The organism is Candidatus Methylomirabilota bacterium, from assembly GCA_028870115.1.
Taxonomy (GTDB): Bacteria; Methylomirabilota; Methylomirabilia; order Methylomirabilales; family Methylomirabilaceae; genus Methylomirabilis.
This window is the reverse complement of the sequence record JAGWQH010000102.1, coordinates 1-99,787: the sequence shown is the minus strand read 5'-3', so window position 1 is coordinate 99,787 and position 99,787 is coordinate 1. Positions and strand designations below refer to the sequence as shown.

Here is a 99,787-nt window from a genome sequence, read left to right as displayed (position 1 = left end):
CACGCCCCGGAGTTGTTGCAGGAGGTGTATCACGGCGCCACCTTTGTCAATGGTGTCCGGGTGATGGAGCACGAGTGGAGGGTTGCCGCCTAACTTTTGTTTGCACACCTCTTGACAAGACCTCACAGAATCTTCCCCTCCATGGATTTGGCGCACCACACGCACTTTGCTTTCTACAGCGCGGTCTATCACCTGAGTAGAGTTAAAGAGCTGTTAGATAGTCCCGGGATGCAGACCCTTTGGGAGGAAGATAAGACCCTAGCAGGCTGTTGAAAATCCCAAAATCCGGAAATTACTATCTTGATAAATCAATTAGTTACCACAGGCAATCAGCCGAAAAAATAGGGTTTTTCAACAACCTGCTAGACGATCACACTAAGACAGAGAGACAAGGTGAGGTGAATCTGTTCCACCAGCACTTGCGGGCGTTCTTATGGGAGCTAGTGGCGACGTTTGACACGATGTTACAGTGGGTAAACCAAAGATATGATTTGGGCATTCCGGAGAAGGATGTTGAATGGTTGAAGATACAAGACAAGGCCAAAAAAGCTAAAAAAGATCGGGCCGAGTTGGACAAGAAGTATCTCATATTAGAAAGTGCGTGGAATAGCAATTGGTATTTTGAAGTCCGTGGATATCGAAATTTTGCTCATAGGACTTTCTTAAATGTACAAGCTGCTATAGTTAAAGAGCCTGAAGGAGACAGGTTACAAATTGCTCACCTCTTTCCTGTTAGAGAAGGGCAACGAGGGTTTGTACCTATTCAAGAACAACTATCGATCTATTTGGAGAACATGCAACAGCTTGGAGCAGCAGTTTTTAGCAACGAACTTTTTTGACTTTCAGAGGTTGTAGATCCAAAGTGATGTAGCTATTGTAGAATGGTGACGGCAGCGCTTAAGCGCTGCCGTTGACGGCGCTACGCACCGCCGCTGCGCTTGGGCGGTGATTCCTGGTAGGACCCTATGAGCCACACCTCCTGCCCGGCCTGTTACACCCTGCTGATCGAGAGGCACGGCTATACCACCCCCAAGAACGCCCTCGAAGACGATACCTAGCATTCACTCGCACAGGCCACAATCCCGCCCTGTTAATCCCAGTTTGACCTAAGGCCATAGCGGCCTGCAATGACTTTACAAGGTTCGTGGGCTAACGTACAATCGTCTCATTGACTGGTCCAAATTCCTCACATTTATACACGGAGACGTGAGATTTTCGCCAAATTTGCGAGGCTTCGACCGTACCTGTACCGATACCGGCGGTTCCTGTTCATCGGCCTCGCTGCGCTGGTCGGGACTGACCTGTGCGGGCTCGCTATCCCATGGCTGACCAAGGATGCCCTGGATACCTTCCTGGCCGGTCCGGGGCGGGCCGTCGCCCTCTGGAAGTATCCTGCCCTGATTGCGCTGGCCGCCGGCGTGCAGGTGGTCTTTCGCTACTTCTGGCGGACCCACGTGTTCGGGTTCTCGCGGCATATCGAGTGGGATTTCAGGAACGCCATCTTTGCCCACCTGCAGCGCCTGCCGCTCAGTTACTTCACCCACACCAAAACCGGCGATCTGATGTCGCGGCTGACGAACGATATGGTCTCCCTCCGCGAGATGCTGGGAATGGGGGCCATGGCCATGCTCGACGCCGTATTGATGATGTCCGCCAGCCTGCTGTTGATGGTGGTGATCGATCCGTGGCTGACGCTGTGGAGCCTTCTGCCCTTACCCGGCATCACCGCTATCATGCTCGTCGCCGGCAATCGCATCTTTAACCGGTATCGGGATATCCAGCGGCACCTGAGCACGCTCAGCACATTTGTCCAGGAGAATCTGGCCGGCATTCGGGTTGTCCAAGCCTACGTGCAGGAGGAGAACCAACAGGGGTATTTTGGTGGGCTGAGTCAGGAGTATCGGGTCAAGAACCTCGAACTGGTCAAGCGCTGGGGGTATTTCTGGCCGGTCACGAGCTTTCTGTCCGGCTTGGCCGCTACAGTCGTCTTATGGCTCGGCGGCCGTAAGGTGGCTATGCAAACCATGTCTCTCGGGGAACTGGCCGCCTTCTACGGATATCTAGCCATGCTCACCTGGCCCATGATGGCGGTTGGGTACGTGATCACACTGTATCAGCGCAGTTCGGCTGCGCTGGCTCGCCTTGTTGAGATTCTGGATGCGCCGGTTGCGGCGGGATATCAGACGCCGGGAACTGAGCAGATCTCGGCATTACACGGCAAGATCGAGTTCCGCAACCTGTCGTTTCGCTATGCCCCCGATGCGCCGCTTGCCCTGCAAGGGATCACCCTCACGATCCCGGCCGGTACCTGGTGCGGGGTGGTGGGCGAGACCGGTGCCGGCAAAAGCACGCTGGTCAGCCTCTTGCCGCGCCTGCACGAGGCGCCGCCTGGAACCATTTTCATCGACGACATCGAGTTGCGTGAATTGCCTCTGCAGACCCTGAAGCACGCGATCGGTCTGGTCTCCCAAGACATCTTTCTGTTCTCCGACACCATCCGGGAAAACATCCTATTCGGCAACGGGGGCGCCACATCGGAGGAGCTCGAGATGGCGGCCGATCTCGCCCAATTAACACCCAGCATCCAGGGGTTCACCCATCAATTCGAGACGATGCTGGGGGAGCGGGGGGTGAGGTTGTCCGGCGGCCAGAAACAACGGACAGCGTTGGCTCGGGCCATCATCAAGAACCCGCCTATCCTGATCCTGGACGACGCCTTCTCCAGCGTGGACACCGAGACCGAGGAGCGGATCCTCGAACAGTTGAAAGGGTTCATGCGCGGGCGGACCGCGATCATGATCTCGCACCGGATCTCGACGGTCATGGCGGCTGACCAGATTATCTACCTGAAGGATGGTCGGATCGTGGAACGGGGTAGCCACGAAGCGCTACTCACCTTGCGCGGTCACTACTACCGTCTGTATCGTCGGCAGTTGTTGACTCGGGAGCTAGATGCCCTGAGCGACAATGGAGGGGCGCGGCTGTGAAGGCAGAGCAGGGTCATCAGGAGGATGAACTGCTGGGCAAAGCTTACGATGCCCAACTGATACGTCGGCTGCTCATGTACCTCGCGCCGTATCGGTGGTGGATCGTCGTCTCCATGCTGCTTCTGTTCCTGACCACAGGGATGCAACTGCTTGGGCCGTATATTACCAAGATCGCGATCGATACCTACATTGCCACCCGCGACCTGCACGGCCTAAATGTCGCTGTCCTGGCCTATCTGATCACCGTGCTCATCGGGTTCCTCTCGCAATACGCCCAGAGCTACACCATGCAGTCTACCGGCCAGCGGGCCATGCATGATCTCAGGGTGCAGCTTTTCACCCACCTGCAACGACAGGATCTGGCCTTCTTCGACAGGAATCCGGTCGGCCGGCTCATGACCAGAGTCATCAACGACGTGGAGACCCTGAACGAGCTGTTCGGATCGGGGGTCGTCGCGCTACTGGGCGATCTGCTGACGTTGATCGGGGTCGCGGTGGCCATGGTGGCGTTGGACTGGCGCCTGGCATTGATCTCATTCGCTACCTTTCCATTCATCCTGCCCGCGACGGCCGCCTATCGCAAGCGGGCGCGCGAGAACTACCGCGACAGCCGACGGATCCTGGCCCGGATGAATGCGTACCTCCAGGAGAATATCTCCGGTATGGCCACCATCCAGGCATTCGGGCAGGAGGCGCGTCACTTCCGCAGGTTCAAAGAGATCAACACCCAGCATAGGGATGTGCTGATCAAGAGCATCCAGTACAATGCGGTTTTCTTCCCCTCAATCGAGCTCTTCAGCGCCATCACCATCGGCCTCGTGCTCTGGGCGGGTGGCGCCATGATCCTCGATGAACGGGTCCTCCCCGGCGTCATCATCGCCTTTGTCCAGTATGTAAACCGCCTCTTCACGCCGATCCGCGATCTGGCAGAGAAATACAACATCCTGCAGGCGGCAATGGCATCGAGTGAACGGGTATTCAAGCTGCTCGAGGTGCAGGAATCGCTGGCGGAACCTGCCACGCCCACCCACCCCGTTCGCCTGCGCGGCGAGATCGAGTTCAGGGATGTCTGGCTCTCGTACACGGCTGGAGAGCCGGTCCTCAAGGGGATCTCCTTCAAGGTGGCTCCGGGCGAAAAGGTGGCTTTAGTCGGTGCTACGGGCGCCGGGAAGACCTCGATCATCTCAGCTCTGTGCCGGTTCTATGACGTCCAGCGCGGCAGTGTTCGCATCGACGGTATCGACGTGCGGGAATGGGACAAGCGGACCTTACGAAGGCATCTGGGGTTGGTGCTGCAGGATGTCTTTCTTTTCTCCGGAGATATTGCCCGCAATATCAGTCTCGGCGATCCGGCTATCTCAGAAGCGCAGATGGTTGAAGCGGCGCGGCGCGTTCATGCCCAGGGTGTTATCGAGCGGCTGCCCGGCGCATTCCGTGCCGTTGTGGAGGAGCGCGGCTCGACGCTCTCCCAGGGCGAACGTCAGCTTCTCTCGTTCGCCAGGGCGTTGGCCTTCGACAGGCCGATCCTGATCCTGGACGAAGCGACCAGTTCGGTAGACACGGCCACGGAGTTGCTGATTCAGGATGCGCTAAGAGAGCTGCTGCTCGGGCGGACCGCCCTGATTATTGCCCACCGTCTCTCTACCATCCAGTTCGTCGATCGGATTATCGTCCTGCACAAGGGGCGCATCCGGGAGGAGGGGACGCATCAGGAACTCCTGGCCTATGGCGGGCTCTACAGCCGGCTCTATGAGATGCAGTACCAATCTCTGGCCTAGCGCAGCCCCCTTACCAGGACCCTGTCCGTCCCTACGGTTTCTTCTCCGATACCAGGATGACCTCGTGTATCTCGAAGCCGTTGGGACCGGGACACATCTCCTTGGGCGCCAAGTTGGCGTGGACCTGCTTGAACTCTTCGCTCTGGGTCCAGGCTTCGAACGTCTCCCGGCTTTCCCAATGAGTCATGAGGATATAGTAATCGCCTACGATAGGCCGAAGGATCTCGTTTCGGATAAATCCCGGCATGCGCTCCACAACGCTCAAGCGCTTGTCGAATCGCTTCTCAAACTCGCTTTCATACCCTTTTGTGACAGGCACTCTATTTGCCACGACAATCATTGTTCCCTCCAGTACAGGACGGTTTACGTTTTGCTGGATCAGAAATGCACCATCATAACTGTCTGAATCCGGATTGTCAACGCATCGCCCTTTTCAAATTTATTTCTTGACCTGCCAAACACTTTCTGGTTGACTGAAATGCAATCCGTAATAAACGCGTAGGCCACAGATGGATGTGGCGCATAGCCCCGCGCATACAACAGCAGTGTGGGAGGTGTCAGATGTCGACGGAAGACAACAAGCGTCTGGTGCGTCGCCTCTACGCCGAAGGGTTCAAATTCTCGGCGATGGATGAGTTTTTCTCTCCCAATCTTGTCTACCACGATCCGCCGCCGATTCCCGGTCTCAAGCCCGGACTTGAAGCGATCAAGCAGACGTTCAGGACTTTTGCATCCGCGGCCCCAGAGGGCAACCCCGTTATTCACGATCTGATTGCCGAGGGAGACCGGGTGGTGGTCAGAATGACTGCGGCTGGAATGCATACGGGCGAACTTTTTGGTGTCTCGCCGACCGGGAAGCGGCTGGAGATGACCGGTATTGTCATCTACCGGTTCGAGGACGGGAAGATCGTGGAGCGATGGGCACAGCATGATTTCCTGGGGCTCATGTACCAGCTTGGCCTGATTGGTACGAAGGGACATGATTCCGCATCCCATCCTGATCAGCCTAAGCCAAGCGCGGCTGCGCAGAGGAGTGCATGACAACACAATCGAAGAGTCCGGGACTGCAGGGGTGGACCCTGATCCTGGGGGCCTCCAGCGGCTTCGGTGGAGCCGCCTCTCTTGCCCTGGCCAAAGCAGGGATGCATATCTTTGGCATACACCTGGACCGCAAGGCAACCATGCCGAATGTGGACCGAATTATCACCGAGATCAAACAGGCGGGGCGGGAAGCGGTGTTCTTCAACGTGAACGCCTCCGATCCGGAAAAACGGCGTGACGTCCTGGATCAAATGGAGAAGATCCTGGCCGGTCGAGGGGAACCTTCGTCGGTGAAGGTGATACTACACTCCCTCGCCTTCGGCACCTTGAAGCCGTTCCTCGCCCCTTCGCCCAAGGACGCCATCAGCCAAGCCCAGATGGATATGACCCTGGATGTGATGGCGCACAGTCTCGTCTATTGGGTTCAGGACCTGGTGATGCGAAAGTTGATGGTTCGCGGTGGACGGGTGTATGCGATGACCAGTTCCGGCGGGACGCGGGTGTGGTCCGGCTATGGCGCCGTATCGGCGGCTAAGGCGGCCCTCGAGTCGCACATCCGACAGCTCGCGATGGAGCTGGCCTCCTTGGGGATTACGGCGAACGCTATCCGCGCAGGGGTCACCGATACTCCGGCCCTCCGGAAGATCCCCGGAAGCCAGGAGATCGTTCAGACCGCGCTGGCGATGAATCCCTCCGGCCGCCTCACTACGCCGGAGGACGTTGCCGCAACGCTCGTTGTCTTGAGCCGTCCGGAGACCTACTGGATGACAGGTAACGTGATCGGGGTAGATGGGGGCGAGGATGTCGTGGGGTTCTCTATCCCCACTTCCACGGCAGGTTCTGAAAGATTGGCTCCGGCTTGATGAGAGATGCGTATGCCTCGATCTCTGCCAGAGTTACAGCTTTGGGGGCTCCAGCAGGTTGCAGAGTGCCGTACGGAGGAGATCGGCTGAGGTTCCGACGATCCGGATAGTTTTCACGCGAGCGTGGGTTCCGACGACGATTCGAAGTCGGGATACCGGCAAATCGAGGACCTTGGCGAGCAGACGGAGGCAGGCCTCGTTGGCCCGTCCTTCCACCGGCGGTGCGGTTACCCGGAGCCGTAGGACACCATCGACTTCGCCGACGATCGCGTCGCGGGATGCCTTCGGCTGCAGGTGAACACGAAAGGAGGCGGTCTCGCCCTCCTGCCGAACGGCAACCATCAGCGGAGGTTCCAGGCCAGCTCTTGGAGGGAAGGCACAAGCCACCGCTGGATAAACTGGCACGCCAGGATCGCGATGACGGGAGAGATATCGATCCCCAATCGCCATGTCGGGATCAATTGCTGAATCGGTCGCAGCACCGGGTCGGTGGCGCGAGCGAGGAGCTGGACGATCGGGTTCCACGGATCGGGATTGACCCAGGAGAGCAGCGCCCGGATGATAAAGAGCCAGGTGTAGATCCACAATACGGTATTCAGGACGGACGCAAATGCATCGATGAAGTGGGCGACAAACGGCATGGTGAATTATCTCCTGCCTAACTCTCGAGATCGAATCGTGGCCGCCTCTACCGCCTCTATGAGGGTCCCACGCAATCCGCCGCGCTCCAGGGCATACAGCCCGGCAATGGTCGTACCGCCGGGAGAGGCGACCATATCCTTCAGCTCTGCCGGATGGCGCCCGCTTTCAAGCACCATCTTTGCGGCGCCCAGGACGGTTTGAGCGGCCAGCAGTCCGGCGATATCCCGCGCAAGCCCTACCTTGACACCGGCGTCGGCCAGCGCTTCAACAAACAGGAATACGTAGGCGGGACCGCTACCGCTCAGCCCCGTTACGGCGTCCAGGTGTTTCTCCTCAACAACAACTACCCTCCCAACTGCGGAAAAGATCGCTTCCGCAATCTGTAGATCTTCAGCCGTCGCATGCTCACCCTTCGCAATGCCGGCGGCGCCGGCCAGAACCAGGGCCGGGGCGTTAGGCATGACGCGAACGATCCGCGCCTTGGCGGGCAGGCGCTCGGCGATAAAGGCGATCGTGATACCGGCGGCAATCGAGATGATCGTCTTGGTCTGATCCACAGAAGCGGCGATCCCTTGTAATGCCGCCTCCATATCCTGGGGTTTGACAGCCAGAGCCAGGATCGACGCCTTCAGCCCGACATCGCGGCCCTCGGTTACAGTCTGGATGCCGTAGCGCAATTGGATCTGCTGTCGCTTCGCCTCGACGATGTCCGAGGCGATGATCTGATCGGCGGTCACCAGCTTGGCTTCGAGCAGACCGCGAATCATCGCCTCGGCCATATTGCCGGCCCCGACAAACCCGATGGTCCGACCTTGTAGCATTCTTCGCTCCTTGCGTCTGAAGGGCCTTTCGTCTTATAGCGTCAAACGCTGCGAGAGTCAAGGAGATTTGCCCGCCAACTACTCCTTGCGGGGATTGACAAATTACGGTATATGGTGGGGACCGCCTATGCCGGAAGCGGAAGTCATAAGAGGAGAGCGATCGATGAGACTGGTAAGAGTGAGGGTGCCGGCCTCAACGGCCAACCTTGGACCGGGGTTCGACACACTCGGAATGGCGCTGAGCCTGTACAACGAGGTGGAGCTTATCGACGAGGCTGTGGGGTTCCAGCTCCAGGTCGAGGGTGAGGGGAAGGTCGAGCTGGAGCAGGCGGGTGAGCGCAACCTCACGGTTCGGGCGGCGCAGGCAACGTTCCGGGACGTGGGCTTCCAGCCTGCCGGACTGCGAATACGCCAGATTAACCGGATCCCGTTGGGGCGTGGTCTTGGCAGCAGCGCCGCGGCATGTCTCGCCGGGATCGCCGCCGCCGCCCGTCTGGCCGGCGTTCAGTTCTCGACGGATGAGCTTCTCGCCAGAGCCCTCCCGTTCGAAGGTCACCCCGACAATGTGACGCCGGCCTTGATGGGAGGCCTCACGGCTTCCGCCATCGTCGCGGGCCGCGTCGTGACCGCCAAGGTCCCCGTTCCCGTTTACCTGAAGGCAGTAGTCGTGATCCCGGAGGTCAAGCTTGCGACAAAGTGCGCGCGGGAGGTGCTCCCCAAGCAGGTCCCGTTTGCTGATGCCGTTTTCAACCTGACCCGCCTGGCCCTCCTGCTGACGGGTCTTGCCACCGACCGTCCAGAACTGCTGGCGCCGGGGACTGAAGACCGCCTCCACCAACCCTACCGGGCCGCATTGCTCCCGGGGATGGAGGTGGTGTTGGAAGAGGGTCGTCAAGCGGGCGCGCTGGCAACCTGCCTGAGCGGTGCGGGCTCCTCGCTGCTTGCGCTGGTCAGCGGAAACGGCGAGGGGATCGGCCACAGGATGAGCGAACGCTGGCGGCGAGAGTTCGGAATTGAAAACCGCGCGCATCTTCTCGATATCGACCGCCAGGGCCTCGTCTACCTGGAGTGAGCGCCGCAGCCGTCGGTCTTGGCGCCTACCAGCCCTTCTACTTGCTTTGCGCAGCCTCGACGCCGACGATCTTGATGTCGAAGGTCAACGCCTTCCCTGCCAACGGATGATTGGTGTCCAGGACGACCGTTTTCTCCTTGACCTCTTTTACGAAGGCGTGCAAGGGCTGCCCGTCCTTACCTTGGGCCACGAGATGGGCCCCGACTGTCTGCGATTTCTCCGGAATGCGTTCTTTAGGGATCTCAACGAACGCCTCGGGCCTGATCGGTCCATAGGCCTCATCGGGCGAGACCACGACGTGCTTCGCATCGCCTACGTGCAGGCCGCCCAGCGCCTTCTCCAACCCCGGGATGATCTGTCCCTGCCCATGGGTGTAGATTAAGGGCTCCTTCCCTTCATTGGTATCCAAGACTGCCCCCTTTTCGTCCGACAGTCTGTACTCAAGCTTCACGGTGGAGCCTTTCTGAATTCCGGGACTGTCAGCTTTACCTTTGGCCGGCGCCTTTTCTGGCGCCTCGGCCAGTGCGAGCCCAGTCGCCATGGCCAGGATCACCGCCACAGCCGTTGCAAGCATCGTTACGTATCGAGCTCTCTTCATTCTTCATCCTCCATCGGTGTGACACAGCCAACTGAACCGCTCACGCACCTGCCTGCGCCACGCGGCGCGCGGCAGGAAGGTACCAAAGAATAGTACGCCTCCGAGCTGCGTGGCGCAACGGGAAAGTCTCGCCTCGCTCAATGCAGGAATTATTTGACGACGCCGTCCTTTTGCGATACACTTTGGCCAATTCGTGAGGTGATGGACTCGTGCCGTTTCAACGTGATCTCCGCATCTGTTGAAACGGCCCCAGCAGGTCCGCAGCCGGTTTCCCCTCGGGCTCTGACCTTTCTCGCGCCTCCCCATACTGGGTTTCGAATGTACGATACATTTTCCGCGTTCGTGCCACCTACTGCCGGGCACGCCTGCCTGTGCGATGCACGCAGACAGGTCGCACGATCCATCATCGCATCAAAGAAGGCATTATGACACAGCAGCGCACCGATCTCAGGAATCTGGCCATCATCGCACACGTAGACCATGGCAAGACGACGCTCGTGGATGCTATGCTGAAGCAGAGCCGTATCTTCAGAGACAACCAGGTGATGGTCGAACGGGTTATGGATTCCAACCCGCTGGAGCGGGAGCGCGGCATCACCATCCTGGCCAAGAATACCGCTGTGACCTACGGAGACGTGAAAATCAACATTGTGGATACGCCGGGACACGCCGACTTCGGGGGCGAGGTCGAGCGAGTTCTGAACATGGTGGACGGCGTGTTGCTGCTGGTAGATGCCGTGGATGGACCGATGCCCCAGACCCGGTTCGTCCTGCGCAAGGCCCTGGAACGCCAGCACAAGGTGGTCGTGGTGATCAATAAGATCGATCGCGCCAATGCCAGAACCGACTATGTGGCCAATGCTACCTTCGATCTGTTCATCGATCTAGGGGCAACCGAAGAGCAGGCGGACTTCCCGATTGTCTACACAGATGCCCTCCGTGGACAGGCTGGCTACACACCGACCACGCTGACGCCTGACCTGCAGCCCCTGTTTGACACGATCCTCAGATCTCTGCCTCCCCCCGCGGTGGAGCCGGATGGTCCCACGCAGATGCTGGTCAATCTCCTGGCCTATGATGATTATAAGGGCCGGATCGCCATCGGCCGCCTGTACGCCGGCCGTCTGCGCCGAGCCCAGGAGGTCATTCGAATCGCCAAGGATGGAACCTGGCACCCCGACAAGGTGGCGCAGGTCTTTGTGCATCAGGGGTTAGGCCGAGTCGAGGTCGAGGAGGCGCTGGCGGGCGAGATCGTGGCGGTGGCCGGCCTTGAGGAGATTGGAATCGGGGAGACGATTGCCGACAAGGATAACCCTCTGGCCCTTCCCCCGATCCGGGTCGACGAGCCGACCGTACAGATGACCTTCAGCGTCAACACCAGCCCCTTTGCGGGGCGAGAGGGACGATGGAGTTCGAGCCGAAGCCTCCGCGAGCGCCTGTTTAAGGAGCTCGAACACAATGTCAGCCTGAGAGTCCACGACACAGATAGCCCCGACAGCTTCCTGGTGGCCGGACGAGGCGAGTTACACCTGGTCGTTCTGATCGAGACGATGCGGCGCGAGGGGTATGAACTGCAGGTCTCGAGGCCCGAGGTCATCTTTCAGACCGATCCGCATAGTGGGGAGCGGCTGGAGCCATTCGAACGAGTCAGCATCGAGGTCCAGGAGGAACAGGCTGGGTTGGTCATGGAGATGTTGGGTGTGCGGCGAGGACGTTTGGTGGATATGCGGACTGGCGACCAGGGGCTCGTGCACTACGAGTTCACGGTCCCTACGCGAGGGTTGCTGGGATTTCGCCAGGCGTTCCTGACCGCGACGCGCGGGACCGGGCTGCTCAACAGCCTATTTCACGCCTATGAACCGATGGTCGGCGAGATCCGCGCGCGTGACCGTGGATCGCTGGTCGCGTGGGAGGCTGGAGTGGCCACGGCGTACGGTCTGGCGAGTGCGGAGGGGAGCGGGATCCTCTTCATCGGACCAGGGACCGAGGCGTATGAAGGGATGGTCGTGGGCGAGGCGGCCAAGGAGCGAGACCTGGAGGTGAATGTCGCGAAGCGGAAGCATCTGACGAATATGCGGTCCTCGACCTCCGATATTGCGGTGCGCCTCACGCCGCCGAGGCAGATGAGTCTGGATAATTGTGTCGAGTATCTGGCAGAAGACGAACTGCTGGAGGTCACGCCGAAGAGTCTGCGGTTGCGCAAGAAAGTGCTGGACCGGCACGGGCGGAAGCGGGCACGGATCGCCAGACCATAACCCGCTGGACCCGCTCAGCATTATGAGGCGGGGTCGGGTGGCGGCTCTTCGGCGGGAGGCGAACCCTTGTCCGATTCGATCTCCTCAGTCGGCAGTGCGCCCTCTTTCCTCTCCAGCTTCTTGCGGAGCTTCTCCTCCTGCTTGGTCTTGCGTGCGGCTTCCTTTCGCCGCTTCTCCCCTCGGTACGGTTGGAACTTCCCCGCCATCCACCATCTCCTTTCTGCGATATTCTATGATCGCTTGGTTCTTTTTCGCGGCCGTACAGAGGCCGCGAGAACTACGCAACAGCCTACGCCCTCGAGATAACGCTGTCAAGGGTCTTGAGCGGCCGCAAGCGCCGGCTCACGAGCACCTCGGCGACGTGACAGCGGGATCAACTCTCGATGGCCAGCACGCGGAGCATCTCGTCATGGAGCAGACCGTTGCTGGCGACGATCTGGGGATTAGAGAGGCGATGTGCCCCGCCGCGAAGATTGGTCACCCGCCCGCCCGCCTCCGTAACCATCAGTACGCCGGCCGCCATGTCCCACGGGTATAGCTTCAGCTCCCAGAAGCCGTCAAACCGTCCCGCGGCCACATAACACAGATCCAGGGCCGCGGAGCCCGGGCGGCGAACGCCCTGGGCGCGTTTCATAAACCTTACAAAATAATCCAGGTTGTTGTCCTTGGTACCCGCGACATCGTTTGGAAAGCCGGTGGCCAGCAGCGCGCACGATAAGTCGGCGATGGCCGAGACCTGTAATCGCTTGCCGTTTACAAAGGCCCCTCCACCTCGCTCGGCGGTGAACAGCTCCTCCTGGCTCGGATCGTAGACGCACCCGAAGATCAGCTCCCCGTCCTTTTCCACACCGATCGACACGGAGTAGCAGGGGTAGCCGTGGGCGTAATTGGTGGTTCCATCCAGGGGATCCACGTACCAGCGGTATCCGGAGTCGCCATCCAGTCTGGTCCCTTCCTCGCAGACCACACTGTGGTGCGGCAGCGTGTGTCGAACAAGGTCGGCAATCGCCTCCTCGGAGCGGCGATCCATATCGGTCACGAGGTTCTTGACTCCCTTGAACTCGATGGTTCGCTGCTGCTCCAGTCCCTGGCGGAGGATCGCCCCGGCCTCCTTCGCGGCCCGCAGTGCCACCTCACGTATCGCGTCGATTTCCATTGCGCCTCCTGGTGAAATCGAGTGTAGTCTACCATATCCATCCGATGCTGTCGAAGCCTTCGCTGTCCGATCAACGCATTGTCCCGGACCGATCGTGGTGATAATATGGGGCGAGGGCCCCGGCACAACGTATTACGCGTACCAGACCTGTTCGCGGAGGTGAGGGCGATGGCTATCGTCTGGAAGTGCCTCATCTGCGGCTACCATCAACAGGGCGATCGGCCGCCGGCGCACTGTCCGAACTGTGGCGCGCCGAGAGAAGAGTTCGTCCTTGTGGAGGAGGACTGAGAAGTGTTGAAGCGTTTTCAGAATCGGCCGAGGAGGAATGGCGTCTCATGAGCCTGCCGCCAAGGCTCGTACTACCTGATATGAGGCAGCAAATGCTCGAAAAAGAGGAGCTGCAGAAACTCCTGGACTTCGCCGTCGAAGCGGCCCGGCAGGCCGGCGAGATTACGATGGAATACTTTCAGACCCCTCTTGCGCCAGAGCGGAAACCGGACCGCACTTTTGTGACGGTGGCCGACCGCAAAGCCGAGGAGAAGCTCCGAGCGCTGATCCGACAGGCCTACCCGGACCATGGCATTCTTGGAGAGGAGTTCGGCGAGCAGCAGAGCGACTCCGGCCGGACCTGGATCATTGACCCGCTCGACGGGACCGCCTCTTTCCTCCACGGCGTTCCGCTCTTCGGCGTCCTGCTTGGACTGGAGGTCGATAGAGAGGTCGTCCTGGGGGTGGCGAATTTCCCCGCGCTGGGCGAGATGGTTTGGGCCGGCAGTGGGATGGGCTGCTTGTGGAATGGGCGGCGTGCAGCGGTCTCCGGCGTGGATGGCCTGAAAGAGGCGCTACTTCTGTACACCGACGGCGCCGGCTTCGAGCCGTGTGGACGGGAGCCCGCCTTCCGTCATCTGATCGCCGCCACGCGGATGCACCGGAGTTGGGGCGATTGTTACGGCCACATCCTGGTCGCAACGGGACGGGCGGAGGTGATGCTCGATCCGGTGATGAGCATCTGGGACTGCGCAGCCCTGTTGCCGATCCTGCGGGAGTCTGGAGGAACCTTCACAGACTGGGAGGGGCGGCCAACTATCCGTGGTGGGAATGCCATCTCCACGAATGGGCGGCTGCTCGATCAGGTGATGCAAGTTGTCAGGAAGAGGAACTAATGACGCGCCTGTCGGGTTCCTGTATCTCGACCTATAAAACTAAAACGGGCGCCCCCTCCCGATCCGAGAACGCCCGTCGAGATGCCGTAATAGGCGATCATCTCTCTGATAGCTTGCCTCGTTCTCTCTCCATCGCCTCCTTGCCGGCCTGGTAGGCGGCGGTGAGAATTGTCTTTTTTTCTTCAAAGATTTCTTTGCCTGCCCCGAGCGCATCCTCGACCCGGTCTTTGACATCCTCAACGAGATCGGTACTTCGATCCTTGACGTCTGTCGCGAGACCTCTGAGGCGAGTGCGGGTTTGCCGGCCTCCATCCGGAGCGAATAGCAGCGCCACACTTGCTCCAAGCGCGCCGCCAATGATAAACGCGAGGGCAACAGATGCAGGGGCACATCCTCGTTCTTCACTCATGTCCGTCACCTCCTTCCCATGAGCCTTACGATGAGCGTCTTCAGGCCGACCCGAAGGCCGGTCGTAAAGGCAGCGCCAGTGATCAGCTTCGGAAAGACGAAGTGCTGTACCAATTGATTCGCGTCGCGTACGGTCTGCCCCGCTTCGGCAATCGCGTCAACCGTCCCGCCCATTTTCTCCATCCCACCAGCAACCTGGTCAGAGATACGATTGAGGTTCCGAATGACCTCCTTCAGTTCCACCAGCGTCGGCCGCAATTCAAGCTCAACCACCTTGAGATATTCCTCTGCCTGCCTGGCAATCCGCTGAAGCTGCATGAGCGCAAGGATCATGCCGCACACCAGGAGGAAAAATAGACCCACAATAGACCACAACGCATACTGTGCTGAGGGCATCGCTTATCCTCACGGAAGATCTACCGAACAATAACCTCACTGTAACAAAGGCCTCGGATGAGGTCAAGAGTTAGATTATGTCCCGGCCCAAAGACAGGAAGGTCTAGTCACACGCGGTGTCGCCCCCCGGATATCTCTCTCGACGTTCCCGCTCGTTCAAGCTGATCCCCGAAGGCACCGCATTTCGTCATCACTTCGAAAATTCCCAGTCCCCATCCTTATAGTCCCTCGCACCTCCCTTTGCAGAGAGAGACTCGAAGGACCACGGTTGACCCACCCGCGCGCTTGACACTCGTCTGCCTCTCAGTTAAGGTCAAATGAGAGGAGATGCAATGAATCTGGAGTCCCATCACATGAGTAAAGAGGCGCCAGCGCGGCACACCAATCGGCTGATCTGCGAGACCAGCCCCTACCTCCTGCAGCATGCCCATAACCCGGTGGACTGGTACCCCTGGGGAGAGGATGCGCTCCGCCGGGCCAGGGAGGAGAATCGCCCGATCCTGCTCAGCATCGGCTACTCTTCGTGTCATTGGTGCCACGTGATGGCGCATGAGTCGTTCGAGGACGAGGCGATTGCCGAGCTGATGAACCAGCACTTCGTCTGCATCAAGGTCGATCGGGAGGAGCGACCCGACCTCGATGCGATCTACATGGCGGCTACGATGGCCCTGAATCAGGGGCAGGGCGGGTGGCCGATGACCGTCTTCCTGACCCCAGACCTGCAGCCGTTCTTTGCGGGGACCTACTTCCCGCCCAGGAACGGGTTAGGTCGCACGGGATTCCCGACGATCCTCAAACGGATTGCGCAGGTCTGGCGCGAGCAACCCGACGCCCTGCGGACCCAATCGGCCGAGATCACCGAGCACTTGCGTGGGACTCAACGCCAGCCCGGTCCGCTGCCGGTGGGATGGGCCGAGATCGCTGCCGCCGTCGCCCACTTCGCTTCAACCTTCGATCCCACGTTCGGCGGATTCGGCGCCGCCCCCAAGTTCCCGGCCGCGGCCGCCTTGTCGCTCCTGCTGCGCCATCACCGGCGCACCGGCGATGCCCACGCCCTGCAGATGGTCCGAACGACGCTGGATGCCATGGCTCTGGGCGGGATCTACGACCATATTGGCGGCGGCTTTGCCCGGTACTCGACCGACGAGCGCTGGCTGGTCCCTCACTTTGAGAAGATGCTCTATGACAATGCACTGCTCACCAGGACTTATCTCGAGGCCTTTCAGGTGACCGGCGACCCGTTTTATCAGCGGATCGCGAGCGAGGTCCTTGATTACATCCTGCGTGAGATGACCGCGCCGGAGGGAGGATTTTACTCCGCCACGGACGCCGACTCGGAGGGGGTAGAGGGGAAGTTCTACGTCTGGACGCCGGCCGAGATCGACACGATCCTGGGCGAGGAGGAGGCACGTCGGTTCTGCGCCTATTACGACATCTCGGAGAGCGGCAACTGGGAGAGCAAGTCCATTCCCAACATCCGGCGTACGGCCGTGCAGGTGGCGGCAAAGCTCGGGGTCACCGTTGAGGAACTGCAGGTCTCCGTCGATCGGGCACGACCCAAGGTCTATGAGGCCCGGCGGCGAAGGGTACCGCCCGGCCTGGATGACAAGATCCTTACCGCCTGGAACGGGATGATGATCAGCGCGATGGCCGAGGGGTACCGCGTCCTGGGCGAAAAGCGCTACCTTGACGCTGCTGTCTGTGCGGCGGATTTCTTGCTCCGCACCCTGGTCCAGCCAGACGGCCGGCTGCTGCGGACCTACCGGAACGGCTCGGCGCATCTGAACGCCTACTTAGAGGATTACGCCTATCTCTGCGAGGGGCTGATCGACCTGTACGAGACGGGCGGCGAGGCCCGCTATCTCCGTGAAGCCGTTCGGCTGGCCGAGCGCCTGCTGGCCGATTTCGTCGATGAGGAGAGCGGCGCCTTCTGTACCACGTCGCGTGACCACGAATGGCTGATCCTGCGCCATCGGGAGGGGACGGATGGCGCCACCCCCAGCGGCAACGCTGTGGCGGCCGCGGCGCTGGCACGGCTCTCGTTTCACCTGGACCGGGAGGAGTTGCGAAGGGCGGCGGAGCAAGCGATCAGCGCACATGGGAAGCGGATTGCCCTCTATCCGCACGCCTTCGCCAAGAGCCTCGCCGTCACGGATTTCCTCCTGGAGGGGCCGGTAGAGCTGGCCCTGATCGGTAGCCCGGGAGAGGCGGGATATGAGGCGCTACGCCGGGAGGTTGGCCGCCACTACCTGCCCAATCGGATCATGGCGCACCACGATCCGACCGAAAGCGAGCCACTCGATTTTCCTCTGGTGAAGGGGAAAGGGTTGGCGGATGGCCAAGCGGCGCTCTATATCTGCCGGAACTTCACCTGCCAGGCCCTGATCACTGACCCCGCGCGGGCGGCCGAGGCCCTCAGCATGTCCGAGCGACCTTCGGCCGGCGACACCCACTCAGTCGTCGGATCCTTCCTGGCTGGTCATGCGACTGAAGCCGGTACGGCTGCGTACGCCGCCCGCTTTGCCTCATCGGGCTATACGGCGCTCGGATTGACCGGTCTCATCACCAGCAAACTGGGCTTCGGCGGGTACCGGATCGACGACGACACTCGCGAGCACTACGAGGCCCTGAAGAAAGCGCTGCTTGAAGGGTGCAATCTGATCGACACTTCGACCAACTACATGGATGGCGGCAGCGAGCGGTGTGTCGGAGCCGTGCTCGGCGAGCTGGCGCGGGCCGGAAAGCTGCGCCGTGAGGAGGTCGTCGTGGTCTCCAAGATCGGCTACGTGCAGGGGGAGAATCTGGAGCTGGCGCAGCAGCGGGAAGCGGCGGGAGCGCCGTTTCCGGAGATGGTGAAATATATGGACGGCTGTTGGCACTGCATCCATCCCGAGTTCCTGCGCGACCAGCTTGAGCGGTCCCTCACGCGGCTGCAACTCGATACCCTCGATGTCTGCCTGCTGCACAATCCCGAGTACTTTCTCACCGACACCAAACATCGTGGACACGGCGACTTAGAGTCAGCTCGCGACGAATTCTACCGACGGCTGCGCGAGGCGTTTGCGTTCCTTGAGACCCAGGCGGCAGCCGGTACGATCCGATGGTACGGCGTCTCTTCCAATACCGCCGTGTCACCTGCCGTTGATCCGGAGGCGACCTCGCTGACCCGGATGCTGGCTGCGGCGCGTGAGGCTGGCGGACCGGATCACCGCTTCCGGATCCTCCAGCTTCCGATCAACCTGTTCGAGGCGGGCGCGCTGCTCACGCGAAACAACGGGCCGGACAATAAGCAGACGGTGCTGGAGACCGCGTCGGCGGCCGGGACCGGCGTCTTAGTCAACCGGCCGCTCAATGCCATCGTCGGCAACCGGATGGTCCGCCTGGCGGCGACCCCAAGCCGGCGTGTCGCTGACGCGATCTCGGCGGCCATCGATCCGCTCCTCCCAGAAGCGGGCCGAGGTGAGAGCCTGTCCAGGAAGGCGCTGTGGATTTTGACGAGTACCCCTGGCGTCAGTTGCGTCCTGAACGGCATGCGCACTCCAGCCTACGTCGATGACTCGCTCGGCGTCTTGTCCTGGCCCCCGCTCGCCGATGTCGTTCCGATCTATCAGGCCGTGGCGCGCCTCAAGTCGCTTGACGTGGACCGGCTTAGCAGATAGCCTGAATCGTACAGTGAAAACGGAGACTCTACGATGTTGTCTGAGATGCTAATAAGACGCGAACATGCGCTGCCGGGGTATATCCCGCCCCACAGACGGGACAGGCGACGCGCCGACAGCTACCTGAAGACGCAGGAGACTCGCCAGAAGGAGAAGGCAGCGCTCGAAGCGCAAATGGAGGCGAATCGGCTGAAGCGGGTGGAGTTCTGGAAGCAGAACGGCTACGTGTGGCTACTTCGACTTGACCGTTACGCAACCTGGAAGGAGAAACACTCGACCTATCAGGCGCTTGCGGAAGAACGGGTACAACTCGTTGAGAAGCTTCGGCAGAAGGCCATAGATCTTTCCCGTAGCCCTGAGGACAAGGACGGTGACGGCCTGGTCGATACCGATCAATACCCGGATAAGATCGGCCAGAAGAGGGCCAAGCCGGCCTGGATTGCGCTGGTGGACCCGGCCAACTGCTCCGGGTGCAGTGGCCACGATGTCAAGCCGGGGGAGTGGGTGACGCCATGTCAGTCGGTCTGTCCCGTGGATTGCATCTCACACCTGACGCCTGAACAGATCCAGATGCATGGGTACGACCGGAGTGTCCACGCCTATGTGCCACCGGTTCAGATCCGGTTCGATGAGTGCATCGGCTGCGACAAATGCGCCCAGGCCTGTAACCGCGACGCCTGGAACGCCGTCACTATGGTCAGGACCGAAAAGCTCGAGGAGTTTTTCGGGATCGCCATCAGCACCAAGTACCCGGGCCGCGCCTCCAACGATATCGACTTCGCCAGGCTCGACCAACTGACGGATGAGGAGTTCTGCAGCCTCTATACGACGGTATGACCCCGCCCTTCAATACCTGATCCCGAAGCCCGACTCACCCTTGGGCTCCCCCCAGACGACCTCAACACCGTTCACTCGCGCGGCCGGTGGGCCGTGCCGACACCAGGCGATCAGTGCCTCAACAGCTGGCTTGTCGCCCTCGAACACCGCCTCAACCCGGCCATCCGACGTATTCCGCACCCAACCGGCGATACCGGCGGCCGCCGCCTCATCGACCGTATAGGCGCGGAAACAGACACCTTGGACCCGCCCCGAGATCAAAACATGGGCCCTGACGTACTTGTGCTCTGCCATTATCCCGTTCCTATTCGGAAACCAATACGCTTCGCCACAGGCGCCGGTAGTATCGATCCAGGGCCGCGTTGGAGCCGATCAACGTCAACGAGCGCGCCACGATGCCATAGACGGCGCCACGCGGGACCTTGATCACCATACCTGGATCCAGCAGATTGGGCGATCGTTCGAGTAGCGCCAGCGTCTTGAGGCCGATGAATAGGGGCCAGACACAGGCCAGGCGCATTCGGACTTCGTGCCGTGGGATTGCCAGGGTATAGGCCCAGCCTTCCTGGTAATGCTCGAGGGTCAGCGCCAGGAGGGAGTGTAGCAACGGTTTGACCTTCTTCGCGGTGGTTGGGTCGAGCAGATCAGCGGGCTGCAGGTCAAGCGGTTCCAGCTCCTGCCTGGGGAGATAACAGCGGCCAATGCGGAGGTCCTTCGGAAGGTCACGCAGAACGTTGGTCATCTGAAGCCCCTTCCCGAACCGGACGCCACGTTGCCTCATCAACTCCCGATCCCAACGGGCAAGGGAGGGGCGATGTGCCAGGTGGATGTCGGTCCAAAACTCCCCCGCACACCCAGCCACGTAGTAGGTATAGCGGTCCAAGTCGGCTCGGGTCTCCAGCGCGACGAGGTGACCTTCATCCTCTCCGGGGAAGGTAGTCAGATCCATGACCATTCCTTCCGTCAGGGTGAGGACCACGCCGCGGACCATCGCTTGGTCGGACGGACCGAGGGAAGAAAGGATAATAAACCCTTCCTCGAGACGGGTGAGCAGTTCCCGTTCGGCCGCCACCTGCTGGCGTTCTCCCAGCGCTTCTGTGATCGCTGGGAGCCGTTCGGCCCTTCCTTCCCTGATTGCGTCCCGGAACAGCTCGAGGTACTTCAGGCGGTCGGCGCGGCTGATGAGGGTGGTATCGGCGATAGTATCTGCCGCTCGGGCGAACAGATAGGCCAAGCCGATCGGCCGCCGCAGATCGCCTGGAACCGCGCTCAGGGTCAGATAGAATGAGCGACTGACCCGCTTGAGGAGCGGGCCGAGCAGGTCTTGATGCTTCATCGCGGCGGGCGGTTCGGCTAGGCTGACCACAGGCGGGGCTAATCCAGGTCGATGTCCCGGGTGGGCCGGGCGACCGGTTCGTCTTTGGCCTTCTTGAGCAGCTCCTTGAACTTCCGTTCCAAAAGCTTACCCTTTTCCTTTTCCGCTTCCATCGACTCCTTGAAGCGCGCCTCCCGCCGGCCCGCCTCACCCTTCAGCTCCTCGACGGCAGTCTTCAGATCCGTAACGATCTCTGCCTTCGGCGGCGGCTCGTGATGTAACACTGCGCCAAGCTCAGGGTCAACGGTGAGCTTCGCTTGGCAGCACGGACAGATCACCTCGATGGTGAGCTTCGATCCTTCGCTCATACTGCACCCTCAATGCGTGCTTGACCACACGAAACACTAGCACACTGCACATACCAATGCAAAAACGGGTCGGCAGGTATGGCAGGCGGGTGGCGCCAGGCCTAAAGAGGACTACTCGGCCTTCCTGCTTCGGTACAGGCGAACGTGTACCTTCTCAATCGTGGCCAGGCCCTCCGTGATGTCGTCATCGATCAGATCGAGAAATGCATCGAGCTTCTCGCGGCTGTCGACAATCTCCACGACAACCGGCAGATCGAGCGACAGCCGTTCGATCTTGAACGTATGAAGTCGGCTGTGCGCGCCGTATCCCATCAGCCCTCGAAGCACTGTCGCGCCGGCCAGCCCCTGTTCGCGCGCCTTGAGTACGACCCACTCGTACAACGGCTTCCCGGAGTGACGGTCGCTTTCGCCAATGAAGATCCGGAGCAGGTAGCCTTCCTGAGGGAGCATCATCACCTCACCTCCAGACGGTGTGCGCCGTCGTCCGACCGACCCAGACCGCCCCGATCGCCAACACCGCATGGGTCAGCAGATTTATGGCGGCGAACGCCCACTCGCCGTCACGCAGCAGGTTGACCGTCTCGTTGCCGAAGGTCGAGAAGGTCGTGAACCCGCCCAGTACACCGATCACCACCAACGCGCGCGCCTCCGGTGACAGGAAGCCGCGCGCTTCTGCCAGCTCGGAAAGGCCTCCGATTACGAAGCAGCCGATTACGTTGACTGCCAGGGTGCCAAAGGGGAATATTTCGCCCGTCCGATCCTGAATGTACCCACTGACCAGGTAGCGGGCGACCGAACCGAGAAACCCCCCAATGCCTACGAGCAGAACCTTCCCCACGATGCCTCGTTTGAAGTAGTTCAGCTAATGGATGCGCCGGTCAGCCTGACTTGCCCTGGCTTCTGCGGTGTCACACGACACACTAGCACACTGCACATGCCTTTGCAAAAACGGGTCGGCTAAGTTCATCCGAGCCCCGAGCCTCTCGCCGCACCTCTCTGCCGGCGCTCTTTCTGCAGCTGACGGAGCTTCATCCACCTGAAAACCCGGTCTCGGTATATGTAGAGTGCCGCGAGCCCTGCCACCGCCAAGAAGAGTAGGGCTAAAAAGGTGCCATAGTGGGCGGTACGAATTTCCCTTCCCTGCATGGAGAGGAGCCAGGTGCCAGGGATGCGGCCCACAGTGCTCAGCAAAAAGAAGGTGCGAAACGGCAGCGGACTAGCGCCGAGGATGTAGCACAGGAAGTCCTTCGGGAAGCCGGGGAAGAGAAAGAGCAGGAAGGTGACCAGCTTCCCCTGAGACCGTGTAATAAAGTAAAACTTATAGTACGTCTCCGGTGTGATGATGCGGCGGATAAAATGATGTCCCAGCCATCGGCCCAAGCCGAAGGCGAGACAAGAGCCGATGGTCAGGCCAATAGTGGAGTAGAGGAAGCCTCCGAAGGTCCCGAAGAGATATCCGCCAATGATGCCTGTCGCCTCACCAGGGATCGGCGCCGCCACTACCTGGAGGATCTGGAGCCCGATGAAGATGAGAGGTCCATACGGGCCGAAGGTTTTGATGTACCGGGCTACAGCCCCTTCGTCCGTGTAATAGGTGAGCAGTTCTCGCCATCCATCCAGCGAAACCCAGCCCACAGCAAAAACAAGGGCGATAGTTCCGCTCACAATGACCGCGAGCAGGCTGGTTTTCTTCATCGATGACGGCTTCTCATATGGTGTGAACCGAGTAGGCGCACCTCAAAAGCAATAGCTCCTACCGAAAGGAGCCCTTCGGCAGGAGTTATGAATCCCGGATGGGTCAGCGGGATAATTGATTCGGCGAACTCCGTCGCCGCGATTGACTGGTCTGCGAACCGGATACCGAACAGGTCAAAAGCTGTCACGTCAAGGCTAAACTAGCCCTTCGATGTTTCCTGATGTGGTCCACTCATGGTCTTCTCATCAAACAGGGTAATCTTCCAGGCTCCATCGACCAGATCGACGAAGAGGGAGGCTGTTTTGTAAATAGGCTCACCCTCTTTTTTCTTGATAGTGATTTCATACAGTGCGTACGAATGCTTTCCCTCTCTACTCTGTTCCTTCAGGTTGTACGAGACCTCCTGTTCTCCGGCAGCCTCTGCGGGAGCATGGATCTTCTCAGCCGTGTCAGGTGTCGCCAACGCCTTCGCCTCCTGAAGGTTCCCTTTTTTATAGTACAGATCCATGAACTGCCCTGCCACGTCTAGGGGATTCCCTTTCCCTTCCCCGCCCCCTCCTCCTCCGCAGCCGGCAAGGAAAGCTAGGGTCAAGACGAGCACTCCTGTCACCACATTTCTCAGCTTCACTGTTACCTCCATAGAAAGTTAAAGAGTTCAGATAGGCTCCTGTTGTTCTACATACCCTTTCCTGTTCGGACCTCTCTCTACCGGAATCACCGTTCACCCCTCGTGCTCGTCTGAAAAACAAAAACTCCTACCGAAAAAATCCATCGGTAGGAGTTATCAATCCCGGATGCAGCACCGGGACACTTATACGGCGAACTCCATCGCCTATCTTTTAATGTTTTATATCAGACGCCTTTCCGGCTGTCAAGTCCCCAAAACAGAGATAAGTATGTGACGATCCGCGTACATACCGGAGACGGTCCCTTCGCCCGCCCCGAGTTTACGAATACTCCCATCTTCCCGCACGACGTTAGGTGAGCGAACAAGCATCAAATTGAGACTCTCTTGGTACTCGTAAATGAAACCAACGATCTCTGCAATCAAAAGCGGCGTCTTCCGCCATGCGAAGACTGGCCCGCCGCCCAGTCCACCTAAAGAGCCCCAGACCTTGCCATACTTGAACTGAGTGATGCAATCGTCGACCTGAACAATCGTGACGATTACATCATCGCGAACCGGAAGGACCTCCCCCCGCGCCTGCGCTGTACGAATAGAAACGAAGATGGTGTAGGTCCTTTTGGTCTCGCCAAGTACCCGGAAACCCAGCGAGGCACAGCACGTCGTCTTTCGAGACATCACGAGGTGGCCAGGCTGTGGGGTGAACGAAATTCGCTTCCGTGAGGTCAGCAGCCCTGTCAACAAAAGGAGTGAGATCAATGATGGCGAGGTCACGATCCTGATCTTCGCTTATGACATGTCGATCAGGATCTATTCGTATGGGACCGAACTGGAAAAAGGTCTCGCGCTCTAACTTGAGCTTTCAAAAGCCATTCAAGACGTGATGGCAAGTGACACCGAGGAGCCTGTCTTGAGCCTCAGAAGCGTTGCCGACCCGTTTCTGATGAATGCCGCGTGTGAAGAATTTGGCGAATCACCAAAGATCACGGGCACAGCGAATCTGATGGGGTACTTGCTGATCTCATCAAAAAACGCATTTGTGAAAGAGACTTGGTTCAACGGCCAACTCCCACCATCGATTAAGTTCTAGCATCTACAATTTTTTAAGGTGCACAACGTCATCAATGAAGGGCCACGTCAGCGGCGCGTAGCGATGCTTCTTCAACGCCCCGTGGCCTCCCGACGGCGCTAGCACTGCGCATCGCGCACCTCCCCCATCGTTGGGTTCTGGTGTCCACTTTAATTGGGGGATGTACTCGGTCCGATCAAGCGGCCCTTACGTGACCGAGCCCTGAGGAGGCTGTCTCACATTGCGGAGTTCCTTGTGTTAGGCTCAGCCATCCACAAACCCCCTCTTTCAAAACATCCCCCAATGCTTTAAGAGTAGCACAAAACCAATGATGATCAGTGGCACTACTACTGGCAACAACTCTGGCCACCCCATATGTTCCATCGCTCAACCCCTTTCGTGATGTCGTCCGACTATTAAATGGATTGATCAATCCCTCTCCATCAACTGGTTTCGTAGTCAGGACAGATTCCGTAGTCTTATTCGGTACCCAGCAAGCAATTTGCGCCTGTTGCTGTTTGCGCTGCGCTCCATTGGTATCGTCAGCCGTCGCTGATCATCGCCTAAAACACAAAAACTCCTACCGACAAGATTCTTTCGGTAGGAGTTATCAATCCCGGATGCGGCTCAGGGATACTTATACGGCGAACTCCATCGCCTATCTTTTAAGATCTTATATCAGGCGCCCTTCCGGCTGTCAAGCTGAAACGCAGCCGGAGCGTCATTGTAGATGGCGGCCCAACCGGCAGGATCCTGGAAGAGGCGAATGCACTTGATCCGTCGATCCTCGGCCAGGGTGAACCAATGGCGGGTACCCGCAGGCACGGTAATCAGATCACCAGGACCGACAGTCAGCTCGACGCAGCGGCCACTCCGCCCACGGATCGTGAAGATACCGTGGCCGTCAACCACGAATCGGACCTCGTCCTCGCTGTGGTGGTGCTCACGGCTGAACTTGCCGAGCAACGTCTCCAGGTCGGGGGTCTTGTCGGAGAGGACCACGACATCGGCCGCAACATATCCCCCTTCGACCTTGAGCGATTCCACCTCCTTTTTGAATACCGCCAGAATCTCCGTCTTTTCAGCCTCGGTCAGGGCGTAGTTGTCCCTCAATCCACTTCGCAGTTTCGACACATCCCAGTTGCGGTAGAGGAGGCCCTCCCCTTCGAGAAGCCTCACCATCTCGACCGGATCTTCGATGCACCGGTTATCAGGGTATAGCTTGATCGCCGCCATGTTTAGCCTCCCGCAATACTCTCTTGCCCTGTCTCGGTCGGCTCGTTAGGGCCACCCTTTCGATCGCTCTTCTGGGCTGGCACAAGGCCTGCCCCCACAGTCCACCACCGGAACAGGTACTCCCACACGAACTCAAAGGCTTCGACGTGCCGCTTGGCCTCGAACGGGTTCGCGCCCCAGGCATACAGTCCATGGCGCCGGATCAATACCCCAGGGACCCGCGGATCGGTGATCCGCGAGACCATGGCGTCTGCCAGGGCAGGCAGGTGAAAGAGATTCTCCACAATAGGAACCCGGATCTCAGTCGCCTCCTCCCAGATGTCGAGCGCCTTGAGCATCTCAAGATCCCGGAGCGCAACCTCACCCCGGGAGAAGAACAGCTCCGCGATCAGGTTGTTCCACACGGTATGCACGTGCAAGACGCAGCCACACCCCGTAGCCTCGTAGATGCGGGCATGCACCACAGCCTCGGACGAAGGGTGTAAAACCCCGGGTTCCACAGGCTGCAATGCATCATCCACGAGGAGGAAGTCGGCTGCCGCCATCGACGCCTTATCCCGACCACTGGCGGAGACGGTCAGTAGGAGCGGCTCGCCCGTAGCGCTGACCCTGGCCGACAGGTTACCGCTTGTCCCGGGGAACCATCCCCGCCGGGAAAAGTCGGCTGTGATCTCGGCCAGGGCCGTCCGGGCTTGCTCTGTTGCGTGGTGCGCCATCGTCATCGGTGTACTTCGATCCCTATCCGATCGAGCACCGCCATGACATCATAGAACGTCTCAAACGGCTTATAGGGGATCCCGGCCTCCCGGCACTTGACGGCCAGCAGATCGCGAGCCACCACCAGGTCGGCCAGCTTGGCCGCCTGCAGGTCCGTGACGCCGTCCCCTACCACCACCCTGTGGTATCGCTCGGGCGGAAAGCGCCGCATGATGCTGGGTTTACACATCCCGCAATCGGCCTGACACTGCTCGTCGCACACGTGAGGCCAGAGGATACGTACCGTAGGGCCGCTGCAGTCGCTGCCGTTACAGTAGATCTGGTCCCGTGATAGGATCCCCTCCAGAATGGGGTAGATGAAGAAGTCAACCCCGCCGCTGGTCAGCAGAAATCGATGGCCATGGACCCGACAGTACTCCAGAAACTCTCGAAACCCGCGCCGCATGGTGGTGATCCGTCGAGCATACTCAACCATCTCCGGGACCCGACATGACGGAATCTGGGCAAAGATGTAGCCGACCCCCTCCCGCACGCTCATCGTTCCGGCAATGATCGCGTCGCGCACCGCCTCCCATCCTGACGGCCCGAAGGCCTGGAAAAGAGAGACTATGACCTCCTGCTCAGCAGCGGTCCCGTCAAAGTCGCAGAAGATAACCACCTGCCTACTCAACTGGAAACCCTTTGGGGATTCGGGGCTTGCCGCCACCCCACTGGTCAAGGGCCGCCCGCAGATCGCTGCTTCCTGTGGCTGCCTGTTCCAGAGGAACGCTGGCCACGGTGGCGGCTATCGCCGCACGGAAGGCCCGCCCGCCGGCAGCCGCTCCGCCCGGATGGCCGTGGATGCCGCCGCCGGCATTGATCACAACATCGAGGCCGAAGTCATCCATCATGTGCGGTACCAGGCCCGGATGGATCCCCGCGGACGGGACCGGAAAGCTCGGGCGGTGGGGCAGCAGGCAGCCGTGATCCGTCAGTCGCGCAGCCAGATCCATGGCCGCGGACCGCTCCAAGGCCATCCCGCCGTAGGGGGACGGGAATAGGACCAGATCGGCCCCGGCCAGTCGCATCAGGGTTCCCAGCAAAAGCGGCGCAGCGATGCCGTAGTCGTCAGACGGGTAGAGCGCTCCGGCCAGCGCTGGATGGGCCACGAGCGGGACGGTGATCTCGGGATCCTCGGCCAACCGCTGCAGGAGATCAAATCCGTAGGGCAGGACATTAATGAGCAGCGCAGTCGCTCCAAGCCGGATCGCCCGTCTGGCCTTCTCAGGCAGCCGATGCACCGGGCCGGTCAGGTTGATCGCATACAGCACCCTCTGGCCCGTCTCTCGCCGCGCCCGCTCCGCCGCCTGCAGGCATACCTCCAAGCGCTGCTCGAAAGGGGCGTCTGCATCGTTGAAGAAGATCTCGTCGTCCTTGATCAGGTCCACGCCGCCCAGCGCCTGCTGAAAAAAACCCTCGGCCAGTTCGGCAAGCGTGAGGCCCACACAGGACTTGAAGATACTCATGAGCAATGGCCGGCCGTGCACTCCGAGCCGGTCGCGAACCCCTTCCACCCCCAGCTTCGGCCCGGCAAAGGCGGCCGCGAAAGTCGGCGGCAGGGTGAGATCCAACAGACGGATCTTCCCGTCCATGGACAGCTTGCCGAAGGTGGCCGTCAGCAGCGCGGGCAGATCGGGCGTAAGATTGACGAGAGGGTAGGCGATACAAATCAGGCCCCCCTCTACCGTCACCACGCGGCCGGCGTGCCGCTGAAGTGCCGCCTGTCTCTCGGCGGGCAGGCCGGGCCAACTGCCGACCGTCATGCCCAATGCGATCGTCTCGGCCTTCTTCGTCCAATCGCCTCCGCCGGCGAGACGATAAGTCGCAATGACGTAATCGTTCCAGGTGTCGTTCACGTCCCCGCGTCCTCCCAGTGTACCGTCCCTAACGCTTCTTTACATACTCCGTTCGCCCTGAGCCTGTCGAAGGGTCAATAACACCAATAAGTTCCGCCTATAGATTCGAAAAGCCTGCCCTGAGTCCGGTCGAAGGGCCTGTCCTGAACAAGCACCCCAGCCGTTTCCTTCGACACGCTCAGGACGAACGGCTGGGGTGCTGAAGGGCTTACCATGAACGGATTGCACACGAACTTGCTGGGCACCACACTGGGAGCCTCCATTCCAAATACGTACAGTCCTGTTTGCACGCGAAGGAGAATAGCACACGAACCTTCCGGGTTCAATTTACCAATGTTGTCAGTAGTGTCCCAACGTTGAATCCGGAACGTGTGTTAACCTACTGATAACGCTGAGGTCGTATCCCACAATGACATTTTTCGATTTGAAATTCTTTGCTCCGAACGGCCATACTTCCGCAACCGTGTGGAAGGAGGTGGCCGATGAATGTCGGAAGGACGGTCTTTGCCCAACTGATGGACTTTGTCCCTACGTACGAGTTTCGCCAATGCGTCGAACGCTACCACGGCAATTACAAGATCAAGAGCTTTTCCTGCTGGGATCAGTTCCTCTGTATGGCCTTTGCCCAACTGGCTTACCGAGAGAGTCTCCGGGACATCGAAGCGTGTCTGCGGGGGGCCAGGGCCAAGCTGTATCACATGGGGATCCGGGGCACCGTTGCCCGCAACACGCTGGCCCACGCCAACGAGACCCGCGACTGGCGCATCTACGCCGACTTCGCTCAGGTGCTGATTCGCACGGCCAGAGCCCTGTATGCCGACGAGACGTTCGGCGTGGAGTTCGACCAAACCGTGTACGCCCTCGACGCCACGATCATCGACCTGTGTCTGTCGGTGTTTCCCTGGGCCAAGTTCCGCAAGCGCAAGGCAGCGGTCAAGCTCCACACCCTGTTGGATCTGCGGGGCAACATCCCCGTGCTCATCCACATTACGCCCGGCAACCGGCACGAGGTCAAGCTCCTCGATACACTCGCCATCGAGGCTGGGGCCATCTACCTCATGGACCGGGCCTATCTGGATTTTGCGCGGCTGTACCGGGTGCATCAGTCGCACGCCTACTTCGTGATGCAGGCCAAGCGCAATCTCGTCTTCAGGCGTCTGTATTCCCAACCGGTGGACAAATCGACCGGGGTCCAGGCCGACCAAATCATCACCGTCGCCGGCTTTTACTCGCACAGAGACTACCCCGAGAAGCTCCGCCGTATCCGGTACTACGATGCCGAGACCAAGCGGCGGCTCGTCTTCCTGACCAACCAGTTCTCCCTTCCCGCCCTCGTGATTGCGCAGCTGTACCAATGCCGCTGGCAGGTCGAACTCTTCTTCAAATGGATCAAGCAGCACCTGCGAATCAAAGCCTTTTATGGCACGACCGAGAACGCCGTCAAGACTCAAATTTGGATCGCGATCTCCGTGTATGTGCTCGTCGCCATCGTCAAGAAACGCCTGCAACTGGATCGGAGTCTCTACACAATTCTACAGATTTTGAGCGTGACCCTTTTCGAGAAAACGCCCATTGAACAAGCGCTTGCGCTGGTCGATTACGAAACGCCAGAGAGCGATGACGCTAACCAATTGATTTTACGCCTCTGACGTTGGGACAGTAGTGAGTCACCCACACAATTTTCGGAAGACGTAAAATTCTTGACACGTTCAGCCACCTGTTCAATACTTCGGCCTATGCTTTTTTGAGCAGCCCGGTAGTTTCAGGAGGTAGATACTTATTTACGCCCGTAGCAATCAGCGCGGAAGATCATTCGGCTTTATTGAGGGTTTTCGCACCCTCAAAACCCCGCGCAATGAGCGTCTTCACCCGCAGGCTTACGCCGTAGTCCTCGGCGTCGCGCTTGATAAGCGACTTAGAGTCTCGTATGGCTGCACACGAAGTGGACATCACTTTGCCAACTCGCGAACTCGGTCGTGCTGACGCAATTTTCGACGTTAGAGCGGATGGCACCACACTATTGAATCTTGCATAAGTAATGCAACAGCGGATGTCTTCATTCCGTTCGTGGTGAGCCAGTCGAACCCTGAACGGATCAGCCTTCGACAGGCTCAGGCCGAACGGGTAAGTGTGTAATTCGTGTACCATTACTTATGCTAGACTCAATAAGAGCTTTACACATCTCGCGTGGTGCCGTAGTCTGGTTTCCGTCGGGGATCAAGTATGGCTACAAGCTTAGCTGGTCGAAATTCAATGACCTGATGTAAGAACACGGTTACAGAAGCGAAGCGAGGTAGGGTCTACATGCCACGAGAAGCAAGACTTTTCCAGGAGTCGGACGGAAGCGTTGCCGAAGCATACCTTTTGCTTCTGGCCCAAGGCACCAACATTCCCGCATCGTGGATCGACCGATCGAAGGAATCACGCAAGAATCGGGAAGAGCTACTCGCCGAGCTTCTTCACGACAACAGCCTTGACGCAGTCGAGCCTCTCCGCGATTGGGAGTTGGCCTATCGCAAAGAATGCTTCTATCGTGGTCTCCGCGCATTGCTCGAATTAAAGCGGGATGGTAAGACCACGCTCTGAGGCATATCGCTTGCGCGATGGCAAGGAAATACAGCTGCCGAACCCATTCATGTCCTGATGTTCATTGTGAGACGAAAAAAGGGTGCGAGGGTCGTTGCAGTTCAGGAAGAATCATTCATGCGCCGTGCAAGTCGCTCTTCAATAAGACACCTTGAACTTGCGCGGCAGCGCGTAGTTTCAGCATTCGCGACCCACTGGCGAAAGATCCTGCGGAGCCGCAAGGACATCGCCAAGGAGCGTGCGGACTTCTTCTTCGCGGGCTCGGCCTCGGCACGAGAGCGCCTTGCTCGCGACTTCTATGGTCGCGAGCACGCCCAGCAGATGGCGAGTCTGAGCACCACGGAGATCCGCGAGACGCTCAGCCCGTGGTTGGAGCACGCCCTGCAGTATTGGCTCGACGAGTATGACCACATCGGGGATCCAGAGGGGGACGACTTCCTTGCCGAACTGCCAACCGCCGAGTACGTAAGCATCGTCTGCCCCCACCATACCGGAAGTATGCTGATCGACCGATATCCCGGTGAACGGGTGTTTTACGACGACTTGTATGAGCGTATGCTTTCCGGCTGTTCGAGCGGAGGCGTACTTCGAATCTATAAGGCAACCGGTGAGCGATTCACTCCGTCCGAATCGCGATCAGCGCGTGCTGGTATCACGCGTGATCTTCGCGATGGTATTGCCAGCGCAGGGGATGATGATCCCTGGGTCTTCAACATGCAGTCCCAAGTTTATTGGAAAAGTGCGGGCTTCGAAAGCGAGGATCTCGAGCGCGTTGTGATTGTGGAAGTCAACATGAAAACGTCCAAACGTTTCGTAACAACCTCAAAACCCATCCATGAAGACCTTGTTAACCAATTGCTCTGCATGACGACCCGTGAACTCCGCGCGCTTGCGACGACTCTCTACCGTTCAGCCATATTTCCCATTCGTGATGAAAACGATAAAATCTTCCTCGCCGCGTCACTGGCGGCAGAGTACCCAAGCAAAGCAGTATCCTACCTTAGAACACATGCTTCATCACAACATAAAAATAATGCACCCTTTTTTAGATCTCCAGATAAAAAGGAACAGAAAAGAGAAAGACATCAAAAGGGAGGTAAAAAGGAGAAAAAGGCGTGTCCATGAAGAAGAGACGTTTACGAATCTCTGACAGGCCGTAGCCTTCCGACATTCCTTCGATAACTCATTCGGGTGCCGTGTTCCCTCCCGGCACCGATAAGGTCGTTCCAACTCCTGCCATACCCACACGATTTCCGGAAGTGCCCGTGGGGGATTATACCAAGGAATTGGCGCGGACGGGCCGGCTCGTGTGGGCACCTTTAAGAAAATGGGCTGCGCCACACCCTAGTCGGGTGCTATGCGTAGTATCTTCTCGAACAGAGGGACCAAGGGCGGCAACTCTTCCTGAACCGCCTTCCAGACAATTTCCCAATCGATCTGCTCGTAACCATGAACGATGCGGTTTCGCATGCCACGTATCTGTGGCCATGGGATCTCGGGATAAGCTGCCTCGACGGTTGGCGGGATGTGTCTGGCGGCTTCGCCGATAATCGTCAGATTCCACATAACGGCCTTCAGCGTCTTCGCGTCTTCGCAAAACTGATCGTAGCTCATGCCACTGATATAGCTCCGCGTCTCTGCGATAGCATCCAGGATATGCCGAATCCGAATCTTCCAACCTTGGGACTTAGAAGGCATTAATGGCTTCCGCGAGGATGCCGTCCTTGAATTCCGGCAGGACGGCCCGCGTCAGGACGAGATCAACCTTATTCACGCTAAGCAGCTTTTCGAGATACTGCTCCGTCCCGATGACGTGAAGGAGACCCACTGGCCGGTCAAACTCCACCAACAAATCGACGTCGCTGGTTTCAGTAGCTTCATCACGCACGACCGAGCCAAACAGCGCCAGCGACTTCACGCCAAACCGCTGCCGTAGCTCTTCCCGATGCTCGGCCAGGGTTTTCAGCGCCTCATCACGCTTCATCGCATGCTCCAGTCCTTTCCGCATCCATTCTATTCTATACCCACGACTTTCTCAAAGAGCCCAATAAGGCCGCCGCGTCATCAGCCCTGAGGGCGTGCTTCAAAGATCGCTGTGCCGACTCGAACCAGCGTGGCCCCCTCTTCGATGGCGATCTCGTAATCGTGGCTCATCCCCATGGAGAGGTGGCGGAGCGGGTATTCCGGACAGGCTCTAGCCGCCTGATCTCGTAGCAGCCGAAGTTTGCGAAAGAACGGCCGGACGTCCTGAGGATTCCTGCGAAATGGCGGGATGGCCATCAGGCCTTCGATAGCCAGATGTGTATACTGCTGGCAAGCCTGGAGCAGCGGCAAAAGGTCCTGTTCGAGAATACCGGTCTTGCTCGGTTCGCCTTCAAGGTTGACCTCTATGAGCACCCGGACCTGCTTCGCTAAGGCAGCCCCGTGGCGGTCCAGGGCAGCAGCCAACTTCACAGAGTCAAGCGAATGGATCAGTTCGAACAGCTCCGCGGCAGGCCGACTCTTATTCGTCTGTAAATGACCGATCAAGTGCCATCTGACCGGGAGCGAACTCAGAAGAGTAATCTTATCTGCAGCCTCCTGGACCCGATTCTCGCCCAGTGTCGTTACGCCGGCATCGACCGCCTCCCGGATACGGGGAACCGGCACGGTCTTGGTAACCGCAACCAGCTCCACCTCACCAGGATCCCGACCAGCGCAACGGGCCGCGTCGGCCATCCGTCGCATTACCTGCTCAATCCGATCTTTTACCCGTTCCGCCAAGCTTGCCCTTCTTGACCTCCTGCCCCTGCATGCGCTGCCGCAAGACGTGATCCGTCCGGACGGCTATTCGCCCGGAGCTCTGCGATCCCCTCAAACCGCAACAGCCGACGGCAGTTCGGACAGACGTTCTCCGATCCGCCGATCGGCAACAAGCAGTGCGGACAGGTAGCCATCGATCTGCCTGAAGATAGAAATATCTGAAACAGTTTGCTGAGTCGCCTCATTGACCTATCCTCCCTTCCATGGGACGCTTCGAGGAGGAGCTTTTCCGGAATCGCTAGTCGGCCTGGCGCCGCAAAAAGGTCGGGATATCCAACTCGTCCCCGTCAAGGTCCGGGGGTCTGAGTTCCAGGTCGCGGGGATTGAACTGCTCGTCGGACGTCTCGCGCCCGTTCGTTCCACGCTTTCTGAAAAAGCCGCTGCGCTCCGCGGCCTTGGCTGCGTACGCCTTCATTTCGACCATGTTTTTTGAAGACCCTTCCTCTCTCACCGAGGTAGCGGCCTCAAACCCGGTGGCAATCACCGTCACGCAAACACTATCTTTCAGCGATTCGTCGATCACCGCTCCGAAAATGATATTGGCATCCTGATGGGCTGACTTACAGATCGTGGAGCTGGCTTCATTCACCTCGTACAGCGAGAGCGCCGGACCACCGGTGATATTAATGAGAACGCCTCTGGCGCCGTCGATACAGACGTTTTCCAGAAGCGGGCTGTTGATCGCCGTTGCGGCGGCTTCCGAGGCCGCGTTCTCTCCCGACGCAACGCCGATCCCCATCATAGCGATCCCACGCTCTGACATAATGGTCTTGACATCGGCAAAGTCCAGGTTGATCAGACCCGGCACCACGATGAGGTTCGCAATCCCCTGCACCGCCTGGCGCAACACGTCGTCGGCAACCCTGAAGGCATCGCTCAGCGAGGTCTGTCGCTCTACGACCTGTAGCAACCGTTGATTCGGGATGGTGATCAAGGTATCGACGCTCTCACACAGCGCAGTAAGCCCCCGGGAGGCGTGAGTCTCTCGAACCTTGCCCTCAAACGCAAATGGCTTGGTCACCACCCCGACTGTCAGAATACCTAGCTCCTTGGCGAGATTCGCGATGATAGGCGCGGCGCCGGTTCCTGTCCCTCCCCCCAGCCCGGCGGTGATAAACACCATATCCGCGCCTTCCAGGAGGCTCAGGATCTTGTCGGTATCTTCAAGCGCCGCTTGTCGCCCGATCTCCGGATTCGCCCCCGCCCCCAGACCCCTCGTGACGTTGGCACCGATCTGAAGCTTGGTGTCCACCGGAGACATCTTGAGCGCCTGGGTGTCGGTATTCACCACAAAAAACTCAACGCCGGTGAACTCCGATGCCGACATCCGACTCACCGCATTGGACCCCCCGCCCCCAACTCCGATCACCTTAATCTTAGCCGCGTGCTCAGCGTCGATCTCCAGCGCAAATGGCATCTCCACCTCCCCTCGAAAGCCGTTGTTGGATATTGGGTCTCACAGGAAATCGCTAAACCACTGCCTCATCCGATTGATGATCTTATCTACCAGGCTTCGCTCCGATGATCTGTTGAACCGATGCTGATTCAGATGCGCCGCGCCGTACAGCACCAGGCCCACACCGGTCGCATGCATCGGCGAGCTGACTACTTCCTTCAGGCCGCCCACGCCGGATGGTATCCCCAGCCGTACCGGCAGGTCGAAGAGCTGCTCAGCCAGCTCAGGCACACCCGCCATTGCCGACGATCCGCCGGTCACCACAATTCCCGCGGCAACCTGCTGCATCAACCCGGCCCGCCGCACTTCCAGACCCGCATGCATGAAGATCTCCTCCACCCTTGGCTGAACGATCTCGCACAACATCTGCCGCGAGAGCAGGCGGGGCTTACGGCCGCCGACGCTCGGAACCTCCACCACCTCCTCGCTCCCCGCGAGGGAGGTCAGCGCGCAACCATACCGGCGTTTGATCTCCTCGGCGCACTGCGGAGGCGTCCTGAGTCCGATGGCAATGTCATGGGTCAGATGGTCGCCACCCAGCGGCAGCACCGCCGTGTGGCGGATACTGCCATCTACGAAGACGGCGATATCCGAGGTTCCCCCGCCGATATCGATCAGAATCACCCCCAGATCTTTCTCGTCCGCGGTCAGCGTCGCTTCACTGGAAGCCAGCGGCTGCAGCACGATGTCCCGCACCTCCAGCCCGGCCCTGTTCGCACACTTGATGATGTTTTCTGCCGAGGCGATGGCGCCCGTCACGATATGGATCTCGGCCTCAAGCCGGCAGCCGCTCATCCCGACCGGTTCTCTTACCCCTCCTTGGTCGTCGATGATAAACTCCTGAGGAATGATGTGAATCACTCGGCGATCGGCGGGCAGCGTGATAGCCTTAGCCGCCTCGATGACCCGATCGACGTCAGCCTGCGTCACCTCCTGGTTCTTGCCGGAGATGGCGACGACCCCCCGGCTGTTGATCCCCTTGATGTGGCTTCCGGCAATCCCCACAAATGCGGAATCCAGGGCGACTCCCGCCATCGCCTCCGCTGCCTCGACCGCTTGTCGGATCGACTCAACGGTCACATCGATGTTGACGACGACACCCTTCTTCAGGCCCTGCGATGGACTGATCCCGCATCCGACGATTTCGACTCCGTTTTCCGTTACTTCAGCGACGATAACGCAGATCTTGGTCGTACCGATGTCGAGCCCTGCCACGAGTTCGCCCTTTCCGGTCATACGCTCCCCTTTGAAAGCGGCTTCACGATCACCTTATCGGCAAACCGGAAATCGGCATATTCCAACTCGCGCAGGGTGGCCCTACGTGTCTCAAGTACCCGCGCCAATCGATCTAACTGCCGCTGCACGCCATCTTCCTCTCCAAAATACAGGTACGGCAACCCCGGGCCCAGCAGGACGGTGTAGCTCCCGTCGCCTTTCAATTGGATCTCCCTCGCCTGCACATCCGGTCCCAAGGCGCCCTCATGAAACCGCTGCCACAGACGTATCCCCTGTTCGACGCGAACGGGATCAATCCGCTCTCCCATCCCGAGCGGGTGGTCGGCGTAAAGCCTTAGAAGCGGAAGGTCCGACATCTCCGCCGATGACGCCTCCTGCAGGATCAGCCCATCCTCACTGACAAGGTAGGCGCGATCGGCTACCACAACGGCGTGTGGCACGCGCTCCGATACGTGAACCTGCAAGGTTGCCGGAAGGCGCCTGCTCACCCTGGCCGTTTTGATCCAGGGATTACGCAAGACGGCCGCCGCGAGCGCCCGCAAATCGATCTCCAGAATGCTCGCATCAGACGCCAGGCCCAAGCTCTCAATGATCGCCGCCGCAGGTACCCGGCGGTTGCCTTCAACGATGAGACCATTGATTCGAAAATAGCGCATGGGTATGGAGTGTGGAACCTGCTGCCAGACCAGCCATCCCAGCACGACCAGCAATACAGAGAAGATGGTCGTCCATACGCCTCGTCTCAGGCGCGAACCGGACCGCGAGCCTATGCGAGCCACGCGTCGCCTCCGCCATCCTGATCTCGGCGATACCAGTCTCAGGAAGCGGCGATTCGGACGAAACCCGACACTGTCCTCAGCCCGCGGTGGGTGATCCGACGATCTGAATCTCCAGTCCAAGCGCCACTCCTGTCTTGACCATCACCTCGGCTCTCGCTCGCTCGATCAGCCAAAGCACCTCTGCGGCCATAGCCCCGCCAAGGTTTACGATGAAGTTACCGTGTTTCTCAGAGATCTGTGCTCCTCCTCGCCGCAGCCCCTTGAGTCCCACATGCTCCACCAAACGCCCAGCGAAGTCTCCCGGAGGGTTCTTAAAGATGCACCCTGCGGACCTGACCTCAACGGGCTGCGTCAGATTTCTCCTCACCAGCAACGTCGAGATCGTCCCCCTGATCTCTGCCGCCCTTGCGCGCCGGAGCGTGAAGCAGGCTTCAACAATCACTGAACCAGCCGGAAGGGTGCAGTGTCTGTAACCCGCGCCGAGTTCCTCCCGCGTGAGTAACCGCTCCTCACCCGCACTGTCCACAAGGCGAATCCAGTCAAGGTGATCAACAATGGCGCCCAAGGGCGTCCCGGCATTTCCCTTGATCGCCCCTCCAACGGTTCCCGGCACACCCGTCAGCCCTTCGAGACCTGTCAGGCTTCTCATTGTGGAGAGAGCCAGCAGACGGCTTGTCCGCACGCCGGCCCCGCATCTGATCTGTTCGCCGGAGACTTCAATCTCCAGGAAGGTTCGCGAGAGATTTATGACCAGGCCGTTGACCCCTCCGTCTAACACCAGCATGTTGCTGCCGCCACCGAGGATCAGAAGAGGAATCGCCTCCCCCCGTGCTACCTTAAGCAAAGCCTTGACATCTTCAAGGCCGGAAGGGTACGCCATCGCCTCGGCAGGGCCGCCGATCCGGAAGTAGGTGTGCGACGCGAGCGGCTCCCTGCTCAGGACCTGCCCCTTGATGAGTCCCTGGAGCCTTTCCTGTAACTCAAGCTGTCCCGCCTGCATCCCCCTCCCCCTTTATCTTCTCCGAACCCTGGACCTACCACCCTGTACTATTACTATACCCTATCCTTCAATCGGCCGATAATCTGCTCACCGACCTTCCAGATGTCGCCCGCACCCATGGTGATGACCAAGTCTCCAGGACGGGCCAACTCGACGGCTCGGTCCGGGATCTCCTCCTTGCGTTCCACATACAGAACCTCTGGTCCTTTCCGACCCACAACCCCGTCCGCGATCTGCCGGCCGGAGACCCCGGCAATCGGCGTCTCTCCTGCCGGATAGATCCCGGTGATAATTACCTGATCGGCGAAATCGAAGGCTGAGGCGAACTCGGGGAGTAACCGCTGCGTCCTGCTGTACCGATGCGGCTGAAAAATAACGATCAGCCGCCGCCCAAATCCATCCCTGGCCGCTTTGAGCGTGGCCTGGATCTCGGCCGGGTGATGGGCGTAGTCGTCCACCACCATGATATCCTGGGGCCTCCCTTTCACCTGGAAACGTCGAGCGACACCGGAGAACTCCCAGAGCGCTGACCGGATTACGGCAAATTCGATCTCCAGATCGAGGCCCACTGCCATGGCTGCCAATGCATTTGATACATTGTGCACTCCAGGAACCCTGAGTTGTACCTCCCCCAGCGGCAACCCCCTGAACCTCACTTTGAAGGTAGAGTTGAGCCCATTCAGTGAAATGCCCTCTGCCGTCAAATCGGCCTGCGCGTTACAGCCATACGAGATAATACGTTTCTCTACCCTGGGCAACAGGTCCTGGATCTGTTCTTGATCGAGGCACAAAATAGCGGAGCCGTAAAAAGGAACTTTGTTGATGAACTCGAGGAACGTCTCCTTGATCTGCTGCAGGTCGCGGTAGTAATCGAGGTGCTCGGCATCGATGGTGGTCACGACGGCGATGGTGGGCGCCAACTTGAGGAACGAGCCGTCGCTCTCGTCGGCCTCCGCAACCATGAACTCGCCCTGTCCGAGCTTCGCATTGCTGCCAAGCGCATCCAGCCTGCCTCCGATGACCACGGTGGGGTCAAGGCCCGCCTTCGCCAGAACCGTAGCCACCATAGAGGTCGTAGTCGTCTTCCCGTGAGTACCGGCAACGGCCACGCCGTACTTCATCCGCATCAGCTCAGCCAGCATCTCCGCTCGCTGAACAACCGGAATAGCCTGACGCTTGGCCTCGACAATCTCCGGATTCTCTGGAGAGACCGCCGAGGACCGGACCACGACATCGGCATCCTGTACGTGGGCGGGATGATGGCCGATCTGTACGATAACCCCCAACTCCTGGAGACGATATGTATGCTCCGACATCTTCAGGTCGGAGCCGCTGACCAGATAGCCGAGATTATGGAGGACCTCGGCAATGCCGCTCATCCCGACCCCTCCGATCCCAACGAAGTGGATGTGTCGGATCTTCTTAAACATGTTCGCAGTCCCTGGTTCCACGTCGTAACTCCGGGCGGAACACTTGGAGCTTGGCGCCCGACGCCCGACGCGCCGTCTGTGTGACAAGATCGGCCAGGCGGCTCGCCGCATCCGGTTTCGCCAGGGCCGTCGCGCTGCGCGCCATAACCTCACGCCCCTCTCTATCGCGGAGACACGTCCGTATGATCTCGGCTACCTTGGCACCACTCAGATCGCAGTCCAGGACCATCCGCGCTCCGCCGGCGGCGACCAGCGCTTCAGCGTTGTAACGCTGGTGATCGTTGGCGGCAAAGGGGAACGGAACGAGCACCGACGGTTTCCCCAGGGCGCAGAGCTCTGCTACTGTACCGGCGCCGGCTCGACAGAAGCAGAGATCAGCAACAGCGTATGCGGTGGCCATCACCTGAAAGAACGGCTCCACCACCGCTCGACACCCTTGAGCGTCATATCCTTGTCGGACAAAAGAAAGATCGCGCGGACCCGTGGCATGGATGAACTGGATCCGCTCTCGCTCGTCTGTGAGCATGGGAAGCGCCTCCATGACCGCCTGGTTCAACCGGTGAGCCCCCTGGCTGCCGCCGAAGATCAGAAGGGTGAGACGATCCGGATCGAGATCCAGGCGGGTCACGGCCTCAGCCCTGCTCACGCCGAAGAGTTCCGCTCGAACCGGATTGCCGGTCACCCGCACCTTACTCTTGGGAAAAAAATCAGATGCCTCGTCGAAGGCAACCGCAACGCGATCAACGATCTTCCCCAGCCATCGATTGGCAAGCCCCGGCATGGCGTTCTGCTCATGGATTACGGTCGGGATCCTCGCAAGCACTCCCGACAGCACGATGGCTGCTGAGGCGTAGCCGCCGAATCCGACCACGACATCGGGACGGAACCGTCGAAGGATTGAGAGAGACCGGATGAGTCCTGAGGGAATCAGCGTGAGGCTTCGAAGCCGCGACAGGAAGCGTTTACCCTGCAAGCCGGAAGCCCTGATCCCTTCGAAGTCCCAACCTCTCGTCGCAAGCAACGATGCCTCAACCCCTCCCTCGACGCCAACAAACAGGAGCGGCAGGTCAGTCATTCTTGATCTGAGTTCCTCGGCTAACGCAATGGCGGGAAAGAGGTGCCCGCCCGTCCCGCCTCCTGCAATGATGGCCCTCATGTGAGTCGTCCTCTCGCCGTCTGGTAACGCGAGATGCTGAGCAGGATCCCGATGCATAAAAAGGTAATGACCAGTGATGTACCGCCGAAGCTGACCAACGGTAAAGGCAAACCCGTAATAGGCAGCAGTCCGACAACTACCCCAAGGTTGATGGCGGCCTGGGCAACGATGATGAAGGTAATGCCCATCGCCGTGTAGGCCCCGAACAGATCCGGCGCCCGGAGTGCGATCCGGGTCCCCCGCCACAAGAGAATGCCGAAAAGGGAAACTACCAGCAGCGACCCTACGAATCCTGTCTCCTCCCCGACAACGGCAAAGATGAACTCGGTATGGGACTCCGGCAGATAGCCCAGCTTCCCAAAACTGTCGCCGAGTCCCCGCCCCAGAAGTCCCCCAGGCCCCAACGCATAGATTGACTGGTTGGTCTGATGTGCTGCGTTAGAGGGAGCGTGATGACGGTCCAGCAGCGTCATCACTCGCGTTCTGGCATACGGGTGGGCCAGGACGAACAGGAAGGCGATCGTCGCCACGACGAGAACAACAACACTCAGGTGGCGCAGACGGACGCCAGCCATGAAACATAGCGCCAAGATCGCGCACAGCAGGATCCCCACCATCCCAAAGTGGGGCTGCAACATGATCAGGCCGCACAGAGCTCCTGAGAGGATAAGCGGTAAGAGAAAGCGTTTGATGAAGTGCTCCTCCTGATCGGCGTTTTTGGCCAGGAGCCTGGCCATGAGGAGAACAATGGAGAGCTTGGCCAGCTCAGACGGTTGAAAGGAGATCCCGAACAGCCGGAGCCATCGCCTGGCATTGTTGACCTTCACCCCGATTGATGGGACCAGCACCAGAACAAGGAGGAACAGCGAGAGAAGGAATAGCGGAAGCATATACTTCTGGAATGTGTGGTAGTCGCGGTTCATGGCCCAGACCATGACCGCGAACCCGATCAGGGCCCAGAGGAGCTGCTTCTTCAGAAAAAAGAACGGGTCGTCGTATTTCTCCTGAGCCTTGATGGCGCCTGCGCTGTAGACCATGACGATACCAAGCCCGACCAGCACCAGCGAGACGCTGCACAGCAGCTTATCATAGGAGAAGCGCTTTGCGATCATGCCTGTCCCCGTATGCTGCAAGCGAGAGGCGCGAGCTCCCGTACTGCCGCCTTGAAAACGCGCCCACGATCCTCAAAATCAGTAAACATATCAAAGCTGGCGCAGGCCGGCGACAGCAAGACGACCTCGCCGGGCGATGCGGCGGCCGCGGCGCGCCGTACTGCCTCCTCAAGACTGGATGCGTCCTCTATCGGACAGGCCCCGGCAAGCTCACGTCGCAACTTTGGAGCGGCCTGGCCGATCAGGACCAGTCTCTTTACCCGCTCGCGGACAAGGGGCGCGAGCGGGCTGAAGTCGCTCTGTTTATCCTTACCCCCGGCAATGAGCACAACGGGGACCGTAAAACTTTGAAGCGATCGGATCACCGCCCCGACGTTTGTTCCCTTGGAGTCATCGATATAACGAACACCGCCGATCTCGGCAACACACTCCACGCGGTGCGGGAGACCTTCGAAGCTGGTGAGCGCGTTCCGGATCGCCATCGTAGGTACGCCGGCGACTGCCGCCGCCAGGCTGGCGGCCAAAGCGTTCTCCAGATTATGTACCCCCTGGATCCGAAGCTCGGGTACCCGACAAATGACCTCTCGCCTCCCGTTCATGGCCAGAATAAGCTGATCTTCCCCGACGTACGCCCCCGTATCGAGCGGTTCAGTCCGGCTGAATGCGATCTTCCGTCCTCGAACCTGTGCTGCCGCTTGGAGAACCAGCGGATCGTCCGCATTCACGATGGCGAAGTCTGACACCCTTTGGTTCTCAAAGATGCGAGCCTTAGCCTGGTAATAGTCCTCGATCTGATCGTATCGGTCGAGATGATCGGGTGCGAGATTCAGGAGCAACGCCACGCGCGGCCTGAACTGCTCGATCGTTTCCAATTGAAAGCTTGATAGCTCCGCCACCACACACTCACCCGCCGCAAGGGAAGGCGCCACTCGACAGAGGGGGGTACCGATGTTGCCAGCTACATGCGAAGGCAGGCCGGCTTGCTTCAGCATTGCGCCAATCAGAGTCGTAGTGGTGCTTTTGCCGTTGGTCCCGGTAATCCCGATGAATGTAGCTTCACTGCACCGGTAGGCCAGTTCGACCTCGCCGATCAGCGGGATGCCCACCTTACGAACCCGCCGAAACAGCGGCTCACGCAGATCGATCCCCGGGCTGACTACGACGAGATCAGCAGAGAGCAGGGAGTGCAGATAACGCTTGCCCAGTTCAAGACTGACCCCGTCCTGTTCCAGGCTGCAGAGGCCGGCATCGGCCTCATGCTCACCCCGGCGGTCGGTACCGATGACCGTAGCGCCCTGTTTGAGTAATAGACGGCAGGCCGCCTCTCCGGATCGCGCCAACCCCACAACCACTACTCGCTTGCCGGCCAGATCAATCATCGCAGGTAGCATTTCACCTCAATTTCAACGTGGTGAGCGAGAGCAGGGCCAGAATAAAGGAGATGATCCAGAACCGGACTATGATCTTCGGCTCCGCCATCCCGTTCAACTCGTAGTGATGATGGATCGGCGCCATCCGGAAAACCCGTCGGCCGGTCGTCCGGTAAGAGAAGACCTGCAGGATCACCGAGATGGCCTCCGCCACGAACACCCCCCCGACGATGAGCAGGAGCAACTCGCTCTTGACCAGGACAGCGAGCGTTGCCACGGCGGCCCCAAGCGCCAACGAGCCGGTATCGCCCATAAAGAGCTGCGCGGGATACGCGTTATACCAGAGGAATCCCAGGGCAGCTCCGACGATGGCGCCGCCAAAGACAGTAAGTTCCGAGCTGCCTCTCACAAAGACGACCTGCAGATAGTGAGCGATGCTGGCATTCCCCGCAACGTACGCCAGAACCGTATACGCCGCAGCGGTCATCAGAATCGGGCCGATAGCCAACCCATCCAGGCCATCGGTCAAATTCACCGCATTTGACGCGCCGACAATGACCAGCATCACAAACAGGACGTAGCCCCAGCCCAGATCTGGTATCCAGTGTTTGAAGAAGGGGATAGCCAGCTTTGTGGTGTATGCATCGACGGGGTTAACGTACAGGAAGAGCCCGACGAGCATGCTGGGAATCGCCTGCCATAACAGTTTTGCTCTGGCCGAGAGCCCCTTGCTGTTCCTGGCCACGACCTTCCGATAATCGTCGATGAACCCCACCGCCCCCATCCAGACCGTGCTGAACACAGCGAGCCACACGAACCGGTTGGTCAGGTTCGCCCAGAGCAACGTAGCGGTGAACACAGAGGCCAGGATCAGGAGACCACCCATCGTGGGCGTCCCGGCCTTCCGCAGATGACCTGCCGGCCCGTCGTCTCTGATACTTTGACCGATCTGTAACTTCTGAAGCCAGCGGATCAACGCAGGCCCCAGCAGCAGACTGATCAGCAGGGCGGTAAGGATGGCCCCTGCCGTCCGAAAGGTCACGTACCGGAAGACGTTTAAGGCTGCGTAGCTTTCGTGCCATGGGTAAAGCAGGTGATACAGCATAATTTCTTTTACTTGCCGGGCGTCACCAGATGCCGCCGATCAACCAATGCCTTGCCCTCTGTCGATTTGAACTGGGTCGAGCGCTTGTCTCGATGGGTCTCGAGCGCTAATTCTACCAAGCGAACGATAAGCTCCGCCGGCTTTACCCCGCTTCGCTCCCAGAGGGTCAGGGAGAGCGATCCCGGCATCGTGTTGATCTCATTGACGTACGGCTTCATAGCGGCCGAGTCGACGAGGAAATCAATCCGGGAGATCCCGCGCGAATCGATCGCCTTGAAGGCGGCTACCGCCATAGACCGTATCTCATCAGAAAGCGCCTGGGGAATTCTGGCTGGGATGATGCTTGGCGCCAAGTCTGCGCTCCCCGGCTTCTTGTCCTCGGGGTACTTCTCACGATAGCCCACAACCTCACCTGAACTGATCAACTCTTCACATTCCGAAACGGTCAACGCGTAGTTGCCGAGGACGCCGCATTGCACCTCGATCCGCTGCTGAACAGCCCGCTCGACCAGTACGCGACGGCTGAAGCGCATCGCACGCTTCGCCAGACTCAGCGCTTCGACCGCATCATGCGCCACACCGATACCAACGCTGGAACCTGCGACGGCAGGTTTGACCACCACCGGATAGTTCAGCCTGCACTCAACCGCCTTCACGACGGCCGCTTCATCCTCCAGCAGCTCGCGCCTGGTAATACCGATCCCCTCAACAACGGGAAGGCCTGCGCCCTGGAAGAGGAGCTTCGAGACGATCTTATCCATTCCTACGGCCGAGGCGGCGACCCCGGCCCCGACATACGGCAGATCGGCCAATTCACACAGACCCTGAATCGTTCCATCCTCGCCATGCGTCCCATGAATGACCGGAAAGGCCAGATCGATGGTGGGATGAAGCGCCTTGCGAAGCCAGCCTTTCCGCTCCTGCTGCGGCATCAATCCGCCGACCGCCGGGTCAGGCGCCAGAAAGAGCGGCTCAACCCCCGTTGCGCTCAGGCCACGGTCCAGGTTGTCAAGCTGCGGCGCGTATCGCTCCCGATTCAACCGCAGCTTTTCGGCGTCGAGCTTCGCTCGCTCAGCCGATCCTGCCGCGACGCCTCGCTCCGCCAGCTTGCGTATCTCGGCATCGACCGTCAACAGATCCCGAACCGCCTCACCGGTGAGCCAGGTGCCCTCCGCCGTCAGAAAGATCGGCAGCGTCTCGAACCGGTCCTGTAACGAGAGTAAGACCTCGTAGACCTTACTGGCGGTCATGATCGAAATCTCTCGCTCTACCGAGCGACTTCCGAATATCAGCCCTATGCGTGTCAGACTGCTGTTCATGCACACTCCAGATAGGTGTCCGGCAGTCGATTCTCGTATAGCAGCACATCACCCTCTTGAACGATCGTTTTGAGGCAGTCGGCCACTTCGCCGCTGTGCCGGGCCACCAGGACCCGGCTACCGGCAAATCCGGCCTCGCGAAGTCCTTCCCGCAACGGTTGGGTCTGCTGTGGCCCCACCAACAGCACGTAATCGCACACCGCGGCGGCAGCCCGGCCCAACCGGCGGTTCTCCTCCGCCTCGATCTGGCCAAGCTCCACCAGTCCCGGCGTTATCAAAATCTTCGAGCCCCCCTCAAACTGGCTGAGGACCTCCAAGGCCATCTGCGCCCCGCGCGGGTTGGCATTGGCCACATCGATCAACTTGATGACCCCGCCTTCTTCGCGAAGCTCCAGGCGCTTTGGGGCCGGTGTGAGCGTCCGTACGCCGTCGGTAATCTCCTCCAGGGACACGCCGCACTCCAACGCCGCGGCCGTTGCCCCCAGGACATTGCCGATGTTCCAGCTCCCCAGCAACCTGGTTTCGAACATGGCGACGCCATGCTCGGTCTCCACGCGAAAGGCCGAACCCTTACTGGAGAGCTTGACATCTCTCCCGCGGACGCCCAGCGCCCTCTCGTCCTCACCGATCCCGTATAAGAGCACGCGCCGACCTTCCCGCCTCGCGCGCTCGGCCAACCGCAGGCAGACCGGATCGTCGGCGTTCACGATCGCCAGGCCATCCGGCGGGAGCGAACCGATCAGCTCATACTTCGCCTCGGCGATCCGCTCCGGCCTGCCGAAACGCTCGAGGTGCTGGACCCCGACCGCCGTAAGAATACCGAGCCGGGGCCGCAGGACCTGGCACACCTCCCTGATCTCGCCTGGGCCGTATGCCGCCACCTCGACAACGAAGAAGCGGTGGTCGTCCCGCAGCGCCTCACGGACAACCCGAACAATGCCCATGGTGGTGTTGACCCCGTCAGGCGTCTTAAAGACCGAGTAGCGCCTCTGAAGCAACGCGGCGGTGATGAACTTGGTCGTGGTCTTGCCGTAGCTCCCTGTGATCCCGACAACCTCCCCGGGATACCGCCGCATGCGCGCCGTCGCCTGCACATAGAAGCGCTGATTGATCGCCTGCTCCAGCGGGGCAAGGCTCAGACTTGCTGCGAGGATCGTGCCGGCTGCAACCTCGGACACTACAAAAAGACCCGCAGCCAGGCCGATGCCGACAAGGAGGGCACGAGGAGCCACCATAAGCCGGGAGAGCACGGCTACGGTCAACCAAGAGGTTGCGAGCATGGCCGCCATCGCCAGGACGAACGTGACCGCTGCCAGGCGTACCGTTCGGGGCGTCCACTGCAGTCGCTGGCTGACCTGAAGCGAGGACCACCGGGCTCTCAGCCACATCCCGGCGGCCAGCCAGAGGATATAAAACATCATGGCTGGGAGAGGCAACCACGCAAGGAGGATTCCGACCCCCAGGACCGCCACCTGGACAAGGGCCGCTCGGCCGTCCAGAACTATGCCCCAGTGCCTGACGATCCAGCCTCGCAGGCGCGCGCTGTTGTAACGCTCCAACTGGGTGAGGTATATCAGATCCAGATGACGCCCCACAACAACCGCCATATACGGCAAAAGACCGGCTACGGCCCGACCTGCGAATGAAGGCCAAGGCGCCTTATCCGCCCGCATCACCGGCTGTCCTGGCACAAGAACTCCCTCACCAACTGGTCAAAACGGTCCGGTCTGTCGACAAACGGGAAATGGCCGGCCCCCTCGAGGACCTCCAACCGCGAGCCCGGTATCCCACGCGCCATGATCTCCATCGAGGAAAAAGGCACCTCCTGGTCCCGATCTCCCCAGATGATCAGAGTGGGCACGCGTATAGAGGACAAGATCCCTCGAAGATCTTCGCCAACGACCTTGACCAGCGTGGCGCGCAATGGTCCGGCATTCCGATAGTCCCGTGACCCGACCCGCCGATAGAGTTCGGCAACGACCCGCTCGCCCAACCTACCCCATAAGGAGAGCGAAAAGAACCGCTTCGCCAGTCTCGCGGCGCCAGCCTTGACGCGGTACAGGAGACCTCGTTTCGGACGGATCCCTGCGCTGGCCACCAGAACGAGGCTTCGAACCCTGTCAGGCCGTTGGGCAGCCAGGACAAGCGCGATTCGGCCCCCAAATGAATGGCCGACCATGCTGGCCATCGGGATGCCGACGCGGTCCATAAATGCCTCGACATAGGACGCGTACTCCCATGTTCCCCACGTTGTGGCAGCGGATGGGGTCCAGCCGAAACCCGGCAGATCAAGGGCGTACACCCGGAATCGATCCTCTAACGCCTTGGCAACAACGCTCAACGACTCGGCCGAGGTGCCCCATCCATGAAGGAGAATCACCGGCCTCCCCTCTCCCCATACGGTAAAATGGGTGTCCAGGTCACCGACACGAATCAGCACATCAGCCTCTCACGTCCCGAAGCGGATCGGGGCGTTGGAGCACATCACCCCCTCACTCTCGGCAGAACCCCAACTCGTGGAGCGCCTCTCGGGCCACCAATCGGTCATCAAAAGGGATCGTACGATCACGAAGAATCTGGTAGGTCTCGTGTCCCTTCCCCGCGATCACCACCATGTCACCTCTACCCGCCAGCGAGAGGGCCTCGCGAATTGCCATCCCTCGATCTGAAATTGTAACATAGCCCTTACCCTGGCCCCACACCTTTTTCGCCCCGGCCTCGACCTCCTCGATGATCTGATGAGGGTCCTCACCGCGGGGATTGTCGGAGGTGATCACCGTGAAGTCGGCCAACTGCAGAGCCGTTTCTCCCATGATTGGGCGCTTCCCCCGATCCCGCTCTCCCCCGCACCCGAGCAGGACGATCAGGCGTCCCGGACAGCACTGCCGCGCCATGCGGAGGACACGTCGCAGCGCGTCAGGGGTATGCGCATAATCGACCATCACACTGAATTCCTGTCCCGCCTCCACCCGCTCACACCGACCCGGAACGTGGTGGAGCGCGGCGATCCCGTCTGCGACCGCCGACAGACTCACGCCCAGATGTAACCCCGTGGCGGCAGCCGCCAGGATGTTGGACAGGTTGTAGCGCCCCAGTAACGGAGAGCGAATCTCCGTGGCCCCCCACGGGGTCTGCAGTCGGCACCGGATTCCGTCCGGCCCCATACCGATATCAGTGGCCGACAGATCCGCCGGTCGCTCTATGCTGTACGTGTAGCGTCTCGCCCGCGTCGCCCCAAGAAAGAGGTCCGCGGCCGGATCATCCAGATTGACGACCGCCGCTTTCTCCGTCGTTTTTGTTGACCCGATACCCAGCCTCTCGAACAGCGAAAGCTTTGCGTTCCGGTATGCCTCCATGGTGCCATGGAAGTCCAGATGGTCCTGTGTGAGGTTGGTGAATACGGCCACATCAAATTCACAGCCGTCAACGCGATGCAGCGCCAGAGCATGGGACGAAACCTCCATGACCACGCTGTCGGCGTTGAGACGCGTCATCCGTTCGAGGAGCGCTTGCAGATCGCAGGACTCCGGTGTCGTCCGCGCCGCTTCTGTCTCCACCCCGTTGCAGCGATACCCGATCGTGCCGATCAGTCCGACCTGGTGCCCTGCGCGTCGCAGCACCGACTCGACCAGGTAGGTGGTGGTGGTCTTGCCGTTGGTACCGGTCACCCCCACCATGGTGAGCTTGCGCGAGGGATGGCCGTAGAATCGGTCCGCGACCACGGCAAGGCCCTGCCGGGCATCGGCCACCTTCACCACCGTCCCTCCTTGCAGTGCCGTCTCCGGCAGATCGTGTCGCTCTACCAGAACCGCAACAGCGCCTGCTGTCCAGGCAGCTTGGATGTAGTTGTGGCCGTCACTCCTGAACCCGCTGATACACACGAACAGATCACCGGGCCTCACATGCCTGGAATCGTACCGGATCGCATGAATCTCCACATCGACAGAACCGCGGAGGACCTGATGCTCAGTCCCCTTAATTAAGTCGAAAAGTCGCATTACGGATCCCTTCCGCCAGCCTGAACGGCTCTCGGCCAACCGGGGTGGTCCTGAGATGCTTCAAGGACTCACGGGCGATCTCCCGGAATGTCGGCGCCGCGATCGATCCGCCCCAACGGAGGGTGCTCGGCTCGTCGACGACGACGATGATGGCCAGTCGAGGTTGTTCGACCGGAACAAACCCGACAAATGACGCTACCACCTTATGCCGGGAGTACCGACCGGTGGCTCGATCTACTTTCTGAGAGGTCCCGGTCTTACCGGCCACCTCGAATCCCTCCACGGCTGCGGCCTTTCCCGTCCCTTCCGTCACGACCCCTTTGAGGATGGTCGCGAGGGTTTTCGCGGTGTCTTCAGAGATGACTCGTCTGACCTGCATCGGCACGTTCTCGCGGACTACTTTGCCGTCCGCCGCGACGATCGACTTGGTAACGTATGGACGAACCAGGATACCGCCGTTTGCAATGGCGCTCATCGCTGTTAACATCTGCAGCGGACTCACGGAGATCTCCTGTCCGATGGAAAGCGACGCGAGCGAGAGGGCCGACCACTCCTTCGGACGCCGGATCAAACCGGGCGTCTCTCCCGGCAGATCGATCTTAGTGAGATTCCCGAACCCGAACCCGCTGATGTAATCGTAGTAGTGACTCTTGCCCAGCCGCTGGCCGACCTTGATGGCCCCGACATTGCTGGAGTGCGCCAGCACCTCGGCAAACGTAAGGGTCTGAAACCGTTCATGATCCCGGATGATGACCCCGCCCACCTCAATGGCGCCGCCCTCACCGCTGAACCGATCTTCGGGTCGCACGAGTCTCTCCTCCAGGGCGCCGGCGCCCACGATGGCCTTGAAGGCCGACCCCGGCTCGTAGTAATCGGCGACCGCGCGGTTCCGACGGGCGAACGCCGACGCCTCGGCATACGCATTGGGGTCAAACGTCGGATAGTTGGCAAGCGCCAGGATCTCGCCGCTGAAAGGATCCATCACAATGGCGCTGCCGCTCAGGGCGCCGGAATGAGTCACCGCGGCTTCCAGTTCCCGTTCCGTGATATATTGGATTACCTCATCAATCGTCAGGTGCAGATCTGCACCCTGCGTCTCACCGGCCTCCTCTCTGAAGATTGGTCGACGCTTGGCGTCCTGTTGTCGCACAATCCACTTACGTTTGCCGGCCAGGAAGGCGTCGTACTGCAGTTCAAGTCCTTCCAGCCCACGATCGTCTCTCCCCACAAATCCCAACAGGTGGGCCGCCTGTTGCGCTTTCGGATAAAATCGCTTGCTCTCCGCATCAAATCCGATTCCCTTCAGTGTGAGGCGCGCGATCGCCTCCGCCTCCTCCGGAGAGGCTGATCGCTTGATGTAGACCAACGACTTCTTTGTGCGCAATTGCTCAAGGATCTTCTCGGCAGGCAGGCTGAGTACGGCAGACAGGGTTGCGGAGGTCCGCTCCGGATCTTCCACCTCGGACGGCCGGGCAAAGATCGAGGAACTTCCGACGCTGATAGCCAGCTCCCGACCATTGCGATCGTAAATCGTTCCGCGCCGGGCAACTGATGGGACCAGCCGCGAGGACTGCCGATTGGCGACCTCGACCAGCGCCGAGTATTGATATACCTGGAGAGAAAACAGTTGGCCGGAAATGACCGTGAGGGCGGCCGCAAGCGAGCAGAACAGCACGATCACGCGACGTCGCAACCGGCTGCGCTTCGCCGGCGCGGGCGTGGTCTCTCCTTTGTTGGATGACCTCTCGCGAGCACGACGCTGCATCGACATACCGGTCTTTCGAAAACTACTCGATCACAATCACTTGACCTGACTTGGGGCTCGTGAGGCCAAGCTGACGACGGGCAATCTCCTCCACGCGGCGGAGCGACTTGAGCCGGGCGACCTCAAGGCGCAGCTCTTTCTGCTGTTGAATGAGACCGGCGCGCTCCCCCGTGAAGTATTCTACCTGGTACCCGAGTCGAACTACCTGAATGTGCTGCCAGACGTAAAATAGGACCACGATCAGGACGATCCCTCCCAGCAGGAGCGACTGGAGCAGATCGAACCTTCGAATCTTATCGACCTGCGGTTTCAGCAGACTGCTTGCCCGGTCCCGTCCAACCGACGTCAACGCGGCGATACCCTGACTCCTCATCCCGTCCCCTCCTCTAGCACCGTTCCGCGGCCCGAAGCTTTGCGCTGCGCGCACGCGGATTGGCATCAATCTCCCGTTCCGTTGGGGCAACCGGCCGTTTGGTCAGAAGATGGACACGCGGCGGCTCCGAACGTGCCCACCCTCGAAGCGTCTCCTTCACAACCCGATCCTCGAGAGAGTGAAAACTAATGATACAGATCCTTCCCCCGGTGGTAAGCAACTCAACAGCATCCTGCAGGCCTCGAATAAGCCCGGCCAACTCATCGTTTACAGCAATGCGTAAGGCTTGGAAGGTTCGTGTCGCGACATGGATCCGCCGCGGCCAGGCACGCCGCGGCACCGCCGAAGCCACCAGACGCGCGAGCTGAGCGGTGGATGTGAGCGGCTGTGTCCGCCGCTCTTGTACGATCCGCGCCGCGATTCGCCTCGCCCAACGCTCCTCGCCGTAATCCTGCAACAGCCTCGCGAGTTCGCGCTCCGAGATCCCGGCCAGCAGATCTGCCGCCGACTGCTCGCCTCCCTGACGATCCATCCGCATGTCCAGTGGTCCGTCCCTCATGAAGCTGAATCCCCTGGAAGCATTGTCCAGTTGGAATGATGAAAGGCCAAGATCAAACAGGATGCCATCGAAAGGACCCCATTCGTTCTCGACGGCGATGGCGCCCAACTCGGCGAAATCACCCTGGAATAATTCGACTCGACTCTCGAACCGCCCGAGGCGAGTTTTGGCCAAGGCCAGCGCCTCAGCATCGCGATCAATCCCGCACAGGTACCCCGCCGGCGCGCTCCCGATCAGGATGGCTTCCGCGTGCCCCCCCAATCCTACGGTCGCATCGAGGTAGCGACCACCCGACCGCGGTTGCAGGATGGCTATCGCCTCCTCCAACAGGACCGGGAGATGCCGGCCCTCGATGGTTACATCCCCCGTCACAGCGCCTCCACACGTTGCACCTATATCCGGATTCCCAATTCCGCCAGCTTGCCAGCGTAATCCTCAGGGTCCCGCTCCTGCGCGCAAAAGGACGCCCAGCGCCCTCGGTTCCAGATTTCAATCTTATCCAACACCCCGACGATTACGACATCACGGCGTAGATCTGCCTTTTCCCTCAGTTGTGGAGGAATCAGGATTCGCCCCTGACTGTCAACCATCGACTCGACCGCATGAGCCGATATGAGGCGAGCATACTCCCGGAACTTCTTATCCGAGTTTCCCTTACTCAGGAGATTCTGCTCGATCTCTTGCCAGGTTTTAATCGGGTAGGCTACGATGCAGGCGTCAAAGAGGGGATCAACGAGGATCAGCTCACGCTCCCGTCTCCGCTTGAGGATCTCGCGGTACCTGGCCGGGATGCTGAGCCGTCCCTTGTCGTCGATGGCGTGTTCGAAGCTTCCGCGGAACATGGGATAGTATCGCTTCTTTATGGAAATCTATACCATTTCATCCCACCTCATCCCACTGTGTCGCAACGATATAGAACCCCATTTTCCTTGTCAAGCAAAATGTGAAATATTTTTGGGTAGTAGGTCTAAATATGTAACGCTGTGGAAGGCTGCTCGGTTGCGACGCAGGAATGACGCGGTTAGAGCCTCGTAATCAGGAGATTATCGATGAGGCGCGTCCCACCGAATCGTACGGCGATGGCCAACAACACTGGGCCTTCAATGCGATCAAGCGGCTGTAACGTCTCCGGGTCGCACACAGCCACATAATCGATCCGCGCCAGTGGTTCACCCTCGATCATCGCTCGCACTTCCTCGAGGATGGCCTTCGCACTGTGCTCTCCGGATCTGACCCGCTCTTGTGCACACCTGAGCGACCGATACAGAACGGGAGCGGCCCGCCGCTCCTCAGGCGTCAATCGAACGTTTCGGGAGCTCATGGCGAGGCCGTCGGACTCTCGTACCGTTGGCAAGATTACGACATCGATGTCAAAGTTGAGATCGGCTACCAGGCGCCGAACCACCACCGATTGCTGGTAGTCCTTCTGTCCGAAGTAGGCCCGGTGCGGCCTGACAAGATTGAACAGCTTCGCGACAACCGTGGTCACACCACGAAAGTGTCCCGGACGGGAGGCGCCGCACAACCCCGCGGTGAGTTCGGTCACGTCGACGTAGGTCTGGAAGCCCTTCGGGTAGATCGCCTCCGCGGACGGCGTGAACACCAGATCAACCCCTGTCCTCTCCGCCTGGGCCAGATCGCCCTGCAGGTCTCGCGGATAGCTGTCGAAATCCTCGCCCCGTCCGAACTGGATCGGATTCACGAAGATAGTCACAACAACAACGTCATTGTCTGCGCGCGCGCTCCGCATGAGCGAGACGTGTCCCTCGTGAAAGGCACCCATCGTCGGCACGAGTCCGATGGCCTTTCCTTCGCGCCGAAGCGACTCACAACGGCGCTGAATCGCGGACGGCTCATCAATAGTCTGCACAGTCGTTCACAGCTCCAACAACGCTCTCTCGGTCTCCTGGTCGATCGAGAATGTGTGTACGGCCTCGGGGAACCGGCATTCGATTACATCCTGCCGGAAGCGGCTCACCGCATCGCTGATTGTCCCGGCGAGATCAGCGTACTGCTTTGTGAACCTCGGGACGAAGCGATCGAAAAGCCCAAGCAGATCATGGAGGACCAGGACCTGACCGTCGCAGTGAGGCCCGGCGCCGATTCCGATGGTAGGTACCGTCAACCTCTTGGTGATGACCCTGGCGAGCACGCCGGGAATCGCCTCCAGCACGATCGCAAAGGCCCCCGCCTTCTCAAGCGCCGCGGCATCCTCAAGGATGCGGCAGGCGGCGTCGAGCCCCTTCCCTTGAACCTTCAACCCTTCCTGCAACACGGCCGTTTGCGGGGTAAGCCCGACATGACCCATGACCGGAATCCCCGCGTCCACGATCGCCCTCACGCATGGCAGCGAGGGCCAACCGCGCTCGACCTTGACGGCGTGAGCCAGACCCTCTTTTATGAACCGTCCGGCGTTTCGAATCGCATCGGCCGGCTCAGCCTCGTACGACATGAACGGCATGTCGGCGACCACCAAGGCCCTTTTCACCGCACGGGTCACCGCCTTGGTCATCATGAGCATCTCATCCATCGTGACCGGGATCGTCGTCTCATAGCCCAGGACAGTCATTCCCCCGGAGTCACCCACCAGGATCAGGTCGATCCCGGCACGATCAACCAGCAGCGCCATCGGGTAGTCGTACGCCGTCAGCATGGTGATCTTCCGCCCTTCTCGCTTCATCTCCTGTAGGGTGGCCGTCCTGACCGTCTGACTGGTCATGATCGATCCCTCCTCTCGTATTCGCAATGCACCAGATTCCCAGCCGGCGCCTACACAAAAGGCCCGCCGGATCGATTCGGAGGGCCATGGTCTGCCGCCTTTGTCTCGGTCCTTACTAACGGGCTCCAAGCGGCACATAGTATTGGGTGCCCGGCCGTATCATCTCAATCTGTTTGACTAGGTCTTCAAAATCCTCCTTGTGCTTAACGAAGTCGATCTCATTGGTATTAACGACCAGCAGCGGCGTTGTCGAGTAGTGAAAGAAAAAATGGTTGTAGGCTGCGTTCACGTCCTCCAAATAAGACCGCTCCAGTTCCCGCTCGGAAGCCCTCGCCCGCGACTGAATCCGTCTGATCAGGACATCGGTGCTGGCTTGCAGATACAGGACGAGGTCGGGTTTAACGACGCGCGTCTCCAGAAGCGGCTGCAACCGCTCGTAGAGGGCCAACTCGTTGTCGTCCAGCGTCAGATACGCGAAGATCTTATCCTTGACAAACAGATAGTCGCTCACCAGCGACTGTTTGAAGAGATCGACTTGGGTCAGCTCCTGCTGTTGGCGGAACCTGTTCAACAGGTAATAGAGCTGGGCCTGAAAGGCGTACCGACGCATGTCGGTGTAGAATTGAGCGATAAACGGGTTCTCATCGGGACCCTCCAATAACTTTCTGGCCTGCAGCCGCTCCGCCAGCAATTCGGCCAGGCTCGTCTTGCCGACACCGATCGGGCCTTCGACCACAACGTAACGAGGTTTAGGGACGCGGCCTGCCACCTATTCATCCTCCCCTGATCCTACAGGCCTGACCGCCGGCGCCAATAGCCGGACGAGCGACGGATCGTCGAGACAATCGAGCAACTGCCGCATCGTGACGCCAAAAACAGGATGGCGAAGATCCGGATCAAGTTCGCAGAGCGGAATCAGCACGAAACGTCGCTGATGGAGCTGCGGGTGGGGGAGGATGAGATTCGATGTTTCCACGACCTGTGAACCCATGAGCAACAGGTCGAGATCGATGCTCCGATCTTCGCCCCGCGCCCGCTTCGCCGCGCGGCCCATGCTTCGTTCGATCCGTTGCAATTCGAGCAGCAATGCTCCCGGCGTAAGCTTCGTCTGTACGGAGACCACTCCGTTGACAAACCAGCCACCAGAGGCGGGAGGAACCGGCGCAGTCTCATAGAGTGACGATACGCGTATCGCTGCGACTCCTGCAATCTCCGACACGGCCCTGATAGCCTCTTGACAGCGCTCGATTCGGTTGCCCAGATTGGATCCGATCCCGATAAACGCAAGATCGCTCATGATCTAGGGGCTAGGTGGTAAGGTATAGGGTCTGGGGCACAGAAGAACACTGATTCACTTTCTGAAACTATTAGGGCTTGAGATTCGAGGCGGCAATCCGCTCTACCGCCTCCTTGATCCTGGAGACATCCACTGTCAGGGCCGCTCGAATATATCCTTCACCGGTCCGGCCGAACCCTGTTCCCGGGGTCATGACGATACCGACCTCGGAAAGCAGCGCGGAGGCTAACGAGGCGGATGTATGCCCCTTCGGGACACCAATCCAGACATAGAAGGTCGCTTGGGGTTTGTCTACCGCGAACCCGAGCGCCGACAGACCATCCACAAGCGCATCGCGCCTCTTTTTGTAGACGGCCCTCATCGCCTCAACACACTCCTGCGGGCCGTTCAGCGCCGCAATGGCAGCCTCCTGCACAGCCTGGAAGACCCCGGAGTCCAGGTTCGTCTTAATCCGGCCAAGACCGGACAGCACCTCACGACACCCGACTGCAAATCCAATCCGCCATCCGGTCATGTTGTAGGTCTTGGAAAGGGAATGGTACTCGATGGCAACGTCCTTCGCCCCCTCCACCGCCAAGAGGCTCTCCGGAAGGTACCCGTCGTACGCCATCTCGGAATAGGCTGCGTCGTGGCAGAGAATCAGCCGGTGCCTGCGCGCAAAGGCGACCGCCTCAGTAAAAAAAGCTCCGGATGCCACGGCGGCCGTTGGGTTATTGGGGTAGTTCAGGAACATGATCCGAGCCTTCTTCAGAACCTCCGAAGGGATCGCGTCAAGATCCGGCAGGAAGGACCGTTCCCGCGTGAGCGGCATAAAGTACGGGATCCCGTCGGCAAAGACGGTTCCTGCCTGATAGACCGGATAGCCGGGATCGGGAACCAGGACGACGTCGCCCGGATCGATAAACGCCAGCGGGATATGGCCGATCCCCTCTTTCGAACCGATGAGGCTCAGGACCTCGGTCTGCGGATCAAGCGTCACACCGAACCGTTTGCTGTACCAATCGGCCACCGCCTGTCGAAAGCTCAGCATCCCTTCGTATGAAGGGTACTGGTGATTCCGCGGGTCGGCCGAAGCCGCCTGCATCCTTGCGATGATGTGCGACGGGGTCGGCAGGTCAGGGTCGCCGACTCCCAGGTTAATGACATCCATTCCGCGACGGATCGCGTCCTGCTTCAAGCGGTCGATCTCAGCAAAGAGATACGGCGGCAACTTCGACAGCCGCTGTGCTACGCTAAAGGGTTCTCCCATGCCTATCTTCTCCTCATGAATTCGCTATCAGCTTTCAGCGACAACCGTGTTACTCAGCCGGCCGATCCCTTCCACCTCGATTTCGATCGTATCGCCGGGCCGCATCGGACCGATCCCCGAAGGGGTACCGGTCGTAATGACATCACCCGGATAGAGGGTCATGACTGTGGAGACAAAATGCAGCAGGTATGGCACCTCAAAGATCAGGTTATTGATGTTGGACTCCTGTCGGATCACACCGTTCAGGAACGCCCGGATAGGGGCGTCGGAGAGGTCCAGGTCTGTCTCGATCCAAGGGCCGAACGGCGCGAAGGTGTCGAACGATTTTGCTCGAGTCCACTGGCCGTCTTGACGTTGCAAGTCTCTCGCTGTCACATCGTTAAAGCAGACATACCCCAGGATGTAGCGATGCGCCTTCTCGACCGGTACGGCCCTCGCGGTCCTCTTGACGACGATTCCCAACTCCGCCTCATAATCGAGCCGACTGCACGACTTCGGATAGATAATCCGGCCACGATGGGGAAACGAGGCACTTGACGGCTTTAAGAAGATAATTGGCTCGTCCGGAGTCTGCAGCTTCATCTCCTCGGCGTGATCGCGATAGTTCAGGCCGACTCCTATGATCTTGGAGGGTTCAGTCGGCGTAAGGAACCTGATCCGCTTCAGCGAATGCGTCCGGCTCGTCACGACAAACTTGTTGAAGATGTCGCCCTGGATCTCCCGAACGACACTATCTTCTACGATACCGTACCTCGGTTGCCTGTCGACAACAAATCGCACAATCCGCATTATTTATGTCCATGACACCAAAGGGTCATCGCTAGAAACGCTCTCTCGCGCCTGTCACTACTCCAAAAGCCTCCCGTGTCATTGCGAGGCGAAGCCGAAGCAATCTCGCCGTCTTTCAGGACAACAACGATGAGATTGCCGCGCTTCTTTCAGTCGCTCGCAATGACTACAATGCTCCTGATTCATGTTCGCGCTCTTAATCCCAGCACATCCTGCATATCGTACAGTCCGGGCGGCCGGCCGATGATCCAACGGGCTGCGCGCAAGGCGCCGCGAGCAAAATTGTCCCGACTGTGGGCCCGGTGCGTGACCTCGATCCGCTCCCCCATGCCGTCAAAGATCACGGTATGTTCCCCAACCACGTCCCCGGCTCGCAGCGCATGAATAGCAATCTCTTCTTTACTGCGCGCTCCGACCATACCTTTTCGACCATAGACGCCCACCTTGCCTAAGTCACGGCCCAGCGCCCCGGCGATCACTTGTGCCATTTTCAATGCGGTCCCGCTGGGGGCGTCCTTTTTGAGCCGGTGGTGGGTCTCAACGATCTCAACATCGTACCCCTCTCCGAGGGTAGAGGCCACCTCAGTGAGAACCTTAAACAAGAGATTGACCCCGATACTCATGTTGGGCGAGAGCACGCACGGAACAGCCGAGCCGAGTTCCTTGATCCTGGTCAGATCGGCGGTGCTGAACCCCGTGGTCCCAACTACGACAGGTACCTTCGCCAGGGCGGCAATGGCCAGATGGGTCATAGTGGCCTGCGGAGTGGTGAAGTCGATCATCACCTGTCCTTCACCCACCACCGCACCCAGATCGCCGATAACCGGAACGCCCAGCGTGCCGATACCCGCCACCTCACCGGCATCACGCCCGATGCTCGGACTGCTTGGTTGTTCGATTGCCCCGGCCAGGGTGAAGTCGTCTGCCTCATGAATCATGGCGATAATTCGCCCGCCCATCCGCCCGGCTACGCCACAGACAACGGTGCGTATCATTGAGAAACACCGAACAAGGGTGAAGGGTGTAGGGTGTAGAGTGTAGGAATGCTCACGAGATCAGACCGTAGGCCCGCATCGCAGCTTTGAGCCGGTTCAGGCTGGGCTCGCTCATCGGGCAGAGCGGCAGGCGAAGCTCTCCACTGACCATTCCCAGAAGCGCCATAGCAGTCTTGACCGGGATCGGGTTGGTCTCATAGAACATCGCCTGACAGAGCGGGAAGAGTTTAAGGTGAATCTCCCTGGCGCGCTTCCAGTCACCGCCCAGGAACGCATGAGTCAAGTCGGCCACATCGCGTGGTACGATGTTGGCGACTACCGAAATCACGCCTCGCCCTCCCACCGCCAGGAGTGGCAGCGTCAGGGTATCATCCCCCGACAGGAACGAGAGCTTATCCCCGCACAGGACGATGTCCTGAGTCATCTGCTCCAGGTTGCCGGTTGCCTCCTTCATGCCGACGATATATGGATGATCTGCCAGCGCCGCCAGCGTTTCCGGCAGCATGTTGATTCCGGTCCGCCCCGGAATGTTGTAGAGAATTATCGGCAGTTCCGCCGCATCAGCAACGGCGCGGCAGTGCGCGATGAGACCCGCCTGTGTCGGCTTGTTGTAATAGGGGAGGACCAGGAGGGCACCATCGGCCCCGGCCTGCCTGGCGAAGCGGGTCAGATCGATCGCTTCAGCCGTACTGTTCGAGCCGGTCCCGGCAACGACCGCTATACGCCTGTTCACCGCCTCGACCGTCAGCTCGATCACCCGCCTGTGTTCATCATGGCTGAGCGTGGGGGACTCGCCTGTCGTCCCGCACGGCACCAGGGCATCGGTGCCGTTTGTGATGTGAAACTCTACCAACTCACGGAGGACCGACTCGTCAATCCGTCCGCCTTTGAAGGGGGTCACCAACGCCACCATCGAACCCTGGAACATCCTCTTCATACCGTCTCCATCCGAAACTATGCTTTCAGCGCATCCGCCATCAGTTCACCCTGGTAGACCAGCCGGACCTCCCCCTCGAAAAAGACCTCCTCATATTCCGGCCCCTTCCCGGTAAAAGACACCGTCAGTATCTCGCCGCTCCTGACCTGTACCCGCACCGGGGTTGAGACCAGCCCTAATGTCGCCGCCACCAGCGCCGAGCCGACGGTCCCCGTACCGCAGGCCAGCGTCTCGTCCTCGACGCCGCGTTCATAGGTCCGGATGGCCAGCGTATGCCCGTCAAGGATCGTTGCAAAATTGACATTGGTCCCAGCGGGTTGAAAGGCCGGATGAAACCTGATGGCGCGCCCCAGCGTTCGGATCGGGACCGCCTCCAGGTCGGTATAAAAGAGGACGGCATGCGGCACCCCCGTATTAATGCTGTGGATCTCATGCAGGTCGCCATCCACCTCAATTGATTGATGAAGGCGAATGTCCCGTGGCCGACTTGTCTGAAGCTTGACCCTCGAACCGTTTACTTCAGCTCGAATAATCCCGGCCAGCGTTTCAAAGGCCATGTGGGGTCCGGCGATCCCCAGCATCTCAGCAAACCTCGCCACGCAGCGGCCGCCATTGCCGCACATCTCCGCCTCGCTACCGTCGGCGTTCAAGATTCGCATCCGGAAATCTGCTACTGAGGAAGGTTCGACCAGGATCAGGCCATCGGCTCCCACCGATATCCGTCGCCGGCAGACCCGCTCAGCCAGCGTCGTGAGCTCAATATCGAGCCGGCCATCGCGGTTGTCGACCACGATGAAATCGTTCCCGCTCCCGCTCATCTTCATAAAGATCAGCTTATCCATCATACCGCTCTCTCGACAGTTATCGATCAAAGATCCGGAGGAAGCCGCTCGCTTCGGACCAGATCCTCATAGCTTTCCCGCTCGCGAATCGTGAAGATGCGATCGCCCTTCACCAGGATCTCCGGAAGTCGGGGCCGGCTGTTATAGTTGGATGACATCGTGTGGCCATAGGCGCCGGCGCTCATTACGACCAATAGCTCCCCTGGCTCTGGGGCCGGCATCGATCGGTCCTTGGCCAGGAAATCTCCCGACTCGCAGACGGGACCCACCACATCGGCCACTACCGTCTCCCGCTCTTTCTCACGCCGTGCGGGGAGGATGGAGTGGAATGAGCCGTACAGACTCGGGCGAACCAGGTCGTTCATCCCGGCATCGACTATGATAAAATGTTTGGCAGGCGTACGCTTGTCGTAGAGGACCCTCGTCACTAGAACCCCCGCATTCCCCACGATCACCCGTCCCGGCTCCAGCACGATGGTGCAGTCCAGATCCTTGACGACCGCAATCATGGCTTCCGCGAAGACCCGTGGCACCGGCGGATTTTCATCCTTGTAGGTAATCCCGAGCCCGCCACCGACATCCAGGTACTTGATCGCAAAGCCATGATCTCGGAGTTCCGCGATCAGCCCGGCAATCTTGGCCAGACTGTCTACAAAGGGCGCGATCTCGGTGATCTGGGACCCGATATGCTGATGAACTCCGACGACCTCGATGTGTCGCAGTTCCCTGGCGACTCGGTACTCCTCCATCGCCAGGGAGATATCGATACCGAACTTACTCTTCTTCAGCCCGGTCGAAATATACGGATGCGTCTTTGGATCGACGTCCGGGTTGATCCGCAGCGCCACCCTCGCCTTCGTCCCCATGGCCTCGGCCACGTCATTCAGCAGGCGGAGCTCCTGGGGCGACTCCACGTTAAACATCAGGATATCGGACTTCAGGGCGAAGTCCATCTCCTCGCGGGTCTTGCCCACTCCCGCAAAGACGATCCGGCTGGGCGGAATACCGGCCCTCATGGCGCGATACAGCTCTCCGCCCGACACAACATCGGCGCCGCCTCCGAGGTCGGCGAAGAGCTTCAACGTCGCGCCGTTGGAGTTCGCCTTCATCGCAAAACAAACCAAGTGGGGGATGTCGGCGAACGCCTGATCAAACGTTCGGAAGTGATGCGCGAGCGTCGCGTGACTATACAGATAGAACGGGGTGCCGACCTCCTCAGCGATCCGCTCAATCGGCACCTCTTCGCACATGAGATGATCACCGCGATACTGGAAATGATGCATGCAAGCACTCTCCTGGTGAGTCGTTATGTGTCGGATTTTGGCACAGGGTGGGCGAGTAGTCAAAAGGAAAGTAGGGGTCAGAGGTCAGGTAGAGAGGCTGAAGGTTGAAGGCTATATGATCGCTGCTTTACCCCTAACAGCCGTCAGCCGTCAGCCTAAACGCCTAAGTAGTACGAAAACACGTATAGTGCGCAAGGAGCGATCTACTCTCGACGATCCTCCCCGCTCAATCTGAGCAAATGCTTGTCCAGACTAGTCTAGTCTGGTGATTACCCCTGCACGACCCGGACCCGGACCGCCTTCGCACGGCCACGATCATCCTGGCCCAGGTCAAACTCGACCGTGTCGCCTTCCCTCAGGGTAACGCCCCCCTCCACGTCACTCGCGTGGACGAACGCATCCTGTCCCCCATCGTCCCGCACGACGAACCCGAACCGTTTCGTTACGTTGAACCACTTCACTTTACCTTTCATGCTTGTCACCTCCTGTTGTCGTTAAGACCCTGCGGCCTTTCAATGCCCTGTCCCTATAGACAGGAATCTTTACCTCGCACCCCGCATCCTTACACTGCGCAACGCTTCGATCAGCCTCTCTTCTCCGACTCCGTCTACTCCTCGACGATACCGAGGCGGCGCTTCTCCGTCTCCCGGATTCGATCCCGAAGCTCCGCCGCGCGCTCGAATTCGAGCCGCTTCGCTGCTGCCCGCATCTCTTTCTCTAACTGCTCGATGTAGGCCGGTAGCTCTTCTTGCGTAAAACGGCCAGCTCCCTCGGCGTCTGACGTTGCTGGAACGGTGTAGTAATCCTTCTCGCAGACGCTTGAGAGGACATCAGAAATCGACTTCTTGATGCTTTCCGGCGTGATTCCGTACTCGCGGTTATAAGCCATCTGACGCTCGCGTCTCCGCTCAGTCTCCTCCATGGCGCGCCTCATCGAGTCGGTGATGGTGTCGGCGTATAGCACCACCCGCCCCTCGACGTTCCTGGCGGCGCGGCCGATAGTCTGGATAAGAGACCCGGAGGAGCGAAGGAACCCCTCCTTGTCGGCATCCAGGATGGCGACCAGCGCCACCTCGGGGATGTCCAGTCCTTCCCGCAACAGGTTAATCCCGACCAGCACATCAAACTTCCCAAGCCTCAGTTCGCGGATGATCTCATTTCGCTCGAGCGTATCGATGTCCGAGTGCAGGTAGCGGACCTTGATCCCGACCTCGGCGAGGTAGTCGGTAAGGTTCTCAGCCATCCGCTTGGTCAGCGTCGTGACCAGGACCCGATGGCCTCTCGCGGTGATCGCTCGGATCTCGCCGATCAGGTCATCGATCTGCCCGCGGATCGGCCTGACCTGGATCTCAGGGTCGATCAATCCGGTGGGGCGGATAATCTGTTCCACGACCTCCCCCTTCACCTTCGTCAGTTCGTAGGGGCCTGGCGTAGCCGACACGTAAATGACCTGACGCACAGCCCGCTCAAACTCCTCGAAGGTGAACGGTCGATTATCCAGGGCAGACGGAAGACGGAACCCGTACTCCACCAGCGTCCCCTTGCGGGAGCGGTCGCCATGATACATGCCACGGACCTGCGGGATCGTCTGATGAGATTCATCGATGATCACCAGGGCATCCCTCGGCAGGTAGTCCATCAGCGTGGGGGGCGGCTCGCCTATGGCCCGACCCGATAGATGGCGCGAGTAGTTCTCGATCCCCTTGCAGGTCCCGATCTCCCGCATCATCTCCAGGTCGAAGAAGGTGCGCTGCTTCAGCCGCTGCACCTCGAGAAGCTTCCCGGCCTTCTCAAAGGACGCGACCTGCTCATTCAGCTCCTCGAGAATCGCAGCGAAGGCCACCTCGCGACGGTCGTGGGGGGTGACATAATGCGTGGCCGGATAGATCGGAACCCGATAGAGTCCCTGGATCCGCTCGCCCGTAACCGGGTCGATCTCCCACAGCCCTTCCACCTCGTCGCCGAACAGTTCCACTCGAACCACCGTGTCGGCGTAGGCGGGGAAGATCTCCACAACGTCCCCTCGGACTCTGAACGTTCCGCGGTGCAGATCGTACTCGTTCCGCTGATACTGGATCTCCACCAGCTTCCGGAGCATCGCCTCCCGATTACAATGGCCGCCCCGCTCCAGGAAAACCATCATCCCATAATAGGCTTCCGGGGAACCCAAACCATAGATGCATGAGACGGAAGCCACGATGACTACGTCACGCCGCTCCAGCAGCGACCGAGTGGCCGAATGGCGAAGCTTGTCGATCTGATCGTTGATCATCGAATCCTTCTCGATGAAGGTATCAGTGACAGGCAGGTACGCCTCGGGCTGATAGTAGTCGTAGTAGCTCACGAAGTATTCAACGGCATTATGCGGGAAAAACGCCTTGAACTCTTCAAAGAGCTGGGCGGCCAAGGTCTTGTTGTGGGCAATGATCAGCGTCGGGCGTTCGATCGCGGCGATCACGTTCGCCATGGTAAACGTCTTGCCCGAACCTGTCACGCCAAGGAGCACCTGGTGGGGCCGACCCTGCAGGCACCCCTCAACCAGTTTTCTGATCGCCTGGGGTTGATCGCCCTTTGGCTGATAGTCGCAGACGAGCTTGAAATTGGGCATGGTGGAAGGTGGTCAGGAAAGGGAGCCCGACAGGTCCCCCCCTGCTCCACGGGGAAGGTACTTGCTCCAGGACCCGGCCCCGTGCGGGGAATAGAACATGATGCCGAGGTACACGACAGAGACCGGCTTGGCTGGCTTGCGGAGCAGGCTCATGCTGGCCTCGTGAAGGGGCTTACTGCCCTTCTTCAAATTGCAGGCGCGGCAGGCGCTCACCACATTCTCCCAGACAGTCCGTCCGCCAAGCGATCTGGGGATCACATGGTCGATGGTCATCCGTTCGCCGCCGTTTCGACCGCAGTACTGACAGGTATAGGCGTCCCGCTTCAGGATATTCTTCTTATTAAAGGAGACCGTGGGAATGACGGGACGCCTCACGTAGCGATGGAGGCGGATCACAGCAGGGATAACAAAAACAATCGATGGAGAGTGAATGAAGTGTGGACTGTCCTCGATCCGTTCGGCCTTTCCGGTATACAGCAGAATAATAGCTCTTCGCGCGGTACAGACGTGGAGGGGCTCAAAAGAGTTGTTCAATACCAATACTTTGTCAGTGTCCATCGAACGGTTCAGTGGACTCAAGGCTTACGAATCCCCGTATAGTGGAATCATCCTTAGCATACAACGGGGAGGTTGTCAACGCAAAGGAAAGAAGATGTTGGTAGCAAGTGAACTGGTCTCGCAACGGTTGGGTGTAGTGGCCCACTGAAGGTCAACAGGGCTCACGCAGCCTGGGGGAGCTGATAGAAGCATTCGCGCCAGGCACGAGAGGCAAGATACCCCAGAGCCGAGTGATGCCGTTCCGTGTTGTAGCGGTCGATCCAGGCCAGGATGACCCCCGTTGGGCCTGCTCGAAGGACGCGAAATGGTGTAACCACACATACTCCTGCTTCAGGGTTCGGCGCTGCTCAACCCAAGGACAGAAAAGCCGCTTCGGAGTCGCCGAGAAAAGCAATGATCTCGCGTTCAAACATACGTAGCAGCGTTTCGATGGTCCGGGTCGAACAATTGCCGCGGCGAATCCAGATCACCTTTGGAGGATGGCCAAGAAGGAAACTCATCTGATGGAAGTCGGAGTCCTTGGACACTATGGCAAGTCCATGTTGAGCTGCGTAAGCCCAGACCTCTGTGTCAACTCCGCGCTGTAGGCCGATATCACGAACGTGAACCGACTCAGGGAAAAGGTCCGCAAGGGCACTGACGAGGCGTGGCGAGAGGTTCTGGTCGAAAAGCAGCCTCATGCTGCCGGCGGAACCGACACCATTCTACGCTCACGATCAGCCGCGAAGGCGAGGCAAGCACGGATGTCCTCGGCTGTGAGGTCGGGGAAATCGGTGAGGATCTCCGCTTCAGTCATTCCGGAAGCGAGATACTCGAGGACATCGTATACGGTAATGCGCAGTCCGCGGATGCACGGCTTTCCGCCACACTTGCCTGGCTCAATCGTGATGACATTTCGGTAGTCCATATGCCAATGATAGGCGCACCGTTTCCGGCGGTCAACCCCAATCACGCGCCGCACGCTGGTGTTCACCTGCCGCACGGTCGGGTGGAACACGTTGTGGGGCGGCGCTATGGTGACGCACTCAGGAAAAATGCTCGGAATTGATAAAGCTTTTGTAGATAACGAGCAAACATTTGGAGAGAAATATATTGGTCCTCACGTAATACGGGCTTGCCAGTTGGATGCCCTGCGTCGTTCCTTTGTATGCGTAACAGGTCAATCACAGCGTCAAACGTGAGGCTCATGCCGTCGGCAAGTTCATCAGATAGATCGCCCTTCCGAGGTTCGATGCGGTTTCTGAATTCTTCGAATTTTCTCACATACGGTTGTCGGGGGTCATCGAGAATTTTCCTCAGCGCCACGCCAGATGATTGCAGCCACGCTACGCTTGCAACGGCCATCTCCATAAAAGCTGCTTCTGACGCTACACCCAAACTTACTGCCGACGCAAGATAGCAGCCATTTGTGTAACACCGAACGGCCTCATCGGCATACATGGAGACAAGATCGCTCATGCCAGCGACGTTTGACCGAAGCCGTGCCATGTATCGTTCCGGATCATCGGGATTGAATTGTTCATCTTTCGCGGCGGCTGTTCCGGCATCTGTAAGTCGCCATTCCCAATTTTCCGGTGCAGACTGCCAGATATTGATATAAATCAGCCCTCGGCCTACAAGTGACCAAAGAGTTTGAGAGATAAGCTCACGGGACGGCCTACTCTCCCTGGGGTACTCATTCAATACAGCCTCGGTGAAATAGTGGTCTCCTCTACCAAGCCTTTTATCTACCCTGGGCTCCGCTAATAATCTCAAGATGGTACTTTGCAAGGTTACAGTATTAGTAGGCATTCCTGTGACCTATGATGAATGTTGGAATTGAGCCCACTTCATGTGCCGCTCAATAAAGGACTGAAACGACCCTACCGGTCGTCACAATCCTTGTTGGTTACGCCGAATACTTGGCATCGCGCTGTGCCGCTCTCAGCACGTCCCGAAATATCTGTAATAGCTCTTCGAGAGAAACCTTCACGCGCGCGTAGTCCCGGACTACGCCCTTGCCGCGGTGGGTGATGTTGGAGCGCACCTGATAGTAGTAGCGCACCGCCCTCTCCGATACCTCTGGGTCAAGAACTTCCTTCTCAGTAGGCCTATCAGCCCGATAGACTTCGCGGCGTGCCGTGACGTGTTGTCGAAGGCTTTCGACGAATGCTGGCTCACGTGCTAGCTGGCCAACCTTCTCTGAGACCTTATCGCTGAGGTGATAACGTAGTGACACGTACCGCTCAATGGAGGACCAGAGGAGAAGATAAGCCATCTGCAATCTGAACAGAGGCTTCAGATTCCAGTCAAAGTCTTGCGATTTGAGCGTCTCCTCCACCACATCCAGCGCTGCCGTGAAAAGTGGGTCGTTCCAGCCGTTCCACTCGTCTTCCTCGCAGGCTACGCTGCCTTTCCTTGGAGACCGACCGACCAAAACGTTTGCGAGCTTGTCATCGACTTGGGCTACGTCCCAGCGGTAATGTTGGTCTGGCTCCATGGCTGATATGCGGTCGTATGCTTCCGCGATTCCCTCAGGCGGGAACGATAGTAGCGCGCCTTTGACGGACCCGAGCCCCTCCAGGTCAATGATCGGCAGGCCATCACGCAGGAATAGACTTCCCGCTACGCTTGCCGGCTCGGCAACCGCGCTGACGAGGTCACTCAGCTGGAAGAAGGCCAACTGTCCAGGCCTGAAAAGGCCGTAAGCAAAGAAGGGGCGATCAATGCTCGGCGGGCGTTTCATTGATTACGTCCGTTCCATCGGGACGAGATCGGCACGCCAGATGTTCATCGCAGCGAATAGGGGTCTCGCCTCCTCCCGCAGCCTGACCCATGCTGCGGGAATTTCTTGAGCACGGGCGTCGAAGTCGAGACGGTCGGTCTCTCGAAGCTCCGACTCGACTTCCGCGAGTGACGGACACGACCTGAAGCGCCGAGGGCAGAAGGCGATGCATGCATCCAGCAAGGAGTCAGGGTGGCTTGGCTCAGGCGGTACGATGACTCGAACCCTGCCGATGGGCCTGATGGACCTGTCGAAGTAGTGGGGCTCAAGCCATTGGCGGTCAGCGTTTCCTACAAGGACGAGGAACTCGATGGGATTGAGCCCGTCGGCCCCCATGAAACCGCCGGGGGCTCCGATCACATAGAGCTTGGAATACCCTGCCACTATGGCCCCCTTGTCTCTGTCCCTCGACCTAACATTTACTTTTGAGCTTCTCCTACAAATGGAAACATTCTATTTGATGGTAGTGCGGTGTCAAGGTATTATCACCAGAATTGTCATGGCCCCCTCCAGGCTACCCATATATCATGAAAATTGCCTGGCGTGGAAGGGCTACGCCCGGCATGGGTGCCGGGGGCTCCGGGACGCGACAGACTCGATAGACATTTTCTGAGCGGGAGAGATGGAAAAACTCAAGGCGATTATCTTTGACGTGGATGGGACGCTGGCCGATACGGAGCGGAACGGGCATCTGGTGGCCTGCAACGAGGCGTTCGCGCAGATGGGGTTTGATATCCGCTGGAGCTGGGAGGAGTTCAAAGAGCTGTTGAAGATTCCCGGTAATGCCCGGCGGATGCGACTGGCGCTTTCGACCCGGACCTCGCTCTCCGAGACCGAGATCGACCGGATTGTGCCGGAGCTGTTTGCGTTGAAGAAGGAGTTGTATCTGCAGCGGGTTGGTGGGCTGTCGCTGTACCCCGGTGTGGCCCGGATTATCCACGAGGCGATCGATCGCGGTATTCGACTGGCGATCGTATCGGTCACCCATGAAGATCAGATCCTCGCGCTCCTGAAGGCGCTGATTCCAGAGGCTCTCGATGTCTTCAGCCCGATTTTCGGCCAACAATCCGGAAAGAAGGACTCGGCCCTGTATGCGCGGTGCGCGGCGATGCTCGGATTCGATGCGTCGGAGATCCTGGTTATCGAGGACTCCGAGAAAGGTTTCAAGGCGGCCAATGGAGCCGGCTTGCCGTGCGCCGTCGTCTATAATGAGTATACGCGCGGTCAGGACTTCACCGGCGCCGAGCTTGTGGTCCGGAGCCTGGAGTGCCTGAACCTCGACCTTCTGGAAAGGTTGTGCCTGAGCTAACCACAAAAGGCGCCCTCGCCTTCGGGCGATCGATCCTTGACATCGTCAAGGACGATATGTCACTTTTTGCTTAGCGTGTCACGATGTACCAGTGAGTCGCGATGATCATCGGGGTCCCAAAAGAGATCAAAGAGGCTGAGAGTCGGGTAGCGATCATACCCGCCGGCGTCCAGGCGTTGCAGGCGCATGGGCACCGGGTGCTGGTCCAGCGAGGGGCCGGGATCGGCTCCGGCTTATCGGACGACGCATACGCCAAGGCCGGAGCCGAACTGATTGGCGATCCGACAACGATCTACGCCCAGGCCGATCTGATCTACAAGGTCAAGGAACCGATTCCTCCCGAGTGCGAGATGCTCCGGGAAGGACAGGTGTTGTTTACCTTTCTGCATCTGGCCCCCGTGCCTGAACTCACCAAACAGCTCCTTGCGCGGCGGGTGGTAGCGGTGGCCTATGAGACCGTAGAGACGCCAGAAGGCCGAAAGCCGCTACTCGAGCCGATGAGCGAGATCGCCGGACGGATGGCAATCCACGTCGGGGCGCACTATCTGGCTACCCCGCATGGCGGGCGCGGCGTGCTGATCGGCGGGGTGCCAGGGGTCCCCCCCGCCACCGTCGTAATCCTGGGCGGCGGCGTCGTCGGGGCCAACGCGGCGAAGGTAGCGGCAGGCATGGGCGCATGGGTCTATCTGTTGGACGTGGATCAGACCCGCATGCGCCACCTTGACGAGATCCTTCCGGAGAATGTGACGACCCTCATTTCAAATTCGATGAGCATCGAGGAGTGCGTACGACGGGCCGATATCCTGATCGGGGCCGTCTACATCTCCGGGGCCAGAGCCCCCAAACTGGTGACCCGGGAGATGATCACGCTCATGAAGCCTGGATCGGTGATCGTTGATGTGGCCATCGATCAGGGCGGCTGCTTTGAGACCAGCCGCCCCACCTCCCACAGCGACCCCGTTTATGCCGTGGACGGTATCCTGCACTACTGTGTCGCCAACATGCCAGGCGCCTTCGCCAGGACCTCAACCTTTGCCCTCACCAACGTCACCCTTCCCTACGCCCTTCGGCTCGCCGACAGCGGGTGGCGCCGGGCCATCCTGGACTGCCCAGAGTTGTCGCTGGGATTGAATCTCGCCCTCGGTCACGTCACCCATCCCGCGGTGGCCGACGCGCATGGCCTGGCCTACCTGCCGCCCCTGGACGCCGCAAAGGCTTAGCGCAAGGCGATCATCCCCCGTTTATGACTGCTCAGACGAACCCGCATGATGTCGGCTCCCATGTGGCGGCGGTTTATAACGCCATGCTGGCGGAGTACGACCAGATCGAGGACCAGTTTTATTTCGCCGAATGCTATCGGATCTACAGAGAAACGGTCGAATGGATCGTCCGCGAGAAGCCGGACGGCCTGGCGATTGACCTTGGGTGCGGGACGGGGAAACAGACGGTCCTGCTGGCGCAGCGGGCCGGGCGGGTAGTCGGGATCGACATCTCGGATCAGATGATCGAGGCGGCGCGGCAACGGTGCAATGGCCGGTCTAACGTCAGCCTTGTGACCGGCGACATCACCAGGCTGCCGTTCGAAGATGGATGCGCCCAGGCCATGGTCGCCTATGGCGATGTCATCGGCCACAACTTTACGGCGGTCGATGTCGTACTGCGAGAGATGGTGCGGGTCTGTGCGCCGCGCGGGCTCATCTCGTTCGAGATCGATTCGAAGTGGTGTCCTGATCTGCTCTATCTGCCAAAGGAGCTGTGGCAGGCCATGACGACTCTGGGCGGGCACCTGCGGGAGTGGAAAGAGATGCAGTTTAAGACCTTCACCTGGTCGGAGCTGACACGCCTCTTGCAGGCGCACAATCTGCGGCTTGTTGAGGTCCGGAGCATGAATATCCTGACCATGCTGTTCCCCCCGTCGCTGCTCTTTCGCCGGAGGCAGGACGCCCCTCGTTTCGATGCTCTCTTCCGACGCGTGATGGCGCTCGATATGAGGCTGGGAAGGTGCCTGCGGTGCGGCTCCACTAGAATCGTGACGGTGGAGAAGCCGTAAACGGTGCGCGGTACGCGGGTACGAGGTTAGTTGCCGTTCGCCGTTACGCGGCGATCTCGACGCGATTTCTGCCTCCCTGCTTGGCACGATAGAGGGCCGAGTCCGCCGCTTGCAGCACTGCGTCTGCCGTCTCGCCATGCTGCGGCCAGACGGCGACGCCCAATGAGAGCGTGATCGTACCCAATTGTATACCGGCAACACGCACCACAAGCGACTGCGCGCCGAGGCGCACCTGTTCCGCGCGCTCGCGTACAATGTCCAGCGAGGCGCCAGGCAGAATCAGCGTGAACTCTTCGCCGCCGTAGCGACACGCAATATCGTCGCCGCGCACGTGATGCCGCAAGAATCTGCCCAGCGCAGAGAGGACCGCGTCGCCGGCGTCATGCCCGTGGGTGTCGTTGAGCTGCTTGAAATGGTCGATATCCAACATTACCACGCCGAGCGTTGAACCGGCACGTGTGGCGCGCAGGATTTCGCGCGGCAGGGTCTCGTCCAGATAGCGGCGATTGAACAGACCGGTCAACGAATCGCGAATCGATTGCTGGCGCAGGGTCTCACGCAGCCGCAGGTTGCCGAGGGAGAGGCTGAGGCTGTTGGCTACGGTCTCCGCCAGGGTTAGGAAAGCCGGTTCCGCCAGGTCTGTGTCGTCGACTTCGCAACGGCAGAGATGTAAGATACCCAGCGCCTCGCCGTGCGCCAGCAATGGGACGCACATCCACTCTCGCCGCTTGGCGGGAGGCGTGTGACGGCACAGCGGCTCGTCGCGACTGGCGCGTACGCAATGCGGCTGCCCGCGCCGCAGGGCCCAACAGTCTTCGGACGCGAAGGCAGAGCTCAGATAAGCCGTCGGATCGCCCCATGCCGACGTCTGTTCCAGGAGGTCCCGCGAGGGTGAACGCACATAGAGCGCGCCCGTGTCGTGAGGGAACAGTCGCGGCAGATAGCGTTGAGCGACATCGTACGCTTCATCGGCGCTGATGCTGCCTTGGATCAGGTCGGTCATTTCGCGCAGCAGGTGCAGTTCCGCCGTACGACGTTCCAATTCGCGCATCGTAACGGTTATTGCGGCGTTTGCTTCGCGCAGCGCGACCTCCGCGCGCTTGCGGTCGGTGTTATCGATGGCAATTGAGATAAAGCCCGTGACATTACCGCGCGAATCGCTCCAGGGTGCAAGCGACAGCGTAACGTCCAGCGGCGTGCCGTCTTTTTTCAGACGCATGGTCTCATGCCCAGTGATGATCTCGCCACCGGCAAGCCGCTTACACAACGCCTCAAATTCATCGCGCTTGTCGGGTGGAATCCCCGGTGCGGGACGGTTCAGAACTTCCCCCTCACCCCAGCCATACAACCGTTCGGCGTCGAGACTCCACATCCGCACGACACCGTTGAAGTCGAGCACCATACCCGCGATAGGCGCTCGGTTGACCAGCCTACGCAGGGCTCGATTGCTGCCGGCAAGCGTCTGTTCCAGATTGGCCCGCGCGTCCAGCGCGATGACCAGATTAACGCGCATCTGTTCGAACGCATCGGCCAGTTCGCCGATTTCATCGGCGCACTCCATCGAGATTGGCGCATCCAGCTCCTGTCGTCCCAGCCTGTATGCGGCCTCGCGCAGTTGATGGATCGGCTTCGTAATCGACCGCGATGTCACCCAGCCGATACCTGCTGCGATAGCCAGCACAAAAAGACCGGCTATCGCGAACCAGCGCGTCTGTACTGCAACGTGCCGCATGTCGCTTTCGTAGGACGCGGTGTAATCCAACAGCAGCGCGCCTACGATCTTCCCGTCTCTGGCCTGGATCGGAACAACCATCTGACGGATGCCGGCAGGATAGTCCGCGCTTCTTTCAACGAACGCGCGAGCCCGGCCATCCTGGATGGTCAGCGCCACATCATTGCCCTCATCGTGCGTATACGTCATCCCAATATCTTGTGTGATCACGTCTGCAACAATCCGCTTACGCGAGTCCACGATCTCAATGTCCCGCTTCTGCACTCGCGCCAGTTTCTCCACCAACTCCTGTATATAGGCGGGCTGGTCGAAGAAGACATCTGGCCTACCGGCCTTTTCATCCAGTTTGGCGACACTCACGCTCAAGTAGCGCGCGCTCTGCTCCGCGTCGGCTATCACGGCATGGTTAACCGCTCGCATATGTACGACTGCGTGCCAGATGCCCAACAAAGCGAACAAAAGCGTCGCCACGACAAAACCGCACATCAGGCGGGACGCAATCCCGATGTGGCGCCACATATGCGGCGCGCCGGACCGGGGTTGAGCGCGCTGAATGCGGGCGGCGTCCAGTTCACGCCGGATTGCGGCAACCAGGCGCGCAGGCTGATCCTTGCGAATATAATCTCGCGCGCCCGCTTTGACGACTTCAATCGCGGTCTCGTCGGAAATGATGCCGGAAACAACGATGAACGGAATCGCTTTTCCGGTTGATCGCAGGAGCTTCAGCGCTGCCATGCCGTCAAAGGTCGGCAGGTGGTAGTCGGCGACGATGATATCCCACTCGGCGCGCGCCAGCTCCGCGCGCATCTGCTCAGCAGTTTCGACACGCACGGACGTGACGTCAAAGCCGCCATGCGTGATCGCCTGCAACAGCAGTCCGGCGTCGACTGCGTTGCCTTCAACGAGCAGGATGCGCAAAGGGGTGGCTGGTGCGGATTGCCGGCGGTCTACTTCTCGATTACCAGGTGAGAGGAGCGGCTGTTCCATCTTTTTGATTCCAAACTACTGGCGGAAGTCGTTTGCCTACGTGGCGCCCGCAATGTCATCCCAATCATCATCGCATATAATATAGTACATTTTATTACAAAGTGGTCATAGATGCTGACATTTATGATATAATAATATACAGAAATCGCTCGGATAGTATATTGATCGGTGATGATGTGGGTATCACGAACTACCGCTTGACACTGCACGTATTCGAGCTGATTTTATGCTTTCTCGGTAAACGGAAAACCTGGAGAGGGTCTGAGCAGACTGGTGTCTATCTAGGATTCTGTGTGAAGCCGGCTTTTGAAGTCCGGCGGCAGCGGGGCCTCGAACTCCATCCACGCATCGGTCCTCGGGTGGAAGAAACCCAACTTCCAGGCATGCAGCAGATGCCGCTCCGCCTTACCCTTGAACTTTGAACTTTGAACTTTGAACTTTTTTTCCTTTGTTCCCCCGTACACCTTATCGCCCACGACCGGGTGGCCGATTGCGGACAGGTGGACCCGGATCTGGTGGGTCCTGCCGGTCTGCGGCATGAGTTCGAGTAGTGTAAGGTCACCCAGTCGCTTCACCACCCGGTAGATGGTTACCGCCTTCCGACCTTTGCGTGTGCGCACCGCCATCCGCTTTCGATCCCGTTCGTGCCGGCCGATGTCAGCTACGATCTGCCCCTCAGACTGCTTGACCTCGCCATGCACCAGCGCGATGTAGGTCTTCTGGACCCGGCGTCCTTTGAATTGTGTGGCGAGTGAGGCCATGGCCGCGTCGGTTTTAGCCACGACCATCGCTCCCGACGTCTCTTTGTCGAGCCGGTGAACGATCCCTGGTCGTCGCTCTTCGCCGATCCCTGGGAGATCCGGACAGTGATACAGAATGGCGTGGACCAGCGTACCGGCCGGATGCCCGGGGGCGGGGTGCACGACCAGTCCCGCCGGCTTATTCAGGATCAGGAGGTCGGTATCTTCGTACAGGATGTCGAGGGGAATCGGTTCAGGTGTGAGAGTGGACGGTTGTGGCGAAGGGATCGAGAGGCTGATCTGCTGGCCCGGGTGGGCCGTGGCGCTCGCCTTCGGGTGGCGACCATCGACCAGCACCCGGCCGGCTTTGATGAGGCGCTGGATCTGTGAGCGTGGGAGCCCGGTCGCGGCAGTGAGGTACCGGTCCAGCCGCAGGCCGGCGACCGAGGCATCGGCTATGAGTTCGCGGACCTCATCGCCGCTCACGAAGCCGGACCTCGATGACGCTCCCGACGTTCATCAAGGATCAGCGTGAGCATCATGAGCGACACGCCGATGGTGATGGCGGAGTCCGCAACGTTGAACGCGGGCCAGTGATACTGGTAATAGTGAACATCGATGAAGTCGACAACCATCCCGATTCTCAACCGATCCGCCAGGTTGCCGACAGCGCCCCCAAGGATCAGGCTCAACCCGAACGAGCCAAGCGGATGGTCGTCAGATCTGTGATGTCGATAGTACAGAATGAACCCGATGGCCAGGAGAGAGATGCCGATGAAGAAAGGGTTGCGAACCCCTGCGGCCTGGGCGGCCAGGAAGCCGAATGCCGCACCAGGGTTCATGACATGGACGATCGCGAAGAGATCAGGGATGAGGGGGATGCTGTGGCCGAGGGGTATCGAAGCCTGGATCAACAGCTTGGAGATCTGATCGAGAACGATAACGATGAGCGCAACAGCGTAGAAACGCAACCCTATACCCTCTCCCCTATCTCTTCCAGGACGCTGGCGCAGCGGGCGCAGACATCCGGGTAAGGGATCGACCGACCCACGCTTTCGCTGTAGGTCCAGCATCGCGCGCATTTGAGCCCCTCTGCCCGCCCTACCCGCACCTCAACCTTTTTTCCGACCGTATCCGCCTCGGCCAGACTCCCTACGCTCACGGACGAGACGATGAACAGCATCGGCAGATCAGCTTCGTACTGGGTGAGAACCGGCAGCAAGGCGGGCTCGACCAGCAGGTCAACTCGCGCCTCCAGTGACGTCCCGATAAGCTTGGCTTTGCGAGCGGCTTCGAGGGCTTTCAGGACCTCATCACGAACCGACAGTAAAATATCCCAGCGGGCTTCAAGGGTTTCGTCCAGCAGATCGGGCCGGACGAGCGGGAATTCGGCAAGGTGCACGCTCTCCCCCTCGCCGCCCTCCTTGGGCATTGCCTGCCAGACCTCATCGGCGGTAAAGGACAGGACCGGCGCCATAAGTCTGACGAGCGCGCCAAGGATCCGATACATCGAGGTTTGGGCCGCACGTCTGGCGCGAGAGCGAGGGGCCGAAGTGTAGACCCGATCCTTGAGGACATCCAGGTAAAAGGCTGAAAGGTCCACAGCGCAGAAGTTGTGCAGGCTATGGTAGAGGAGGTGAAACTCGTAGGTCTCGTAGGCCCGGCGCACTCGTTCGATGAGCCGCTCCAGTCGACTCAGGATGAACCGATCGATCTCATCGAGTTCGTTGGGCGGCAGCGCATCCTGAGTAGGCTGGAAGTCGGACAGGTTGCCGAGCAGATAGCGACAGGTATTCCGAATGCGCCGGTACCCTTCCGCCAGTCGCTTCAAGATTTCCTCGGAGATCCGGATATCATCGCGATAGTCCTCGGCTGCCACCCACAAGCGAAGAATCTCGGCGCCGTACCGTTCGATCACCTCTTGGGGCGCCACAACGTTGCCGAGCGACTTCGACATCTTCTTGCCTTCGCCGTCCACCACGAAGCCGTGGGTCAGGACCGCCCGATAGGGCGCGTGTCCCCGGGTTCCGACTGCGGTGAGCAACGAGCTATGGAACCAGCCCCGATGCTGGTCGCTCCCTTCGAGGTACATGTCGGCGGGCCACTGTTGGTCAGGTCGGACCGCGAGGACGGCTGCGTGGCTCACACCGGAATCGAACCAGACATCCAGGATGTCGCGTTCCTTCTCGAAGTCGGTCCTCTTGCAGTTAGAACAGGTGGTCCCGGGCGGAAGCAGGTCCGCTGCCGTTTTTGTGTACCACATGTCAGCTCCCGCGCGTTCGATCATGGTTGCCACGTGCTCCGCGAGCTGCTGGTCCGCCAGGATGTGGCCACAATGCGCGCAGTAGAAGGCGACAATCGGGACCCCCCAGGCCCGCTGCCGCGAGATGCACCAGTCGGAGCGGTACGCGACCATATTGCTGATCCTGTCCTCGCCCCAGGAGGGGATCCACCGAACCTGCTTGATCTCCGTCAGGGCCTTGGCGCGGAGTCCGGTCCGCCTGCCGCTTTCATCAGACAGGACCGCCGCGTCCATGGAGATGAACCACTGTTCCGTCGCCCGAAAGATGGTCGGGTTCTTGCACCGCCAGCAATGGGGATAGGAGTGCTCGACTTGCACCTCCGACAGCAGCAGACCGCGGCGCTGAAGCTCTGCAACGATCGTGCTGTTGGCCTTCCAGACGCTCAGGCCGCCGACAAGCGGCAGATCCGCAACGAACCGCCCGGCTGCGTCGACAGGGTTATAGATATCGAGACCGTATCGGAGGCCGGTCTCGTAGTCCTCAACCCCATGTCCCGGCGCCGTATGCACACACCCTGTCCCCTGGTCCATGGTGACATAGTCGGCCAGCACAACCTTCGAGGGTCGTTCGATCCAGGGATGCCTGGCCGTAAGTCCTTCCAGCGTACGACCAGATACTTCCTCGACAACCCGGCTCGCTTTCACCCCTGCGGCTGCAAGTGTAACCTCCAGCCGATCTTTGGCGACGATGAAGAACTCGTCAGTCGATTCGACGATCACGTAGGATGCATCCGGATGTACGGCGATAGCCAGATTCGCCGGCAGCGTCCACGGTGTCGTCGTCCAGATCACGACGAACGATCGTTTGCCCTGCAGGACCGGCAGGCGCTCCGCGACATCCGGGTTAAGCGGAAACTTAACGTAGATGGACGGAGATGAATGATCGCCGTACTCGACCTCGGCTTCGGCCAGAGCGGTCCGGCATGAGGCGCACCAGTGAACCGGCTTCTTGCCCTTGTAGGCTGCCCCCGTTCCGAACAACCTCCCCAGTTCACGGACGATCGTTGCCTCGTATTTGTAATCCATGGTGAGGTAGGGATCCGACCAGTTGCCGAGTACCCCGAGCCGCCTGAACTCTTCCCGCTGAATGTCGACAAACCGGGCGGCGTACTCGCGGCAAAGCGCTCGCTTTTCCACCAGCGACACCTCTGCTTTCTTACTGCCCAAGTCTTTGTCGACCTGGTGTTCGATCGGAAGTCCGTGGCAATCCCATCCCGGGACGTAGGCGGCGTTGTAGCCGAACATCGACCTGGACTTGACCACGATGTCCTTCAATATCTTATTGAGTGCATGACCAATGTGGATGTGGCCGTTCGCGTAGGGAGGGCCGTCGTGGAGGATCCAGACCTGCCGATCAGCCCGAACCTCGCGGAGCCGATCATAGAGACCCGAAGCTTCCCACCGTTTCAGGATAGATGGCTCGAGTATAGGGAGATCCGCCTTCATCGGAAAGACGGTTGTAGGTAGATTGAGTGTCTCTTTATAATTCATTTCTGGATTCCCGTATCCTGTGTTTCATAGCAGCGACAACAACGCCTGTCAAGGCTTCAGTACAGCCTCAATACAGATACCGATGTTTGTGAAGGTTGAGCAGCAGCCCAACGGCCAGCATGTTCACCAGCATGGAAGAGCCCCCGTAGGAGAGCAGCGGGAGCGGAATGCCGACTACCGGCATGATGCCGGTCACCATCCCGATGTTGATCACCACCTGCCACGCCATCATGCTCACGATGCCGAAGCTCGTGATCATGGTGAACAGGTCGTGGGCATCTTTAGCGAGGCGAAGACCCCTCGAAAGAAGGTAGGCATAGATCAGCAGTAAACCTAGCGAGCCGATGAAGCCCCATTGCTCCGCCAGACCGGCGAAGATGAAGTCGGTGTGATTCTCCGGCAGGAAATTGAGCTGGCTCTGCGTCGCCGCCATCCATCCCTTTCCGATCACCCCCCCTGAGCCGACGGCGATCTTCGATTGGGCGACATGATAGCCCACGCCCATGGGATCCATATCAGGATACATCAGCACGAGAACCCGATTCTTCTGGTAGTCATGCAGGAAGTTCCAGAGCACCGGCGCGACAGCAGATCCGACTGCGCCGACCAGAACGAAGTAGCGAATCTTCAGTCCCATCACTGCCAGGATGCTGGCACAGATCAAGAGCAGCATGATGGCGGTGCCAAGATCGGGTTGCCGTAGGACAAAGACCGTCGGCAGAAGGGTCAGGAGGATCGGCACGATAAAGATCCGAGGTGCGCATAACTCTTCCTTTCGATCCTCAAAGTAGCGAGCCAGCAGGATGATGAGTGACAGCTTCATGAACTCCGAAGGTTGAAACGCGAACGATCCGATGCTGAGCCATCGCTGGGCGCCCAGGCCGGTTCGGCCGGTCAGGGCGACAAGCACCAGCGCGATCAGGAGAAAGGCGTACAGAGGATAGGCCAGGCTCCAGGTTGTCCGGTAAGGGACCAGGCAGAGCAGGATCATGGCGGAGAGTCCCATCACTACCCAGATCGCCTGTTTCAGATACAGCGATCTTCGAAAGAGGGAGGCGTGCATCCCGCTTGTGCTGTAGATGATCAGGACGCTCAGGGCGGCAAGCCCGGCAGCGGAGGCGACAAGTCGCCAGTCGAGGACGGGTAGAACGCGGCGAGGTATTAACATGGGACAAGCGCTCCCATCAGTCGCCTTCGGTCGGTTCCGACTCAGCAGTCTGAACCGGCTGCTGTTCTTTGGGAAGCTGAAACCACGCCTCCAGGAGACTCCGCGCAATCGGCGCAGCCACTTGGCCGCCGAAACCGCCGTGCTCCACCACCACGGCAATGGCAATCTGAGGATTATCGGCGGGTGCGAAGCCCACGAACCAGGCATGGTCCCGTTGATCGCCTCGCTGCGAACCACCATTCTCCACAACCTGCGCGGTTCCTGTCTTGCCGGCCACTCTGAGCCCGGGAATTTTGGCGCGACTCCCCGTTCCTTCGCTGACCACCGCCTGCATTCCTTCCCTGACAATCGCCAGGTTATCAGGGTCGATGTTGACCCGCCGGATGCGTTCGGAGCCGTACTCCTCAATCAACTCACGATCCAGCGTTTCGACCTTTCGTACAACCCAGGGTCTGTAGAGGGTCCCCCCGTTGGCAATGGCAGACACCATCATCACGGCCTGTATCGGCGTAACCGTAACCATCCCTTGTCCGATTCCGGCCATCACCGTGTTGCCGGGATACCATCCGCCGACCTCTGGTGGGCGAGTCGTTGAGGAGGGAATGACCCCCCTTGCTTCACTGCCCAACCCAAACCCAGAGGGGGCGCCAAGCCCCAGCTCCCTCGCAACGCGGGTGATCTCCTCGATTCCGGTTTTGAGCGCCGTGTTGTAGAAGTAGATGTTGCAGGAGTTGGCGATTGCCTGCCGGAGATCTAACGTCCCGTGACCGCCTTTTTTCCAGTCGTGGAAGAGGTGGGAGCCGAGGCTGAAGGAGCCGTTGCAGGAAAACGTGGTCTCAGGATGAATGGCTCCCTTTTCGAGAGCCGCAAGCGCGGTCACCAGTTTAAAGATGGAGCCCGGCGCGTACTGGCCCTGGAGCCCTTTATTTTGCATAGGATGACGAGGGTCAGCGATGAGCCTGTGCCACTGCTCCAGAGTCATATGCTCGGAGAACTGGTTTGGATCGTACGATGGCTGGCTTACCATGGCCAGGATTTCACCGGTCGACGGATGGACAGCGATGAGCGCGCCGCTTTTGCCCTGCAGGGCCTGCTCCGCGACCCGCTGCAGCCGGTTGTCGAGCGTCAGGTGTAGATTAAACCCGGACTGCGGTTCAACCCGCTGGATCAGCCGATTTATTTTTCCGAGCGCGTCCACCTCTACCTGATCCCCGCCATCAACACCCCGTATAAACGCGTCGTATCGCCGCTCAATCCCGGCCTGCCCCATCGTCTCACCCGGACGAAAGTCCCGAAATTCTTTAGACTTGAGTTGCGCCTGGCTCACCTCGGTCACGTAGCCCAGCAGGGTAGCGGCTGACCCGCCATTGGGATACGCGCGCACCGGTCTGACCTGAAGGCTGACGCCCGGTAGATCGATCTTGTGCTCTTCGATGGCCGTGACGGTGCGCCCATCCACCCCTTTTCGCAGCAGCACCGGCTGCAGTTGCGAGCCCTGCCTTTGCGCGATGCGTTGCCTCAGCTCATCGGGTGAGAACTGGAGGATCTCCGCGAGGCGGTGCGTTGTTTCCTCTACATCAGGCATATCTTCTGGTGTCGCATACAGGTCGAACGACGCCAGATTCTCTACCATGGGATCTCCGTTTCGATCGAAAATGAGTCCCCTTGGCGCCTCGACCGGCCGCAGGCGCAGGCGATTATTAAGGGAAAGGAGGAGCAAACGATCACCCTCCAGGATCTGCAGAGCCCAGAGACGGAGCAGCAGGATCAGGAAGGCTGCAGAGATCAGGACCGCTGCAACCCTGATCCGTTTCTGGAAGGGGGCATAGCGGTTTGAGATCTTACGGTCCCCGCTCATCAGGTCAGGCCCTTGTTGATTTTCAGCTTCAGCACGCCAAGCAGCCCGGCCCCCAGTATCGCGGTGTAGAGCGCTGCCGGCAGCGCAGTCCACAGGAGGGCGGATACCAACGGGCGAGGCGCATGAAAAAAGCGGAGGAGCAGGAGGGTGATGAGCCCGGACAGCAGTCCGGCCAGGCACAGCAGCGCAAACCGCCCGGCCAACTGGGTCGTCTTCACCTGTTGACTTAATCCGCTCACCAGGAAGCCGATCAGACTCAACGCGAACGCGTTGAGGCCAAGGGGGGCACCAGAGAGGGAGTCCTGGTACAGCCCGATGAGGAAGCCGGCGGCTGTCGCCAACTCCGGTCCTACAGAAAGGCTCAATCCGAAGAGCAGGACCAGAAACAGGTCCGGCTGAATGCCGCCGATGGCCAAGCGGGGGACGATGGCGGCTTGCAGGAGGCAGACACTGAAGAGCGCCAGCAGGAACATCATCATGGCGGGGGCTCCTCACCCGGCCAAGACAGGTCACTCGAAGGCGGCCGTTTCAGGACCATGACCTCCTCCAGGCGCGAAAAATCAGCATGAGGCTGCGCTTCAATCAATTGAAACAGGGTTCCGTTCGTCGGCCGGCTCGATCGTGCAACCTTGCCTACCGGGATGCCTTTCGGAAAGATACCGCCCATTCCTGAGGTGATGATCCGGTCGCCGACAGCTACGTCGGTCATCAAGGGAAGATACTTGATCTGGATGGCGCCGTCTTGGCTCCCCGCGGCGATCCCGATGGCGCGGCTTCGCTGGATGAGCACGCCTACCGCGCTTTCCGGATCGGTAATGAGCTGTACCCGAGACGCCTGCGCCGTCACGTCCACCACCCTTCCCACCAGCCCTTCAGCGGTCACGACCGTCATATGGCGCCGGATCCCTCGGTCCGCCCCCGCATCAATCAGGATCGATCTGAACCAGTTCGTGGTGTCCTTACCGATCACCTTGGCGACGATCGCCTCCGTACCCACCCGGTTGTCCATTCGATTCTCTATCTGGAGGAGCCGGCTCAAGCGAGCATGTTCCAGGGCTGTCTCGTGCAGCTCGCCCACCTCTGCTCGGAGTTGCCGAACCTCCTCCTTCAAGAGCTGATTGTCGCGGCGGACCCGGCGGAGATCGATGTACTCATTCCAAACCGTCGCGGTGATGTCGAAGCTCTTCGTGACAAGCCGCAGGAACGGGGACACGGAGGTGAGGAGGATCTGCTTCGTAAACAGAGCGAGGGAGCCACCGCTGCGGGCTTGCAGCGTCATCAGCACAAAAGCCAGGAGCAGGGCTGTCGAAAGGACTAGCGTCCGCCGGTATCGGAGCAGCAGTCGAGTCATGCCTGTCTTTAACGCCTACGGAGCTACGGGGAGAATCGAGGTGTGCGCCACAAAGGCAACACGATCGGCAAGCCTCCCGGCAGACCGCATTTACGCCTCGAGGCACACCCTTTTGAGGAGATCCAGCTCATCCAGCGCCTTCCCTGTTCCGAGTACAACGCACGAGAGCGGATCTTCAGCGACGCGTACCTTGAGATGGGTCTCATGGGAGATCAGCACATCCAGGCCATGCAGCAGGGCCCCACCGCCGGCCATCACGATCCCTTTATCTGCAATGTCGGCAGCCAGCTCCGGCGGCGTCCGCTCCAAGGCTGTTCGGACCGCATCGACAATGGCATGGATCGGGTCGTGGAGGGCCTCTCGAATATCGCTGTCGCTGACGGTAATCGTCTTGGGGATACCGCCAATCAGATCGCGCCCCTTGATCTCAATCTTATGAGGTTCATCGAACGGAAACGCCGAGCCGATCTGGATCTTCACGCTCTCTGCGGTTCGTTCTCCCACGAGCAGGTTATACTTCCGCTTCAGATACTGGACAATCGCGTCATCCATCTCATCCCCGGCAATCCTGACCGACTGGGCATACACGATTCCGGCCAGGGAGATAACGGCCACCTCGGTCGTTCCGCCCCCGATATCGATGATCATGCTGCCCACGGGGTCCTGGACCGGCAGTCCGGCACCGATTGCCGCAGCCATGGGCTCTTCCATCAGGTATACCTCGCGCGCTCCGGCCTGCTCCGCAGCATCGCGAATGGCGCGTCTCTCGACCTGGGTGATACCGGAGGGGACACCAATCACGATTCGGGGTCGAACGAGGGTTTTCCGGTTGTGGATCTTGACGATAAAATGCTTAATCATCGACTCGGTAATATCGAAGTCGGCGATCACGCCGTCCTTCAATGGGCGAATCGCAACAATACTGCCAGGGGTACGGCCGAGCATCTCCTTGGCGTCGCGTCCCACTTGCAGGACCATGTTGGTCCCCTTCTTGATCGCTACCACCGACGGTTCGCTGAGAACAATTCCCTTACCTTTTACGTAGATGACCGTGTTGGCGGTTCCGAGATCGATGGCGAGGTCATTGGAAAACATGCCAAAAAACCAATCGAAGATCATAGGTAGCTCCTCAAACTGACTTGCGGTGCTCGCAGCGAGGGAGAACGTACACCAAATTATTGATTATTGCAGGAGGAATGTAATGCCACTCTTCTGAGAACCCTTAGGAGAATCCACGCGATCCGCCTAGAGCCGAGTTGCCTTATTTACATAGTTCCCAGAGAGTTTCTAGCACAGAACAAGGCGGGATACAAGAAGTTTCTGGGACATGTTGGGATGCTTACGTTCTGTTTCCCAACACTTCCAGACAAGCCTCTCGACACCCTTGCCGAGATATGGTAGAAGTACATCGCGCCGGGGTGGTGAAACTGGTAGACGCACGGGACTCAAAATCCCGCGGGCTTCGGTCCATGAGGGTTCGACTCCCTCCCCCGGCACCACAACTGAGCCATGACATTCGGCACGCCAAGCAGACGTTCCAATCTCGCCTTTAGTGCCAGCATCCCATCCACGTCCACGACGATCCTCTTCATAAACCGCTCAATCGCCTCACGGCCGCCGCTCACGTTCCCTCTGCGAAGGCGTTCCGTGATCCCATCGACGTGGTCCTCAAGAGCGGATTTTCTATTTGCAATTATGCAGTAGGAATGCATAATAACAAATTATGAGGCGCGTCATGGGTCGGGAATACATCGCGAGGTCGCTGGAACCGGTTCTCAGGAAGGCCGCAGCCGAATTTCCTGCCGTCGTCCTGACTGGTCCCAGGCAGTCCGGCAAGACGACACTGCTCACACACCTCTTTGGCAATGACTGCCGCTATGTCTCCCTCGAGCCTCCCGACATCCGGGCGATCGCAAGGGAAGACCCTCGGGGCTTCCTGGACGCGTACCCACCTCCGGTGATCTTCGACGAGGTGCAGCACGCTCCCAACCTGCTGCCCTACGTGAAGGAACAGATCGATGCCCACCGCGAGCGGACCGGCCAATACCTCCTCACGGGCTCCCAGAATCTCCTGCTCGCCGAGAAGATCACCGAATCCCTGGCCGGGCGCACGGCAGTACTCCGCCTGCTACCACTGTCCCGCCGCGAGGCGGAAGAACGCCCGAACGCCGCCCTGCCATGGGAGTCCGGACACAGGAGCCCTGCGAGGAGAACGGATCGGGGCATCTGGCAGGACTTCCTGCGGGGCGGCTACCCGGAGCTGGTCGCGAACCCCGGACGCGACGTCACCCTCTGGCATGCCGGATACGTCCAGACCTACCTGGAGCGAGACGTGCGCACCCTCCGCCAGGTAGGCGATCTGACTCAGTTCCAGAGCTTCCTCCGGGTCCTGGCGGCGCGCACCACCCAACTCCTCAGCCTGACCGATCTGGCCAGGGACCTCGGTGTCGCCGTGAACACGGTCAAGGCCTGGCTGTCGGTGCTGGAAGCCACCTACCAGGTGGTCGTACTCCGGCCCTATTTCGCCAACGTCGGCAAGAGGCTCGTCAAGACACCGAAAGTCTATTTCACCGATGTCGGCACGCTGTGCTATTTGACCGGCCTGAAAGATCCCGGCCATGCCGCCTCCGGTCCCATGGGCGGTCCGATCATGGAAACGGCGGTCCTGTCCGAGATCGTCAAGACACTTACCCATCGAGGCCTCGAGCCGCAGGTCTACTTCTGGAGGACCTCCACCGGCACGGAGGTAGATATCGTGGTCGAGGTCTCCGGGAAGCTCGTCCCGATCGAGGTCAAGCTGTCCGCGACCCCGCGACCGGCCATGGCCTCGTCCATCAGGACGTTCCGGGTGGATTTCGGCGACGCGGCCCTGCCAGGATACGTGGTCCACCCGGGCGATATCCGACTCCCACTCGGATCAGACGTGACAGCGTGTCCGTTCACCGATCTGTAGGTTCTCACCGCTCAGGCAAGCGACATGAACCACTCAATCACGTCGACCATGCGGCAGCCAAGAGAGGAGGTGGAGTGATGACCACGCCGAAGAACGCCGCGAACACCCCGATGCGTGATGAGGGCTATCCTTACCCGGTCCTCCTCCCCATCTTGTCTGGCGGCACCTGGAGCGGGGAGGCCCAGTAGCTGGATCTAATTGGATACGGGCCGCTTAGAAGCGCTGCTGCTCCCTTCTGATCCCGTCTCACGTTCTTCTTGCTCCAGCGCCTTCATATGCTTAGCCACCAGGTTTTCGAACCGCCGCCGCTGCCCGCACGACTCCCGGTACTGACTTCCTGTTGAGTCCGGCACACGCACTGGACGCCGTGCACCGTTCGGTGCCGCCCTCCTGGCACTCTACTGACCCGTATTGATCGGCATTCTTATCCCCGTTGCCGTTTTCTACGGCAAGATGGGCGATAACTGGAGTAGATTCAGGCGGTAGAATAGAAGGCAGTATCGCGCCGGATTGTGCCCGCCTCAGTCTCAATCAGCCCCATCTTAGCCTACTTGAGCCAATCCACACGATTGCTAACCTCTTGTAAGTATCCTATACTGCTGCTGGATTCGGGGCTCCATTCACGACTCAAAATCCCGCGGGCTTCGGTCCATGAGGGTTCGACTCCCTCCCCCGGCACCACAATTGCGCAACGGCTCTTGGCGTGCCACGCAGGCCGCCGAATTTCACCTTTATCGTCAGCGTTCCATCCACATCCGCGACGATCCTCTCCACAAACTACTCAATCGCCTCTAAGACACGGCTCACGTCCCCGCTGTTCGTTTCGGAGGAATTGATGATCTGAGAAGCTTCACGCGCCCTGGGACACGCGCCGATCGTCCCAGCGCGACAGCAAAGAGCGTAATCTTCCCCTGAGCGTGGGGGGAGAAGAAGCCGGTAACATCATCGTCATAAAAGGTGGTACCCGTCGCGCCTAAACCCAGGGCGTACGCACAGAGGTACATCTTCCCGCCCACGATCCCCGCCTCGAGCTGGGCAGCGCCATAGCCCCGATTTCCGTAGCACTCGAGGATCCGGTCCAGGTCTGTGAGGAAGAAAATGATAGTGCTCGCCTCGATGCCCAGCCCCTGCTCAAGGCAGAGGTAGCCTGCCTCGCGTCGAAATGTACCCTCTTTCAAGAGCTCAAGCGCCTGCCCAGATGGCGAGAAATAGAAGGCCCCTGTGGGAAGATCCTCAACTGAGTTGACGATGAGATAGGTATCCAGTAAGGTCGTTCCCGGCCCTCCGAGAAAGTCCGTCGGGATCCCGCGGCTGGATCGCTCAAGGATGGTAGAAAGCTGCCGGAATGAGATCGGCAGTTGAGCGAACTGGCGTGTTGAGCCCCTACGGAGAATGGCCTCGCCGAGGGTCCGGATGGGAGGGTGCTCGCGATCAATGGGGGTAAGAGGAAAATATTTCTCGCCGGGAGGCAGCGAGGGTCGCGGTACAAAGGCTGATCGCCAGGCTCGAATCTCCTCCTCACTTGCCAGCATGGAGGCTGCGCGTATCTGCGTGATCAGCGGATAATCCACCTCTCTTTTCGAGAGCGGGACGGTTTCTGGCGCAATCGGCGGGATCTCCGGCGGCTCCGGAGCAGGCGACTCTGCACCGATCGGGACCAGACAGAGACTTGCCTCGCGTTCACTGTCCAGACCAAGGAGGTGATCCACGAGGGCATCGATAAACCCTGTCACGACCTGAGACGAAAGCTGCGCGGAAGCAGCCGTGGCCAGCAGATTAGCCAGAATCGTTCCAGCGTCCCAGTAAAAGTGGCGGTAGGCTCTGGCCTGGTATTTCCAGGCGTTCCGCCAGAAGATGGCTGTCAGTACCACGGTGACAGGAGCGCCTGCGATCGACGCGTCGCCGGCCGTCGCATGAGCCAGCACTCCCCGAAAATCCCCCTCTCGCAACCGGCGGAGGGCGAAGTCGGTCGGGCAGAAGTGGTAGACTCCGGCGGGCAGTCCTGGAAGATCGCCGCAGACGGCGTAGATCTCGATCTCGTAGAGCGCGCCGGTGCAGGAGGCTGCACGAAAGTGCTGCACCTCACCCCCGGGGTAGATCTTCTTCTTGGTCAGACCTGTGCAAAAGAACAGGACCTGCGCCAGTCCGGCCAGATCAAGGATGCTCGTCCCGATTGACGGGAAGGCTCCGACAGCCTCGAGCGCATCCACGGCTGGCGGCGTCACATCACGCGGAATCGGGACGACCGGCAGCCCCGGGTATACCTTGTATTGACGCGGCTTGTTGGCCCAGTCGAGGAAATGGCCCCCTAAGCGGATACTCCAGTAGGAGTGTTTGGTTGCCGCATGGTAGTTGCGAGCCTCTTCGACATCGCGATTACTGATCGGGCACAAGGTGCTTCCGCCTCCTTTCCGTCATACCTCGCTCCACCGTATCAAACGCCTGGATCGCACCCGAGGCTTGTCACGGAAGTCGACATTCAGCGTGATGAGATCTTACACAGGTCCGTAGATCTCGAGGCGAATGCCGTCCGGACCGGTGAAATAGTAGGACTTGGCCCGGCCATCCTCATCGGTCCGCTCGTCTGTGATCTTTACGCCACGCTTCTCAAGTTCTTTGCGTGCGGCCTTCACGTCATCGACCGCGAAGGCCAGATGTCCTAGGCGCTGCGGCCCCTCGATCTTGAGTCCTGGCTGCTCCTCAAGAGCCACAAACGACCCCTCCGCATCACCGAGAAAGGTGTGTTTGCCGCCGCCGTCCGGGCGGCCGTCATATCGAAGCGTCAGGCCTAGCTTCTCTGTGTAGAACGCGATCGCCTCATCCATGTCAGAGACTACCAGATCCACATGATCCACACCCTTCAGCATCGCATCCCCCGTCCTGAATCACCCGCGTGCCGTCACAAGGGGCAGACGATCCGCCCCATCTTCTCTGCTAGTTTGAAGTTCTCGGCGTAGTCGACCGGGACATCTACAATGGACAGGCCTTGCCATTGACCGGCCTCCTCGAGGATGGGGCGAAGGGCTGCGGCCTCCTCTACTCGATAGCCCCTCGCCCCGAACGACTCGGCGAACTTCACAAAGTCCGGGTTCCCGAAGGAGACGCCCGATTCCCGGCCAAATCGAGTCAGTTGATGCCAGCGGACGACGCCGAAGCTGTCATCCCGGAGGATGACAATGACCAGACTGAGGCCCAATCTGACAGCCGTCTCCAGCTCCTGGCAGTTCATCAGGAAGCCGCCGTCACCGCTAACCGCGAGGATCTGCCGCTCGGGAAAAACCAGCTTGGCTGCAATGGCGGCCGGCAGCGCAAAGCCCATCGCGGCGTAGCCATTGGAAATGAGAACCGTGTTCGGGGCGAACGCCGGGAAGAGGCGGGCCACCCAGAGCTTGTGGGCCCCGACGTCGGAGACGAGGATGTCATCCCGCCCGAGCACCGCGCGGATATCGCGCAGGATCCGCTGGGGTTTGAGGGGGAAACCGTCGTCGTCGGCCTCCGCCTCGATCTCGGTCTGAATCCAGTGCCGAAGGACCTTGGCGGGGGCGGGATCTTTGGAGCCATGGACCTCCTCCGCGAGCAGCTCGAGGGCCTCCCGGACATCAGCAACGATCTCCACCACTGGTTGATAGTGACTATCTACCTCCGCCGGCGTGAAGTCGATATGGATCACCCGGCAGGTCCCGTCCGGATTCCAGAACTTCGGAGCATACTCCACCGGATCGTACCCTACGGCGATGATGAGGTCAGCCCGCTCTATCCCGCAGGCCACGTAGTCGCGAGCGTGTACGCCGATCGTCATGAGGGAGAGGTCGAAATCGGCCGGGACACACCCCTTGGCCATGAAGGTGTTGACCACGGGGATGCCGACTCGCTCGGCGAGCTTCCGGAGATCATGCGACGCCTTCCCGCGAATGACCCCATTGCCGGCCAGGATAAGGGGAAAGGAGGCTTCCTCGATCAACCTGGCTGCCGCGTGGAGAGAAGGGCGGTCGGGCGAGGGTCGCCGCGCCCGCTCCACTGTGAGCGGGATCCCCGCCACCTGCTCCCCCGCGACGTCTTCAGGCAGCTCCAGATGGCAGGCCCCTGGTTTCTCGGCCTGCGCAACCTTGAATGCCTTCCGCACCACCTCGGGGATGACCGCTCCAACCTCTACCCGCGTATTCCACTTAGTGATCGACCGGAAGTTCTCCACGATATCGATGTACTGATGCGACTCCTTGTGGATCCTGTCCCGGCCAGCCTGACCCGTAATAGCAACAAGCGGGGCGTGATCGAGGTTGGCGTCGGCGATCCCAGTGACCAGGTTGGTGGCGCCAGGCCCCAGGGTGGCCAGACAAACCCCGGCCGTTCCAGTCAGACGGCCGTAGCAGTCGGCCATGAAGGCCGCCCCTTGCTCGTGGCGGGTCGGGATGAAGGTGATACGGGAGTCGAGGAGGGCGTCCATGAGGTCCAGCGTCTCCTCACCAGGGACGCCGAAGACATAGCGTACCCCCTCCTGCTCAAGGCATCGAACCAGAAGCTCGGCGGCCTTCATCGAGGTCCGTCCTCCTCGAACATTGCTAATCCTTCAGGTGGAAGCAGACCAGTTTCAGCTCGGTCATCTCCTCGACGGCATAGCGCGGGCCTTCCTTGCCGAAGCCGCTCTCTTTCAGCCCTCCGTACGGCATCAGGTCGGCACGCCATTGAGGTCCCCAGTTGATCATCAGGTTGCCCGCCTCGACCTCGCGCGCGAACCGCATCGCCCACTCCAGGTTTTCGGTGAAGATGCCGGCTGCCAGGCCGTAGATTGTATCGTTGGCAAGCGCAATCGCCTCGTCGATTGTGTCGAATCGCGTGACCGCGACGGCCGGCCCGAACAGCTCATCACAGAAGATCCGCATGTCGGGCCTGACGTCGGCGACGACCGTGGGGGCGTAGACCGCTCCCTGACGCACTCCACCCGTCACAACCTGCGCGCCGCTTGCCACCGCCTCATCCACCCACTCCTCAACCCGGATGGCGTCCCGCTCGCGGATCATCGGGCCTACCTTGGTGCTCGCGTCCAGGGGGTTACCGGTGATGAGCGCCTCCACCTTGGGTTTCAAGGCGTCCAGAAAATCGCCGTAGACCTTTTCGCTGGTCAAGACCCGTTGGGTGGAGATACAGACCTGCCCGGCGTTCGTGTAGCCGGTCGCCGCCACAGCGGCAGCGACCTTGTCGAGATCGGCATCGGACATAATGACGACGGGCGAGTTACTGCCGAGTTCCATCGTGACCTTCTTGATTCCGGCCATCCGGCAGATCCGCTCGCCGACGTCGCGGCTTCCCGTAAATGTGATCTTGCGGACCCGCCGATTGCTGCACAGCGCGTCGCCAATTACCGCCCCTGAGCCGGTCAGACAGGCGATTGCCTCAGTCGGCAGACCCGCCTCCAGCAGGATCTCTGTAAGCTTCAGTGCCGAGAGAGGGGTATCGGTGGCCGGCTTGATGACGACCGCGTTGCCCGCCGCCAAGGCCGGTCCGACCTTATGGCATACCAGGTTCAGCGGGAAGTTGAAGGGACTGACAGCGACCACAATCCCGCACGGCACGCGCAGCGTAAAGCCGAACTTGCCGGAGCCGCCCGGGGCCCCATCAAAGGGGACGGTCTCGCCATGCAGGCGCTTGGCCTCCTCGCCCGACAAGGTCAGGGTCTGCACAGCCCGGCTCACCTCATAGCGCGACTCGGCCAGGCTCTTGCCCTCCTCGAGGGTAATGGTTTTGGCGAACTCCTCACTCCGAGCCTCAATCAGCTCTGCCGCCGCTTTCAGAATTTGATAGCGGCCGTAACCGGAGAGCGCTGCCATCGTCCGTGCGCCACGAACTGCGCCCTCCAGGGCCTTCTCGACATCGCCCAAGTCCGCGCAGGGCACGGTATCGACGACCGTCCCATCATACGGGTTAAGGACATCGATCTTCTTTGCCGTATCGACCCACTGTCCGGCCACATACATCCGCATCGCCTTGTTCCCTCTCCAGTCGCCCTACTTCAGTGATTACGAAATCGGATACGCGCCCTATGGATGGACCCACTTTATATTGTAACAGGAGTCGGGCATTACGAATCTGGTGATGAGTCAAAAACAGAAGAAAGGTTCAGGTGGCTGGAGAGGATTTCACGTGCTTGGCTTGTTTTGCGTAGGATTGCCGTGACAGGACGGCAGGTCTGTGACCCGTTACCCGCCCCTGGTATGCATTTCAAGGCGAGGGTCTGCTCTGAGGCCCTCGACCAAGACCAACACGTCTCTCGCCCGGAGTTCTTTCCGCTCTTCGGCGCCGCGATCGCGTCGCCCGGTCCATCCGGAGACGATCATGGACATCAACTCTGCTTTCGAGGCCCCGGCCCGTAGCGGTGTCCGCAAGTCGATCCCGCGGTGGGCGTACAGGCATAAGTACCATGTCCCATCGGCAGTAAGCCGGCTCCTGTCGCAGGTACGGCAGAACGGCGTGGTTGTGGATGCAACGATGCCGAAGACTGTGCCATCCGGCAGGACAAATCGATCGGCAGGCGCCCAGCCCGTCTCAACGACCGGCTCAATACGGCCGTACTGTCGCGTGAGCACCTCAAGCATCTCCGCCCTGGAAAAGACCCTGTCCGTCGACCACTGGGTCGCGCCACCCACGTCCATGTACTCAATGAAGCGGACCTCGGCGTTGATCTGCTTGCCGAACTCCAGTAGATCGACGAGTTCATCCTCGTTGAATCCCCGCATGACCACACTATCAATCTTCAATCCCTTGAAGCCGACCTGTTGAGCCGTCTTGATCCCGTTCAGCACCTTGTCGTGGGAGTCTCTTCGTGTGAGTACTCTGAAACGATGAGGGCGAAGGGTGTCCAGACTGACCGTCACGCGGTGCAGGCCGGCGTCATACAGCGCCTGCGCGGCCTCCGCCAAAAGAACCCCGTTTGTGGTGATGGCAAGATCCTCGATCCGCGGGTTGCGCGCCATCATCTCCACCAGAGCCGCAAGGTCTCTGCGGACGAGCGGCTCGCCCCCCGTCAGGCGAATCTTGTTGACGCCAAGCTCGGCGAAGATATCCACCAGGCGACTCGCTTCCTCCAGCGTCAGGATCTCCTTGCGCGGCAGCCAGACGTACTCTTCCTCAGGCATACAGTACCGGCAGCGCAGGTTGCACCGATCGGTCACCGACAGGCGCACACTGCGAAGCGGTCTGCTCAACAGGTCAAAAAACATCCGCCAAACCTTTCAGGGCTCTACTTCGAGATCCGAGCCGTTTACGCAACCCGGCAGCCGGAGCGATCTTGGGTCTCGGCTCTACCTTTCGGCTTCCAAGATCCAAGATCGCCCGTACTGCCGACCTCGCAGGTTAGTGCTTCGGAGGATACTTCTTGTAATAGAGATTGGCGACGCTCCCCTCTTCCTCCTTCTGGGCTTCCCACGCCGCCCGCTGGACCGCCACCGGAAGGGTATGTCCATCCTTGCACGCGTCGGCGTTCATCTGGATGAAATTGTGCCACTGCTCCGGCACCTGGCTCGCTTCAAAGATCGCGGCAACCGGGCACTCCGGCTCGCAGGCGGCGCAATCGATGCACTCCTCCGGGTGAATAAACAGCAGCTCCTCGCCCTCGTAGAAACACTCCACCGGGCAGACATCTACACACGCATGGTCTTTGGTGCCGATACATGGATCGGCTACGACGTACGCCATTGTTCTTCTCCTCGCTGACTAAGTGTTTGTGGTTGACTGAAGTTCTGATACACGCGCGAACCTACTACTACCGCTACTACTACAGGAAACCAAGCTGAAGCTTGGCGGCTTCGGACAGCTTGGATGGATCCCATGGAGGGTCCCAGACCACCTCGACCTCGGCATCTGTCACGCCAGGAACGGACCGCACCCTCATCTCGACTTCAGCCGGCAGCTGTGCGGCGGCTGGACAATGAGGCGACGTGAGGGTCATCACCACCCTGGCTAAGCCGGAAGGCTCCACCTTGACCTCATAGATCAGCCCCATATCATAGATATTGACAGGGATCTCCGGGTCATAACAGGTACGGAGAACCTCAATGACCTCTGCCTCGATCTCACTCGTATCCATCATTGATTGGCCCTCATCTCATACAAGAATATTGAGCAATACCCCATGCACGGTGGCGTACCCATGGACATGAAAGTCCGAACCTCCTCACCTTCATCCTCTCCCCCAGGTATGAGGGGAGAGGAGGTCTTTTCGGGGTACCCCCTCGCCTCTATTGGGGGAGAGGGCGGGGGTGAGGAGGGACCTTCCTACTCCGTCGAGGCAACCTGCGCTCTCCCCTCCAGCGCGGCATGCAACGTATGCCACGGCAAAGTCGCGCACTTGACCCGAACCGGGAACTCTCGTACGCCCGCAAAGGCCGCGAGCTTCCCCACTGCAAGCAGATCAGATGCAGCCTCCGGATCGGCCGTAACCATTCTATGGAACGTACCGAAAAGGCTCTCGGCTTCTGCTGTCGTCTTTCCTTTCACAATCCCGGTCATCATCGATGCGGAGGCCTTCGAAATTGCGCAGCCCGATCCCTGAAAGGCGATCTCCTTGATCACATGATCTTCCACACGCACGTAGACCGTGATCTGATCGCCACACAGCGGATTGTACCCTTCCGCCGTGCGGTTCGCGTCTTCCAGTTTTCGGAAATTTTGCGGCCGCTTATTATGGTCAAGGATGACCTCCTGATAAAGTTCACGCAAGTCCGTCATCAGCCGAACAGCTCGGTGACCTTGTAGATCGCCTTTACCAGCGCATCGATCTCGTCTCGCGTATTGTAAAACGCCACCGACGCCCTGGCGGTGGCCGGCACGCCAAACCGCTGCAGCACCGGCTGAGCACAGTGATGGCCGGTCCGGATCGCAACCCCCTCTTGATCCAGGATCGTGCCGATGTCGTGCGCATGGACACCGTCAAGGACAAAGGAGAGGATACTCGCCTTCTCTTTGGCGGTCCCGATGATCCGCAAGCCCGGGATGGCGGACGTGGCATCCGTCGCATACGCCAGCAACTCATGCTCGTAGGCGGCGATCTGATCCAGCCCGATGCCGCTTACGTAATCGATCGCCGCGCCGAGCCCGATAGCGCCCGCAATGTGGGGCGTCCCGGCCTCGAACTTTAACGGCGCCTCGTTGTAGATCGTCTTCTCGAAGGTAACCGAGAGGATCATATCGCCCCCGCCCTGGTATGGCGGCATGGCCTCAAAGTGGCGAGCCTTTCCGAACACGATGCCGATGCCGGTGGGACCGAACAGCTTGTGACCGGAGCATACATAGAAGTCGCAATCCATCGCCTGCACATCCACCGGCAAATGGGGCGCGGCTTGGGCGCCGTCGATCAAGACGGGCACGCCTCGCTCGTGCGCCATCTTAATCACCTGCTTCACCGGGTTGACCGTGCCAAGAGCATTTGAGACGTGCACGATCGACACCAGCCGCGTTCTCGCGCCGAGCAACCGCTCGTATTCGTCGAGTCGCAACTCACCGTCATCGTTGATCGGCACGACCCGCAGAAGTGCGCCGGTTTCCTGACACACGATCTGCCACGGAACGATATTCGAGTGGTGCTCCATCTCGGAGATGAGGATCTCGTCCCCCGCCGTCAGACGCGGCCTGGCAAAGCTGTGAGCCACCAGGTTAATCCCCTCTGTGGCACCGCGAACGAAGACGATCTCGCGCGCATCCCTCGCGTTGAGAAACCGCGCCACCTTTCTCCTGGCGCCCTCAAAGGCCTCCGTGGCCCGCTCGCTCAAGAGGTGGACCCCCCGGTGCACATTCGAGTTTTCAGCCAGGTAATACTGCTCCATCGTCTCAACAACGATCTTCGGCTTCTGACTTGTGGCTGCGTTGTCAAGGTACACCAGCGGCCTGCCGCGAATCTGCTGCCGCAGAACGGGAAAATCCTCCCGGATGCGCTCCACGTCAAATGCCATGCGCGTCTCACGCTGCACATCCTGTGCGGTCATCGCTGTGACTGCTCTCATGTCGTCTCCTCCGGCGAGGTGCCATCGCGAAGCCGCGTGAGCAGGAGCGCTTCGAGCCTGACTCGGATCGACTCAACCTTGATCCGGCTGAGCAACTCGCTCGCAAACGCATAGGTCAGCAGGCTCCGGGTAGTCGCAAGATCGAGGCCGCGAGAGCGCAGATAAAACATTGCATCCTGGTCATGCTGGCCGATTGTGGTGCCATGGGTGCATTTCACGTCGTTGTTAAAGATCTCCAACTGCGGCTTACTGTCAATAACGGCGTCTTCGGAGAGCAGGAGGTTCTTATTGACCTGCCTGGCGTCGGTTTTCCGAGCGGCCCCATGAACGACGACCTTGCCGTTGAAAACTCCCCTCGACTTCCCATCGAGGATACCCTTATAGAGTTGACGGCTGCTGCAATGTGGCTGAGCATGATCGATCCGCGTGTGGTTATCCACATGCTGCCGACCCGCCACCATATAGAGACCGTTGAGAGTACACTCCGCACCCTCCCCCTCGAGCGCTACGTTCAGATTGTTGCGGACGAGCGCGCCGCCAAGATCAATGGCGTGGGACGAGAATGTGCCGCTGCGACTCAGCCGTGCCTGCACCGTTGCCACGTGAAAAGCCTCCTTGCTTTCCCGCTGCACCTTATAATAGTCGATCACCGCGTTCTCGCCGCCGACGATCTCAGTGACCGCATTGGTACAATACACGTCGTTGCTCGCACTAACATAGCTCTCGACAATCCGAGCCTGGCTACGGGATCCGACTACGATCAGGTTCCGCGGATACCATACTGCGGCGGAACCGCTCTCATCGTCAGCCGACCTGGACGGCCTGTCCTGAGCCGAGTCAAAGGCCGCCGAGGAGACGAACAGCAGATGGATAGGCATCTCAACGATCGTGCCCTTCGGGATGGATACGAACGCCCCGTCCTCCATGAAGGCCGTGTTGAGGGCCACAAACGCCTGATTGTGGTAACCGGCGTGCTGAGCCAGGTGCGGCTCGACCGAGGCCGGGTTGCAGGCGAGCACCGTTGCCAGGCTGCCCACTACGACACCTTCCGGAAGCTTCTCAAGCGACGAAAGATCGGACGAGAACTGGCCGTTCACGAAAACGAGTTGAGCGCACGCCACGTCTTTAAGGGTAAAGGGCTCAAGACGTTCGACCGGTAGCGTTCTCCGGACCTGTCCCGCACGTCTGAACGGGGTCTTGACGATCGGGGCAACATTGGTATACTTCCAATCCTCGAGCCGGGTCGTGGGAAACCCCAGCTCGACGAACCGTCCGAACGCCGCCTTGCGGATCTGGTTGATCCACTGGGGTCGCCTGCCCGCGTCCTCCCTCTCAAACCGCTCAAAGTCCAGACGATAGCTGTCCAGCTCTTCCGCAACTTGAAGCATCACGCTGCCGCTGTCTCCTACACGACCGGCTGCTGGGTAAGTTCAGCTTCCGCCTTGATCCAGTCGTACCCTTTCGCCTCGAGCTCGTGCGCCAGATCCTGCCCGCCTGACTTGACAATCCGCCCCTCAAAGAGTACGTGGACGACGTCGGGAGTGACGTAATTCAGTAACCGCTGGTAATGGGTAATCAGGATCATGGCGCGATCCGGGCTCCTGAGCGCATCGATACCGTTCGCCACAATCCTCAAGGCATCGATATCCAGGCCGGAATCAGTCTCATCCAGAATCGCCAACTTGGGGTCGAGTACGGCCATCTGAAAGATCTCGTTTCGCTTCTTCTCCCCGCCCGAGAAGCCTTCGTTGAGTGAACGATTCAAGAGGCTTTGGTCCAACTCGACGAGCTTCATCTTTTCCTTGATCAGGTTGAGGAAGTCGATGGCATCAAGCTCTTCGAGGCCGCGGTGCTTCCGTATGGCATTCACTGCCGCCTTCAAAAAGTAACTCGTACTCACCCCTGGGATCTCGACCGGGTATTGGAAGGAGAGAAAAATCCCCTCGCGAGCGCGCTCTTCCGGGGGCATTCGGAGCAGATCCTTCCCCTCGTACACCACCTCGCCAGCCGTCACTTCATAACCATCCCGACCGGCGAGCACGTGGGCCAACGTGCTCTTGCCCGAGCCGTTAGGACCCATGACAGCATGGACCTCGCCATGCTTCACCACCAGATCGACCCCGCGCAGAATTACGGCGCCCCCTACCTTCGCGTGCAGGTTTTTAATTGTGAGCAATCTATTATTCTCTCTAAATAGATGTAGGGGCAGGGCTAGCCCTGCCCGAAAAGGGCGCGGCAAGCAGCGCCCCTACCTCTTAGCCGACGCTCCCCTCGAGGCTTACACCCAGCAGCTTCTGGGCCTCTACAGCAAACTCCATCGGCAGTTCGCGGAACACCGTCTTGCAGAAGCCGTTCACGATCAGATTGACGGCATCCTCGGCCGAGATCCCGCGCTGCTTGCAGTAGAAAAGCTGATCCTCGCTGATCTTCGAGGTGGAGGCCTCGTGCTCGAGCTGCGAGGAGTCGTTGTTCACCTCCAGATACGGGAACGTATGGGCTCCGCACTTGTCGCCGAGCAGCAAGGAATCGCACTGCGAGTAGTTCCTGGCGCCGGTCGCTCCCTTCATGATCTTCACCAGCCCCCGGTAGCTGTTCTGCCCGTGGCCGGCAGAGATTCCCTTCGAGATGATGGTGCTCCTGGTGTGCTTGCCAAGATGGATCATCTTAGTGCCGGTATCCGCCTGCTGATAGTGGTTGGTCAGCGCAACCGAGTAGAACTCTCCGGTCGAATCGTCGCCCTGCAGGATACAACTCGGGTATTTCCAGGTGATCGCCGAGCCGGTCTCCACCTGCGTCCAGGAGATCTTAGCGCGCTTCCCCAGGCACTTGCCCCGCTTGGTCACAAAGTTATAGATGCCGCCCTTGCCCTCCTTGTCTCCCGGATACCAGTTCTGGACCGTCGAATACTTGATCTGGGCGTCGTCGTGAGCGATCAACTCCACCACCGCCGCGTGCAACTGGTTCTCGTCCCGCATTGGGGCGGTGCAGCCTTCAAGGTAACTTACATAGGCGCCCTCATCTGCAATGATCAAGGTCCGCTCGAACTGGCCCGTCTCGGCCGCGTTGATCCGGAAGTAGGTTGAAAGCTCCATCGGGCAACGGACGCCCTCGGGCACGTAGACGAAGGTGCCGTCGGAGAAGACCGCGCTGTTGAGGCAGGCGAAATAATT

The 99,787-nt window shown here is 59.6% G+C and carries 99 protein-coding genes and 1 tRNA gene; 19 read left to right on the top strand and 81 right to left on the bottom strand.

The genetic code is table 11. The annotated features are described in order from the left end of the window. Positions 1-269 precede the first annotated feature (269 nt). The 3 genes from KGL31_12195 (at position 270) to KGL31_12185 (ending at position 4,765) form a co-directional block, all read left to right on the top strand. Positions 270-839 (top strand): hypothetical protein, encoded by a 570-nt coding sequence (locus tag KGL31_12195; protein ID MDE2322653.1) that lies wholly within the window; start codon positions 270-272, stop codon positions 837-839. Positions 840-1,424: 585 nt separating this feature from the next. After that, positions 1,425-2,987, top strand: coding sequence for an ABC transporter ATP-binding protein (locus tag KGL31_12190; protein MDE2322652.1), 1,563 nt, complete (start codon positions 1,425-1,427; stop codon positions 2,985-2,987). Then, positions 2,984-4,765, top strand: coding sequence for an ABC transporter ATP-binding protein (locus tag KGL31_12185; GenBank protein ID MDE2322651.1), 1,782 nt, complete (start codon positions 2,984-2,986; stop codon positions 4,763-4,765). Before KGL31_12190 ends, KGL31_12185 begins: the two co-directional genes overlap by 4 nt. 31 nt (positions 4,766-4,796) lie before the next feature. On the opposite strand, the gene KGL31_12180 is transcribed toward KGL31_12185, so the two are convergent. Next, complete coding sequence (locus tag KGL31_12180; protein ID MDE2322650.1) at positions 4,797-5,105, bottom strand: antibiotic biosynthesis monooxygenase; 309 nt, start codon at positions 5,103-5,105, stop codon at positions 4,797-4,799. Between the two features lie 221 nt (positions 5,106-5,326). Between KGL31_12180 and KGL31_12175 the strand changes: the two genes are divergently transcribed. Further along, positions 5,327-5,806, top strand: a complete 480-nt coding sequence (locus KGL31_12175) for an ester cyclase (protein ID MDE2322649.1) — start codon at positions 5,327-5,329, stop codon at positions 5,804-5,806. Beyond that, positions 5,803-6,669 carry an SDR family oxidoreductase gene (locus KGL31_12170; GenBank protein ID MDE2322648.1) on the top strand — a complete coding sequence of 289 codons (867 nt, stop codon included), beginning with the start codon at positions 5,803-5,805 and terminating at the stop codon, positions 6,667-6,669. The genes KGL31_12175 and KGL31_12170 overlap by 4 nt, the downstream gene beginning before the upstream one ends. A gap of 33 nt (positions 6,670-6,702) precedes the next feature. Here KGL31_12170 and KGL31_12165 read toward each other — a convergent pair whose 3' ends face one another. The 3 genes from KGL31_12165 to proC are packed head-to-tail and all read right to left on the bottom strand — an operon-like array spanning position 6,703 to position 8,132. After that, positions 6,703-7,011, bottom strand: a complete 309-nt coding sequence (locus tag KGL31_12165; protein ID MDE2322647.1) for a DUF167 domain-containing protein — start codon at positions 7,009-7,011, stop codon at positions 6,703-6,705. Next, the gene (locus KGL31_12160; protein ID MDE2322646.1) at positions 7,011-7,310 is read right to left on the bottom strand and encodes a YggT family protein; all 300 of its coding nucleotides are present in this window, start codon (positions 7,308-7,310) and stop codon (positions 7,011-7,013) included. Before KGL31_12160 ends, KGL31_12165 begins: the two co-directional genes overlap by 1 nt. Before the next feature lie 6 nt (positions 7,311-7,316). Further along, positions 7,317-8,132 (bottom strand): pyrroline-5-carboxylate reductase, encoded by an 816-nt coding sequence (gene proC / locus KGL31_12155; protein ID MDE2322645.1) that lies wholly within the window; start codon positions 8,130-8,132, stop codon positions 7,317-7,319. Positions 8,133-8,295: 163 nt separating this feature from the next. Between proC and KGL31_12150 the strand changes: the two genes are divergently transcribed. Further along, the gene (locus tag KGL31_12150) at positions 8,296-9,204 is read left to right on the top strand and encodes a homoserine kinase (GenBank protein ID MDE2322644.1); all 909 of its coding nucleotides are present in this window, start codon (positions 8,296-8,298) and stop codon (positions 9,202-9,204) included. A 37-nt stretch (positions 9,205-9,241) separates the two neighbouring features. Here the strand turns inward: KGL31_12150 and KGL31_12145 are convergent, their stop codons facing one another. Next, complete coding sequence (locus KGL31_12145; GenBank protein MDE2322643.1) at positions 9,242-9,802, bottom strand: peptidylprolyl isomerase; 561 nt, start codon at positions 9,800-9,802, stop codon at positions 9,242-9,244. A gap of 425 nt (positions 9,803-10,227) precedes the next feature. Here KGL31_12145 and typA point away from each other — a divergent pair, with 425 nt between their 5' ends. After that, positions 10,228-12,057 (top strand): translational GTPase TypA, encoded by a 1,830-nt coding sequence (typA, locus tag KGL31_12140; GenBank protein MDE2322642.1) that lies wholly within the window; start codon positions 10,228-10,230, stop codon positions 12,055-12,057. Between the two features lie 20 nt (positions 12,058-12,077). Here typA and KGL31_12135 read toward each other — a convergent pair whose 3' ends face one another. Together KGL31_12135 and KGL31_12130 are read right to left on the bottom strand one after the other, a co-directional pair. Continuing rightward, positions 12,078-12,263, bottom strand: coding sequence for a hypothetical protein (locus tag KGL31_12135; protein MDE2322641.1), 186 nt, complete (start codon positions 12,261-12,263; stop codon positions 12,078-12,080). A 167-nt stretch (positions 12,264-12,430) separates the two neighbouring features. Further along, positions 12,431-13,213 carry an inositol monophosphatase gene (locus KGL31_12130; protein MDE2322640.1) on the bottom strand — a complete coding sequence of 261 codons (783 nt, stop codon included), beginning with the start codon at positions 13,211-13,213 and terminating at the stop codon, positions 12,431-12,433. Between the two features lie 380 nt (positions 13,214-13,593). Here KGL31_12130 and KGL31_12125 point away from each other — a divergent pair, with 380 nt between their 5' ends. Further along, positions 13,594-14,376 carry an inositol monophosphatase family protein gene (locus KGL31_12125; GenBank protein MDE2322639.1) on the top strand — a complete coding sequence of 261 codons (783 nt, stop codon included), beginning with the start codon at positions 13,594-13,596 and terminating at the stop codon, positions 14,374-14,376. 97 nt (positions 14,377-14,473) lie between these two features. On the opposite strand, the gene KGL31_12120 is transcribed toward KGL31_12125, so the two are convergent. Together KGL31_12120 and KGL31_12115 are read right to left on the bottom strand one after the other, a co-directional pair. Then, on the bottom strand, positions 14,474-14,785 hold the full coding sequence (locus tag KGL31_12120) for a YtxH domain-containing protein (GenBank protein ID MDE2322638.1): 312 nt from the start codon (positions 14,783-14,785) through the stop codon (positions 14,474-14,476). A 5-nt stretch (positions 14,786-14,790) separates the two neighbouring features. Continuing rightward, positions 14,791-15,180, bottom strand: a complete 390-nt coding sequence (locus tag KGL31_12115; protein ID MDE2322637.1) for a DUF948 domain-containing protein — start codon at positions 15,178-15,180, stop codon at positions 14,791-14,793. A gap of 353 nt (positions 15,181-15,533) precedes the next feature. On the opposite strand from KGL31_12115, the gene KGL31_12110 reads away from it, so the two are divergent. Both KGL31_12110 and KGL31_12105 read left to right on the top strand, forming a co-directional pair. Continuing rightward, positions 15,534-18,839 carry a DUF255 domain-containing protein gene (locus KGL31_12110; GenBank protein MDE2322636.1) on the top strand — a complete coding sequence of 1,102 codons (3,306 nt, stop codon included), beginning with the start codon at positions 15,534-15,536 and terminating at the stop codon, positions 18,837-18,839. Positions 18,840-18,872: 33 nt separating this feature from the next. Continuing rightward, a complete protein-coding gene (locus KGL31_12105; protein MDE2322635.1) occupies positions 18,873-19,676 on the top strand; it encodes a hypothetical protein in 804 nt (267 codons plus the stop codon). A gap of 9 nt (positions 19,677-19,685) precedes the next feature. Here the strand turns inward: KGL31_12105 and KGL31_12100 are convergent, their stop codons facing one another. The 8 genes from KGL31_12100 to KGL31_12065 form a co-directional block, all read right to left on the bottom strand. Then, positions 19,686-19,970 carry an acylphosphatase gene (locus tag KGL31_12100; protein MDE2322634.1) on the bottom strand — a complete coding sequence of 95 codons (285 nt, stop codon included), beginning with the start codon at positions 19,968-19,970 and terminating at the stop codon, positions 19,686-19,688. A gap of 10 nt (positions 19,971-19,980) precedes the next feature. Next, positions 19,981-21,012 (bottom strand): squalene/phytoene synthase family protein, encoded by a 1,032-nt coding sequence (locus tag KGL31_12095; GenBank protein ID MDE2322633.1) that lies wholly within the window; start codon positions 21,010-21,012, stop codon positions 19,981-19,983. Positions 21,013-21,050: 38 nt separating this feature from the next. Then, a complete protein-coding gene (locus tag KGL31_12090) occupies positions 21,051-21,359 on the bottom strand; it encodes a hypothetical protein (protein MDE2322632.1) in 309 nt (102 codons plus the stop codon). A 111-nt stretch (positions 21,360-21,470) separates the two neighbouring features. Continuing rightward, entirely contained in the window at positions 21,471-21,812 is a 342-nt protein-coding gene (locus KGL31_12085) for a DUF190 domain-containing protein (GenBank protein MDE2322631.1), read from the bottom strand. 4 nt (positions 21,813-21,816) lie between these two features. Beyond that, positions 21,817-22,197 (bottom strand): fluoride efflux transporter CrcB, encoded by a 381-nt coding sequence (crcB, locus tag KGL31_12080; GenBank protein ID MDE2322630.1) that lies wholly within the window; start codon positions 22,195-22,197, stop codon positions 21,817-21,819. 125 nt (positions 22,198-22,322) lie between these two features. Next, positions 22,323-23,054: a TVP38/TMEM64 family protein gene (locus tag KGL31_12075; protein MDE2322629.1), complete on the bottom strand. Its 732-nt coding sequence runs from the start codon at positions 23,052-23,054 to the stop codon at positions 22,323-22,325. Positions 23,055-23,254: 200 nt separating this feature from the next. After that, positions 23,255-23,683 (bottom strand): hypothetical protein, encoded by a 429-nt coding sequence (locus tag KGL31_12070; protein MDE2322628.1) that lies wholly within the window; start codon positions 23,681-23,683, stop codon positions 23,255-23,257. Positions 23,684-23,926: 243 nt separating this feature from the next. Continuing rightward, a complete protein-coding gene (locus tag KGL31_12065; GenBank protein ID MDE2322627.1) occupies positions 23,927-24,358 on the bottom strand; it encodes a hypothetical protein in 432 nt (143 codons plus the stop codon). A gap of 22 nt (positions 24,359-24,380) precedes the next feature. On the opposite strand from KGL31_12065, the gene KGL31_12060 reads away from it, so the two are divergent. After that, positions 24,381-24,533 carry a hypothetical protein gene (locus KGL31_12060; protein MDE2322626.1) on the top strand — a complete coding sequence of 51 codons (153 nt, stop codon included), beginning with the start codon at positions 24,381-24,383 and terminating at the stop codon, positions 24,531-24,533. A gap of 894 nt (positions 24,534-25,427) precedes the next feature. Here the strand turns inward: KGL31_12060 and KGL31_12055 are convergent. From KGL31_12055 to KGL31_12040, 4 genes are read right to left on the bottom strand one after another with little or no spacing between them, the layout of a single operon-like run. After that, on the bottom strand, positions 25,428-25,985 hold the full coding sequence (locus tag KGL31_12055) for a cupin domain-containing protein (GenBank protein ID MDE2322625.1): 558 nt from the start codon (positions 25,983-25,985) through the stop codon (positions 25,428-25,430). Between the two features lie 2 nt (positions 25,986-25,987). After that, positions 25,988-26,701, bottom strand: coding sequence for a methylthioribulose 1-phosphate dehydratase (gene mtnB / locus KGL31_12050; protein MDE2322624.1), 714 nt, complete (start codon positions 26,699-26,701; stop codon positions 25,988-25,990). Between the two features lie 2 nt (positions 26,702-26,703). Then, complete coding sequence (locus KGL31_12045) at positions 26,704-27,372, bottom strand: MtnX-like HAD-IB family phosphatase (GenBank protein MDE2322623.1); 669 nt, start codon at positions 27,370-27,372, stop codon at positions 26,704-26,706. Further along, the gene (locus KGL31_12040) at positions 27,365-28,570 is read right to left on the bottom strand and encodes a 2,3-diketo-5-methylthiopentyl-1-phosphate enolase (protein MDE2322622.1); all 1,206 of its coding nucleotides are present in this window, start codon (positions 28,568-28,570) and stop codon (positions 27,365-27,367) included. Before KGL31_12040 ends, KGL31_12045 begins: the two co-directional genes overlap by 8 nt. 509 nt (positions 28,571-29,079) lie before the next feature. Here KGL31_12040 and KGL31_12035 point away from each other — a divergent pair. From KGL31_12035 to KGL31_12025, 3 genes are all read left to right on the top strand, one after another. Then, complete coding sequence (locus KGL31_12035; GenBank protein ID MDE2322621.1) at positions 29,080-30,246, top strand: IS4 family transposase; 1,167 nt, start codon at positions 29,080-29,082, stop codon at positions 30,244-30,246. 655 nt (positions 30,247-30,901) lie between these two features. Further along, positions 30,902-31,183 (top strand): hypothetical protein, encoded by a 282-nt coding sequence (locus tag KGL31_12030; GenBank protein MDE2322620.1) that lies wholly within the window; start codon positions 30,902-30,904, stop codon positions 31,181-31,183. A 66-nt stretch (positions 31,184-31,249) separates the two neighbouring features. Continuing rightward, the gene (locus KGL31_12025) at positions 31,250-32,308 is read left to right on the top strand and encodes a hypothetical protein (GenBank protein MDE2322619.1); all 1,059 of its coding nucleotides are present in this window, start codon (positions 31,250-31,252) and stop codon (positions 32,306-32,308) included. 219 nt (positions 32,309-32,527) lie between these two features. Here KGL31_12025 and KGL31_12020 read toward each other — a convergent pair whose 3' ends face one another. The 39 genes from KGL31_12020 to KGL31_11830 form a co-directional block, all read right to left on the bottom strand. Next, positions 32,528-32,839, bottom strand: a complete 312-nt coding sequence (locus tag KGL31_12020; protein ID MDE2322618.1) for a DUF86 domain-containing protein — start codon at positions 32,837-32,839, stop codon at positions 32,528-32,530. 31 nt (positions 32,840-32,870) lie between these two features. Next, on the bottom strand, positions 32,871-33,167 hold the full coding sequence (locus KGL31_12015; protein MDE2322617.1) for a nucleotidyltransferase family protein: 297 nt from the start codon (positions 33,165-33,167) through the stop codon (positions 32,871-32,873). An 80-nt stretch (positions 33,168-33,247) separates the two neighbouring features. Continuing rightward, a complete protein-coding gene (locus KGL31_12010; GenBank protein ID MDE2322616.1) occupies positions 33,248-33,946 on the bottom strand; it encodes a YggS family pyridoxal phosphate-dependent enzyme in 699 nt (232 codons plus the stop codon). A gap of 277 nt (positions 33,947-34,223) precedes the next feature. Then, complete coding sequence (gene ftsZ / locus KGL31_12005; protein MDE2322615.1) at positions 34,224-35,402, bottom strand: cell division protein FtsZ; 1,179 nt, start codon at positions 35,400-35,402, stop codon at positions 34,224-34,226. A 39-nt stretch (positions 35,403-35,441) separates the two neighbouring features. After that, complete coding sequence (gene ftsA, locus KGL31_12000; protein MDE2322614.1) at positions 35,442-36,677, bottom strand: cell division protein FtsA; 1,236 nt, start codon at positions 36,675-36,677, stop codon at positions 35,442-35,444. Then, positions 36,674-37,399 (bottom strand): FtsQ-type POTRA domain-containing protein, encoded by a 726-nt coding sequence (locus KGL31_11995; protein ID MDE2322613.1) that lies wholly within the window; start codon positions 37,397-37,399, stop codon positions 36,674-36,676. Before KGL31_11995 ends, ftsA begins: the two co-directional genes overlap by 4 nt. Before the next feature lie 133 nt (positions 37,400-37,532). Next, the gene (gene murB / locus KGL31_11990; GenBank protein MDE2322612.1) at positions 37,533-38,456 is read right to left on the bottom strand and encodes a UDP-N-acetylmuramate dehydrogenase; all 924 of its coding nucleotides are present in this window, start codon (positions 38,454-38,456) and stop codon (positions 37,533-37,535) included. A gap of 53 nt (positions 38,457-38,509) precedes the next feature. Next, positions 38,510-39,886, bottom strand: a complete 1,377-nt coding sequence (locus KGL31_11985) for a UDP-N-acetylmuramate--L-alanine ligase (GenBank protein ID MDE2322611.1) — start codon at positions 39,884-39,886, stop codon at positions 38,510-38,512. Then, a complete protein-coding gene (murG, locus tag KGL31_11980) occupies positions 39,879-41,042 on the bottom strand; it encodes an undecaprenyldiphospho-muramoylpentapeptide beta-N-acetylglucosaminyltransferase (GenBank protein MDE2322610.1) in 1,164 nt (387 codons plus the stop codon). The genes KGL31_11985 and murG overlap by 8 nt, the downstream gene beginning before the upstream one ends. Continuing rightward, entirely contained in the window at positions 41,039-42,154 is a 1,116-nt protein-coding gene (ftsW, locus tag KGL31_11975; GenBank protein ID MDE2322609.1) for a putative lipid II flippase FtsW, read from the bottom strand. The genes murG and ftsW overlap by 4 nt, the downstream gene beginning before the upstream one ends. Then, positions 42,151-43,545: a UDP-N-acetylmuramoyl-L-alanine--D-glutamate ligase gene (locus tag KGL31_11970; protein ID MDE2322608.1), complete on the bottom strand. Its 1,395-nt coding sequence runs from the start codon at positions 43,543-43,545 to the stop codon at positions 42,151-42,153. Before KGL31_11970 ends, ftsW begins: the two co-directional genes overlap by 4 nt. Position 43,546: 1 nt before the next feature. Continuing rightward, positions 43,547-44,629 carry a phospho-N-acetylmuramoyl-pentapeptide-transferase gene (mraY, locus tag KGL31_11965; protein MDE2322607.1) on the bottom strand — a complete coding sequence of 361 codons (1,083 nt, stop codon included), beginning with the start codon at positions 44,627-44,629 and terminating at the stop codon, positions 43,547-43,549. A gap of 8 nt (positions 44,630-44,637) precedes the next feature. Next, positions 44,638-45,948, bottom strand: coding sequence for a D-alanine--D-alanine ligase (locus tag KGL31_11960; protein ID MDE2322606.1), 1,311 nt, complete (start codon positions 45,946-45,948; stop codon positions 44,638-44,640). Then, the gene (locus KGL31_11955) at positions 45,945-47,621 is read right to left on the bottom strand and encodes a UDP-N-acetylmuramoyl-tripeptide--D-alanyl-D-alanine ligase (protein MDE2322605.1); all 1,677 of its coding nucleotides are present in this window, start codon (positions 47,619-47,621) and stop codon (positions 45,945-45,947) included. Before KGL31_11955 ends, KGL31_11960 begins: the two co-directional genes overlap by 4 nt. Continuing rightward, the gene (locus KGL31_11950; protein MDE2322604.1) at positions 47,621-48,388 is read right to left on the bottom strand and encodes an alpha/beta hydrolase; all 768 of its coding nucleotides are present in this window, start codon (positions 48,386-48,388) and stop codon (positions 47,621-47,623) included. The genes KGL31_11955 and KGL31_11950 overlap by 1 nt, the downstream gene beginning before the upstream one ends. Positions 48,389-48,440: 52 nt before the next feature. Further along, entirely contained in the window at positions 48,441-49,946 is a 1,506-nt protein-coding gene (locus tag KGL31_11945) for a UDP-N-acetylmuramoyl-L-alanyl-D-glutamate--2,6-diaminopimelate ligase (GenBank protein ID MDE2322603.1), read from the bottom strand. Beyond that, positions 49,924-51,711 (bottom strand): penicillin-binding protein 2, encoded by a 1,788-nt coding sequence (locus KGL31_11940; GenBank protein ID MDE2322602.1) that lies wholly within the window; start codon positions 51,709-51,711, stop codon positions 49,924-49,926. Before KGL31_11940 ends, KGL31_11945 begins: the two co-directional genes overlap by 23 nt. A 22-nt stretch (positions 51,712-51,733) precedes the next feature. Beyond that, positions 51,734-52,084: a cell division protein FtsL gene (locus KGL31_11935; GenBank protein ID MDE2322601.1), complete on the bottom strand. Its 351-nt coding sequence runs from the start codon at positions 52,082-52,084 to the stop codon at positions 51,734-51,736. 13 nt (positions 52,085-52,097) lie between these two features. Then, positions 52,098-53,015, bottom strand: a complete 918-nt coding sequence (gene rsmH / locus KGL31_11930) for a 16S rRNA (cytosine(1402)-N(4))-methyltransferase RsmH (protein MDE2322600.1) — start codon at positions 53,013-53,015, stop codon at positions 52,098-52,100. 20 nt (positions 53,016-53,035) lie between these two features. Next, on the bottom strand, positions 53,036-53,485 hold the full coding sequence (gene mraZ, locus KGL31_11925) for a division/cell wall cluster transcriptional repressor MraZ (protein MDE2322599.1): 450 nt from the start codon (positions 53,483-53,485) through the stop codon (positions 53,036-53,038). Between the two features lie 179 nt (positions 53,486-53,664). Continuing rightward, positions 53,665-54,513 carry a pantoate--beta-alanine ligase gene (gene panC, locus KGL31_11920; GenBank protein MDE2322598.1) on the bottom strand — a complete coding sequence of 283 codons (849 nt, stop codon included), beginning with the start codon at positions 54,511-54,513 and terminating at the stop codon, positions 53,665-53,667. Between the two features lie 6 nt (positions 54,514-54,519). Further along, positions 54,520-55,362: a 3-methyl-2-oxobutanoate hydroxymethyltransferase gene (gene panB / locus KGL31_11915; protein MDE2322597.1), complete on the bottom strand. Its 843-nt coding sequence runs from the start codon at positions 55,360-55,362 to the stop codon at positions 54,520-54,522. Positions 55,363-55,477: 115 nt separating this feature from the next. Continuing rightward, positions 55,478-56,131 carry a deoxynucleoside kinase gene (locus tag KGL31_11910; GenBank protein ID MDE2322596.1) on the bottom strand — a complete coding sequence of 218 codons (654 nt, stop codon included), beginning with the start codon at positions 56,129-56,131 and terminating at the stop codon, positions 55,478-55,480. Then, a complete protein-coding gene (gene folK / locus KGL31_11905) occupies positions 56,132-56,659 on the bottom strand; it encodes a 2-amino-4-hydroxy-6-hydroxymethyldihydropteridine diphosphokinase (GenBank protein ID MDE2322595.1) in 528 nt (175 codons plus the stop codon). It abuts the gene before it with no gap. A gap of 70 nt (positions 56,660-56,729) precedes the next feature. Further along, on the bottom strand, positions 56,730-57,908 hold the full coding sequence (locus KGL31_11900) for an LL-diaminopimelate aminotransferase (GenBank protein ID MDE2322594.1): 1,179 nt from the start codon (positions 57,906-57,908) through the stop codon (positions 56,730-56,732). 27 nt (positions 57,909-57,935) lie between these two features. Further along, positions 57,936-58,697 carry a fumarylacetoacetate hydrolase family protein gene (locus tag KGL31_11895; GenBank protein ID MDE2322593.1) on the bottom strand — a complete coding sequence of 254 codons (762 nt, stop codon included), beginning with the start codon at positions 58,695-58,697 and terminating at the stop codon, positions 57,936-57,938. A gap of 182 nt (positions 58,698-58,879) precedes the next feature. Next, a complete protein-coding gene (locus KGL31_11890; protein ID MDE2322592.1) occupies positions 58,880-59,692 on the bottom strand; it encodes a 4-hydroxy-tetrahydrodipicolinate reductase in 813 nt (270 codons plus the stop codon). A 52-nt stretch (positions 59,693-59,744) separates the two neighbouring features. Further along, positions 59,745-60,620 carry a 4-hydroxy-tetrahydrodipicolinate synthase gene (locus KGL31_11885; protein MDE2322591.1) on the bottom strand — a complete coding sequence of 292 codons (876 nt, stop codon included), beginning with the start codon at positions 60,618-60,620 and terminating at the stop codon, positions 59,745-59,747. Positions 60,621-60,646: 26 nt separating this feature from the next. Further along, a complete protein-coding gene (locus KGL31_11880) occupies positions 60,647-61,471 on the bottom strand; it encodes a diaminopimelate epimerase (protein ID MDE2322590.1) in 825 nt (274 codons plus the stop codon). A gap of 26 nt (positions 61,472-61,497) precedes the next feature. After that, positions 61,498-62,754: a diaminopimelate decarboxylase gene (lysA, locus tag KGL31_11875; GenBank protein ID MDE2322589.1), complete on the bottom strand. Its 1,257-nt coding sequence runs from the start codon at positions 62,752-62,754 to the stop codon at positions 61,498-61,500. A gap of 269 nt (positions 62,755-63,023) precedes the next feature. Beyond that, on the bottom strand, positions 63,024-63,227 hold the full coding sequence (locus KGL31_11870) for a cold shock domain-containing protein (protein ID MDE2322588.1): 204 nt from the start codon (positions 63,225-63,227) through the stop codon (positions 63,024-63,026). Positions 63,228-63,361: 134 nt separating this feature from the next. Next, a complete protein-coding gene (gene uvrB / locus KGL31_11865) occupies positions 63,362-65,362 on the bottom strand; it encodes an excinuclease ABC subunit UvrB (GenBank protein ID MDE2322587.1) in 2,001 nt (666 codons plus the stop codon). A 12-nt stretch (positions 65,363-65,374) separates the two neighbouring features. Then, positions 65,375-65,920, bottom strand: a complete 546-nt coding sequence (locus tag KGL31_11860) for an HNH endonuclease (protein MDE2322586.1) — start codon at positions 65,918-65,920, stop codon at positions 65,375-65,377. Between the two features lie 161 nt (positions 65,921-66,081). Then, positions 66,082-66,237, bottom strand: coding sequence for an integrase core domain-containing protein (locus KGL31_11855; protein MDE2322585.1), 156 nt, complete (start codon positions 66,235-66,237; stop codon positions 66,082-66,084). A 30-nt stretch (positions 66,238-66,267) separates the two neighbouring features. Continuing rightward, complete coding sequence (locus KGL31_11850; GenBank protein MDE2322584.1) at positions 66,268-66,600, bottom strand: DUF5615 family PIN-like protein; 333 nt, start codon at positions 66,598-66,600, stop codon at positions 66,268-66,270. Beyond that, positions 66,597-66,827 (bottom strand): DUF433 domain-containing protein, encoded by a 231-nt coding sequence (locus KGL31_11845; protein ID MDE2322583.1) that lies wholly within the window; start codon positions 66,825-66,827, stop codon positions 66,597-66,599. The genes KGL31_11850 and KGL31_11845 overlap by 4 nt, the downstream gene beginning before the upstream one ends. Before the next feature lie 104 nt (positions 66,828-66,931). After that, positions 66,932-67,603 (bottom strand): hypothetical protein, encoded by a 672-nt coding sequence (locus KGL31_11840; protein ID MDE2322582.1) that lies wholly within the window; start codon positions 67,601-67,603, stop codon positions 66,932-66,934. A gap of 205 nt (positions 67,604-67,808) precedes the next feature. Then, positions 67,809-68,645 (bottom strand): hypothetical protein, encoded by an 837-nt coding sequence (locus KGL31_11835; protein ID MDE2322581.1) that lies wholly within the window; start codon positions 68,643-68,645, stop codon positions 67,809-67,811. A 3-nt stretch (positions 68,646-68,648) separates the two neighbouring features. Then, complete coding sequence (locus KGL31_11830; GenBank protein MDE2322580.1) at positions 68,649-69,068, bottom strand: hypothetical protein; 420 nt, start codon at positions 69,066-69,068, stop codon at positions 68,649-68,651. Between the two features lie 238 nt (positions 69,069-69,306). On the opposite strand from KGL31_11830, the gene KGL31_11825 reads away from it, so the two are divergent. From KGL31_11825 to KGL31_11815, 3 genes are all read left to right on the top strand, one after another. Beyond that, positions 69,307-69,993 carry an HAD-IA family hydrolase gene (locus KGL31_11825; GenBank protein MDE2322579.1) on the top strand — a complete coding sequence of 229 codons (687 nt, stop codon included), beginning with the start codon at positions 69,307-69,309 and terminating at the stop codon, positions 69,991-69,993. A gap of 101 nt (positions 69,994-70,094) precedes the next feature. Further along, positions 70,095-71,213, top strand: a complete 1,119-nt coding sequence (ald, locus tag KGL31_11820) for an alanine dehydrogenase (protein MDE2322578.1) — start codon at positions 70,095-70,097, stop codon at positions 71,211-71,213. A 23-nt stretch (positions 71,214-71,236) separates the two neighbouring features. Continuing rightward, entirely contained in the window at positions 71,237-72,043 is an 807-nt protein-coding gene (locus tag KGL31_11815) for a methyltransferase domain-containing protein (GenBank protein ID MDE2322577.1), read from the top strand. 43 nt (positions 72,044-72,086) lie between these two features. On the opposite strand, the gene KGL31_11810 is transcribed toward KGL31_11815, so the two are convergent. The 9 genes from KGL31_11810 to KGL31_11770 form a co-directional block, all read right to left on the bottom strand. Next, a complete protein-coding gene (locus KGL31_11810) occupies positions 72,087-74,762 on the bottom strand; it encodes a diguanylate cyclase (protein MDE2322576.1) in 2,676 nt (891 codons plus the stop codon). A 281-nt stretch (positions 74,763-75,043) separates the two neighbouring features. Next, on the bottom strand, positions 75,044-75,988 hold the full coding sequence (locus KGL31_11805) for an RluA family pseudouridine synthase (protein ID MDE2322575.1): 945 nt from the start codon (positions 75,986-75,988) through the stop codon (positions 75,044-75,046). Beyond that, positions 75,985-76,575, bottom strand: a complete 591-nt coding sequence (lspA, locus tag KGL31_11800) for a signal peptidase II (GenBank protein ID MDE2322574.1) — start codon at positions 76,573-76,575, stop codon at positions 75,985-75,987. The genes KGL31_11805 and lspA overlap by 4 nt, the downstream gene beginning before the upstream one ends. Further along, positions 76,476-79,295: an isoleucine--tRNA ligase gene (gene ileS / locus KGL31_11795; protein MDE2322573.1), complete on the bottom strand. Its 2,820-nt coding sequence runs from the start codon at positions 79,293-79,295 to the stop codon at positions 76,476-76,478. Before ileS ends, lspA begins: the two co-directional genes overlap by 100 nt. A 67-nt stretch (positions 79,296-79,362) precedes the next feature. After that, the gene (gene rodA / locus KGL31_11790) at positions 79,363-80,463 is read right to left on the bottom strand and encodes a rod shape-determining protein RodA (GenBank protein ID MDE2322572.1); all 1,101 of its coding nucleotides are present in this window, start codon (positions 80,461-80,463) and stop codon (positions 79,363-79,365) included. 16 nt (positions 80,464-80,479) lie between these two features. Further along, on the bottom strand, positions 80,480-82,321 hold the full coding sequence (gene mrdA / locus KGL31_11785; GenBank protein ID MDE2322571.1) for a penicillin-binding protein 2: 1,842 nt from the start codon (positions 82,319-82,321) through the stop codon (positions 80,480-80,482). Continuing rightward, entirely contained in the window at positions 82,321-82,800 is a 480-nt protein-coding gene (gene mreD / locus KGL31_11780; protein ID MDE2322570.1) for a rod shape-determining protein MreD, read from the bottom strand. Before mreD ends, mrdA begins: the two co-directional genes overlap by 1 nt. Continuing rightward, complete coding sequence (gene mreC, locus KGL31_11775; GenBank protein MDE2322569.1) at positions 82,797-83,672, bottom strand: rod shape-determining protein MreC; 876 nt, start codon at positions 83,670-83,672, stop codon at positions 82,797-82,799. Before mreC ends, mreD begins: the two co-directional genes overlap by 4 nt. 90 nt (positions 83,673-83,762) lie before the next feature. Beyond that, complete coding sequence (locus KGL31_11770; GenBank protein ID MDE2322568.1) at positions 83,763-84,788, bottom strand: rod shape-determining protein; 1,026 nt, start codon at positions 84,786-84,788, stop codon at positions 83,763-83,765. A 296-nt stretch (positions 84,789-85,084) separates the two neighbouring features. On the opposite strand from KGL31_11770, the gene KGL31_11765 reads away from it, so the two are divergent. Together KGL31_11765 and KGL31_11760 are read left to right on the top strand one after the other, a co-directional pair. Next, a tRNA-Leu gene (locus KGL31_11765) sits at positions 85,085-85,171 on the top strand. Between the two features lie 224 nt (positions 85,172-85,395). After that, the gene (locus KGL31_11760) at positions 85,396-86,625 is read left to right on the top strand and encodes an ATP-binding protein (GenBank protein ID MDE2322567.1); all 1,230 of its coding nucleotides are present in this window, start codon (positions 85,396-85,398) and stop codon (positions 86,623-86,625) included. An 803-nt stretch (positions 86,626-87,428) separates the two neighbouring features. Here the strand turns inward: KGL31_11760 and KGL31_11755 are convergent. The 12 genes from KGL31_11755 to sufB form a co-directional block, all read right to left on the bottom strand. After that, positions 87,429-89,018, bottom strand: a complete 1,590-nt coding sequence (locus tag KGL31_11755) for a SagB/ThcOx family dehydrogenase (GenBank protein ID MDE2322566.1) — start codon at positions 89,016-89,018, stop codon at positions 87,429-87,431. Positions 89,019-89,120: 102 nt separating this feature from the next. Continuing rightward, on the bottom strand, positions 89,121-89,492 hold the full coding sequence (locus KGL31_11750; GenBank protein MDE2322565.1) for a VOC family protein: 372 nt from the start codon (positions 89,490-89,492) through the stop codon (positions 89,121-89,123). Between the two features lie 32 nt (positions 89,493-89,524). After that, on the bottom strand, positions 89,525-91,159 hold the full coding sequence (locus KGL31_11745) for an acetolactate synthase large subunit (GenBank protein ID MDE2322564.1): 1,635 nt from the start codon (positions 91,157-91,159) through the stop codon (positions 89,525-89,527). A gap of 25 nt (positions 91,160-91,184) precedes the next feature. Then, entirely contained in the window at positions 91,185-92,603 is a 1,419-nt protein-coding gene (locus KGL31_11740) for an aldehyde dehydrogenase family protein (protein MDE2322563.1), read from the bottom strand. Positions 92,604-92,819: 216 nt separating this feature from the next. Beyond that, positions 92,820-93,839, bottom strand: a complete 1,020-nt coding sequence (moaA, locus tag KGL31_11735; protein MDE2322562.1) for a GTP 3',8-cyclase MoaA — start codon at positions 93,837-93,839, stop codon at positions 92,820-92,822. Between the two features lie 133 nt (positions 93,840-93,972). After that, positions 93,973-94,314, bottom strand: a complete 342-nt coding sequence (locus KGL31_11730; GenBank protein ID MDE2322561.1) for a ferredoxin family protein — start codon at positions 94,312-94,314, stop codon at positions 93,973-93,975. A 79-nt stretch (positions 94,315-94,393) separates the two neighbouring features. Further along, complete coding sequence (locus KGL31_11725) at positions 94,394-94,705, bottom strand: DUF59 domain-containing protein (protein MDE2322560.1); 312 nt, start codon at positions 94,703-94,705, stop codon at positions 94,394-94,396. 188 nt (positions 94,706-94,893) lie between these two features. After that, a complete protein-coding gene (locus KGL31_11720; GenBank protein MDE2322559.1) occupies positions 94,894-95,346 on the bottom strand; it encodes an SUF system NifU family Fe-S cluster assembly protein in 453 nt (150 codons plus the stop codon). Beyond that, positions 95,346-96,566, bottom strand: coding sequence for a cysteine desulfurase (locus tag KGL31_11715; GenBank protein ID MDE2322558.1), 1,221 nt, complete (start codon positions 96,564-96,566; stop codon positions 95,346-95,348). The genes KGL31_11720 and KGL31_11715 overlap by 1 nt, the downstream gene beginning before the upstream one ends. Positions 96,567-96,613: 47 nt before the next feature. Next, positions 96,614-98,008, bottom strand: a complete 1,395-nt coding sequence (gene sufD / locus KGL31_11710; GenBank protein MDE2322557.1) for a Fe-S cluster assembly protein SufD — start codon at positions 98,006-98,008, stop codon at positions 96,614-96,616. A gap of 14 nt (positions 98,009-98,022) precedes the next feature. Continuing rightward, entirely contained in the window at positions 98,023-98,793 is a 771-nt protein-coding gene (gene sufC / locus KGL31_11705) for a Fe-S cluster assembly ATPase SufC (GenBank protein MDE2322556.1), read from the bottom strand. A gap of 79 nt (positions 98,794-98,872) precedes the next feature. Further along, positions 98,873-99,787: Fe-S cluster assembly protein SufB (gene sufB, locus KGL31_11700; protein ID MDE2322555.1), on the bottom strand; the 915-nt coding region annotated here is incomplete at its 5' end.

What these genes read in the sequence shown, in the direction of transcription:
- KGL31_12180 (MDE2322650.1), bottom strand. Translation starts at nt 5,105, where the DNA reads ATGATTGTCGTGGCAAATAGAGTGCCTGTCACAAAAGGGTATGAAAGC.
- KGL31_12175 (MDE2322649.1), top strand. Translation starts at nt 5,327, where the DNA reads ATGTCGACGGAAGACAACAAGCGTCTGGTGCGTCGCCTCTACGCCGAA.
- KGL31_12170 (MDE2322648.1), top strand. Translation starts at nt 5,803, where the DNA reads ATGACAACACAATCGAAGAGTCCGGGACTGCAGGGGTGGACCCTGATC.
- KGL31_12165 (MDE2322647.1), bottom strand. Translation starts at nt 7,011, where the DNA reads ATGGTTGCCGTTCGGCAGGAGGGCGAGACCGCCTCCTTTCGTGTTCAC.
- KGL31_12160 (MDE2322646.1), bottom strand. Translation starts at nt 7,310, where the DNA reads ATGCCGTTTGTCGCCCACTTCATCGATGCATTTGCGTCCGTCCTGAAT.
- proC (MDE2322645.1), bottom strand. Translation starts at nt 8,132, where the DNA reads ATGCTACAAGGTCGGACCATCGGGTTTGTCGGGGCCGGCAATATGGCC.
- KGL31_12150 (MDE2322644.1), top strand. Translation starts at nt 8,296, where the DNA reads ATGAGACTGGTAAGAGTGAGGGTGCCGGCCTCAACGGCCAACCTTGGA.
- KGL31_12145 (MDE2322643.1), bottom strand. Translation starts at nt 9,802, where the DNA reads ATGAAGAGAGCTCGATACGTAACGATGCTTGCAACGGCTGTGGCGGTG.
- typA (MDE2322642.1), top strand. Translation starts at nt 10,228, where the DNA reads ATGACACAGCAGCGCACCGATCTCAGGAATCTGGCCATCATCGCACAC.
- KGL31_12135 (MDE2322641.1), bottom strand. Translation starts at nt 12,263, where the DNA reads ATGGCGGGGAAGTTCCAACCGTACCGAGGGGAGAAGCGGCGAAAGGAA.
- KGL31_12130 (MDE2322640.1), bottom strand. Translation starts at nt 13,213, where the DNA reads ATGGAAATCGACGCGATACGTGAGGTGGCACTGCGGGCCGCGAAGGAG.
- KGL31_12125 (MDE2322639.1), top strand. Translation starts at nt 13,594, where the DNA reads ATGCTCGAAAAAGAGGAGCTGCAGAAACTCCTGGACTTCGCCGTCGAA.
- KGL31_12120 (MDE2322638.1), bottom strand. Translation starts at nt 14,785, where the DNA reads ATGAGTGAAGAACGAGGATGTGCCCCTGCATCTGTTGCCCTCGCGTTT.
- KGL31_12115 (MDE2322637.1), bottom strand. Translation starts at nt 15,180, where the DNA reads ATGCCCTCAGCACAGTATGCGTTGTGGTCTATTGTGGGTCTATTTTTC.
- KGL31_12110 (MDE2322636.1), top strand. Translation starts at nt 15,534, where the DNA reads ATGAGTAAAGAGGCGCCAGCGCGGCACACCAATCGGCTGATCTGCGAG.
- KGL31_12105 (MDE2322635.1), top strand. Translation starts at nt 18,873, where the DNA reads ATGTTGTCTGAGATGCTAATAAGACGCGAACATGCGCTGCCGGGGTAT.
- KGL31_12100 (MDE2322634.1), bottom strand. Translation starts at nt 19,970, where the DNA reads ATGGCAGAGCACAAGTACGTCAGGGCCCATGTTTTGATCTCGGGGCGG.
- KGL31_12095 (MDE2322633.1), bottom strand. Translation starts at nt 21,012, where the DNA reads ATGAAGCATCAAGACCTGCTCGGCCCGCTCCTCAAGCGGGTCAGTCGC.
- KGL31_12090 (MDE2322632.1), bottom strand. Translation starts at nt 21,359, where the DNA reads ATGAGCGAAGGATCGAAGCTCACCATCGAGGTGATCTGTCCGTGCTGC.
- KGL31_12085 (MDE2322631.1), bottom strand. Translation starts at nt 21,812, where the DNA reads ATGATGCTCCCTCAGGAAGGCTACCTGCTCCGGATCTTCATTGGCGAA.
- KGL31_12075 (MDE2322629.1), bottom strand. Translation starts at nt 23,054, where the DNA reads ATGAAGAAAACCAGCCTGCTCGCGGTCATTGTGAGCGGAACTATCGCC.
- KGL31_12065 (MDE2322627.1), bottom strand. Translation starts at nt 24,358, where the DNA reads ATGTCTCGAAAGACGACGTGCTGTGCCTCGCTGGGTTTCCGGGTACTT.
- KGL31_12055 (MDE2322625.1), bottom strand. Translation starts at nt 25,985, where the DNA reads ATGGCGGCGATCAAGCTATACCCTGATAACCGGTGCATCGAAGATCCG.
- mtnB (MDE2322624.1), bottom strand. Translation starts at nt 26,701, where the DNA reads ATGGCGCACCACGCAACAGAGCAAGCCCGGACGGCCCTGGCCGAGATC.
- KGL31_12035 (MDE2322621.1), top strand. Translation starts at nt 29,080, where the DNA reads ATGAATGTCGGAAGGACGGTCTTTGCCCAACTGATGGACTTTGTCCCT.
- KGL31_12030 (MDE2322620.1), top strand. Translation starts at nt 30,902, where the DNA reads ATGCCACGAGAAGCAAGACTTTTCCAGGAGTCGGACGGAAGCGTTGCC.
- KGL31_12015 (MDE2322617.1), bottom strand. Translation starts at nt 33,167, where the DNA reads ATGAAGCGTGATGAGGCGCTGAAAACCCTGGCCGAGCATCGGGAAGAG.
- ftsZ (MDE2322615.1), bottom strand. Translation starts at nt 35,402, where the DNA reads ATGCCATTTGCGCTGGAGATCGACGCTGAGCACGCGGCTAAGATTAAG.
- ftsA (MDE2322614.1), bottom strand. Translation starts at nt 36,677, where the DNA reads ATGACCGGAAAGGGCGAACTCGTGGCAGGGCTCGACATCGGTACGACC.
- murB (MDE2322612.1), bottom strand. Translation starts at nt 38,456, where the DNA reads ATGCAGGCGGGACAGCTTGAGTTACAGGAAAGGCTCCAGGGACTCATC.
- KGL31_11985 (MDE2322611.1), bottom strand. Translation starts at nt 39,886, where the DNA reads ATGTTTAAGAAGATCCGACACATCCACTTCGTTGGGATCGGAGGGGTC.
- murG (MDE2322610.1), bottom strand. Translation starts at nt 41,042, where the DNA reads ATGAGGGCCATCATTGCAGGAGGCGGGACGGGCGGGCACCTCTTTCCC.
- ftsW (MDE2322609.1), bottom strand. Translation starts at nt 42,154, where the DNA reads ATGATCGCAAAGCGCTTCTCCTATGATAAGCTGCTGTGCAGCGTCTCG.
- KGL31_11970 (MDE2322608.1), bottom strand. Translation starts at nt 43,545, where the DNA reads ATGCTACCTGCGATGATTGATCTGGCCGGCAAGCGAGTAGTGGTTGTG.
- mraY (MDE2322607.1), bottom strand. Translation starts at nt 44,629, where the DNA reads ATGCTGTATCACCTGCTTTACCCATGGCACGAAAGCTACGCAGCCTTA.
- KGL31_11960 (MDE2322606.1), bottom strand. Translation starts at nt 45,948, where the DNA reads ATGAACAGCAGTCTGACACGCATAGGGCTGATATTCGGAAGTCGCTCG.
- KGL31_11955 (MDE2322605.1), bottom strand. Translation starts at nt 47,621, where the DNA reads ATGCGGGCGGATAAGGCGCCTTGGCCTTCATTCGCAGGTCGGGCCGTA.
- KGL31_11945 (MDE2322603.1), bottom strand. Translation starts at nt 49,946, where the DNA reads ATGCGACTTTTCGACTTAATTAAGGGGACTGAGCATCAGGTCCTCCGC.
- KGL31_11940 (MDE2322602.1), bottom strand. Translation starts at nt 51,711, where the DNA reads ATGCAGCGTCGTGCTCGCGAGAGGTCATCCAACAAAGGAGAGACCACG.
- KGL31_11935 (MDE2322601.1), bottom strand. Translation starts at nt 52,084, where the DNA reads ATGAGGAGTCAGGGTATCGCCGCGTTGACGTCGGTTGGACGGGACCGG.
- mraZ (MDE2322599.1), bottom strand. Translation starts at nt 53,485, where the DNA reads ATGTTCCGCGGAAGCTTCGAACACGCCATCGACGACAAGGGACGGCTC.
- panB (MDE2322597.1), bottom strand. Translation starts at nt 55,362, where the DNA reads ATGACCAGTCAGACGGTCAGGACGGCCACCCTACAGGAGATGAAGCGA.
- folK (MDE2322595.1), bottom strand. Translation starts at nt 56,659, where the DNA reads ATGAGCGATCTTGCGTTTATCGGGATCGGATCCAATCTGGGCAACCGA.
- KGL31_11900 (MDE2322594.1), bottom strand. Translation starts at nt 57,908, where the DNA reads ATGGGAGAACCCTTTAGCGTAGCACAGCGGCTGTCGAAGTTGCCGCCG.
- KGL31_11895 (MDE2322593.1), bottom strand. Translation starts at nt 58,697, where the DNA reads ATGCGGATTGTGCGATTTGTTGTCGACAGGCAACCGAGGTACGGTATC.
- KGL31_11890 (MDE2322592.1), bottom strand. Translation starts at nt 59,692, where the DNA reads ATGATACGCACCGTTGTCTGTGGCGTAGCCGGGCGGATGGGCGGGCGA.
- KGL31_11885 (MDE2322591.1), bottom strand. Translation starts at nt 60,620, where the DNA reads ATGTTCCAGGGTTCGATGGTGGCGTTGGTGACCCCCTTCAAAGGCGGA.
- KGL31_11880 (MDE2322590.1), bottom strand. Translation starts at nt 61,471, where the DNA reads ATGGATAAGCTGATCTTTATGAAGATGAGCGGGAGCGGGAACGATTTC.
- lysA (MDE2322589.1), bottom strand. Translation starts at nt 62,754, where the DNA reads ATGCATCATTTCCAGTATCGCGGTGATCATCTCATGTGCGAAGAGGTG.
- KGL31_11870 (MDE2322588.1), bottom strand. Translation starts at nt 63,227, where the DNA reads ATGAAAGGTAAAGTGAAGTGGTTCAACGTAACGAAACGGTTCGGGTTC.
- uvrB (MDE2322587.1), bottom strand. Translation starts at nt 65,362, where the DNA reads ATGCCCAATTTCAAGCTCGTCTGCGACTATCAGCCAAAGGGCGATCAA.
- KGL31_11860 (MDE2322586.1), bottom strand. Translation starts at nt 65,920, where the DNA reads ATGGACACTGACAAAGTATTGGTATTGAACAACTCTTTTGAGCCCCTC.
- KGL31_11850 (MDE2322584.1), bottom strand. Translation starts at nt 66,600, where the DNA reads ATGAGGCTGCTTTTCGACCAGAACCTCTCGCCACGCCTCGTCAGTGCC.
- KGL31_11845 (MDE2322583.1), bottom strand. Translation starts at nt 66,827, where the DNA reads ATGGACTACCGAAATGTCATCACGATTGAGCCAGGCAAGTGTGGCGGA.
- KGL31_11835 (MDE2322581.1), bottom strand. Translation starts at nt 68,645, where the DNA reads ATGAAACGCCCGCCGAGCATTGATCGCCCCTTCTTTGCTTACGGCCTT.
- KGL31_11825 (MDE2322579.1), top strand. Translation starts at nt 69,307, where the DNA reads ATGGAAAAACTCAAGGCGATTATCTTTGACGTGGATGGGACGCTGGCC.
- ald (MDE2322578.1), top strand. Translation starts at nt 70,095, where the DNA reads ATGATCATCGGGGTCCCAAAAGAGATCAAAGAGGCTGAGAGTCGGGTA.
- KGL31_11815 (MDE2322577.1), top strand. Translation starts at nt 71,237, where the DNA reads ATGACTGCTCAGACGAACCCGCATGATGTCGGCTCCCATGTGGCGGCG.
- KGL31_11810 (MDE2322576.1), bottom strand. Translation starts at nt 74,762, where the DNA reads ATGGAACAGCCGCTCCTCTCACCTGGTAATCGAGAAGTAGACCGCCGG.
- lspA (MDE2322574.1), bottom strand. Translation starts at nt 76,575, where the DNA reads ATGCTGGACCTACAGCGAAAGCGTGGGTCGGTCGATCCCTTACCCGGA.
- ileS (MDE2322573.1), bottom strand. Translation starts at nt 79,295, where the DNA reads ATGAATTATAAAGAGACACTCAATCTACCTACAACCGTCTTTCCGATG.
- rodA (MDE2322572.1), bottom strand. Translation starts at nt 80,463, where the DNA reads ATGTTAATACCTCGCCGCGTTCTACCCGTCCTCGACTGGCGACTTGTC.
- mrdA (MDE2322571.1), bottom strand. Translation starts at nt 82,321, where the DNA reads ATGAGCGGGGACCGTAAGATCTCAAACCGCTATGCCCCCTTCCAGAAA.
- mreD (MDE2322570.1), bottom strand. Translation starts at nt 82,800, where the DNA reads ATGATGATGTTCCTGCTGGCGCTCTTCAGTGTCTGCCTCCTGCAAGCC.
- mreC (MDE2322569.1), bottom strand. Translation starts at nt 83,672, where the DNA reads ATGACTCGACTGCTGCTCCGATACCGGCGGACGCTAGTCCTTTCGACA.
- KGL31_11760 (MDE2322567.1), top strand. Translation starts at nt 85,396, where the DNA reads ATGAGGCGCGTCATGGGTCGGGAATACATCGCGAGGTCGCTGGAACCG.
- KGL31_11750 (MDE2322565.1), bottom strand. Translation starts at nt 89,492, where the DNA reads ATGCTGAAGGGTGTGGATCATGTGGATCTGGTAGTCTCTGACATGGAT.
- KGL31_11745 (MDE2322564.1), bottom strand. Translation starts at nt 91,159, where the DNA reads ATGAAGGCCGCCGAGCTTCTGGTTCGATGCCTTGAGCAGGAGGGGGTA.
- KGL31_11740 (MDE2322563.1), bottom strand. Translation starts at nt 92,603, where the DNA reads ATGCGGATGTATGTGGCCGGACAGTGGGTCGATACGGCAAAGAAGATC.
- moaA (MDE2322562.1), bottom strand. Translation starts at nt 93,839, where the DNA reads ATGTTTTTTGACCTGTTGAGCAGACCGCTTCGCAGTGTGCGCCTGTCG.
- KGL31_11730 (MDE2322561.1), bottom strand. Translation starts at nt 94,314, where the DNA reads ATGGCGTACGTCGTAGCCGATCCATGTATCGGCACCAAAGACCATGCG.
- KGL31_11725 (MDE2322560.1), bottom strand. Translation starts at nt 94,705, where the DNA reads ATGGATACGAGTGAGATCGAGGCAGAGGTCATTGAGGTTCTCCGTACC.
- KGL31_11720 (MDE2322559.1), bottom strand. Translation starts at nt 95,346, where the DNA reads ATGACGGACTTGCGTGAACTTTATCAGGAGGTCATCCTTGACCATAAT.
- KGL31_11715 (MDE2322558.1), bottom strand. Translation starts at nt 96,566, where the DNA reads ATGGCATTTGACGTGGAGCGCATCCGGGAGGATTTTCCCGTTCTGCGG.